This window comes from Paeniglutamicibacter cryotolerans (assembly GCF_014190875.1).
Classification (GTDB): Bacteria; Actinomycetota; Actinomycetes; order Actinomycetales; family Micrococcaceae; genus Paeniglutamicibacter; species Paeniglutamicibacter cryotolerans.
Genome location: NZ_JACHVS010000001.1, coordinates 511,997 through 627,339 on the forward strand (window position 1 = coordinate 511,997; position 115,343 = coordinate 627,339).

Annotated in this window: 105 protein-coding genes, 1 pseudogene and 1 riboswitch (2 of these 107 running past the window's edge); of the genes and pseudogenes, 39 read left to right on the top strand and 67 right to left on the bottom strand. The window is 66.0% G+C overall.

Translation table 11 applies throughout. The features are described from left to right. The 19 genes from E9229_RS02530 to E9229_RS02620 all read right to left on the bottom strand — a co-directional run. Positions 1-990 carry the 5' portion of an MFS transporter gene (locus tag E9229_RS02530; RefSeq protein ID WP_183509697.1) on the bottom strand. 288 nt of this gene lie to the left of the window's left edge, so 990 of the gene's 1,278 nt are visible here — the first part of the coding sequence; the start codon lies at positions 988-990; the stop codon falls past the left edge of the window. Next, positions 987-1,451 carry a MarR family winged helix-turn-helix transcriptional regulator gene (locus E9229_RS02535; RefSeq protein WP_312855577.1) on the bottom strand — a complete coding sequence of 155 codons (465 nt, stop codon included), beginning with the start codon at positions 1,449-1,451 and terminating at the stop codon, positions 987-989. Before E9229_RS02535 ends, E9229_RS02530 begins: the two co-directional genes overlap by 4 nt. Before the next feature lie 159 nt (positions 1,452-1,610). Beyond that, positions 1,611-3,566, bottom strand: coding sequence for an NHL domain-containing thioredoxin family protein (locus E9229_RS02540; RefSeq protein WP_183509698.1), 1,956 nt, complete (start codon positions 3,564-3,566; stop codon positions 1,611-1,613). A gap of 116 nt (positions 3,567-3,682) precedes the next feature. Beyond that, positions 3,683-4,462 carry a hypothetical protein gene (locus E9229_RS02545; RefSeq protein ID WP_183509699.1) on the bottom strand — a complete coding sequence of 260 codons (780 nt, stop codon included), beginning with the start codon at positions 4,460-4,462 and terminating at the stop codon, positions 3,683-3,685. After that, positions 4,452-6,611, bottom strand: a complete 2,160-nt coding sequence (locus E9229_RS02550) for a cytochrome c oxidase assembly protein (RefSeq protein ID WP_183509701.1) — start codon at positions 6,609-6,611, stop codon at positions 4,452-4,454. Before E9229_RS02550 ends, E9229_RS02545 begins: the two co-directional genes overlap by 11 nt. 18 nt (positions 6,612-6,629) lie before the next feature. Beyond that, positions 6,630-7,844 (bottom strand): Dyp-type peroxidase, encoded by a 1,215-nt coding sequence (locus E9229_RS02555; protein WP_312855579.1) that lies wholly within the window; start codon positions 7,842-7,844, stop codon positions 6,630-6,632. Between the two features lie 2 nt (positions 7,845-7,846). Further along, positions 7,847-8,398: a copper chaperone PCu(A)C gene (locus E9229_RS02560; RefSeq protein ID WP_183509702.1), complete on the bottom strand. Its 552-nt coding sequence runs from the start codon at positions 8,396-8,398 to the stop codon at positions 7,847-7,849. A gap of 84 nt (positions 8,399-8,482) precedes the next feature. Continuing rightward, a complete protein-coding gene (locus tag E9229_RS02565; RefSeq protein WP_183509704.1) occupies positions 8,483-9,118 on the bottom strand; it encodes a copper resistance CopC family protein in 636 nt (211 codons plus the stop codon). Positions 9,119-9,184: 66 nt separating this feature from the next. After that, positions 9,185-9,805 (bottom strand): hypothetical protein, encoded by a 621-nt coding sequence (locus E9229_RS02570; protein ID WP_183509705.1) that lies wholly within the window; start codon positions 9,803-9,805, stop codon positions 9,185-9,187. Positions 9,806-9,966: 161 nt separating this feature from the next. Next, entirely contained in the window at positions 9,967-10,248 is a 282-nt protein-coding gene (locus E9229_RS02575; RefSeq protein ID WP_281369442.1) for an HU family DNA-binding protein, read from the bottom strand. Between the two features lie 608 nt (positions 10,249-10,856). Then, positions 10,857-11,162: a 30S ribosomal protein S14 gene (gene rpsN / locus E9229_RS02580; protein WP_183509707.1), complete on the bottom strand. Its 306-nt coding sequence runs from the start codon at positions 11,160-11,162 to the stop codon at positions 10,857-10,859. A 2-nt stretch (positions 11,163-11,164) separates the two neighbouring features. Continuing rightward, positions 11,165-11,332, bottom strand: coding sequence for a 50S ribosomal protein L33 (gene rpmG, locus E9229_RS02585; protein WP_183509708.1), 168 nt, complete (start codon positions 11,330-11,332; stop codon positions 11,165-11,167). After that, a complete protein-coding gene (gene rpmB / locus E9229_RS02590; protein WP_183509709.1) occupies positions 11,332-11,568 on the bottom strand; it encodes a 50S ribosomal protein L28 in 237 nt (78 codons plus the stop codon). Before rpmB ends, rpmG begins: the two co-directional genes overlap by 1 nt. A 372-nt stretch (positions 11,569-11,940) precedes the next feature. After that, positions 11,941-12,423 (bottom strand): MarR family winged helix-turn-helix transcriptional regulator, encoded by a 483-nt coding sequence (locus E9229_RS02595; RefSeq protein WP_183509710.1) that lies wholly within the window; start codon positions 12,421-12,423, stop codon positions 11,941-11,943. 116 nt (positions 12,424-12,539) lie between these two features. Continuing rightward, positions 12,540-13,337 carry an ABC transporter permease gene (locus tag E9229_RS02600; RefSeq protein ID WP_183509712.1) on the bottom strand — a complete coding sequence of 266 codons (798 nt, stop codon included), beginning with the start codon at positions 13,335-13,337 and terminating at the stop codon, positions 12,540-12,542. A 10-nt stretch (positions 13,338-13,347) separates the two neighbouring features. Next, the gene (locus E9229_RS02605) at positions 13,348-14,301 is read right to left on the bottom strand and encodes an ABC transporter permease (RefSeq protein WP_183509713.1); all 954 of its coding nucleotides are present in this window, start codon (positions 14,299-14,301) and stop codon (positions 13,348-13,350) included. Further along, on the bottom strand, positions 14,298-15,503 hold the full coding sequence (locus E9229_RS02610; protein WP_183509714.1) for an ABC transporter ATP-binding protein: 1,206 nt from the start codon (positions 15,501-15,503) through the stop codon (positions 14,298-14,300). The genes E9229_RS02605 and E9229_RS02610 overlap by 4 nt, the downstream gene beginning before the upstream one ends. A 4-nt stretch (positions 15,504-15,507) precedes the next feature. Continuing rightward, positions 15,508-16,743, bottom strand: a complete 1,236-nt coding sequence (locus E9229_RS02615; RefSeq protein WP_183509715.1) for an ABC transporter substrate-binding protein — start codon at positions 16,741-16,743, stop codon at positions 15,508-15,510. Then, complete coding sequence (locus tag E9229_RS02620) at positions 16,743-17,987, bottom strand: ABC transporter substrate-binding protein (RefSeq protein WP_183509717.1); 1,245 nt, start codon at positions 17,985-17,987, stop codon at positions 16,743-16,745. Before E9229_RS02620 ends, E9229_RS02615 begins: the two co-directional genes overlap by 1 nt. 323 nt (positions 17,988-18,310) lie before the next feature. Here E9229_RS02620 and E9229_RS02625 point away from each other — a divergent pair, with 323 nt between their 5' ends. Together E9229_RS02625 and E9229_RS02630 are read left to right on the top strand one after the other, a co-directional pair. After that, complete coding sequence (locus tag E9229_RS02625; RefSeq protein ID WP_183511827.1) at positions 18,311-18,748, top strand: Lrp/AsnC family transcriptional regulator; 438 nt, start codon at positions 18,311-18,313, stop codon at positions 18,746-18,748. Next, positions 18,745-20,136 (top strand): aspartate aminotransferase family protein, encoded by a 1,392-nt coding sequence (locus tag E9229_RS02630; protein ID WP_183509718.1) that lies wholly within the window; start codon positions 18,745-18,747, stop codon positions 20,134-20,136. Before E9229_RS02625 ends, E9229_RS02630 begins: the two co-directional genes overlap by 4 nt. Before the next feature lie 84 nt (positions 20,137-20,220). Here E9229_RS02630 and E9229_RS02635 read toward each other — a convergent pair whose 3' ends face one another. Next, the gene (locus E9229_RS02635) at positions 20,221-20,643 is read right to left on the bottom strand and encodes a hypothetical protein (protein WP_183509720.1); all 423 of its coding nucleotides are present in this window, start codon (positions 20,641-20,643) and stop codon (positions 20,221-20,223) included. A 92-nt stretch (positions 20,644-20,735) separates the two neighbouring features. On the opposite strand from E9229_RS02635, the gene E9229_RS02640 reads away from it, so the two are divergent. After that, entirely contained in the window at positions 20,736-21,419 is a 684-nt protein-coding gene (locus E9229_RS02640) for a helix-turn-helix transcriptional regulator (RefSeq protein WP_183509721.1), read from the top strand. Here the strand turns inward: E9229_RS02640 and E9229_RS02645 are convergent. Together E9229_RS02645 and E9229_RS02650 are read right to left on the bottom strand one after the other, a co-directional pair. Then, a complete protein-coding gene (locus E9229_RS02645) occupies positions 21,412-22,341 on the bottom strand; it encodes an IS982 family transposase (RefSeq protein ID WP_183509723.1) in 930 nt (309 codons plus the stop codon). The genes E9229_RS02640 and E9229_RS02645 overlap by 8 nt on opposite strands. Positions 22,342-22,436: 95 nt before the next feature. Next, on the bottom strand, positions 22,437-24,209 hold the full coding sequence (locus E9229_RS02650; RefSeq protein WP_183509724.1) for an MDR family MFS transporter: 1,773 nt from the start codon (positions 24,207-24,209) through the stop codon (positions 22,437-22,439). A gap of 187 nt (positions 24,210-24,396) precedes the next feature. Between E9229_RS02650 and E9229_RS02655 the strand changes: the two genes are divergently transcribed. Then, a complete protein-coding gene (locus E9229_RS02655) occupies positions 24,397-26,355 on the top strand; it encodes an acyl-CoA dehydrogenase family protein (protein ID WP_183511828.1) in 1,959 nt (652 codons plus the stop codon). 9 nt (positions 26,356-26,364) lie between these two features. Here the strand turns inward: E9229_RS02655 and E9229_RS02660 are convergent, their stop codons facing one another. Genes E9229_RS02660 through E9229_RS02695 form a run of 8 tightly spaced genes read right to left on the bottom strand, consistent with a single transcriptional unit; the run spans position 26,365 to position 33,408 of the window. Beyond that, positions 26,365-27,141, bottom strand: coding sequence for a gamma-glutamyl-gamma-aminobutyrate hydrolase family protein (locus tag E9229_RS02660; protein ID WP_183509726.1), 777 nt, complete (start codon positions 27,139-27,141; stop codon positions 26,365-26,367). A gap of 40 nt (positions 27,142-27,181) precedes the next feature. Then, positions 27,182-28,150: a PDR/VanB family oxidoreductase gene (locus E9229_RS02665; RefSeq protein ID WP_183509727.1), complete on the bottom strand. Its 969-nt coding sequence runs from the start codon at positions 28,148-28,150 to the stop codon at positions 27,182-27,184. 29 nt (positions 28,151-28,179) lie between these two features. Then, positions 28,180-28,962 (bottom strand): amino acid ABC transporter ATP-binding protein, encoded by a 783-nt coding sequence (locus tag E9229_RS02670; RefSeq protein WP_407671319.1) that lies wholly within the window; start codon positions 28,960-28,962, stop codon positions 28,180-28,182. Next, a complete protein-coding gene (locus E9229_RS02675) occupies positions 28,959-29,900 on the bottom strand; it encodes an amino acid ABC transporter permease (RefSeq protein WP_183509728.1) in 942 nt (313 codons plus the stop codon). The genes E9229_RS02670 and E9229_RS02675 overlap by 4 nt, the downstream gene beginning before the upstream one ends. Positions 29,901-29,910: 10 nt before the next feature. Continuing rightward, positions 29,911-30,846, bottom strand: coding sequence for an ABC transporter substrate-binding protein (locus tag E9229_RS02680; RefSeq protein WP_183509729.1), 936 nt, complete (start codon positions 30,844-30,846; stop codon positions 29,911-29,913). 56 nt (positions 30,847-30,902) lie between these two features. Beyond that, a complete protein-coding gene (locus tag E9229_RS02685; RefSeq protein WP_312855580.1) occupies positions 30,903-31,913 on the bottom strand; it encodes a M14 family metallopeptidase in 1,011 nt (336 codons plus the stop codon). Then, positions 31,910-32,359: a hypothetical protein gene (locus tag E9229_RS02690; RefSeq protein ID WP_183509732.1), complete on the bottom strand. Its 450-nt coding sequence runs from the start codon at positions 32,357-32,359 to the stop codon at positions 31,910-31,912. The genes E9229_RS02685 and E9229_RS02690 overlap by 4 nt, the downstream gene beginning before the upstream one ends. 5 nt (positions 32,360-32,364) lie before the next feature. Further along, positions 32,365-33,408: an aromatic ring-hydroxylating dioxygenase subunit alpha gene (locus tag E9229_RS02695; RefSeq protein WP_183509733.1), complete on the bottom strand. Its 1,044-nt coding sequence runs from the start codon at positions 33,406-33,408 to the stop codon at positions 32,365-32,367. Positions 33,409-33,579: 171 nt separating this feature from the next. Between E9229_RS02695 and E9229_RS02700 the strand changes: the two genes are divergently transcribed. Further along, the gene (locus E9229_RS02700; protein ID WP_183509734.1) at positions 33,580-34,260 is read left to right on the top strand and encodes a GntR family transcriptional regulator; all 681 of its coding nucleotides are present in this window, start codon (positions 33,580-33,582) and stop codon (positions 34,258-34,260) included. 28 nt (positions 34,261-34,288) lie between these two features. Here the strand turns inward: E9229_RS02700 and E9229_RS02705 are convergent, their stop codons facing one another. Beyond that, positions 34,289-35,962, bottom strand: coding sequence for a PucR family transcriptional regulator ligand-binding domain-containing protein (locus E9229_RS02705; RefSeq protein ID WP_246380323.1), 1,674 nt, complete (start codon positions 35,960-35,962; stop codon positions 34,289-34,291). A gap of 113 nt (positions 35,963-36,075) precedes the next feature. Here E9229_RS02705 and E9229_RS02710 point away from each other — a divergent pair, with 113 nt between their 5' ends. From E9229_RS02710 to E9229_RS02725, 4 genes are all read left to right on the top strand, one after another. After that, positions 36,076-37,569, top strand: a complete 1,494-nt coding sequence (locus E9229_RS02710; protein WP_183509736.1) for a CoA-acylating methylmalonate-semialdehyde dehydrogenase — start codon at positions 36,076-36,078, stop codon at positions 37,567-37,569. A 27-nt stretch (positions 37,570-37,596) separates the two neighbouring features. Beyond that, positions 37,597-38,970 carry an aspartate aminotransferase family protein gene (locus E9229_RS02715; RefSeq protein ID WP_183509737.1) on the top strand — a complete coding sequence of 458 codons (1,374 nt, stop codon included), beginning with the start codon at positions 37,597-37,599 and terminating at the stop codon, positions 38,968-38,970. Positions 38,971-39,299: 329 nt separating this feature from the next. Beyond that, on the top strand, positions 39,300-40,688 hold the full coding sequence (locus E9229_RS19775) for an integrase core domain-containing protein (RefSeq protein ID WP_183509738.1): 1,389 nt from the start codon (positions 39,300-39,302) through the stop codon (positions 40,686-40,688). Positions 40,689-41,050: 362 nt separating this feature from the next. Beyond that, positions 41,051-41,911, top strand: coding sequence for a DUF222 domain-containing protein (locus E9229_RS02725; protein WP_246380534.1), 861 nt, complete (start codon positions 41,051-41,053; stop codon positions 41,909-41,911). A gap of 302 nt (positions 41,912-42,213) precedes the next feature. Here the strand turns inward: E9229_RS02725 and E9229_RS02730 are convergent, their stop codons facing one another. The 4 genes from E9229_RS02730 to E9229_RS02745 form a co-directional block, all read right to left on the bottom strand. Further along, positions 42,214-43,347 (bottom strand): ABC transporter ATP-binding protein, encoded by a 1,134-nt coding sequence (locus tag E9229_RS02730; RefSeq protein ID WP_312855581.1) that lies wholly within the window; start codon positions 43,345-43,347, stop codon positions 42,214-42,216. After that, on the bottom strand, positions 43,344-44,897 hold the full coding sequence (locus E9229_RS02735; RefSeq protein ID WP_407671350.1) for an ABC transporter permease: 1,554 nt from the start codon (positions 44,895-44,897) through the stop codon (positions 43,344-43,346). The genes E9229_RS02730 and E9229_RS02735 overlap by 4 nt, the downstream gene beginning before the upstream one ends. Positions 44,898-44,941: 44 nt before the next feature. Beyond that, a complete protein-coding gene (locus E9229_RS02740) occupies positions 44,942-45,976 on the bottom strand; it encodes an iron ABC transporter substrate-binding protein (protein ID WP_183509741.1) in 1,035 nt (344 codons plus the stop codon). Positions 45,977-46,667: 691 nt separating this feature from the next. Further along, the gene (locus tag E9229_RS02745) at positions 46,668-47,345 is read right to left on the bottom strand and encodes a TetR/AcrR family transcriptional regulator (RefSeq protein ID WP_183509742.1); all 678 of its coding nucleotides are present in this window, start codon (positions 47,343-47,345) and stop codon (positions 46,668-46,670) included. Between the two features lie 133 nt (positions 47,346-47,478). Between E9229_RS02745 and E9229_RS02750 the strand changes: the two genes are divergently transcribed. The 6 genes from E9229_RS02750 to E9229_RS02775 all read left to right on the top strand — a co-directional run bounded on the left by E9229_RS02750 (position 47,479) and on the right by E9229_RS02775 (position 54,951). Then, positions 47,479-49,149: an amidohydrolase gene (locus tag E9229_RS02750; RefSeq protein ID WP_183509743.1), complete on the top strand. Its 1,671-nt coding sequence runs from the start codon at positions 47,479-47,481 to the stop codon at positions 49,147-49,149. Between the two features lie 36 nt (positions 49,150-49,185). After that, positions 49,186-50,664 (top strand): NAD(P)/FAD-dependent oxidoreductase, encoded by a 1,479-nt coding sequence (locus E9229_RS02755; protein WP_183509744.1) that lies wholly within the window; start codon positions 49,186-49,188, stop codon positions 50,662-50,664. Next, positions 50,661-51,029, top strand: a complete 369-nt coding sequence (locus tag E9229_RS02760) for a cupin domain-containing protein (protein WP_312855582.1) — start codon at positions 50,661-50,663, stop codon at positions 51,027-51,029. The genes E9229_RS02755 and E9229_RS02760 overlap by 4 nt, the downstream gene beginning before the upstream one ends. 38 nt (positions 51,030-51,067) lie before the next feature. Further along, a complete protein-coding gene (locus tag E9229_RS02765; RefSeq protein ID WP_183509745.1) occupies positions 51,068-52,552 on the top strand; it encodes a gamma-aminobutyraldehyde dehydrogenase in 1,485 nt (494 codons plus the stop codon). 98 nt (positions 52,553-52,650) lie between these two features. Continuing rightward, positions 52,651-53,928: a YibE/F family protein gene (locus E9229_RS02770; protein ID WP_312855583.1), complete on the top strand. Its 1,278-nt coding sequence runs from the start codon at positions 52,651-52,653 to the stop codon at positions 53,926-53,928. Positions 53,929-54,000: 72 nt separating this feature from the next. Next, complete coding sequence (locus tag E9229_RS02775; protein WP_183509746.1) at positions 54,001-54,951, top strand: metal ABC transporter solute-binding protein, Zn/Mn family; 951 nt, start codon at positions 54,001-54,003, stop codon at positions 54,949-54,951. A 12-nt stretch (positions 54,952-54,963) separates the two neighbouring features. On the opposite strand, the gene E9229_RS02780 is transcribed toward E9229_RS02775, so the two are convergent. From E9229_RS02780 to E9229_RS02820, 9 genes are all read right to left on the bottom strand, one after another. Then, entirely contained in the window at positions 54,964-56,106 is a 1,143-nt protein-coding gene (locus E9229_RS02780; RefSeq protein WP_183509747.1) for a baeRF2 domain-containing protein, read from the bottom strand. Positions 56,107-56,242: 136 nt separating this feature from the next. Further along, complete coding sequence (mgtE, locus tag E9229_RS02785) at positions 56,243-57,598, bottom strand: magnesium transporter (protein WP_183509748.1); 1,356 nt, start codon at positions 57,596-57,598, stop codon at positions 56,243-56,245. A gap of 1,288 nt (positions 57,599-58,886) precedes the next feature. Further along, on the bottom strand, positions 58,887-59,396 hold the full coding sequence (locus tag E9229_RS02790; RefSeq protein WP_183509749.1) for a GNAT family N-acetyltransferase: 510 nt from the start codon (positions 59,394-59,396) through the stop codon (positions 58,887-58,889). After that, a complete protein-coding gene (locus tag E9229_RS02795; protein WP_183509750.1) occupies positions 59,390-60,799 on the bottom strand; it encodes an L-serine ammonia-lyase in 1,410 nt (469 codons plus the stop codon). The genes E9229_RS02790 and E9229_RS02795 overlap by 7 nt, the downstream gene beginning before the upstream one ends. A 155-nt stretch (positions 60,800-60,954) precedes the next feature. Further along, complete coding sequence (gene gcvH, locus E9229_RS02800) at positions 60,955-61,335, bottom strand: glycine cleavage system protein GcvH (protein ID WP_183509752.1); 381 nt, start codon at positions 61,333-61,335, stop codon at positions 60,955-60,957. Between the two features lie 101 nt (positions 61,336-61,436). Then, entirely contained in the window at positions 61,437-62,549 is a 1,113-nt protein-coding gene (gene gcvT / locus E9229_RS02805) for a glycine cleavage system aminomethyltransferase GcvT (RefSeq protein WP_183509753.1), read from the bottom strand. Positions 62,550-62,581: 32 nt separating this feature from the next. Then, the gene (gcvP, locus tag E9229_RS02810; RefSeq protein WP_183509754.1) at positions 62,582-65,419 is read right to left on the bottom strand and encodes an aminomethyl-transferring glycine dehydrogenase; all 2,838 of its coding nucleotides are present in this window, start codon (positions 65,417-65,419) and stop codon (positions 62,582-62,584) included. A 176-nt stretch (positions 65,420-65,595) separates the two neighbouring features. Continuing rightward, positions 65,596-65,695: riboswitch (glycine riboswitch) on the bottom strand. 164 nt (positions 65,696-65,859) lie between these two features. Next, positions 65,860-66,585 carry a VIT1/CCC1 transporter family protein gene (locus E9229_RS02815; protein ID WP_183509755.1) on the bottom strand — a complete coding sequence of 242 codons (726 nt, stop codon included), beginning with the start codon at positions 66,583-66,585 and terminating at the stop codon, positions 65,860-65,862. 67 nt (positions 66,586-66,652) lie between these two features. Further along, positions 66,653-67,417 carry an SGNH/GDSL hydrolase family protein gene (locus E9229_RS02820; protein WP_183509756.1) on the bottom strand — a complete coding sequence of 255 codons (765 nt, stop codon included), beginning with the start codon at positions 67,415-67,417 and terminating at the stop codon, positions 66,653-66,655. 96 nt (positions 67,418-67,513) lie between these two features. Between E9229_RS02820 and E9229_RS02825 the strand changes: the two genes are divergently transcribed. The 3 genes from E9229_RS02825 to E9229_RS19205 are packed head-to-tail and all read left to right on the top strand — an operon-like array spanning position 67,514 to position 68,803. Further along, positions 67,514-67,732: a hypothetical protein gene (locus tag E9229_RS02825; protein ID WP_183509757.1), complete on the top strand. Its 219-nt coding sequence runs from the start codon at positions 67,514-67,516 to the stop codon at positions 67,730-67,732. Beyond that, entirely contained in the window at positions 67,729-68,022 is a 294-nt protein-coding gene (locus E9229_RS02830) for a hypothetical protein (RefSeq protein WP_183509758.1), read from the top strand. Before E9229_RS02825 ends, E9229_RS02830 begins: the two co-directional genes overlap by 4 nt. Beyond that, on the top strand, positions 68,015-68,803 hold the full coding sequence (locus E9229_RS19205) for an FAD:protein FMN transferase (protein WP_183509759.1): 789 nt from the start codon (positions 68,015-68,017) through the stop codon (positions 68,801-68,803). The genes E9229_RS02830 and E9229_RS19205 overlap by 8 nt, the downstream gene beginning before the upstream one ends. Here E9229_RS19205 and E9229_RS02840 read toward each other — a convergent pair. Together E9229_RS02840 and E9229_RS02845 are read right to left on the bottom strand one after the other, a co-directional pair. Next, on the bottom strand, positions 68,766-69,926 hold the full coding sequence (locus E9229_RS02840; protein WP_183511837.1) for a serine hydrolase domain-containing protein: 1,161 nt from the start codon (positions 69,924-69,926) through the stop codon (positions 68,766-68,768). The genes E9229_RS19205 and E9229_RS02840 overlap by 38 nt on opposite strands. A 44-nt stretch (positions 69,927-69,970) precedes the next feature. Beyond that, positions 69,971-70,867 carry a ribonuclease HI family protein gene (locus E9229_RS02845; protein WP_183509760.1) on the bottom strand — a complete coding sequence of 299 codons (897 nt, stop codon included), beginning with the start codon at positions 70,865-70,867 and terminating at the stop codon, positions 69,971-69,973. 278 nt (positions 70,868-71,145) lie between these two features. Between E9229_RS02845 and fdhA the strand changes: the two genes are divergently transcribed. Genes fdhA through E9229_RS02855 form a run of 3 tightly spaced genes read left to right on the top strand, consistent with a single transcriptional unit; the run spans position 71,146 to position 72,813 of the window. Further along, positions 71,146-72,366, top strand: a complete 1,221-nt coding sequence (fdhA, locus tag E9229_RS02850; RefSeq protein WP_183511839.1) for a formaldehyde dehydrogenase, glutathione-independent — start codon at positions 71,146-71,148, stop codon at positions 72,364-72,366. A 47-nt stretch (positions 72,367-72,413) separates the two neighbouring features. Next, on the top strand, positions 72,414-72,563 hold the full coding sequence (locus tag E9229_RS19630) for a heme-binding protein (RefSeq protein WP_281369443.1): 150 nt from the start codon (positions 72,414-72,416) through the stop codon (positions 72,561-72,563). Next, entirely contained in the window at positions 72,541-72,813 is a 273-nt protein-coding gene (locus E9229_RS02855) for a GlcG/HbpS family heme-binding protein (RefSeq protein WP_281369544.1), read from the top strand. Before E9229_RS19630 ends, E9229_RS02855 begins: the two co-directional genes overlap by 23 nt. A gap of 195 nt (positions 72,814-73,008) precedes the next feature. Here E9229_RS02855 and E9229_RS02860 read toward each other — a convergent pair whose 3' ends face one another. The 3 genes from E9229_RS02860 to E9229_RS02870 all read right to left on the bottom strand — a co-directional run bounded on the left by E9229_RS02860 (position 73,009) and on the right by E9229_RS02870 (position 77,072). Then, complete coding sequence (locus tag E9229_RS02860) at positions 73,009-73,938, bottom strand: IS982 family transposase (protein WP_183509723.1); 930 nt, start codon at positions 73,936-73,938, stop codon at positions 73,009-73,011. Between the two features lie 85 nt (positions 73,939-74,023). After that, complete coding sequence (locus E9229_RS02865; RefSeq protein WP_183509762.1) at positions 74,024-75,130, bottom strand: glutathione S-transferase family protein; 1,107 nt, start codon at positions 75,128-75,130, stop codon at positions 74,024-74,026. A gap of 55 nt (positions 75,131-75,185) precedes the next feature. After that, the gene (locus tag E9229_RS02870; protein WP_183509763.1) at positions 75,186-77,072 is read right to left on the bottom strand and encodes an ABC transporter ATP-binding protein; all 1,887 of its coding nucleotides are present in this window, start codon (positions 77,070-77,072) and stop codon (positions 75,186-75,188) included. A 107-nt stretch (positions 77,073-77,179) separates the two neighbouring features. Here E9229_RS02870 and E9229_RS02875 point away from each other — a divergent pair, with 107 nt between their 5' ends. Then, on the top strand, positions 77,180-77,641 hold the full coding sequence (locus tag E9229_RS02875) for a MarR family winged helix-turn-helix transcriptional regulator (RefSeq protein ID WP_183509764.1): 462 nt from the start codon (positions 77,180-77,182) through the stop codon (positions 77,639-77,641). 35 nt (positions 77,642-77,676) lie between these two features. Here the strand turns inward: E9229_RS02875 and E9229_RS02880 are convergent, their stop codons facing one another. The 7 genes and pseudogenes from E9229_RS02880 to E9229_RS02905 form a co-directional block, all read right to left on the bottom strand. Further along, the gene (locus tag E9229_RS02880; protein WP_183509765.1) at positions 77,677-78,594 is read right to left on the bottom strand and encodes an NADP-dependent oxidoreductase; all 918 of its coding nucleotides are present in this window, start codon (positions 78,592-78,594) and stop codon (positions 77,677-77,679) included. Between the two features lie 18 nt (positions 78,595-78,612). Further along, positions 78,613-79,314, bottom strand: a complete 702-nt coding sequence (locus E9229_RS19210) for an MFS transporter (RefSeq protein WP_246380325.1) — start codon at positions 79,312-79,314, stop codon at positions 78,613-78,615. Continuing rightward, positions 79,311-80,213: pseudogene (locus E9229_RS19215) on the bottom strand (MFS transporter). Before E9229_RS19215 ends, E9229_RS19210 begins: the two are co-directional and overlap by 4 nt. Then, positions 80,210-80,710 carry a MarR family winged helix-turn-helix transcriptional regulator gene (locus E9229_RS02890; RefSeq protein WP_183509766.1) on the bottom strand — a complete coding sequence of 167 codons (501 nt, stop codon included), beginning with the start codon at positions 80,708-80,710 and terminating at the stop codon, positions 80,210-80,212. Before E9229_RS02890 ends, E9229_RS19215 begins: the two are co-directional and overlap by 4 nt. A gap of 80 nt (positions 80,711-80,790) precedes the next feature. Beyond that, positions 80,791-82,581: an SIP domain-containing protein gene (locus tag E9229_RS02895; RefSeq protein ID WP_183509768.1), complete on the bottom strand. Its 1,791-nt coding sequence runs from the start codon at positions 82,579-82,581 to the stop codon at positions 80,791-80,793. Position 82,582: 1 nt separating this feature from the next. Then, the gene (locus E9229_RS02900; RefSeq protein WP_312855584.1) at positions 82,583-83,602 is read right to left on the bottom strand and encodes a FecCD family ABC transporter permease; all 1,020 of its coding nucleotides are present in this window, start codon (positions 83,600-83,602) and stop codon (positions 82,583-82,585) included. Further along, a complete protein-coding gene (locus tag E9229_RS02905; protein ID WP_183509769.1) occupies positions 83,599-84,654 on the bottom strand; it encodes a FecCD family ABC transporter permease in 1,056 nt (351 codons plus the stop codon). The genes E9229_RS02900 and E9229_RS02905 overlap by 4 nt, the downstream gene beginning before the upstream one ends. Positions 84,655-84,690: 36 nt before the next feature. Here E9229_RS02905 and E9229_RS02910 point away from each other — a divergent pair, with 36 nt between their 5' ends. Beyond that, positions 84,691-85,515: an MBL fold metallo-hydrolase gene (locus E9229_RS02910; protein WP_183509770.1), complete on the top strand. Its 825-nt coding sequence runs from the start codon at positions 84,691-84,693 to the stop codon at positions 85,513-85,515. Positions 85,516-85,526: 11 nt separating this feature from the next. On the opposite strand, the gene E9229_RS02915 is transcribed toward E9229_RS02910, so the two are convergent. After that, positions 85,527-86,573, bottom strand: coding sequence for an ABC transporter substrate-binding protein (locus E9229_RS02915; RefSeq protein WP_183509772.1), 1,047 nt, complete (start codon positions 86,571-86,573; stop codon positions 85,527-85,529). Between the two features lie 581 nt (positions 86,574-87,154). On the opposite strand from E9229_RS02915, the gene E9229_RS02920 reads away from it, so the two are divergent. The 5 genes from E9229_RS02920 to E9229_RS02940 all read left to right on the top strand — a co-directional run bounded on the left by E9229_RS02920 (position 87,155) and on the right by E9229_RS02940 (position 92,563). Then, the gene (locus E9229_RS02920) at positions 87,155-88,099 is read left to right on the top strand and encodes a siderophore ABC transporter substrate-binding protein (RefSeq protein WP_183509773.1); all 945 of its coding nucleotides are present in this window, start codon (positions 87,155-87,157) and stop codon (positions 88,097-88,099) included. An 18-nt stretch (positions 88,100-88,117) separates the two neighbouring features. Then, positions 88,118-89,158, top strand: coding sequence for an ABC transporter permease (locus E9229_RS02925; protein WP_183509774.1), 1,041 nt, complete (start codon positions 88,118-88,120; stop codon positions 89,156-89,158). Then, positions 89,151-90,161 carry an iron chelate uptake ABC transporter family permease subunit gene (locus E9229_RS02930; protein ID WP_183509775.1) on the top strand — a complete coding sequence of 337 codons (1,011 nt, stop codon included), beginning with the start codon at positions 89,151-89,153 and terminating at the stop codon, positions 90,159-90,161. The genes E9229_RS02925 and E9229_RS02930 overlap by 8 nt, the downstream gene beginning before the upstream one ends. Beyond that, positions 90,158-90,916 (top strand): iron ABC transporter ATP-binding protein, encoded by a 759-nt coding sequence (locus tag E9229_RS02935; protein ID WP_183509777.1) that lies wholly within the window; start codon positions 90,158-90,160, stop codon positions 90,914-90,916. Before E9229_RS02930 ends, E9229_RS02935 begins: the two co-directional genes overlap by 4 nt. 180 nt (positions 90,917-91,096) lie before the next feature. Then, a complete protein-coding gene (locus E9229_RS02940; protein WP_183509778.1) occupies positions 91,097-92,563 on the top strand; it encodes an amino acid permease in 1,467 nt (488 codons plus the stop codon). A 53-nt stretch (positions 92,564-92,616) separates the two neighbouring features. Here the strand turns inward: E9229_RS02940 and E9229_RS02945 are convergent, their stop codons facing one another. From E9229_RS02945 to E9229_RS02975, 7 genes are all read right to left on the bottom strand, one after another. Then, on the bottom strand, positions 92,617-93,627 hold the full coding sequence (locus E9229_RS02945) for a sugar phosphate isomerase/epimerase family protein (protein ID WP_183509779.1): 1,011 nt from the start codon (positions 93,625-93,627) through the stop codon (positions 92,617-92,619). Continuing rightward, positions 93,624-94,493, bottom strand: a complete 870-nt coding sequence (locus E9229_RS02950) for a sugar phosphate isomerase/epimerase family protein (RefSeq protein ID WP_183509781.1) — start codon at positions 94,491-94,493, stop codon at positions 93,624-93,626. Before E9229_RS02950 ends, E9229_RS02945 begins: the two co-directional genes overlap by 4 nt. A gap of 106 nt (positions 94,494-94,599) precedes the next feature. After that, entirely contained in the window at positions 94,600-95,859 is a 1,260-nt protein-coding gene (locus E9229_RS02955) for a substrate-binding domain-containing protein (RefSeq protein ID WP_183509782.1), read from the bottom strand. 62 nt (positions 95,860-95,921) lie between these two features. After that, complete coding sequence (locus E9229_RS02960; protein WP_183509783.1) at positions 95,922-96,965, bottom strand: ABC transporter permease; 1,044 nt, start codon at positions 96,963-96,965, stop codon at positions 95,922-95,924. Further along, positions 96,962-98,053, bottom strand: a complete 1,092-nt coding sequence (locus E9229_RS02965) for an ABC transporter permease (RefSeq protein WP_183509784.1) — start codon at positions 98,051-98,053, stop codon at positions 96,962-96,964. Before E9229_RS02965 ends, E9229_RS02960 begins: the two co-directional genes overlap by 4 nt. Continuing rightward, positions 98,050-99,555 (bottom strand): sugar ABC transporter ATP-binding protein, encoded by a 1,506-nt coding sequence (locus tag E9229_RS02970; protein WP_183509786.1) that lies wholly within the window; start codon positions 99,553-99,555, stop codon positions 98,050-98,052. The genes E9229_RS02965 and E9229_RS02970 overlap by 4 nt, the downstream gene beginning before the upstream one ends. Continuing rightward, a complete protein-coding gene (locus E9229_RS02975; protein ID WP_183509787.1) occupies positions 99,552-100,658 on the bottom strand; it encodes a Gfo/Idh/MocA family protein in 1,107 nt (368 codons plus the stop codon). Before E9229_RS02975 ends, E9229_RS02970 begins: the two co-directional genes overlap by 4 nt. 120 nt (positions 100,659-100,778) lie before the next feature. Between E9229_RS02975 and E9229_RS02980 the strand changes: the two genes are divergently transcribed. Further along, positions 100,779-101,966: an ROK family transcriptional regulator gene (locus E9229_RS02980; protein ID WP_183509788.1), complete on the top strand. Its 1,188-nt coding sequence runs from the start codon at positions 100,779-100,781 to the stop codon at positions 101,964-101,966. 106 nt (positions 101,967-102,072) lie between these two features. Beyond that, positions 102,073-102,690, top strand: a complete 618-nt coding sequence (locus E9229_RS02985) for a YqaJ viral recombinase family protein (protein WP_183511841.1) — start codon at positions 102,073-102,075, stop codon at positions 102,688-102,690. A 6-nt stretch (positions 102,691-102,696) separates the two neighbouring features. Here E9229_RS02985 and E9229_RS02990 read toward each other — a convergent pair whose 3' ends face one another. Further along, entirely contained in the window at positions 102,697-104,088 is a 1,392-nt protein-coding gene (locus E9229_RS02990) for a DUF222 domain-containing protein (RefSeq protein WP_183509790.1), read from the bottom strand. A 175-nt stretch (positions 104,089-104,263) separates the two neighbouring features. Beyond that, positions 104,264-105,361, bottom strand: coding sequence for a mechanosensitive ion channel family protein (locus tag E9229_RS02995; RefSeq protein ID WP_246380329.1), 1,098 nt, complete (start codon positions 105,359-105,361; stop codon positions 104,264-104,266). A gap of 160 nt (positions 105,362-105,521) precedes the next feature. Here E9229_RS02995 and E9229_RS03000 point away from each other — a divergent pair, with 160 nt between their 5' ends. The 5 genes from E9229_RS03000 (at position 105,522) to E9229_RS03020 (ending at position 110,816) form a co-directional block, all read left to right on the top strand. Beyond that, positions 105,522-106,097, top strand: a complete 576-nt coding sequence (locus E9229_RS03000) for an AMIN-like domain-containing (lipo)protein (protein ID WP_183511843.1) — start codon at positions 105,522-105,524, stop codon at positions 106,095-106,097. Positions 106,098-106,207: 110 nt separating this feature from the next. Further along, a complete protein-coding gene (locus tag E9229_RS03005) occupies positions 106,208-107,197 on the top strand; it encodes a PhzF family phenazine biosynthesis protein (protein ID WP_246380333.1) in 990 nt (329 codons plus the stop codon). A gap of 86 nt (positions 107,198-107,283) precedes the next feature. Beyond that, positions 107,284-108,789 carry a DHA2 family efflux MFS transporter permease subunit gene (locus E9229_RS03010; RefSeq protein WP_183509793.1) on the top strand — a complete coding sequence of 502 codons (1,506 nt, stop codon included), beginning with the start codon at positions 107,284-107,286 and terminating at the stop codon, positions 108,787-108,789. A 13-nt stretch (positions 108,790-108,802) separates the two neighbouring features. Further along, positions 108,803-109,495: a TetR family transcriptional regulator gene (locus tag E9229_RS03015; protein WP_183509794.1), complete on the top strand. Its 693-nt coding sequence runs from the start codon at positions 108,803-108,805 to the stop codon at positions 109,493-109,495. A gap of 76 nt (positions 109,496-109,571) precedes the next feature. Further along, on the top strand, positions 109,572-110,816 hold the full coding sequence (locus E9229_RS03020; RefSeq protein WP_183509795.1) for an acyl-CoA dehydrogenase family protein: 1,245 nt from the start codon (positions 109,572-109,574) through the stop codon (positions 110,814-110,816). Between the two features lie 5 nt (positions 110,817-110,821). Here the strand turns inward: E9229_RS03020 and E9229_RS03025 are convergent, their stop codons facing one another. Next, positions 110,822-111,619, bottom strand: coding sequence for an alpha/beta fold hydrolase (locus E9229_RS03025; RefSeq protein WP_183509796.1), 798 nt, complete (start codon positions 111,617-111,619; stop codon positions 110,822-110,824). Between the two features lie 62 nt (positions 111,620-111,681). Here E9229_RS03025 and E9229_RS03030 point away from each other — a divergent pair, with 62 nt between their 5' ends. The 4 genes from E9229_RS03030 to E9229_RS03045 all read left to right on the top strand — a co-directional run. Next, positions 111,682-112,869, top strand: a complete 1,188-nt coding sequence (locus tag E9229_RS03030) for an acetyl-CoA C-acyltransferase (RefSeq protein ID WP_183509798.1) — start codon at positions 111,682-111,684, stop codon at positions 112,867-112,869. Between the two features lie 257 nt (positions 112,870-113,126). Continuing rightward, entirely contained in the window at positions 113,127-113,267 is a 141-nt protein-coding gene (locus E9229_RS03035; protein WP_183509799.1) for a hypothetical protein, read from the top strand. 236 nt (positions 113,268-113,503) lie between these two features. Further along, positions 113,504-114,568: an aldo/keto reductase gene (locus E9229_RS03040; protein WP_183509800.1), complete on the top strand. Its 1,065-nt coding sequence runs from the start codon at positions 113,504-113,506 to the stop codon at positions 114,566-114,568. Positions 114,569-114,967: 399 nt separating this feature from the next. Next, positions 114,968-115,343: the 5' portion of a sensor domain-containing phosphodiesterase gene (locus tag E9229_RS03045; protein WP_183509801.1), read on the top strand. Its footprint extends 926 nt past the window's final position; the window shows 376 of its 1,302 coding nt (coding positions 1-376); it begins with the start codon at positions 114,968-114,970; its stop codon lies beyond the right edge, outside the window.

Sequence of the window (115,343 nt, forward strand, 5' to 3'; positions counted from 1 at the left end):
GTTGCAACTGTTCAGGAACGTGATGGCTGCGAGCCCTACCGGGATCAGCATGATTGCGTACCACCAGAAACCGGGCATGACCGCTGCCAGCAGCCCGAAGAAGCCGAATCCCACTGCCCCGCCCAGCAGGTAGCGCAATCGCGGGCGCTTGCGTCGGGCCGCCAGCAGGGCCCCGGCCAGGGTGCCGATGCCCATGAGCGTTCCCAGCAGCCCGAATTCTCCGGGGCCGACCCCGAACTCGATGGTTGCCATCATCGCGTTGGTGACCTGGAAATTGAGGCCGAACGTGGCGACGATGAATGCCAGACCCAGGATCAGCAGCAGGTCCGGGCGGCCCTTGACATAGGCAAGGCCCTCGCGCACCTGCCCCGATCCGCGCGGGGTGCGGGTGGAGAGCTGGAACTCGGCCGACCGCATCCGGGTGAGCGAGAAGATCACCGCGGCAAAACTGAACGCGTTGAGGTAGAAGGCCGGCGCGACGCCGACAGCGGCAATCAGCAGCCCGGCGAGGCCCGGTCCGAAGAGCCTGGCCGTATTGAACGAGGCGCTGTTCAATGCCACCGCATTGGGCACGTCGCCGGAGCCGACCAGGTCCGAGACGAAGGCCTGGCGTGCCGGGGCGTCGAATGCGCTCGCAATACCCAGGATGAAGGCGATCAGGTAGACCTGCCAGAGCTCGGCATTTCCGGTGCCGACCAGGATACCCAGGCTCAGGGCGCACAGGCCCATGACCGACTGGGTGAAGAACAGGATGTTGCGCTTGTTGTGCCGGTCGGCGATCAGGCCGGCGTAGGGGCCCAGGAACAGGATCGGCAGGAACTGAAGGCCGGTGGTGATGCCCGTGGCGGTGCCCGAGTGGTCGGTGAGGATGGTCAGCACCAGCCAATCCTGGGCCACGCGCTGCATCCAGGTACCGATATTGGACACCAGCGCCCCGGAGACCCAGAGCCGGTAGTTGCGCACGTGCAGGGAGCTGAACATCGCGTTCATCGGGCGCTCAGCTCCTGCAACAGGGCGGCGGCCCGAGCCAGGACCGCCCGGTCCGCCGGGTCGAGTTCCTCGATCCTGCGGGCCAGCCAGGCGGTGCGCTCGGAGCGGGCCAGCGCCAGGACCTCCAGGCCCCGTGCCGTGGCCTCGATGATGACCTGGCGTCCGTCGGTGGGGTGCGGCCTGCGTTTGAGGAGGCCGCCGGTCTCCAGCGAGTTCACTATCCTGGTCATCGACGGCGCGGTGACCCGTTCGCGGGCTGCCAGTTCGCCGAGGCTGTGCCCCTGTTTCCGCAGCGCGACCAGGACCGAGTACTGGCCGGCTGTGAGCATGTTGCCGCTGGCTTCGACGCGCAGCCGGCGCGAGGTGCGCATGATGGCCACGCGGAGTTCGGCCGCCAGTCCGCCGTCCGGGCCATCGGGCCGGGGTTGTTCTGCTTCCAGCTCGGGATCCGGTGATTGCACGGAATTTCCTCGATTCGCCCGCGGGCTTCCAGGGGTTTCGACCACATTAGTTACTTAGCGTTGCTAACAATACGCCTGAATTTCAGCTTCATCAAACGCCGGGGTCAACAGCGGCGGCCCGCCGTCCCGGGTCGGGAAGACGGGCCGCCAGTGGACGGGCTAGTCCATGCCGCGCAAATCCAGCGTCAACTCGGTCTCACCGTCTGCGTCGAGCAGCACCGGGATGCCCCAGTCCTGCTGGTACAGGTGGCAGGCCGCATGGTCCGGGATCTCCCCGCCGAGCTCCCCGTCGCAGGCCGCGGCGCGCGCGGTAATGTGCAGCACGCCGCCCTCGACCGCGGGGTTAAGTTCCAGCATGCGGGTCAGGCCCGTCGAGGTTCCGGCGCCGGCCAGCAGCAGCTCCTCCGGAGAGGAAGAGATCTTCAGCTGCGTCGGGTCGCCCCAGCGGTCATCGAGCTTCTGGCCCTTGGGCGCCGAGAAGCGCACGGTCAGTCCGTGCTCCCCCGCGGCGACCCGGGTCTTGGGCCGCTGGGTTTGCGCAGCACCCTCGTCGACGCTCAGCGCCTCCTTGGGCAGCGGCAGCCGCACCAGCTGGTGGGCGTTGGTCTCCACGACCAGCAGCACCGGCTCTCCGTCCACCGAGCTGTCCAGCTGCACGTCGGCCGGCTCCTGCAGGCCGCGCGCCAGCGTGGAGACGGTCTTCGTGGCCGGATCGTAGCGCCGCACCGCCCCGTTGTAGGTATCGGCGATGGCCACCGAGCCATCGGGCAGCACGGCGACGCCCAACGGGTGCTGCAGCCGGGCCTGGGCCGCGTCGCCGTCGCGGAAACCGAAGTCGAAGAGCCCGGAGCCGATGACCGACTCGACGGACGCGACGGCGCCGGCATCGTCGAGCACCAGCTTGCGCACCGCCGAGGTCTCCGAGTCGGCGACCCAGATGTTGCCCTGCGCGTCGGCTGCCAGGCCCGAGGGCTGGGCGAACCAGGACTGCCCCGGGGCGCCGTCGGTCAGGCCCTCGAGGCCGGTGCCGGCGAAGACGTCCAGGGCGCCGGTCAACGGGTCGAAGGCGAAGATCTGGTGGGTGCCGGCCATCGCGACGATGAGCTTGCCGGCCCGATCGCTGTAGAGCACGTCCCACGGAGATGAGAGCGAGGTTCCCAGCGGGTCGTTGCCCAAGTCGCTGATCCAGGCGTCCGGGTCGTTGGCCGCGGCTCCGGCGGCGCGTGCCTGTTCGGCGTCGAGCAACCGCTGCACGCCGTTGCCGGCCACCGTAGTGACCTCCCCGGTGTCCAGGTTCAGCCCGCGCAGGCGGTGGTTGACCGTGTCGGCGACGACCGCGTGGTAACCGGTGCGCGACGCCACATCGGCGGGCAGCAGGGCCAGCCCCTGGGGTTCGTTGAAGCGGGCCGCATCGGCGCCGCCGTCGGCGAAGCCGCGGGTGCCGGAGCCGAAGGAGCGCACCACCGATCCCAGATCCGCTGTGAGCTCCACGATGCGGTGGTGTCCGGAATCCCCGACCAGGAAGTTTCCGTTCTCCAACGCCACGGCCTTGCCCGGGAAGCGCAGGTTGCCCTCGCGGGCCGGCGGTGCCACGTAGGGCCCGTCGCCGCGGTGCAGTGTGCCCTTGGCCTCATGCTCGGCAACCAGCTCGCCGATCAGCACTTCAAGCCCGTTGGCATGGCCCTCGCCGGAGAGGTGGGCGACGATGTAGCCCTCGGGGTCGACGACCACCAGCGTCGGCCAGGCGCGGGCCGAGTAGGCCTGCCAGGTGGCCAGCTCCGGGTCGTCGAGCACCGGATGGTGGATCTCGTAGCGTTCCACGGCTGCAGCCAGCGCCACCGGGTCGGCCTCGTGCTCGAACTTCGGGGAGTGCACGCCGATGGTCACCAGCACCTCGGAGTACTTCGCCTCCAGCGGGCGCAGCTCATCGAGCACGTGCAGGCAGTTGATGCAGCAGAACGTCCAGAAGTCCAGGATCAGGATCTTGCCGCGCAGCTGCTCGAGCCCGAGCATCTTGCCACCGGTATTCAGCCAGTTCCGGCCCTGCAGCTCGGAGGCGCGGACACGGTAGGCGGAGCGGACCGATTCGGTTGCGGCAGTGGATTCAGGACTCATGGAAGGGTTCTCCTCGGGCTTTGTCGGCTGACGATATGCTGCCTCCATTATCGCGCCTTTGCCCAGCGTCCTGGTACACGATGACCCACTGCTACGCCGGCCGCCCCGGGGACGCCTTACAGCTGGGAGAGCGCCGCTTCCAGCACCTGGCCGGCGATCTTCGCGAACTCTGGCTTCTGCAGGTTGCTCGCCGCGATGAACGAAACCATGGCGACGTGATCCCCGCGCTCCTTGATCAGCACCAGCGCCTGCTGGCGCATCGGGTGGCCCTCCCCTGCCCGGGTCCACAAGATCGCCGAATCGGCACCGCCGTCCTTCACCACCGGTGCGACGGTACTGAACGGGATGGCACCGGATCCGTCGTCCAGGGTGAGCCGGTGGCATTCGCCCAGTAGCCGGCGCGCGGTGGCCAGATGAGCGTCGAGCTGGGCCCGGTCTTGGATCCTGGCCACCTCGACGGAGCCGGTGACACTGATCTTCTCGTTGATGAAGTCGCTGCGCGCACCCTCGCCGCCCTGCTGCACCGGGGACCAGTTCAGCCCCTCGATCACCTCTGCGCAGGTGCCGGGGTCCACGGTGACGCCTTTGAGTGTGTCGGCCGGGGGCTGGCGCAACGATTCGAGATCGGCCCCGGTGATTTCACGGGCCTTATCGAAGCCCAGGGCGTAGGCCATCGAAATGCCCGAGGCCACGGCAAGCCGCGAGGCTGAGACGACGTCCTTTTCCGGATCCGACGGCTCGGCGGGGGCCACCGAGCCATCGGTGGCGATCGGGGCGTGGCCCTCGGGAAGGGAGGGGCCCCCGTGTTCCGGGGCGGATGAACATCCGGCCAGGGCCAGGGACAGGGCCAGCACTGTCCCGACGAGTTGGATGGTGCGTCGGTGATTAACGGACACGGCGGTCGATCTCCTGGTCATGTTTCTTGTACTGGGCAAACATCTGGTTATACGCCTCAAGCTCGGCGTCGTTGTCGCGGTCCGCCGCACGGTCCTTGCGCTTTGCCTCCTTGGCGTCGTCCCGGTTCCAGGACACCATCACCCCGAGCGCGAGCATCAGTGTGGGCACCTCTCCGATGCCCCACATCGCGGCGGCGCCGGTGCGTTGGTCCTCCAGCGCCGGTGCGCCCCAGGGCCTGCCCATGTTGCCGAACCAGTCGGCCTGGATCAGCGAGGTGCTGCCCATCAGCGAGACGCCGTAGAACGCGTGGAAGCTCATCGTCGCCAGCAGGATGACCAGCCGCAGCGGGTAGGGGGCCCGACGCGGAATCGGGTCGATCCCGATCATGCTCAGCGCGAAGAGGTATCCGGTGAGCAGGAAGTGCACGTTCATCAGCTCGTGTCCGACGTGGGCTCGCATTGCGAAGGAGAACAGGTCGGTGTTGTAGAAGATGATGATCGAGCCGGCGAAGTTCGCCGCGGCAAACAGCGGATGGGTAATGAATGCCGAGTACTTCGAGTTCACCACCGCCAGTATCCACTCGCGTGGGCCGCGGGTGCCGTCGGTGCGCGAGGGCAGCGCCTTCAACGCGAGGGTCACCGGGGCGCCGAGCACCAGGAACAGCGGCGCGACCATGGTCAGCGCCATGTGGTCGACCATGTGCATGGAGAAGAGCACCTGCCCGTAAACGGCCGGGGCTCCCGAGGTGATGTAAAACAGTGCGATCAGGCCCACGGCCCAGGCCACGGCGCGGATGACTGGCCAGCTGTCCCCGCGCCGGCGCACGGCCACCACGAAGCGCACGTAGGTGACAAGCAGGAACACGATGATCGCGATCCAGAGCCAGTCCATCCGCCAGACAGAGAACCAGGAGCCTCCGACGAGTTCCGGGGGCAGCTCGTAGCCGGTGAGCAACCGGGCGGGGCTCGGCAGCTGGGGGGCCACCTCGGGCAGCGGCGGGGCGGTGCGCGCCAACACGGTAGCCAGCGCCATCACGGCGCCCATCACCAGCGCTTCGACGCCGACCACACGCCAGGCGGCGCGGGTGGCGCTGAGCTTGCCGGCAAGCAGTGCCGGGATGATCCGGCGTCGGTGCATCAGGCCCAGAAAGCCCAGGGCCAGCGTGCCGGCCGTCTTGGCCAGGATCAACATCCCGTAGGGTGTGGTCAGCTGGGACCAGGAATCCATCCGGATCATGGCGCTGACCACGCCGGATCCGGTCACCAGCACGATGCAGACTGCAGCCAGAACGGAGAACCGCGAAAGCACCACGCCGGCAAGCAGCGGCTTCCGCCCGGCGAAGCGGCCCGGGGCCTCGCCGGAGAGCTTGGATGCCAGCAGCGCCAGCACCACTATTCCGCCGAACCACAACGAGACGCCCACCAGGTGCAGCCCGATTGCGTTGACCGCCCCCCAGTGGTCGTCTCCACCTGCCGCGTGGCCGATCAGCGACATCGGCAGCACGCCGGCCAGCGAGAACACGGCGGTGGCACCGACCATGAACGGAGAACGGACGGCGAATGCCAGCGAAGCGGTGACGGCGGCGATGACCACCATCCAGGCCCAGGCCTGGCCGGTGGAGATCGTCATGATGTAGCTGTAGAGCAGGTTGGTCGTCGTCGGATCGGTGCTGATGGGGACGCCGGCCAGGTCGAAGAAGGACAACACCATCACTGCCGCAGCCGCCAGGGTCCAGACCATGGCGGCGCCCGCGGCGAGGTTCATCACCGCGGCGAAGGCCGGGTGTTCATTCCCGCCGTCGGTGCCCTTCTCTCCGGGTCCGGCCCGGCGGGGCCTGGTGGAGCGGGGAATGATCGTCGCGGCAAAGACCAGCGCCGCAATGGTCGTGGACATCGCCACGTGGTGGACCAGCTTCGCCGCCGGCAATCCCCAGCGCACCAGCGCACCGGGATCACCCAGCGCCTGCTCGGATCCGACACCGGTGTAGAGCGCCGCGAGTACCAGCACAATGGCCGCCACGAGCACCGCCGGCAGCCCGGCCACCGCCCAGAGTGGTCTGCTGGTTGCCCGCACCCCGTGGGGGGTCCTCGTTTCGCTGGTTTGTCCTGGCTTGTTCACGTCGTCCTTTCCCGTGGCACGTCCCTCCATTCTCCCACCCCCGGGAGGCTACCTTCGGCCAGCCTCCGGCAGCCCGCCGCCGATGAATCCACCCGGCAGGCAGCCGGGCGGGATCGCGTAGACGGCCGATCCGAGCGGCGTCGTCCACTGATTCAACAGATCCGCCCCGGCCAGCCGGCGCTGGATGGGCAGGAACTGCTTCTCCACATCCGCCTGGTAGGAGGCGAAAAGCAGGCCCGATTCCACACCGTCGACGTACTTGTAGCCGCGGCGCCAGATCACCTCGTCGACTCCGCGCGGAAGCGCCCGTGCCACGTGGCTGTCGGCCGAGAGCAGCGGCAGTCCCAGCTCATCGAGCGCGCCGGGATCCACCGAATCGTGTTCACCGCCACCGTGCAGCGGCGCACCGGAACCCTGCCGCCGGCCGAGGCTGAAGTCCCGGCCGGGCCGGTCCGCCTCGTCCCACCCGTCCAGGTCCATGCGGATCCGGCGCAGCACCAGCGAGGTGCCGTTTTCGATCCAGGGTTCCAGGTTCTCCCCGCCCCAGAGGGCCCGCTCCAGCCGCTCACCGGAGGGGTTGGCCGAACCGTCGAGCTGCCCGAAGAGGTTGCGCATGGTCGACCCGTCCGGAGCACTTCCGTAAGCCGGGCGGAAACCAGCCTGGACCCAGGCCGTGCTGGCCAGCGATCGGGTGTCCTTGAGCAACGCCCGCCGCGCATGGGCCAGCGTCACCGGGTCGTCGCAGCACAGCTGCAGCAGCAGATCGCTCTGGCCGTAGGCGGCATCGAGCTCATCGATGCCGAAAGCCTCCAGCGGGCGCAGCCAGCGCGGGGCCAGGTCCCGGTTGAGCAGACCGACGGCATGCGGACCCAGCCCGAAGGTGACGGTCAACCGGGCCGGATGCGCGGCAAGTTCCGGTTCGGTGTCCGCAAGCACGCCGCGTCCGTCCATGAGCCGGGCCGCGTCCTGGCTGAGCAGGCGCAGCAACCGCTCCAGCGCATCGCGCTCCCCCGCCCGGTCGCTCCCGCGGCGCAGATCCAGCCCGATGAAGACGGCGTGGGCCGGCGCCGGGGTTTCGATGCCCGGCTGCCGCTGGCCGTGGAAGCCGATCCGCTGCGCCCCGTTGGCACCGTGGGCGTCAAGCACCGGACCGGGTTCGCCGCGTGGCGCCAGCACCGCAGCACCCGCCAGTCCGGCGGCGGCACCGACCATGGTGGTGGCGCCGCCGAAGAGCAGCGCCCGGCGCGAGGGCCGCGTGCCCACCCCTAGTGGCCCATTCCGTGCTCGGATTCCGGCGCGTAGGACTCGTTTGCCCCGGTGAAGGACTTGACCTCGAATCGCACCGGGATCGTGGAACCATCGGCCAATTCCAGGGCGATCACCGGCGATTGGCCCGGCTTCACTGCCTCGTGGACGCCCATCAGCATCAGGTGCAGGCCTCCGGGAGCCAGCTCGACGCTTGCTCCGGGTTCCACCGTGATACCGCCGGGAAGCTCCTTCATCGACGTGGCGCCGGTGCCACCGGTCATCTCGTGGAGTTCAATGTCATCGGCAATATCGCTCGAGGCCCCGCTGAGCGTGAGCGGTTCGGCCGACTCGTTGTGCAATGTGGCGAAGGCGCTGGTCATGCCACCGTCGGCTGCCTTGATCCAGGCGTCATGGACGTGCAGGGGTGCCGGTTCGTCCTGGGTGGCAGTCTGGGCCACATCGTGGCTTTCCGCCGGGGGCTGGGCAGGTGCCGCACAGGAAGCGAGCATCAGCGTGAGAGCGAACGCCGGGATCAGGGCGGCTCGGGAAGAGGGTACGACAAAGGACATGGTGTCTCCAAAAAAGTAGATGCTGCGCCGCCGTGGCCGCGCAGGGTGGCCCGGCGGACCGGGCAGGGGCTCAAAACCGTGGGGCTATTTAGCGCGGGTCTTGGCGATGATCATGACGACGGCTCCGAGGCCGACCAGTCCGGCAATGCTCCAGACCAGCGGTGCGGGGATTCCGCCCTTGACTGCGGCAGGCGCCTGTTCCGGTTCCGGCGTGGCCTGTGCAGTGGCGCTTGGGCTGACTGCAGCAGCGGGGGCCGTGGTCGAGGCCGGCGCCGGCGATGCCACGGCGCTCGGGCTGGCTGAAGCCGCCGGGGTCTTCACGGTGAAGGCCAGTTTCTGGTCGATCGGGTGGCCGTCGCTGGAAACTACCCGGGCCACCAGCGAATAAGTTCCGTTTTCCAAGGGCTTCACCGGGGTGATGGTCAGCTCGGTGCCCGCGATGGAGTGGGTGGTTTCCACTGCGGCGTTGTCGGCATCGGTCAGCTTCACGATGTCGCCGATCGGCTTCAGCTCTCCGCTGAAGGTCAGCGTGATCCGTTTCGGCGGGTTCTTCACCGTGGCGCCCGGCTCCGGGCTGGATTGCACCAGCTGGTCGTGGGCGTGGGCGCTGGGCGCCATGAAGACGGCTGCCAAGGCCATCAAGACGGCTGCCAGGGCGATGCGCATCGCGCGCATGGGGTATTGCGCCGTTGCGTGGTTGCGTGTGTGGTGCTGGTTCATGGGGTACGGGTCCTTCGCTTCCCCGCCAGTCTGTGTCAGGCGGGAGATGGGGGCGTTTGCTGTCGTCTAGAACGCAGGACGCAGCGGAGGACCCCGGCGCAGCAGGGCGCCGAGGGTGAAGACCAGATCCACGGGGCCCTCGAGCCGGGTCTCGATGACCGGGCGGGGGCGGGCCGTGATGAGAGTGGGCCTGGCGAACAGCACGGAGGCAGGCCGCCGCAGCAGCAAGGCGAAGAGCAGTGCCAACACCGCTGCTTCGCCCCGGCGCAGCACCGAGATGGTGGCCAGCGCGGCAAGCACATGGCCTAGTGGCATCCACGCGGCAGCTAGACCCATGGTGGCCGGAGAATCGCTCATGAATGCCACCGCGGCGCCCGTCAGCTGCATTGAGTGCCCGGCATGCGGCCCGGCGTCGAGCAGCATCCCGTTGGCCGGGGCATGTCCGACGAGGGAAAAGAGAAGGTGGTAGGTGCCTTGGCTCAGCAGCACGGCCAGCGTTGTGCGCCTGCCAGAATGCGCGAGCCCGGTCAGCGCAGTGCAGATGGCCGCCGAGACGACGAGTACCAGGCCCAGGATCGGCAGCGGGGGGAGTTGCCCGTCGGCCAGCGTATGCGAAGCGGCCGCCAGGGAAGTGGAAAAGAGCGCACCGATCCAGCCACGCACGGCGCGCAGACTGCGATCTTCCACCAGCATTTCCACCCTTGCCATCCCTGCTCGTACGAGCAGGCTTTCCAGCAACCCTACCGGATTTCTACTCGGCGTAGAAAATAAGTCTTCATCAAGCAGGAAAGACCGCTCGAATCCCCCATCGGGGGCCGAACGGTCCTTCCAAAAAAGCAGGTGTCGAACTACTTGGCGACAGCGGCCTTCAGCTTCGAACCGGCGGTCAGCTTGACCGAGTGGCCGGCCGGAATCTGGATGGTGGCGCCGGTCTGCGGGTTGCGGCCGGTGCGCGCTGCACGGTCGGTGCGCTCGACTGCGAGCCATCCCGGGATCGAGACCTTTTCACCCTGGGAGATCTGGGAAACGAAGACCTCGAAAACGGCATCCAGAACGCCGTTTACGGCGACCTGGGAGTTGCCGGTCTTCTCGGCGACGGCTGCAACGAGCTCACTACGGTTCATAGCCAAAGTATGTCCTCCTGGACTGATCTTCCTTGCCACACCGGGCAAAGACGCCCCGCGCTTGCGAGGACTTCTGAGTGAGAACCTACCAAAGAGAACCGATGAAAAGCCTTGAATTCGGGCGGTTTTCCGGGAAAATTTTGGATATTGGGTAAAATTTCGCGCTGAGCGGACTCAACCGGCGGGCAAAGAGAGACGCATCGCACTTTTTCGGTTCGCGGGCCATTCGGTACGCACAGTCGCCAAGCCAGGTGAAATTCCGATCCGGGACGGTTCCGGCGTGCTTTTCACCGCCATGTTCTCCCCGTGGGCCGGTGGTTCGGGGGCCTCGAATTTGCATTCGGTCCGCGCGGAAGACCGGAGGGATCCCCTCGATCACCGGTGACATGCCGTCACTGATCCCTGGCCGGGGAGCTGGCCCTCGAGCCGCCAGGCGGGCCCTTCACAGCTTGGGTCCCACCCTGGGCCATGCTGCATTCAGGACTCCGCTGGAAGCCGTTTCACCGGGCGTCGGCGGCACGCCGGCGGCCTTGCGCGGAGGCTGGACGTGGCGATTAAAGGCCAAGGGCCCCCACCGAACGAATCGGTGGGGGCCCTTGGAATGCTTCTGGGATTTACCAGGAAGACTTGGTGATGCCCGGAAGCTCACCGCGGTGAGCCATTTCGCGGAAGCGAATACGGGAAATACCGAACTTCTGGAAGTTACCGCGGGGGCGGCCGTCGATGGCGTCGCGGTTGCGAACGCGGACCGGCGAGGCGTTGCGGGGCAGCTTCTGCAGGCCCAGACGAGCCTCTTCGCGTGCCTCGTCGGTAGCCTGGGGATCAACGAGAGTCTTCTTCAGCTCGGCACGCTTTGCGGCGTAACGCTCAACGATGACCTTGCGCTGCTCGTTCTTAGCGATCATGGACTTCTTAGCCATGTTTAGCGCTCCTCTCGGAATTCGACGTGCTTGCGGATGACCGGGTCGTACTTCTTCAGAACCATGCGGTCTGGGTTGTTACGACGGTTCTTGCGGGTCACGTAGGTGAACCCGGTACCGGCGGTCGACTTGAGCTTGATGATCGGACGTACGTCCTTATCCTTAGCCACTAGAGCTTCACACCCTTCGCAAGCAGGTCGGCGACGACTTTGTCGATGCCGCGCGAGTCAATGGTCTTAATGCCCTTGACCGAAAGGGTCAAAGTGACATTACGGCGCAGGGTCGGAACCCAGTAGCGCTTCTTCTGGATATTCGGGTCGAACCGACGCTTGTTGCGGCGGTGCGAGTGGGAGATGCTGTGTCCGAAGCCCGGAACCGCACCTGTCACCTGGCATACTGCTGCCATGATCACTCCTCAGTTGTAGTAAATATTGACGGTACTCAGCACAGATACAGCGGAATGATGCTGCCTCTGAATCTGCGTGTAAGAGTCCCGCCACCAGTTGTGACACCGTTTTATTACTGCACATCTTCGAAGGTAACCAGGCTGGGTGAGAACCAACCGAAGCGCCTTGACTACGTGAAAGACGGTGAACTCCGGCATCCGTTTGAGTATTTTTCCCTACTCAGGTGGACACCGACATTCGGTAATACGGGTAAACGCGCGATACCACTGCCATCCATCGTGAAATGGACGCATAAGATACGCACGACTTAACGCCTTACTATCCTAGGCCACGAACGGCCTCCGGTTCAAACTGACATATTGTGGGCTGCCTTACGCCTCGTCGCGGAAGATCCAGTGATCCGGATCCAGGCGAGCCGTGATCTTGCGTCCAAGACGGGACAAATCGTCTACATCCTTGGAATCGAGCCCGTCGAAGATGAGCCGGCGCACCGATTCAACGTGCTCCGCGGCGAGCCCCTCGAGCATTTCGCAGCCGGCATCCGATAGGTGCGCCATGGTCACTCGAGCGTCGCTTGGACACTGGGTGCGCTCCACCCAGCCTCGGGCCTCGAGCTTCTTCACCACATGGGACAGCCTGGACAGCGAGGCGTTGGTTTTCGATGCCAGTTCACTCATCGGCAGGTACCGTTCCTCTTCCTCGGAGAGCATGGCCAGCACGTTGTAGTCGAACAAGGTGATCTTCGCCTGGGTCTGCAGGTCTGAATCCAGCTTCCCGGGCAGCTGGGTGGTGACGGCCAGCAGCGCCAACCAGGCATCTCGTTCTTGCGGATTCAACCAGCGGGGTTCAGTCATACCCCCAATGTTGGCATATCTACAGGTCTTCCCCCGTCGACCACGCCCCGCACGCGGAACGGACCGGCCACGCCCCGATGGGCGTGGACCGGTCCGTTGGCCGCATCCCCCGTCGGTTACCGGGCTGCCAGCATTTTCTGCCGGCGGTAGGAGATGATCTGCCCGATGACCACGATCAGCAACGCGATGATGAACATCGCCGAGCCGATGACATTGGCCTGGGCCGGGATACCCCGGGTCGCCGCAACGTAGATGAACTTCGGGAAGGTGTCGAAGTTGCCCGAGTTGAAGTTCGTGATGATGAAGTCATCGAAACTCATCGCGAAGCTGAGCAGTGCCGCTGCGGTGATGCCCGGAAGCAGCAGCGGGAACGTCACCTTCCAGAAGGTGGCCATCGGCGACGCGTAGAGGTCGCTTGCCGCCTCCTCCAACCGGGGATCCAGGCCCGAGACCCTGGCCCGGACGGTCACTACGACAAATGACATGCAGAACACCGTGTGCGCGATGATGATCGTCCAGAAGCCCAGCTCCCAACCCAGGTTGAGGAACTGCGCCAGCAGCGAGGCCCCGAGCACCACCTCGGGGGTGGCCAGCGGCAGGATGATCAGCAGGTCCGCCGTGTTGCGGAACCTGAACTTGTAGCGCACCAGGCCCAGCGCAATGCAGGTGCCGAGCACCGTGGCGAAAATCGTCGCCAGGATGCCGATCTGCAGCGAGTTGCCCAGAGCCTCGCAGATGTTCGGGGCCCCACAGGGATTCTGCCAGTTCTTCAACGTGAATCCGCGCCAGGCCAGGTTGGTGCGCCCGGCATCGTTGAAGGAAAAGACGAAGATGTAGACAATGGGGACAAGCAGGTAGACAAAGGCCAGTCCACCAACGACGGGAATGAACCAGCGACCGATTTTTTGTTTCATGCCATCGCTCCTAGAACAGTTCCTTGGTACCGAAACGCTTGATGTAGATCAGGACCAGTACCAAGATGGCCACCATCAAGATGAAGCTCAGCGCCGAAGCGCCCGGGTAGTCGACTACCCTGAAGAACCGCGAATCAATGACCTGCCCGATCATCGTCGTGTCCCGGTTGTTGCCCAGGATCGCCGCGTTGACGTAGTCGCCTGCGGTGGGGATGAACGTCAAAAGCGTCCCCGCGAAGACACCGGGAGCCGACAGCGGCAGCGTCACCCTGAAGAAGGTGGTCATCGGGCTGGCATACAGGTCACCCGAAGCCTCCAGCATGGAGACGTCCAACCGGTCCAGGCTGGCGTAGATCGGCAGCATCATGAACGGTAGGAAATTATAGGTCAGACCGCAAATGACGGCGAAGGCCGTGGCCGTCAGCCGCCCGTCGGGCGGCAGGATCGCGACGGCACGCAGCACGCTGACCACGGGGCCCTCGTCCGCGAGGATCTGCTTCCAGGCCTGGGTACGCAGGATGAAGCTGGAGAAGAACGGGGCGATCAGCAGCACCAGCAGGATGCCCTGCAACAGCCGATAGCCCCGCAGCCGCACGGCAACCAGATAGGCCATCGGGTAGCCGATGAGCAGCGCGGCAATGGTGGCAATCAGCGCGAACCCGAAGGAGCGCACCAGCGTATCCCAGTAGGCGGACAGCACGGTGAGATAGTTGCTGAACTGCAGCGCCGGAACGAATTCGCCGATTTCGGCGCCCGGCGGCTTGGCGTACAGCGACATGGCCAGCAGCACCACGACCGGCGCCGCGAAGAACAGCACCAGGAAGGCGAAGCCCGGGACGATCAGGTACATCCCGACCCGGCCCTTGCGCTTGTCGGCGGCTATCTCCTCCTCGCTGCGCCACTCCTCCGTCTCGACCTTGGCGCGGCGTCCGGAGACACGTGGCTTGTCGTCCAGGGCGGTCATGCCGGTTCCACCTCGGCTTCCAGCTCACCGTCGAAATCGTCGGCGGATTCCGCTTCGGTGACCGCTTCGGGGCCGTCTCCGCCATCCAGTCCGAAGGAGTACTCCGGTTCCCAGGTCAGACGGACCGTTTCACCAGGAGCGGCGGGACGCTGGCCCAGGTTCTGCGAGAAGGTACCCAACGTTCCGATGCCCGGCACCTCAACGAGGTACTCGGTGCTCACACCGGTGAATGAGGCATCAAGCACGGTTCCAGTGAGCTGATTGTCCGTGTGGGTGTGGTCCATGTTCATGTCAAGGATGCGCATTTTTTCCGGACGCACCCCCACGACCACGTTGCCTGAATGGGCGACCGATCGGTCCTTGGGCATGAGCACTCGGGAGCCGGCGACGTTGACCGCCACGAAACCGCCCAAGTCCTCGATGACCTGTCCGGACATGAGGTTCGACTTGCCTAGGAAGTTGGCGACAAATGCGGTTCGGGGCAGTTCATAGAGGTCACGCGGAGCGCCCATCTGCTCAATCTTGCCCTTGTTCATCACGGCGACCGTGTCGGCCATGGTCATGGCCTCCTCCTGGTCGTGGGTGACGTGGATGAAGGTCAGGCCGACCTCGGTCTGGATGGCTTTGAGCTCCACCTGCATTTGCCGGCGCAGCTTCATGTCCAGTGCACCGAGCGGTTCGTCGAGCAGCAGCACCGCCGGTCGGTTGACCAGGGCACGGGCCAACGCCACGCGCTGCTGCTGGCCGCCGGAGAGTTGGGCAGGGCGGCGGGCTCCCAGGTGTCCGAGTTCCACTAGTTCCAGAGCGGCCTTGGCCTTCTCCGTGGCGCCGGCGATCTTCTGGCGCTTGAGTCCGAACGACACGTTGTCCAGCACCGACATATGCGGGAAGAGCGCATAGGACTGGAACACCGTGTTCACGTGGCGCTGGTGCGAGGACAGCTTGGTGACGTCCTTGCCGCCAATGCTGATCTCACCGCTCGTGGGCTGCTCAAGGCCCGCCACCATCCGCAACGTGGTGGTCTTGCCACAGCCAGAAGGTCCCAGCAGGGCGAAGAAGGACCCCGAGGGAATGGTCAGGGTCAGGTCGTCCACCGCCGTGAATTCTGCGAAACGCTTGGTGACGTTGGTCAGCTGCAGGTCGGCCCCGCTGCTGTTCAGTGTGCCGGTCGGGGTTACGCCGAGGCTGGTTTCTGTGCTCATCTGTCTATACGCCAATCACTTGCTGGAACAGTTCCTGGAAGCGCGCTTCCTCTTCGATGGACATGGTTCGCTCGGTGGTTGCCTTGGAGAGGTACTCCGCCGTCGGGAAGATCAGCGGGTTGTCCACGAGCTCCGGGTCGATTTTTTCCATGGCCTCCCTGGCTCCGACGACCGGGCAGACGTAGTTCACGTAGGCCGCCACCTCGGCGGCAACGACCGGATCGTAGTAGAAGTCCATGAGCTTCTCCGCGTTCGTCTTATGCGGGGATCCGATCGGCACCATGAAGTTGTCGCTCCAGATCAGTCCGCCGGCATCGGGCATGATGAACTCCCACTTATCGCCCTCCTCGAAGTTCAACTGCGTGATGTCACCCGAGTAGACCAGTGCCGCCAGTACGTCTCCGCTGATCAGGTCCTGCTTGTAGGAGTTGCCCTTGACCTGGCGGATCTGCCCGGAGCTGACATGCTCATCCAACACGTCGATGGCGTTGCCGTACTCGTTGTCGCCCCAGTCACCCCGGATATCCACGCCGGCATCCAGCAGCATCATCGGCATCGTGTCGCGCATTTCATCAAGCACGCTGACGCGGCCCTTGAGCTCTGGCTGCCACAAGTCCGAGACGGTGCGCAGGCCCTTCGGGAACGCCTCCTTGTTCCAGGCGAGGCCGGTGAAGCCGGACTGCCAGGTCAACGACTGCTTGCGCCCCTGGTCGAAGCGCACGTCCTTGAGCTCGGGTAGCAGGTTCTTGATGTTCGGGATGTTCGCGTGGTCCAGCTCCTGGACGTAGCCCTGGCGGATCAGCCGTTCGGACATCCAGTCACTGGGCGTGATGATGTCCTGCCCGATGTCCTGACCAGCGGCCAGCTGCGCCTGGACCTTCCCGTAGTACATGTCATTGCTGTCGATGTCCTCGGAATAGTTCGCTGTAATGCCGCTCTGTTTCTTGAACTTCTCCAGCGTCGGGTATTTCTTGGACTTGTCGTCATAGTCCAGGTAAAGCGTCCAGTTAGCCCAGTTGACTATGGCTTGCTCGGCCGAAAGATCAGCCGCGGCGGTAGGTTTGACTACCCCTTTGGCCGTACCTCCCCCGCTGCCGCTGCCGGTGCCACAGGCCGCGAGCATCGCGGCCAGGGCCAGACCGCCGCTCCCGGCGAGCATGCCCCGCCGGGAGAGTTGGGTCTTTTCCAGCGCTTGTACCCAATGACGGGCCGATTCGCGCCGACGGATACTGCGTGACATTATGCTCCGATCGCGGTCTGGAACCGTGAGTTGTAGTTCGATTCCTCGTCCGCATCCAGCGTGCGGAAGACATGAGCATGTTTAAGGTCGTCTTCTGACGGGAAGATCAGCGGGTTGTCGACCAGTGACGGGTCGATTTTGTCCATGGCCTCGCGGGCCCCGACCACCGGGGAAATGAAGTTTACGTAGGCGGCAACCTGGGCTGCGACCTCGGGGTCGTAGTAGAAATTCATTAGTTTCTCGGCGTTGGTCTTTCGCGGGGAGGCGACGGGGACCATCATGTTGTCGCTCCACAGCGTGCCGCCGGCCTCGGGCAGGATGAAGTCCCAGCGGTCGTCGTTCTCGAAATTCAACTGGGTTATGTCCCCCGACCACACGATGCCGGCAATGGCGTCGCCGGAGACAAAGTCCTCCTTGTAGGAGTTGCCCTTGACCTGACGGATCTGCCCGGAGTCGATCTGCTGCTGCAGGCTATCCAGCGCATGGGTGAATTCGGGGTCGCCCCAGGTGCCGGAGATGTCCACGCCGTCCTGGAGCATCAGCAGGCCCATCGTGTCGCGCATTTCGTCGAGCACGGTGATGCGGCCCTTGAGCTCCGGATTCCAGAGGTCGGCGACGCTGCGCAGGCCGCCGGGGACCTTTTCCTTGTTCCAGGCAATGCCGGCATATCCTGACTGCCAGGTCAGCGAGTGCTTGCGGCCCGGGTCGAAATCAACGTCCCGCAGCGAGGGCAGCAGGTTCTTGATGTTCGGAATGTTGGCATGGTCGAGTTCATGGGTGTAGCCCTGACGGATGACGCGCCCGGCCATCCAGTCGGTCAGCGTGATGATGTCCTGGCCGATGTCCTGGCCAGCCGCCAGCTGCGCCTGGACCTTCCCGTAGTAGGTGTCGTTGCCGTCGATGTCCTCGGAGTAATTGACGCTGATGCCGGTCAGCTTGTTGAACTGCTCCAGCGTAGGGTACTTCTTCGTCTTGTCGTCATAGTCCAGGTACAAGGTCCAGTTGGCGAAGTTCACCGTCTTATCCGTTGCCGACAGGTCCACCACGGCAGGGGTGGCATCGGCGGTCCCCGCCCCTGCCCCTGCCCCGGTTCCGCCCTTGCCGCCCGTGCCGCAGGCGGCAAGCATCCCGGCCAGCCCGAGCCCGCCGGCTCCCAGCAGCACGTTGCGGCGGCTCATCTGAGCCTTGATCAGGGCCCTGAGGGCCGGGTCCTGCGGCAGCTCGCGCCGTGGCCTCGTCGACATGATGGTACCCCTTCATCACCGTTGAAAAGCTCTTATCGAACACGGCTGCGGATCGCCAGGCAAATGTGAGGCGAACCACAGCACGTGACTTGGATCATGTCAGGTTTCATGGGTGTTTGACAATACTTTCCGTCGGATCGATTTGAGTTCGATACGAAATCAGTTGTCCTTACCCCCTATCCACAACTGATTCCTTCGGGTTAGTCTCTTGCCATGGAGGTTGCAGCCATGCCACCTGAGCAGTCCGCAGTTCCCAACACGCAGCAGGAGGTCGATACCCGGTGACCCACTCCGCACTGCCCAGCGCCGGCAACGGATTCACGATGGATGCCACGAGCAAGGCAATCATCGAACAGCTTCAGGAAGACGGGCGCCGTTCCTACGCGTCGGTCGGCAAGGCAGTGGGCCTGAGCGAAGCGGCCGTGAGGCAGCGGGTCCAGAAACTTGTGGACAGCAAGGTCATGCAGGTCGTGGCGGTCACTGATCCGCTGCAGCTGGGCTTCAAGCGCCAGGCCATGATCGGGGTGAAATCCGACGGGGACATCATCGCCACGGCGGACCGCATCTCGGAATTGCCTGAGGTCGACTACTGCGTCGTGGTCGCCGGTCCGTCGGACATCATCGCGGAGGTCGTATGCGCAAACGACGACGACCTTCTGCGCATCATCAAGGAAATCCGAGCCATCGAGGGCGTCCGGGACACCGAAACGTTCATGTACCTCTCGTTGCGCAAACAAGAATACAACTGGGGTACACGATGACCATCAACAGCACAACCCCCCGCGGCACCGATCGCCAGCGGGCAGCCCGGGACCACCTCTGGATGCATATGGCCCGCCACTCCCCCCTCATCGAGGGCGGCAGGGTTCCGATCATCACCCGCGGCGAAGGTCATATGATCTACGACGACCAGGGCAAGGGCTACATCGACGGCCTGGCCGGGCTATTCGTCGTCAACGCCGGCCACGGCCGCACCGAGCTGGCCGAGGCAGCGGCGAAGCAGGCGGCCAAGCTCCCGTTCATGCCGCTGTGGTCCTACGCGCACGAACCGGCCATCGACCTGGCCGAGCGCCTGGCGAACTATGCTCCGGGCGACCTGAACCGGGTCTTCTTCACCACAGGCGGCGGCGAGGCGGTCGAATCCGCCTTCAAGCTGGCCAAGCAGTACTTCAAGCTCATGGGCAAGCCCGGCAAGCACAAGGTCATTTCCCGCGCGCTGGCCTACCACGGCACGCCGCAGGGCGCCCTGGCCATCACCTCGCTGCCGGACATGAAGACGCCCTTCGAACCGCTGGTACCGGGCACCTTCCGCGTCCCGAACACCAACTTCTACCGCGCGCCCGAACAGTTCGCCGACAATGAGAAGGACTTCGGGCTCTGGGCCGCCGAGCGCATCCGCGAGGCCATTGAATTCGAGGGCGCCGATTCGGTCGCCGCGGTCTTCCTCGAACCGGTACAGAACTCCGGCGGCTGCTTCCCGCCGCCCCCGGGCTACTTCCAGCGCGTGCGCGAGATCTGCGACGAATACGACGTGCTCCTGGTTTCCGACGAGGTCATCTGCGCCTTCGGCCGCATCGGCTCGATGTTCGCCTGCGAGGACTTCGGCTACGTTCCGGACATCATCACCTGCGCCAAGGGCCTGACCAGCGGGTACTCCCCGCTGGGCGCAATGATCGCCTCCGACAGGCTCTTCGAACCGTTCAGCAAGGGCGATACGACGTTCTACCACGGCTACACCTTCGGCGGCCACCCCGTATCTACCGCGGTCGCGATGGCAAACCTGGACATCTTCGAGCGCGAGGGCCTGAACCAGAACGTGAAGGACAATGCCGGGGCCTTCAAGTCCACGCTGTCCAAGCTGCTGGACCTGCCGATCGTGGGCGACGTGCGCGGCGCCGGGTACTTCTACGGCATCGAGCTGGTCAAGGACAAGGCAACGAAGGAGACGTTCAACGACGATGAGTCCGAGCGCCTGCTGCGCGGGTTCCTCTCCACTGCGCTCTTCGACGCGGGCCTGTACTGCCGTGCCGATGACCGCGGGGACCCGGTGATCCAGCTGGCCCCGCCGCTGACCATCGGCCAGCCGCAGTTCGACGAGATCGAGTCGATCCTGCGTTCGGTGTTGACCGAGGCGTCCAACCACATCTAGCGGCTCGCCCGAGCTAAGAACAGCGGATGCCCGTGATGATTCCATCAACGGCATCCGCTGTTCTCGTGTCGGGGCATCCTTCAGTTACCGTGCCCGAGCGGCAAGCACCCGGGCCGTGGCCAGTCGGTTCAGCGCCAGCGCACCTATCAATAGTCCAAAGTCACGCAGGGCGACATCGTAGAACCCGGGCAGGATCAGCAGGTTCGCGATGATGCCCAGCAGCCAGGCAGTGACGACCAGCGATCCCCACCGCGGACGCCAGGCCACGAGCAAGCCGGCAATGATCTCCACGACGCCGACGCCGTACATGAAGACGTGAGGATCGACCGGGATCATGTCGGTGGCCAACGGGGCCAGATAGTGGGTCCAGTCGGTCAGCAGGTTGGTAAACTTGTCGATCCCGAAAACGATGGGGGCCACGATGAAGATGGTCCGCAACAGCATGAAGGCCTGGGTGTCCAGGTCGTGGCGCAGGCCCTTGCCGGCGCTCAGCGTGTGGGTGCTCATGATGCTTCCTTTCTAAAGTTGCGATGTTTCATCTTAGAATCACGTCCATCTCTAAGTCAACAGTTTCTAGTTATAGAGTTAGGCTTAACTCCATGGACAACACCCCTCCCACCGAACAGCTCGCCGCCCTGGGCGCACTTGCCGATCCTGTGCGCAGGCGAATTTATGAATTCGTGCGCACCTCAGCCGGGCCGGTAGGCCGCAATGCCGTCGCCGAGGCATTAGATCTGCCCCGGAACGCCGTTGCCTTCCAGTTGGACAAGCTCGCTGAGGAAGGCCTGCTGGAGTTCGAATTCCGGCGCGTCAACGGGCTCGATGGCCCGGGTTCGGGTCGCCCGGCCAAGCTCTATGCGGCCCGGTTCGGTGAGCTGGCGGCAAGCATTCCCCGACGCGAATACAGCCTAGCGGCCGAGCTCATGGCCCGCGCCATCGACCTTTCCACCCTGGCTGACTTGCCGGTCGCGCAGGCGTTGGCTCGGGTCTCCCGCGACGAGGGTCTGCGGATCGGCACCGGATCGGGGCAGCTGGCCGAGACACTGGAACGGCACGGTTACCGGCCCAGGGAGAATGCTCAAGGCGCGCTGGAACTACTTGACTGCCCCTTCCATCTGCTCTCCGAAAAGCACGTCGATACTGTCTGCTCGATGAACCTCGAGCTGCTCGGTGCGGTCATCGAGGGTTCCGCCGCCCCCTACCAGGCATGCCCTGATACCCCGCGCAGAGAAGGACGCTGTTGCGTTCGGCTTGACCCGGTCGATGCGGGTGGACCTAGATGATTGATTCCAAGGGTTCATGGTCATAGGCGGTCAGCGACCGCAGTGGATGGGAACCGGTGTTCAGGTTGTGCCAGATGGCCACGGTCAGCGCGAGGATGCGTTGCAGGACCCGCACGGTGACCCCGGCGATGGTCCTCCCGCCATGGGCCTCCAGGTCCAGCTGGCCCTTGAGGGTGTCGTTGATTGACTCGATGACCTGACGCAGTGGCTTGAGCAGACTCTTTCCGGGACGGGGTTTCTCACCTTGACGGGTCGGACGGACCAGGGTGATCCCGGCCTCGGAGAGGTCCTGCTCGAAGGCCTTCCCGTAGTAGTTCTTGTCCGCGATGATGATCTGTCCCGGCTCCACCGGGGTGGGCAGGTTTTCCAGGATGCCCAGCAGGGTCTCACGCTCATCGGCCTTCGCCCCGGTCAGCGCGTAGCCGACCGGCAGTCCGGTCGGGGTGCACAGCAGGTGCAGGCGCAGCCCCCAGAACCACCGTGAATGCGAGGCGCAGTACCCGTATTCGGCCCAGCCGGCCAGTTCGGAGCGGTGGGCCGTGGTGTGGGAGCGCCCGCATTCCACAGGGGTGGAATCGGCGAGCCACAGCTCATCGGACCAGAGCCCGGTGGTGTGGGCCAGGTGTTCGTTGAGAGCCTGCAGGGTCCCGCCCAGCTTCCGCAGCCGTTTGTTGTATCCGGGTTGTTGGGGCAGGTCCGGGAACCATCGGCGCAGGTCGTTATGGGATTGGCGGAGCCAGCGGCGTTCGGAGGTGAAGCCGAGCAGGGCCTGGAGGACCGCGATGGTGACCAGTTCGGCGTCGCTGATCCGGGGCCCGAAGCCGATGGCCGGACGCCACGGGAGCAGGTGCGGATTGGCCTTCAGAAAGTCGTCCGCGCAGGCGTACAGTGCTGTTGCAAGGGTGTCCAGATCGGGAGCCATCGGAACTCTCCAGGTTCGAATGTTGGGTATTACATCTCGATTCTGGACACCCTTGCCCGCGCTGTCACCCCTTGGAATCAATCATCTAGGCCCGCCTAGTCCCCCGGAGTCGTTTCGATGCGATGCCGCGGCGCCCTGCCACCGGGTGCAGGCGCGGCACCTGCTTGTTCCGGTACATCCGCCGGCTCGTCCACCGCTTGGGGGCCGTCGGCAAGCGCTGCCGGGCCATCCCGGTCGATGGAGGTGGCAAGCGGCTTTTCGTGCAGGAATACCAATAGGATTGCCGCGACCAGCACCAGCGGGACCATGTAGAGGAACACCGGGGTCAACGCCTCGCTGTAGGCCCCGATGACGATCTGGCGGATCGCTTCGGGCAAAGCGCGTACCGCATCGGGAGTCAGTGAATTATGGTTCCCGGCCACCGCGGCGGCGCTCCCGCTCAGCCGCTCCTGCAGCAGGTTGCCCAGGTTCGTCACGAACAGGCTGCCGACCACCGCAGTACCCAGCGATGCGCCGATCTGGCGGAAGTAGTTGTTGGAGGCGGTGGCCATGCCCACCTGCGAATTCGGGAAGGTGTTCTGTACGATCAGCACCAGGATCTGCATGCATAGCCCCAATCCGATGCCCATCAGCGCCAGGTAGCTGCAGATGACCCACACGGCCGTTCCCGGCTCCATGGTCGAGAGCAGGGCCAGTGCTCCGGCGACGATGAACGTGCCGATCACCGGGAACCACTTGTAGCGACCGGTCCTGCTTACGATGACACCGGAGCCGATCGATGTCACCAGCAGCCCGCCCATCATCGGGATCATCAGCAGGCCGGACTGGGTGGCATTGGCCCCGGTGACCATCTGCAGGAAGGTCGGCAGGTAGGCCAGCGTCCCGAACATCGCCACCCCGATGATCAGCCCGCTCACCGTAGTAAGGATGAAGTTGTGCGCCCTGAACAGGGACGGGGACATGATCGGAGCCTCGGCCCGGCGCTCCACGAGCACGAACCCGATGCCGGCCGCCAGGGTCAGCGCGATCAATCCGATGATCCTCGGCGAGTCCCAGGCGTACATGGTCCCGCCCCACGTGGTGGTGAGCACCAGCGCCGCGGAGGCCACGGCCAGCAGCATCATGCCCGCCACGTCGACCTTGGGCCGCTGCGTTCGCACCGGGGGCAGATGCAGGAAGAAGACAGCTGCGACCATCGCCGCAATACCCAGCGGAATGTTCATCCAAAGGCACCAGCGCCAAGTCACCTCCTCGGTGAACCAGCCCCCCAACAGCGGGCCGGCCACCGAGGACAGTGCGAAGACGCCGCCCATGATACCCATGTACCTACCGCGTTCCCGGGCCGGAACCACGTCGGCTATGATCGCCTGCGAAAGCACCATCAGCCCGCCGCCGCCGAGGCCCTGGATGCCGCGCCCGGCGATCAGCCAGGTCATGTCCTGCGCGAAGCCGCCCACGATCGACCCGATGATGAACAGTGAGATGGCTCCCAGGAAGATGCCCTTGCGCCCGATCAGGTCGCCCATCTTCCCGTAGATCGGAAGGGTGATCGTGGAGGCCAGCATGTAGATCGTGATCACCCACAACATGTACTCCACGCCGTTGAGCTCGCCGACGATGGTCGGCAGCGCGGTAGAGAAGATGGTCTGGTCCAATGAGGCCAGCAGCATCGCCATCACCAGTCCCGCGAAAACCAGCAGGATGCTGCGGTGCCGGGCCTTTTCGGAAAGCAGCCCTTCGGCAGTCGTTACCTGAACTATCATCGCTATCGCGTCCCGTCGGTCGCTGGTTACCCCATCTAAACCGGACCGCCGGCGAGGCGACCGGAAACGAGGAAGCGGCGCCCTGAAGGGGGTCCATTTCCCCATCCTTGCAGTGCGGACAGCCCGAAACAATGCCTTGGCGCATCTGCATGGCAAGCACTCAGGAAAGGCCCGGACCACTCCCCTATCACCCCGCCTGCCAACGGGTTAGGCTGGGGCGAAAGCGCAGGACTGCGGGGTGCCGAAGACGTGGACCGGATCCCCGCCACTACCGCAGGAAGTGGGACCAGCCATGGCCGTCACCGGACACCGTAGCCCCGAGGCCTCGGGCGGAATCGATGAAAAAGCGGCCCGACAGGTCGCCGAGGACGCCCGCGAGCAGGGCTGGGAACGGCCCAGCTTCGCCAAGGGCCTCTACATGGGCACCTTCGACTGGTCGCTGATCCATCCGCACCCGCAGGCCCCCTCGGCGGACGCGGCGGACGGAGCCGCGTTCATCGCCCGGTTGCGCACCGTACTCGAGGGCATCGACGGCCGGGTCATCGAACGCGAGGCCCGGATCCCCGATGCCGACATCAGGGCGCTGGCGGGCATCGGGGCGTTCGGCATGAAGATCCCGAAGGCATACGGCGGGCTGGGTCTCTCACTGGCCGACTACGGGCGGGCGCTGATGCTCGTGGGCTCGGTCAGCCCGGCCATCGGAGCGCTGCTCTCGGCACACCAGTCCATCGGCGTGCCGGAACCGGTCAAGATGTTCGGCACGGAGGAACAGAAACGCGAATTCCTGCCGCGCTGCGCTGCCGGAGCCATCACCGCCTTCCTCCTCACCGAAAACGATGTCGGATCCGATCCGGCCCGGCTAGGCACCTTGGCAGTCCCCTCTGCCGACGGAACCAGCTATACCCTGAACGGCGCGAAGCTGTGGACCACCAACGGAGTGGTGGCCGAGCTGCTCGTGGTCATGGCCACCGTCCCGCCGCATGTGCTGCCCGACGGCACCGCCGCCCGCGGAGGGATCAGCGCGTTCGTGGTGGAGGCCGATTCCCCGGGCCTGGTCGTGGAAAACCGCAATGCATTCATGGGCCTGCGCGGCATCGAAAACGGCGTAACCCGCTTCCACGACGTGGTGGTCCCGGCGGCCAACCGGCTAGGCCGCGAGGGCAGCGGGCTGAAGATTGCGCTGAGCACGCTGAACACCGGTCGGCTCTCGATTCCCGCGCTGTGCGCCGGGGCCGGGAAATGGAGCCTGAAGATCGCCCGCGAATGGTCGAACGCCCGCATCCAGTGGGGGCGCCCGGTCGGTGAACACGAGGCCGTGGGCAAGAAGATCGCCTACATCGCTGCCAGCACCTTCGCCTTGGAGGCCGTCTTCGAACTGTCAGCCGCGCTGGCCGATGCCGGCATGAAGGACGTGCGCATCGAGGCGGCCCTCGCCAAGCTGTTCTCCAGCGAAATCGCCTGGAAGATCGCCGACGAGCTGGTACAGGTGCGCGGCGGGCGCGGCTACGAGAGCGCCGCTTCGCTCGCCGCCCGCGGTGAACGCGCGGTTCCCGTGGAACAACTGCTGCGCGATATGCGCATCAACCGGATCTTCGAGGGATCCACCGAGATCATGCACCTGATCATTGCCCGCGAGGCGGTCGACGCGCACCTGAAGGCCGCCGGCGACCTGGCGGTGGCCGATGCCGACCTGAAGCACAAGGCCAAGGCAGCCGCCGGGGCCTCGGGATTCTATGCACGCTGGCTGCCGAGACTGGCCGCCGGACCCGGGATGCTGCCCAATTCCTACGCCTCGACGGGGCCACTGGCCAAACACCTGCGCTACGTCGAGAGGGCTTCACGCCGGCTCGCCCGGCATACCTTTGCCGGAATGGCCCGGTGGCAGGCCGGGATGGAATCCAAGCAGGCCTTCCTGGGCCGGGTGGTGGACATCGGAGCCGAGCTGTTCGCCATGTCGGCCTGCGTGTCCCGGGTCCAGCTGCTGCGCGGTACCGAGCCCGGACATGCCGACGCGGCGCAGGAACTGGCCGATGCGTTCTGCCGGCAGTCCAGGCTCCGCTGCGAGGAGCTCTTCAACGCACTGTGGGACAACACGGATGCCGCCGACAAGAAACTCTCCCGCGGTGTCCTCACGGGCGACTACGCCTGGCTGGAGGACGGCGTGATCGATGTTTCCGAGGGCACCGGGCCGTGGATCGCCGAATGGTCCAGCACCGCCCACGAAGACAAACGACGGCCCTACGGCAGTTAGGCGCGGAGCTCAGGCGACAGCCAGCCGGGCCTCCTGGCGCCGTGCCGATTCGGAGACCAGGGCGCCGAACAGGGCCTGCAACTGGCCAGGTTCGGTCAACGCGTCCTCCGGATGCCACTGCACGGCAACGACCCATTCGCCACCCTCCTGCGCGGGGACCTCTATCCCCTCTACGATGCCGTCATCGGCCAACGCCGAGACGATCAGTCCCTCGCCCAGCTCTTCGACCCCCTGGTGGTGGGAGGAGCGGACCTCGACGACGGGCGCACCGAGCATCGTGCGCAGCACCGTTCCCGGCACCACCATCACCTGATGCCCGACCATCGCGCTTTCAGGCGAGTGGTCCTTGTGCGCGGAGTCGGGTCCCAGATCAGTGATCAGCGAACCACCGAAGGCGATATTGATCAGCTGCAGGCCGCGGCAGATGCCCAAGACCGGCAGCCGGGCCGCCCGGGCCGCCGCGATGAGTGCCAGTTCCAGGGCATCGGCGCGCGAATCGACACGGACGGCGTCGGGATGCCCGGGGCTGCCATAGTGGGCCGGATCCACGTCCCCTCCGCCGAGCAGCACCACACCGTCGATCCGTGCGATGTCGAGAAGCTCGGTGGCATCCGGTGCGATCGAGGAACCCGAGGAGTCGAACAGCAGCGCCCGGCCACCCGCCGCTTCGATGCCGGCACAGGCCTGGGCTGCCAGCCGGTCCAGGTCCGCGATGTAGTCCCGGGAGTAGGCAGTGGAATGCAGGGGCGTGGTCAGGGCAATCACCGGGCGCTGTGCTGTAGTCATGGCAACACCCTACCCGTCCGCCCGCAGACCAGTTCGGCTCCTAACCCAGGTCAAGGCATAGCCGCGCGCCCTGACACCGGGACACGCAGATCATCATGGTGTCCCCCGCTTCACGTTCGTCATCGGAAAGCAGCGAATCCCGGTGATCGATCTCCCCGGAGAGCACGGGGGTTTCACAGGTACCGCAGATTCCTTCCCGACAGGAATTGATCTGGTGGATTCCGGCACCTTCCAACGCCTCGAGGATCGAAGTCCCCGCGGGCACCACTACCTCGACTCCGCCGTTGGTTTCCACGATGAACTCGTGGTCCCCCGCATGAGGCCGGTGGGTCTCGGCGATCAGGGCCGGATCCGCTGCGAAGCGTTCCAGATGCAGCCGCTGCGGATCCTCCCAATCGGCGGTCAACTTCTCCAACACATTCAACAACGGTCCCGGTCCACACGCATAGGCGTCGAAGTTCCCGGCGGGGTCCGCCAACAGCTCGGCCAGCGGGTAGAAACCCGATTCGTCATCGGCGTGGATGTGCACGCAATCCCCGTATGCGCTCAGCTCCTCGATGAAGGCCATCGAGCTGCGGGAACGGCCCATGTACACCAGCCGCCAGGGAACCCCGGCCGCGGCTGCCGCCCTGACCATGGGAATGATCGGGGTGATCCCGATGCCACCGGCGAGGAAGAGGTATTCCTGCGCTGCGGAGAGCACGAAGTTGTTCTTAGGACCGCGGATCTGGATCTTGGCCCCCGGACGCAGCTCATCATGCACGAAGGCCGAACCACCGCGGCCGGCCGGTTCGCGCAGGACGGCGATCCGCCAGGAGGCGTCGGCCGGGGATGAGCACAGCGAATACTGGCGCACCAAGCCGTTGGGCAGCAGCACATCGAGGTGGGACCCGGCATCCCACTGCGGCAGGTCCTCGCCCAGCGGATGGCGCAGCGTCAGCGACAGTACGGTATCCGATTCGCGGGTCATGGAATGGACTTCGGTTTCGAAGAAATCCAGTGTAGTCATGCTGAACACCTTTCGGGTGGGGACGGGTATTAGAGGACGGAGGAGAGGAAAGCGCGGGTCCGCTCATGCTGCGGATCCCCGATCACCTGCGCAGCAGGACCGGACTCCACCACATGCCCATCAGCCATGAACACCACCCGATCAGCAACATCCCGGGCAAAATGCATCTCATGGGTCACCACCACCATCGTCATCCCCGTCGCGGCCAGATCCTTCATCACCTTCAGCACCTCACCGACCAACTCCGGATCCAACGCACTGGTCGGCTCGTCAAAGAGCATCACCTTGGGCTTCATGCACAACGCCCGCGCAATCGCCACCCGCTGCTGCTGCCCACCGGAGAGCTGACGCGGATAGGACTTGGCCTTATCGGCCAACCCCACCGACTCCAACAACGCCAACGCCCGGGCCGTCGCCGTGGAACGCTTCTCCCCCAACACCAGCCGCGGGGCCTCGATCAGGTTCTCCAACACCGTCATGTGCGGGAACAGGTTGAAATGCTGGAACACCATCCCGATCTCCGTGCGCGAACGGCAGATCCGCGCATGGGACTGCTCATGGAGCTTGGTGCCCTTGATGTCAAAACCCATCACCGACCCATCGACCCACATCCGACCCCCATCGATCGTTTCCAGGTGGTTGATGCACCGCAGCAGCGTCGACTTGCCCGAACCCGAGGGCCCGATCAGGCACACCACCTCCCCCTGGGCGACCTGCAGGTCAATGCCCTTGAGCACATGCAACCGGTCGTAATACTTATGGATCAAATCGGCCTTGATCATCGGGGCCGGTACAGCGGTGGCGGCGGTCATTTGACTGCTCCCTTCCGGGTCAGCGGGTCATGGACCCGCACGAAGCGCTTGAGCGTCTGGAACGGGGTCAGCGGCAGCGAACGCTGCCCGCCCCGGGCATAGTGCCGCTCCAGGTAGTACTGCCCGATGCTCAACACCGAGGTCACCACGATGTACCAGATGCTGGCCACCAGCAACAACGGAATCGTCTCGAAGGTCCGCGCGTAAATGATCTGCGCCGAATACAACAGCTCGGGCACCGAGATCACCGAGACCAGCGAGGTGGTCTTGAGCATCCCGATCGTCTCGTTGCCGGTCGGCGGGATGATCACCCGCATCGCCTGGGGCAGGATGATCCGGCGCATCGTCTGCAACCGGTTGATGCCCAGCGCCCCGGCCGCCTCGGACTGGCCGTGGTCCACCGAGAGGATCCCGGCACGCACGATCTCGGACATGTAGGCACCCTGGTTCAGCCCCAGGCCCAGGATCGCCGCGGTCATCGGGGTGATGATCGCATTGGCATCCAACGCCACCCCGGGGATCCCGAAACTGATCAGCGGATACAGTGCCGCCAAGTTGTACCAGAACAGCAGCTGCACCAGCACCGGGGTGCCGCGGAAGAAGTTCACGTACGCGAACGCCGCGGTACGGATCACCGGGTTCGCCGAGAGGCGCATGACCGCCACGATGACACCGAGCACGATGCCGATGACCATGCAGATCGCGGTCAGTTCCAGCGTCACCATGATGCCGCGCACGATCGACACGTCGCGGATATACGCCCCGACGGTGGCCCACCCGAAGTTCGGGTTCACCATCACCGAACGGGCCAGCATCCCGGCCAGGATCAGGATCACGATGGCCGAAGCCCACCGCCCCGGATGCCGGGCCTTGACGATCGTAAAGGCATCAGCCGGCAGCGTTGCCGACCGTGCTTCAGAAGCTAATGTTGCTTTCATGGCACCGCCGCTATTTCATGATGGCGTCAGCGGCAGTGATGGAAGCGCTCGCTGGCAGCCCCCACTTGTCGTTGATCTGCTGGTAGTTCGGATCTTCGATGATTTTCTGGGTCGCGGCCTGGATCGCTTCGAGCAATCCGGTCTTCTTGCCCAGCGCGGTTCCGGTCAGCTCAGGCTCGAAGTCGGGGCCGGGAGCGATCTCGAACTTTCCGCCGGCCAGTTTTCCCTGGTAGGCGGTCGAGATCGAGTCGGCCATGGCACCCTCGACGCGACCTGAAGTCAGTGCCAGGTTCACATCGGACTGCGTGGGGAAGAACTGCATGTCGATGGCCGGCTTACCGGCATCGGTGCACTTCTTGGAGAAGGCCGGCAGCACGTCCAGGGACTGGATCGAGCCCTTTTGTGCTGCGATCTTCTTGCCACAGAGCAGCATCGGGTCCACGCCGAGCTTCTCCGGGTTTCCCGCCGGCACGGCGAGTCCGGTGCCGCCTTGGAGGTAGGGCACGAAGTCCACGACCTTGGCGCGTTCCGGGGTGACCGAGAAGGTCGACATGCCCAGATCGTACTTACCGGACTGCAGCCCGGGCAGGATGGTGTCGAACGTGGCCGGTACGTGGGTGGCCTTGAGCCCCAGGACCTGGGCGATGGCGTCACCCATGTCCACATCCCAACCGATCATGGTCTTGTTGTCAGTGTCGTAGTACTCGAACGGCGGGTAGGTCGGATCCGAGGCGATCTTCAGCACGCCGGAATCACGGATGGCTGCCGGAAGCAGCGCGCGGGCCGCCTCGTCGACCTGGAGTGCCGAGACGCTGCTCGTGGGCTCGGAGGCAGCCGACCCGGAAGCGCTGGAACCGGTCCCCTCCGAGACGGTGGTGCAGCCGGTTGCGGCCAGCGCGATCAGCGCCGCACCTGCGAAAAAGCGGATGTGGTTTTTCTTCAACATGGGAGCCTGTCCTTCAATTGAGTCCGCACTTCGGAGTGCGGGCGGGAGTGGAGAAATTAGACGGTGTCGATGTCGAGCAGTGGTGCGATATACATCAGGTGCGTTCCGGCAGATACCAGCGTCGGTCGGCGCATGATCGCCACCATTCCATCCACGCGGGCGGTCAGGGTGAGCGGGTCACGGTCGAGCTCGTCGATGAAGTGCACCTGGGCGACCGGGGCACCGGCCGCGACCTGATCGCCGAGGTCGACCAGCGGTTCGAAGAGTCCCACTGCGGTGGAGGTCACAGGTGAGTCCGAGACCAGTTCCAGCCAGACCGGATCGTCAGGATCCAGTTCCGGGGTTCCATCTTCCGGAGCCAGCACGCCCAGCGAACGCAGCAGCCCGCCCATTCCGGTCCGCATGGTCGCCAATGTCCGCCGGTCGACGGTACCGGCCCCGGAGAGCTCCGTGGAGATCGTCGGAATTCCGGCCAGGTCCCCGGCACTGCTCAGCGAGCCCGGTTCCAGCAACGGTGCGACGACCATCGCATAGGGAAGGCCCAGCGACCGTACCGCCTTCAGCTTGGCTGCCCAGCCCGCTTCGTCGGGGCCGCGGTAGGTGAAGCTACTGGGCAGGTAGGTGGAATTCGATCCACCCGAATGCAGGTCGATGACGAAGTCGGCCCGGGGCAGCAGACCCGAAGAGATCAGGTTTGCCACCTGGTCGGTGGGCCCACCACGCGCATCGCCCGGGTAGCTGCGGTTCAGGTTTCCGGCATCAATCGGGGAGACGCGTGTTCCTGCGCGCACGGCGGCCGAGTTGGCAGCCGGGACGATCATCAGCGTCCCGGTCAGATCCGCCGGGTCGATCGTGCGCACCAGCTCGTGGAGCAGGATCTGTCCTTCGTACTCGTCCCCGTGCGTCCCGGCCACCAAGAGTACGACGGGCCCGGGGCCCGAGGACAGGTGTGCCACCGGGACCGGGATGACCGAGCCGTCGTGCACGTTATCCGAGTGAACCACGTGTCCGTAGCCGAGTTGCTTACCGGTGCCGGAGAAGTCGATCCCGGTGAACACGGCGCTCACGGGACCCACCGCAGCGCCGCTGCGTGCCGGGGCACCAGCGTGGTGACCGAGACCCGCGACGTCGGACCGTCCAACGAAACGCGAAGCTTCTCGTCGTCTTCACCCTCCACGATGAACACGTCACCGGGGTGCAGCCAGCGTTCCCAGGGTCCGTCCACGGCGGCAACCAGCGCCTGCCCGAAGAGCACCGCAATCACCGTCTGTGTTCCCGAGGCGCGTTCCACGACCTCGCTGTGTCCATCGGCATAGATGTCGGTGGAGACGGCAATGAATTCGGGGTCCGCGTTGATGAGCACCTTCGAACTCTCGGTGCGTTCATCCAACTGCGCCGTCCAACGCCACGGATCCCCGCGCTCGTCGGTGTCGGGGCAGGCAGCCAGAGTCCGCAGACCCTGTTCATCGTCCCAATAGCCGTCGAGGGAACCGGCACGTACGAGTAACCACATGGCCGTTACGCCCGTGTACCGGCGACAGCGGCCGGCTTCTGTGCTGCGGCCTGCTCGCGCTTGATCAGGTTAGCCAGGATGCGTCGGGCCTTGGCCACGCCGCCGTCCTGGGCGATGAGCACGTCGAATTCTCCGGCCGGGCGTTCCTGCATCCCGATTTCCTGCGCCTCGAGCGCCTCGGCATCCTCGCGCAGCACCGTGGCTAGTCCGACTTCCAGGTCCGCCGTCGCCTGTGCGTCGTCCACGGCGAAGTTGCGGCTGAAGGCGTAGTAGTACCAGGCGTTGTTCGCATCGATCGGGGTGATTCCGTTGAGCACCTTGATCAGGTAGCCCTCGGCACGTGGACGTCCTTCACCGGTGATGCCCGAGTGCAGTACGTGCAGGTTCGGCACGAAGAATTCGGTGCAGTGGAACCGGTCGTAGTTTCCGCTAATCCCCATGGTGTCCGCGTACAGCGGCGGGGCCGGCACCGAAGGCATCAGCCGGTCTACGCTGACGACCGAGCCTTCTACCTCAACAGTGATGCCATGTTCGTAGATGTAGTCGTCTCCGACGGTGGACTGGTGCAGGAACGACTCGTGGGTCAGGTCAAGCAGGTTGTCATGGATCAGATCGGCACGGCAGGCGAAGTGCACCGAGTGGGTGACTGTGGCCCATTCCGGATCGGTCATCCAGTGGGTGTCCGGCACGTCGGCCGGGTCGGCCAACTCCGGGTCGCCCATCCAGGCCCAGATCCAGCCGTCCTTCTCCACCAACGGGTACTTGCGCACCTTAGCGCGCTCGGGGATGGTGGTCTGTGCCGGAACCTTGGTGCACATGCCATCGGACCCGTAGGTGAAGCCATGGTAACCGCATTCGATGGAGTCGCCGACGGTGCGGCCGGCCGAGAGCGGGAAGGCGCGGTGTGCGCAGCGGTCTGCCAGTGCCACGGGCGTGCCGTCCTGGGTCCGGAAGAGCACCAGCGGCTGCTCGCAGATGACGCGGCGTTCCGGCTTGCGCGTGACTTCGGTGGACCAAGCAGCAACATACCAGGTGTTCAGGACATACATTTTTCGGGCCTAACGTGAGTAAGACGACTGTGATTGTATTCACCGTATACAGTGAATACCGATGGGTCAAGCAAAATTTGTGATCCACCACACCCACGCGACCCGTCTGCGGGTCGAGGTATACCACAAGCTAGACTTCAGCTAACAGTCTGAGAACGCGGGGGAAAACGGATGGCATCGAGGGTCCAGGACACGCGGCCGCTGGCTGTCAGGGTCTATGAGCGCATGGCATCGGAGATTGTCGACGGCACGCTCAAGCCCGGTACGGCCCTGATCCAGGAACACGTAGCCGCGCAATACGGAGTTTCCCGGACCCCGGTGAGGGACGCCCTCACCCAGGTCACCTTGGAGGGTCTGGCCTCCCTGGTGCCGGGCAGCGGCTATGTGGTCAACGAACTCACCTCCCAGGACGTGAGCAACGTCTTCGAGGTGCGCTATGCCTTGGAAGAACTCGCCGTCCGCCAAGCCATCGGACACCATACCCCCAAACAACTGGTGCGCCTCCGAGCCCTGATCGACGAATTCGAAACAATCGATCCGGACGACGCCGAAGAGCAGTTCCAGCTCGGGAAGGACTTCCACCTTGCGCTGGTGGGCCCCTGCCCCAACCGGTATCTGCGCGAAACCCTGGAGAACATCTGGGCGCATCCGATCCAGCGCCGGATCACCCGAGCCTATGAAATCGGGCCCCGGCATCAGGCGGAGATCGCCACGGCACATCGACAGATTCTTGCCGCGCTACAGAGCGGGGACATCGATCTGATCATTCGCGTCCTAGGCTACTGCCACGATTCCGGCGACGTCACCGCCTACGCTCAGGTTGTTGATTCCACCAACGCAGCAACCCAGTGACGGACCATCACCGATGCTCAGGCATCGGCTAACGCACGGCTTCCCTTCCCACTGCTTGCCCGTTAACCCGCCGCCACAGCAGGGCCACATGGAGCGAGGTACGCGATTCAGCGTCCTCCAGCGAGACGCCCAGGCGAGCCTCCAGCTTGGCCAGGCGCGCATACAGTGCGGGCCGACTCAGGTAGCCGGTGCGGGCCAGTGCCGATTTGTTACCGCCGTGGCGCAGGTAGAGCTCAAGCAGTTCCAGCGCCTCGGCATCGGGCGGGTTCAGGATCCCGGCCAGCTCCGCCTCGGCAAAGGTGGCCAGCCGGGCGTTGGAGGCCAGCAACGAGAGCAAACCGCGCAGGCGGACGTCGGCGAAGCGGTAGAAGCGCCGGGTGCGCGAGTCGAAGGTCGCAACAGTCTCCGCGACCTGGGCAGCCTCGTCCAGGCCGTGGGCCGCCGCGCCGATGCTCCCGTAGCCGCGCCCGACACCGGCCGAGAAGCGGGACCCGCCAAGCTCGTCGGCCAGCTGCCCGCAGATCCGCTCCAGCGCCGGTTCCTCCAGCTGCCGCGCCGAAAGCCCGAGCAGCACGCCGATCGAGCCGGATTGCAGGCTGGCTGCCAGTGCCTGGTTCCGGGTGGATGCCAGCACCGTGCCGAGCACCTCGAGCAGTTCGCGCTCGCGGAGTTGCAAGCCGGTCGGCGCCTCCCCGGGGGCCGCATCGAGGCGCAGCACCAGCGGTACGTAGTGCACGGCGGCGCCCAGCCCCAGTGCGGCGGCGCGGGCGGCAACCGCCGCGTCGCTCAGCGCGTGCGGCTGGCGCAGTTCGTGCAGCAGTCCGGCCCGGGCCTGGTGCAGCAGCTCGCGTTCGTCGCGCCCGGCCAACCGGGCGATGGTTAGCGTCTGCCCGGCTCGTTCGAGCACCAGCGCCGCGTCGTCGTCATCGACCAGCGGTCCGGGCACCACCAGCCGGCCCCAGCGCCGCCCGCGGACCCCGACGGGGGCCTGCAACCAGGATTCCGGTGCGTTGGCGCTGCGCCCGGTGGCTTCCCGGTAACGCACCCGGCGCGAGCGTTCGGTCCAGCCCTCCAGCAGTTCATCGGCAGCGCTGCCCGCCGTCTCGAAGGCGAGCACCAGGTGCCCGACATCCTCCAGTACCACCGGCGCCTCGATCAACTCGGCGGCCCGTGCGACGATATGCTCCTCGCTGGCGGATTCCAGGCTGAGCGCGGTGAACACCTCGTGGATGGTGCGTGAGCGTTCCAGCGCCGCCAGCTGGTCCGACACCAGCATGCGGTGCACCACCTCGGTCACCTCGACGAAGCGCATCCGCTTGCGTACCAGGACCACCGGGTAGTCCACTTCCCGGGCAGCGGCGCGCAGACCCTGGACGCTCGATTCGACCTCGTCCCCGGCTCCTGCCAGCTCGATGACCACGCCTGCGGCACCCGCCTCGCGGATCTGGCGCAGGAAGTAGTGCGCCCCGGCCCCGGGTCCCCTGAAGGCCAGGCCGGTGCTGAGCACCAGTTCCCCGCCCTGGAGCAGACCGGCCATGTCTGCCGATTCGGCTACATGCACCCAACGGACCACGTTTTCCAGTGAATCGGCGCCGGCCAGCACCAGTGGTTCGGCGTCGCGCAGCACCTTCAGCTCGAGGATGCGGGCCACGCTCAGTCGCCCGGTGGCCGGGTGGGTAAATCCGTCGTTCTGCTCCATCATGAACATAGTGTAAAGCCAGAACGGCAAGTACTTACAAGGTGCGCGTGGTGTGCGGTTCGTGTGCGGGGTCACAATGGAGGAAAGCACACCCCCGGGAAAGGACCCCACCCATCATGCAGACAGTTACCCACTGGATCAACGGCGCCTACGTGGCACCGGAAGCCGACGCCCGCTACTCCGACGTCATGAACCCGGCCACCGGCGCAGTCACCTCCCAGGTCGTCCTGGCCTCCGCCGCCACCACGGCCGAGGCCATCGCCGCCGCACAGGCCGCTTTCCCGGCTTGGCGCGACACGTCGCTCTCGCGTCGTGTCGCCGTCATGTTCAACTTCCGCGAACTGCTCAATGCCCGCAAGAGTGAACTCGCCGCCATCATTACGGCCGAGCACGGCAAGGTCCTGGATGACGCACTGGGCGAGGTCGCCCGCGGACAGGAAGTCGTGGAATTCGCCTGCGGCATCCAGCACTTCATGAAGGGTGGCTACACCGAAAACGCTTCCACCAAGGTCGATGTGCACTCGATCCGCCAGGCCATCGGCGTCACCGCCATCATCTCCCCGTTCAACTTCCCGGCCATGGTCCCGATGTGGTTCTACCCGGTCGCCATCGCCACCGGCAACACCGTCGTGATCAAGCCCTCCGAGAAGAACCCGACCGCGCTGAACTGGATGGCCGAACTCTGGAAGGAAGCCGGCCTCCCCGATGGCGTCTTCAACGTCGTGCACGGCGACAAGGAAGCGGTCGACACCCTGCTGACCCACCCGGACGTGAAGTCCGTTTCATTCGTCGGCTCCACCCCGATCGCCGAATACGTCTACAAGACCGGCACGTCACACGGCAAGCGCGTGCAGGCGCTGGGCGGGGCGAAGAACCACATGCTGGTCCTCCCGGATGCAGACCTGGACCTCGCAGCAGACGCAGCGGTCAACGCCGGCTTCGGCGCTGCGGGCGAACGCTGCATGGCCATCTCCGCCCTGGTCGCGGTCGAGTCCATCGCCGATGAGCTGGTCGCCAAGATCGCCGAGCGCACCCGCACCCTGCGCGTGGGCGACGGAACCCGCGGCTGCGACATGGGCCCGCTGGTCACCGCAGTGCACCGTGACAAGGTTGCCTCATACATCGACGCCGGCGAAGCAGCAGGCGCCACCATGGTGCTCGACGGCCGCAACGCCACCCCTGACGCCGACGGCGAGGGCTTCTTCCTGAACCCGACCCTCTTCGACCATGTCGGCACCGACATGAGCATCTACACCGACGAAATCTTCGGCCCGGTCCTCTCGGTAGTACGCGTCGAGTCCTACGACGAGGGCATCGAGCTGATCAACAACAGCCCGTACGGCAACGGCACCGCCATCTTCACCAACGACGGTGGCGCCGCCCGCCGCTTCGAGAACGAGATCCAGGTCGGCATGGTCGGCATCAACGTGCCGATCCCCGTCCCGATGGCCTACTACTCCTTCGGCGGCTGGAAGAACTCGCTCTTCGGCGACACCCACGCCCACGGCGCAGAGGGCGTGCACTTCTTCACCCGCGGCAAGGTCGTCACCTCGCGCTGGCTCGACCCGAGCCACGGCGGCATTAACCTCGGCTTCCCGCAGAACGCCTAGTCCCGAGACCTCGCAGAAGGATAGAACATGACCACCGAAGCAACCACGGCAGCCGTGTCCGCGCAGGACATTGCCGATGGCGTCCGCGCCCACGAACTGGACCGCGAGCACGTCTTCCACTCCTGGCAGGCACAGGGCCCGTTCACCCCGATGACGATCCTCAAGGCCGAGGGCTCGTATGTCTGGGACGGCGAGGGGAACAAGCTGCTTGACCTCTCCTCGCAGCTCGTGAACACCAACATTGGACACCAGCACCCGAAGGTCGTCGCGGCGATCCAGGAGCAGGCAGGCAAGCTCTGCACGATCGCACCTCAGCACGTGAACGATGCCCGTTCCGAGGCCGCCCGGCTTATCGCCGAGCTGACCCCCGGGGACCTGAACCACGTGTTCTTCACCAACGGCGGCGCCGACGCGGTGGAGCACGCGATCCGCATGGCCCGCCTGCACACCGGCAAGCACAAGGTCCTCGCGGCCTACCGCAGCTACCACGGCGGCACCCAGCTGGCCGTGAACGTCACCGGCGACCCGCGCCGCTTTGCCAACGACCACTCGGATTCCGGCGTCGTGCACTTCATGCCTGCCTACGGCTACCGCTCCTACTTCGCCTCCACCACCGAGGCCGAAGAGACAGAGCGCGCGCTGCGCCACCTGGAAGACATGATCGTGCTCGAGGGCGCATCCAACATCGGCGCGTTGATCCTCGAATCAATTCCGGGCACCGCGGGCATCTACATGCCGCCGGCCGGCTACATGGCCGGCGTGCGCGAACTGACCCGCAAGTACGGCATCGTCTTCATCGCCGACGAGGTCATGGCCGGCTTCGGCCGTTCGGGCAAATGGTTCTCGATCAACCATTGGGACATCACCCCGGACCTGATCACCTTCGCCAAGGGCGTGAACTCCGGATACGTTCCGCTGGGCGGCGTCGCTATTTCCGATGCCATCTTCGAGACCTTCCGCGATCGCGCCTACCCGGGCGGCCTGACCTACTCGGGCCACCCGCTGGCCTGCGCCGCCGCCGTTGCCACGATTGAGGCAATGAAGGAAGAGGGCATGGTGGAGAACTCCGCCCGCCTGGGCGAAGACATCATCGGCCCGGCGCTGCGCGCCATGGCAGCCAAGCACCCGTCGGTGGGCGACGTGCGCGGAGCCGGCTGCTTCTGGGCGGTCGAGCTGGTCAAGAACCGCGAAACCCGAGAACCACTGGCTCCGTACGGCGGCTCCTCGCCGGAAATGAACCAGGTAGTGGGCGCATTGAAGGCCGAAGGCATCCTGCCCTTCGCCAACTTCAACCGCATCCATGTGGTTCCGGCGCTGAACATCAGCGACGAAGACCTGCTGACCGGGCTTGCCGCCCTGGACAAGGCACTGGACGTGGCCGACGGATTCGTCGAAGCATAGCTCCTGCCGCCTTGGCTTGTACGGGCCGTCCACACCAGTATGGTGTGGACGGCCCGTCCTTTTAACCACTGTTTCAGCACAAGCACGTTTATTCGAACATACACGTCTGAAACACCCCGTCAACGCTCCCACGCAGACGGGTGAATAACCCATTAAAACATCATTGAGCTGTGATTTAAGTAAGACTGTTATGTCGCAGGACATCGGTGACAGTTCTGTATCAACACAGCGGTGACAGTTCCGCCGGTCCTGGTGGTGACACTTCTACCCGTTATTAACGGTTTTCATCGGATTGGGCGGTGTGACCGGGGTTCGGGTCGGATTGATGGGTGAAGAGCAACCAACCCATTGATCCGCGGATCCGACTAGCAATCTCCCAATGGCCGGACAACGCCCCGCGAGGAGCGGTCACCACGTTCTGCGCCGAACACCAGATCAGCCGCAAGACGTTCTACAAGCTACGGGCCATCGTCCGCGATGAGGGACAAGCAGCGGTGCTTCAGCCACGCTCCCGCCGACCGAAAACCTCACCCACCCGGATCGCCGAGGACCTCAAAGCCCAAGCGCTGGCGGTGCGCTCGGCCCTGGAAGCCTCCGGGCTGGACCACGGCCCGATCAGCGTGCATGACAAGATGAACTCCCTGGGCTTCGAAACGCCGGCCATCGCTTCCCTGGCCCGGATCTTCCGCGAAAAGAACGTCGCTCGTGCAGCACCGAATAAGCGGCCACGCTCGGCCTACCGCCGGTTCGTCTACCCGGCACCCAACGCCTGCTGGCAGTTGGACGCGACCGAATACGTGCTCACCGGTGGGCGTAAATGTGTGATCTTCCAGCTGCAGGATGACCACTCACGGCTGGCGATCGCGACCCATGCGGCGCGCAGCGAGAACAGCGAGGATGCGCTGGCGGTGATGCGCAAGGGCATCGAAGCCCATGGGGTCCCACAAAGGCTGCTAACCGACAACGGATCGGCTTTAAATCCCTCACGCCGGGGTTGGATCGGGCAGCTGGTCGCCTACGCCGCCTCCCTGGGCGTGGAGGCGATCACGGGCAAAGCGGGCAAGCCCACCACCCAGGGGAAGAACGAACGCTTTCACCAGACCCTGTTCAAATGGTTGGATAAGCAACCCTTCGCCAACAGCCTTGAGCAACTTCAGGAACAGGTGGACCGGTTCGACGCGATCTTCAACACCGAGCGTCCGCACCAGGGACTGGCCGGGCGGATGACCCCGCAACAGGCCTGGGATGCCACCGTGGTGGCCGAATCGCCCCGACCCGACAGCCAGGCCCTGGAACGGATCGGGCTGCCGTTCATCGATGAGGTGGTTGAGGCCAATCCGGTAGCGGAGATGGTCAATGCCTACGCCCGGCAACTGGATGAGCAGATGAAGGCCGAGGGCGTGATCGACCCCCTCGGCGCCCCTGTCGTTGATGCCTCTCCCGAGAAGATCCGCGGCAGCGTCAAGGATCTAGGTGAACGCGGGCATCGGAAGCTGAAGGTGTATTCCAACGGGACCTTGAAGCTGGGAGAAACCATGTTCTTCGTCACCAAGCGCAGGGGGTCCCGGATCCTGAACGTGGATTGGGATCCGGAGAGCATCCTCATCTCCACCATGGAGGGCGAGCTGATTGCCGACTTCCCACGGCCCCCAGCGGGAACCACATACGTCGGCATGGACGGGGCCACCGTGTGTTTCCCGAACGCCGATCAACGCTAAGTGCCACCGATGTCCTGAGGCAGCGAGTGTCACCACTGTCCTGATACAGAAGTGTCACCGCTGCCTTGAGACATCACAGATTTAAGTAAGACCGCGGCCTGCGCACGCGAGTGTGAAGACCTTTCTAAATATCGGCGTGGAGTCGTATTCCAGCTCTATGTTCGATACGGGGAAAATCCAGGAATCGAACCCGAACGGCCCGCAGACGGGAACCGCCGGGGCACCGGACCACCCCCGCCCCGCAGTCCTTCCTCGCCACGCTCACCCACCAGGTCTCGCACACCATCTCCGAACACCTCAGCGAACGCCAACTGGCCGACCGCATCGAAACCACCGAACAACTCAAGAGCAGCCTGGCCGCTCTGCAGGCCCGTGACACCACCGCCCTCCACACAGCAGCGGCCACCCAGAGCCCCGAACCCGGCAAGAAGCGGGACACCGGGGTACGGGGCACCGGCACCCAGATCGCCCTGGCCCGGAGTGAAACACCCGCCGAGGGCACCCGACACCTCACCGGATCCCGCATCCTGTGCGCCGACCTGCCCCGAACCATGGCCCGGTTCACCACCGGGACCCTGAGCGAAAACCGGGCCATGCTCATCGCCACCGAGGTCCAGGACCTGGGCCAGGAGCACCGCGGCTGGGCCGATGAACAACTAACCTTGAACCCTGAGGACTTCGCCGGTGAAAGCCGCAAGGCCCTGGGCGACCGCGTCCGGGCCCTGGTCCAGGAAATCGAACCCGTCACCGCGCTGGAGCGGATCGATGACGCCCGGTCCCGGCGCTTCCTGCGCTTGATCCCCACCGGCAACATGACCATGCGCTTGATCGGGCAGAACCCCGCCGAACACGGCGTACTGATGCACCAAGTCCTCAGCGACCTGGCGGACTCCAAGACCGCCGCAGGGAAGGGGCAGGGCCGCACCCGCGAACAGATCCGCGCCGATGAGTTCTGCGGGCTGGTCACCGGGGAGCAGAACATCAGCCCACGCGTGGAGATCGAGTTGGTCATGACCGACCGGATCCTGTTCCAGGCCGAGGCCGAACCGGCCTACCTGCAGGGCTACGGGACCATCCCGGCGGCCATGGCCCGGCAACTGGTCCGCGGCCGGGATATGGAGCTGAAGCTTATGCGTTGGATCCGCCGGACTGGTGCACTGGATCTCGATCCGCGACCAGATCTGCGCGACCCCGGGCTGCCAGAACCGGGTGCGGCACATTGACCACATCGACCAGTGGTTCCACGGCGGGGCAACCACCGCGCACAACGCCAGCGCCCGCTGCGCCTGGTGCAACCAGAGCAAGGAATACCCCGGCTGGAGCGAACGGCCCCTGTCCGGTAGTCGGCATGGACTGGAAATCACCACCCCGACCGGGAAGGTCTACCGCTCGACCTCCCCGCCGCTATCGGGCACCCGCGCCACCACCCGCACTGAACCGCCGGCACGCCCCCGCGGTGCTGCCTCCGGCTCCCGTCTCCGCAGGCAGGAGCACCTTCATGTTCCAAGGCGGATGAACGATCCGGTTATCCTGCCAAGGGAAAGGCAACGCCTTCCCCGATGATGCGCAGGTTCAGTTCCATCCCCGGACGCGCCATGGCGGCGTTCCAGTGCTTGATGGAGATGATTTCCCCGCCGCCAACGGACGCCGTCCCCGATACCCGGGGGGCGGGCTGCAGCTTAATCCGCACCGTGGTCTCCGGACCGAAATAGACGGTGTCCACCACTACCCCCTTGATCGGTCCATCGGCTGTGATCCTGATCTGTTCCGGACGTAGCATCAAGCTCACGCGCCCCTGCACCGAGGGCTTGCGTACCGGGATGCCCCCCAGCGAACAGGTGGCCAGGGTTCCCTCCAACATCGCTTCGAGAACGACCGCGTCGCCCAGGAACTCGGCGGCTTCCCGATCCGAGGGCATAGTGTAGACGGAGAATGGCGTCCCCGTCTGGACCAGCTTCCCATCGCGCATGACCGCTACCTGATCCGCGAAGGAGAGCGCCTCGCCCTGGTCATGAGTCACCAGAATCGTCGTGATTCCGGCTTCACTGAGCACATCTCCCACCGCCTTTCGTGTTGCCACCCGCAGACCCGCATCCAGCGCCGAGAACGGCTCGTCGAGCAGGATGAGTTTTGGTTCCCGGGCCAGTGCGCGGGCCAACGCAACACGTTGCTGCTGGCCGCCGGAGAGTTCGTGCGGACGGCGGCCACCCATGCCGGCGGGCAGCGAAACCATGTCCAGCAGTGCCGCGATCTTCAGTTCGATCCCTCGGCGCCCCACCCGGCCCCCGGCACCCTTCAGGCCGAAGGAAATGTTCTGGGCAACAGTCAGATGCGGGAACAAGGCACCATCCTGGGCGACATACCCGATGGCACGCTTATGCGCCGGTACGCGAACACCCGGCCCCGCGACGACCTTGTCCTTGAGCTCGATCATTCCCGCATCGGGCTGCTGGAATCCGGCAATCAGGCGGAGCAACGTGGTCTTGCCCGACCCAGAGGGGCCCACGATGGCGGTGGTGCTTCCCTCGACCATGGACAGGTCCACGCCCTTGAGTACCTGTTGGGAGCCGAAGCTCTTGGACAGGCCCCGAGCCTGTAGGTAGGTCGCCGGCTCCCAATGGCCGGAGAACGTGCAAAGGGGTGTTGATACTTCGGTCACTGTCCTGCCGCTTTCTTTGACTGTTGGAACAGCAGATAGGTCATGGGCGTTGATATGAGGATCATCAGCAACGCATATGGGGCAGCCCCCATGTAGTCGATTTCGCTGCTCTTGGCCCAGAACGCCGTAGCCAGGGTGCGGGTGCCGTTGGGTGCCAACAGCAGCGTCGCCGTCAGTTCGTTGACGATGGCCAGGAAGACAAGCGCGGCCCCACCTGCGGCGGCCGGCGCGCTCAGGCGCAAGGTGACTAGGAAAAAGGCGGCGAAGGGGCTGCGGCCCAGCGATTGGGCGGCTTCGTCCAGTTCACGCGGCGCCTGTGACAGCCCTGCCCGCAGGTTCACCAGCGCCCGTGGCAGGAATAACAGCACATAAGCAGCCAACAGCACGAGGGCGCTCTGATAGATCCCGGGGACCACCTTGATCGACACCGTAACGAAGGCCAAACCGACGACGATGCCCGGCATCGAGCTGGTCACGTAGTTCGAGAGTTCCAGCAGTCGGCTGAAACCGCTGGCGTGCCGCACCGCGAGGTAGGCCATCGGGAAGGCCACGACGATGGTCAACAGCGCACCGCCCAGGCCATAGCCCAGGGTCTGGAGCAACGCGGGCAGGAAGCGGGCGGGCTCCCAGACCTGCGCGCCCCCTGCCACCAGCCAGCGGAGGACCGACCACAGCGGGATGCCGACGGACAGCACTCCCACGGCCAGCAGGCTGAGCTGGGCAGGCACTTCAAAGCACCCCAGCGGGTGCCGTACCGGAAGCCCTTGAGCCCCGAAGCCGACTCGGGCATAGCGGGCGGTCCCACGCATTTTCGATTCGCCCCACAGCAACAGCATGCACAGCAGCACCAACACGCTCGCCAGCATGTTGCCCGCTGCACCATTGAACGTCGACTGGAATTGCACCATGATCGCCGTGGTGAACGTGTCGAAGCGGATCATCGCGAATGCGCCGTACTCGGAGAGCAGGTGCAGCGCCACCAGCAGTGATCCACCGGTCATCGCGATGCGTAATTGCGGAAGCACGACCTTGAGGAACACGCCCCAGGGTCCCAGCCCGAGGGACGCCGCAGATTGCTCGATCGCCGGGTCCAGGCGTCCCAGCGTCGCAGCGACGGGGATGTACACCAATGGGAAATAGGACAACGTGGCGATTAGGGTTCCTGCGCCAAGCCCCGCCAACGAGGGAACGGTCGAAGACCAGGCATAGCTGTTCACGAAGGCCGGGATGGCCAGTGGAGCTGCCAGGGCCAATGCCCACCAGCGGCGTCCGCGCAGGTTGGTGCGCTCCACCAGCCAAGCACCGCCGACGCCCAGGAGCAGGCACAACGGCACCGTCACGAGGATCAACAGGATGGTGTTTGCCAGCAGCTCACCCACCCGGGGGCGGACTACCAGTTCGAGTACCGTGTCCCAGCCGGCAGTCAACGTCATGTAGATGACGAAGCCCAGCGGGATCAGCGAAAACAGGGCGATCAGGACAGCGAGCAGCGAGAGCGCTGAAACGCCCATAGGCGGGCGGTGGCGCTTGCCCCTGTCCGCTTTGTCCATTCCCTGCGTGGCGACCGGGACCGGTGGTGTATTGCCCATGATGCCTAGAGCAGTCCTGCCTTGGTCATCAGCTCGGTGACCTTGGCGGAGTTCAGCTTGGCCGGGTCGATCTTCGGCGCCTGCAACTCATCCAACGGGATCAGCTTCGCGTTGGAGGGAACTCCGGATCCAACGGTGTATTCGAAGGAGGTGCCGTCTTTCAGGACTTCCTGGCCCTTCTTACCGGTGATGAACTTCAGGAATTCCTGGGCCGCATCGGCGTTCTTGGAGGCCGCGAGCACGCCACCGCCGGATACCGAAACAAACGCCCCGGGATCCTGCTTCTTGAAGTAGTGCTGGGCGACGTTGCCCGAGTTCTCACCGGTCTTGGCTTGATCGCTGAAGTAGTAGTAGTGGTAAATCAGCGCGGCATCGACCTCGCCGGCGTTCACTGCCTTCATGGCAGTGCTGTTGCCCTTGTAGGCGGTGAAGTTGGACTTCATGCCCTTGAGCCAGGCGTCGGTTGCTTCCTCCCCCTTGAGTTCAAGCAGTGCCGCAACGATGGCTTGGAAGTCAGCTCCGGTCGGCGAGGCCGCCCATTTGCCCTTCCATTCCGGCTTGGCCAAGTCCAGCATCGACACCGGAAGCTGGTCCGCGCTCAGCTTGGCCTTGTCATAGACCAGGACGGTGGAACGGGCGGCAATTCCGGTCCATTTTCCAGTGGAGGGACGGAATTCGGCGGGAACCTGATCAATGGTGGCCTTGTCGACGTCGGCGAAAAGGCCGGCGTTCTCGACCTGGGCCATGGCCGGGGAGTTCTCCGTGAGGAAGACATCGGCCGGGGACGCGGCGCCCTCCTGGATGATCTGGTTCGACATCTCGGTATCCGAGCCGTTGCGCACCGTGACCTTGATGCCGGTCTCCTGGGTGAAGGCATCTACCCATTCCTGGGCCAGAGACTCGTGCTGCGCGTTGTACACGGTGATCCCGCCGGCCTTGGGGGATCCCGGCGCCGCAGTGGAGCCTCCGCAACCGGTCAGCCCCAGTGCGGCGGTGGCTGCCAGGGCGATTCCGGCCAGCACGTTCTTGCGCATCTTCATCGAGTGCAACTTTCTATCGTGTGAAGTCAGTCGGAGTCCGGTCAACGCTTCTGTCGGACCCCGCTCAAACACATTAGGTAAGACATGCCTAACTTGGCAAGTCGAAAGGAGCGCATCCTCGTTGCGAATGTCCAACAACTTCATCCTGGCCTGATGCGATTCAACTTCGTAGTCCGATGTCGCAAATATTCACGAACAGTCAACACCGCGATGACACATTAATCAGGGTCACCAAGACCAGCTTGATAGTGAGGGCCACACTAACTTGGAACACTTGGTCACCAATGAACTACACCAGCACCTCGATCATCCACTGAAAGACCGAAGCCCGGTTCATGACCATCACCGCCACCAGAAAAACCTTCCCGAGACCATGGGGCAAACCAAGTACACGACGGCGAAGGTGACGCTCGCAGACGATAGCCGTTGGCTCAGTTGGAGTAGGTGATTGGAGGCGAAATCGTCCGAGTCCTCGGACGGCTCGCCGCTGGTCATCAGCCAAACAACGAACCTCACCTGGTCGGCACTGAAGATACAGAAACAACAGTCCGCCGCCCACCAGCTCCAGTCACCCCTCAAGCCTATTTGGCAACCATGCCCAGGACAAAAGCCTGCCCCACCGGTCCCGGTGCTCGAATCCTCCCATGCAGCCCCCGCAACGGCATCCCACCGCGGGAACACCTCGACCGGCTCAGGCCCCGGCGCGCACCTCGATGCCATCGAGCAGGAGCTCCAAAGCGAGCGTAAAGCTCTCATCATCGCTGATAGCAGCCATGATTCCCACAGCGCGCATGGCAAGAGGGGAGCTCCCCCGAGGCAGGCGCGAGTAGCTCGAGACCCAGGCCATGTCGTCGGCCGCAGATTTCTCTCCCAGGATCTTCAGTCCCGCACCGAAACCCGACCAGGCAAGCATGAAGTCGGCGCAGCTGCGGTGATAGCGGGCCGCCGCATCAGGGTCGAAGCCGGCGGACTCCAGTATGCCAAGCATGGCTTCAACGAAGCGCAGCTCCCCCTCCTGCCGGGTGACCCGCAATGCTGCAAGCGTGGCAATGTGCGGATAGTCCAGGAACTTGGCCCGCACTCGCGCCAGCAGATCCCCCAGAGCTTCCCGCCAATGAGACGCCGGAGAATAGCCATCCATGACCTCGGCGAGCAGCCGGTCGGCGAGCGCCAACAGCAGTTCGTCTTTGTCAGCAAAGTGGCGATACAGCGCGGTAGGGTCCGCCCCCAGTTCGCGTCCGATCCGGCGGAAGGTCAGGGGATCGCCCTCATGTGCGGCGGACAACCGTAAGCAGGCATCGAGGATCACTGTGCGGTTGAGGCCGCTTGCGCGCTTGCGCGGAGAGGCGGGGCTGGTTGATTCACTCATCAGCTCCAACACTAGGCCACCGACACAAAAGTCAACAGCGTTGACAATGGTACAAAAATAGGGTTTTATGAAACTAGTCACAATTCGTGGCGATAAACCCGCAGCCCTTCACTGCAACGCCCTGGAGTCATGCATGGAAACTGGTTGGTTCTTTCATTCAGGCCGGATCTTTGACGGCACGACACTGCTTCCCGAAGGCACTGGCGTGCTCGTGCGGGACTCGCGTGTTGCCGCCGTAGGTCCCGAGACTGAACTCGATGCAGGCCTGGAGGAAACGATCCGCCGGATCGACCTGGGTGGAAATCTACTCACTCCTGGATTCAGTGATGCCCACGTGCACACCATCATGGGCGGCGTCGAATCACTCGTCTGTGACCTCACGATCCCTGAGGGCATCGATGACGTCTTGGCGACCATTTCGGCCTACGCCTCGGCATCCACCACTGAGTGGATCACCGGCGGCGGCTGGAGCATGAGCGATTTCCCCGGTGGGACCCCCACTGCCGAAATGCTCGACTCAGTGACGTCCGACCGACCTGCCTACCTGATCAACCGCGACCACCACGGCGCCTGGGTCAACAGCCGCGCACTGGAAATCGCCGGCATCACCGCTAGCACTCCAGACCCCTCCGACGGACGCATCGAACGCGATGCTGCAGGCAACCCGACCGGGACCCTGCACGAAGGTGCAATGGACCTGGTCACCGTCCATGTGCCAGTCCCCGATGACGCGGCATTCACCGCCGGCCTGCTAGCCGGCCAGGCCTATATGCACTCATTTGGCGTGACGGGGTGGCAGGAAGCCATTCTCGGCGAGTATGCCGGATACCCGGACGTCACCGAGTACTACCACGCAGCAGCCGCAAACGGCACGCTCACCGCCCATGCGGTGGGTGCGCTGTGGGTCCCGCGCACCACCACGCTGGAGAACATCGATGAGCTCGTTGCCGACTTCATCGGACGCCGCACGGCAAACGCCGCCGCTGGTTTCCCCACCAACAGCGCCAAGATCATGGTCGATGGCGTCGCCGAGAACCAGACCGCTGCCCTGCTCGAACCCTACCTTCGCACGTGCACCTGCACACCAGGGGACCCCGATCCGGGCACCGGCCTGGCCTATCTGCCGGTCGAGGTGCTCAATGCGGTGGCGGTCGCGCTCGATTCAGCCGGCTTCGATCTGCACCTGCACGTGATCGGTGACCGGGCGGCACGCATCGGGCTCGACGCCATCGAGGCTGCCAGCAACGCCAACGGCGTCACCGCAGGCCGCCACCACCTGGCCCACCTGCAGATCATCCACCCCGATGACCTAGCCCGCTTCGGCGCGCTCGGCGTCACCGCCAACGCGCAGGCGCTCTGGGCCTGCAATGAACCGCAGATGACGGAGCTGACCCTGCCGATCCTGGGCGAGGAACGATCCGGCTGGCAGTACCCCTTCCGTTCGCTGATCGATTCCGGCGCCCCGTTGGCCATGGGCTCCGACTGGGCGGTCTCCACCCCCGATCCGTGGCACGCCATTCACGTGGCGGTCAACCGCCGGGCCCCCGGCGAACCGGACTCCGAGCCGCTGGTGGCGTCCGAGGCCATCACCATGCTCGAGGCGCTGACCGCATACACCCACGGGTCCGCTTGGATCAACCGCGACGAGGAAGCCGGCTCCATCCGCACCGGCTCCCGCGCCGACCTCGTGGCCTGGAACGCGAATCCCTTCGACCTGCACGATTCGGAGCTGTACCAGGTCGGCGCCGCACTGGTGCTGGCCTCAGGCTCACCGGTCCACGAAATAGCAGCAGCTTCACACTAATTCCCGTCAATGAACACCGTCAGGACAGATAACACCATGGGCACCACGACACCCATTTCTTCCCCCATCCCCGCCGGAGAACTTACCTTCGACCATCTGGAGTCCACCGTTCCCGCCGAACTGGTCACCGCCGGACTGGCCGGCGTCAGTAACGTCCCCTACTGGCTGGACAGCTCACAGCGCCCCGAGGCCCTCCCGGCACTGGAGGGCCACATCACCACGGATCTGCTCGTGGTCGGTGGCGGCTACTGCGGGCTGTGGACGGCACTGATGGCTAAGGAACGCGATCCGAACCGCAAAGTCGTCCTGCTCGAGGGCCACACGGTGGGCTGGGCGGCTTCCGGGCGCAACGGCGGATTCTGCGAGGCCAGCCTGGTCCACGGCGAATCCAACGGCGAGGCGCACCTGCCCAAGGAGAACAAACGCCTGGGCGAGCTCGGCATGGAAAACCTCGCAGAAATCGCCGAGGCCATCGAACGCTACGGGATCGACTGCGACTTCACCACCAATGGCGTGCTGAACGTCGCCACCGAACCGCACCAGGTCGACTGGGTGCGCGAAGAGGCGGACAACCATCCGGACATGCCGTTCCTGGACCGGGACGAGGTGCGCGAGCACATCAATTCCCCGGTCTTCCACGCCGGGTTCTGGGACAAGGACGGCGGGGCGTTGGTGAACCCGGCCAAACTGGCATGGGGCCTGCGCAAGGTCTGCCTAGAACTCGGTGTAAAGATCTACGAGCACTCCCTGGCCACCTCGCTGGAGGCCACTGCCACCGATTCGGTGACTGTCGGCACCGCCGCGGGCACCGTCAGGGCAGCCCACGTCGCGCTGGCTACCAACGTCTTCCCGTCGCTGCTCAAGCGCCACCACTTGTTCACCGTCCCGGTGTACGACTATGCACTGATGACCGAGCCGCTGACCGAAGAACAGCGTGAAGCGATCGGCTGGAAGAATGAAACCGGGCTCGCGGATATGAACAACCGCTTCCACTACTCGCGTCCCACCACCGATGAGAACGGCGGCTGGCGCATCCTCTTCGGCGGATACGACGCCGAGTACTACTTCGGCGGCAAGGTGAAGCCCCAGTACGACAACCACGAGTCCACCTACCGCAAGCTCGCCGCTCACTTCTACGGCACGTTCCCGCAGCTGACCGGCGTGAAGTTCTCGCATGCCTGGGGCGGCGCCATCGACTCCTGCAGCCGGTTCTTCTCCTTCTTCGACACTTCACATCATGGCCGCGTCGCCTACTGCGCCGGATTCACCGGCCTGGGCGTCGGAGCCACCCGCTTCGGGGCGAACGTCATGCTCGACTTGCTCTCAGGCGTCAAGACCGAGCGCACCGAACTCGAAATGGTCAAGAAGAAGCCGCTGCCCTTCCCACCGGAGCCGGTCGCTTGGCTGGGCGTGAAGCTGATGACCCGCGCTCTGGCCAAGGCCGACCGCAATGAGGGAAAGCGTGGACCGTTCCTGCGGACCATGGATGCCATCGGCATGGGGTTCGACTCGTGATCACGACGTTGAACGCCGGCCAGGCCCTGCGCGTAAACCGGCTCGAACTGGAGCACGAACCCGTCCCGGCCGACCAGGCCGGCGGCGGGGATCCAACCACCGCCACAGTGGACCTCGGCGTCATATCCGGGGTTGAACTGGGCGTATGGGAGATGGGCACCGGTACCATGTACGACGTGGAAGCTGAGGAGATCTTCGTCGTCACGGCCGGACGCGGCACCGTGGTCATCGAGGCGTACGGCAACATGCCGGCGCATTCGGCGGACCTGGAGCCGGGCACCATCATGCGCCTCGGCGCCGGGATGAAGACCGCCTGGACGGTGACCGAGCCGCTGCGCAAGGTCTACTTCACCCCGGCCGGCTAAGCACCCCCACCGCTTTCACACCTGAGCTAAGGAACACCATGAGCACCTCCCACCAGGGCCACCAGTACATCGACGGCGCCTACCGCATCGGACGAGGCGCTGTCGCCGAACGCACCAACCCCGCAACGGGCCTCGTCGATTCCAGCATCGACTACGCCAGCATCGACGACGTGAACGACGCAGTCGAGGCGGCCTCCGCCGCGTTCAAGACCTGGTCCCGCCTCACCCCGGGCGCCCGCGCCGACCACCTGTTGGCCTTCGCCACCGAACTGGGCACCCGCGCCGCCGAACTCGCCGCGCTGGAAACCACCCAGACCGGCAAGTCCACCCGCATGTCACACGAGTTCGACGTTCCCGGCACCATCGACAACGTCAACTTCTTCGCCGGCGCAGCCCGCCACCTGCAGGGCCAGGCCGCCGGCGACTACGCCGGAAACTCCACCTCAATGATCCGCCGCGAGGCCATCGGCGTGGTCGGATCCATTTCCCCGTGGAACTACCCGCTGCAGATGGCAGCCTGGAAGGTCCTGCCGGCCATCGCAGCCGGTAACACCATTGTGCTCAAGCCCAGCGAAATGACCCCGGCCACCACGCTGGTCTTCGCCGAAGCTGCCACTGCCGCCGGCATCCCCGCCGGCGTCATCAACGTCGTGACCGGCACCGGCATCGGTGTCGGCGAAGCATTAATCCGGCACCCGAAGGTGGTCATGAGTTCCTTCACCGGCTCCACCCCGGTCGGGCGCCGGATCATGGCGATGGCGGCCGAAACCGGCAAGCGCGTTCACCTTGAGCTCGGCGGCAAGGCCCCGCTGGTGGTCTTCGCCGACGCCGACGTGGAGGCGGCAGCCCACGGCGCCGTCGCCGGATCCACCATCAACGGAGGCCAGGACTGCACCGCAGCGACCCGAGCGTACGTGCATTCCTCGCTCTTCGACGCCTTCACCACCCGCGTCGCCGAGCTCATGGACGCCATGGTCGTCGGCGATCCGACGGATGAGAACACCGACATGGGCTCGTTGATCTCCTTCGGCCACCGCGACAAGGTCTCCGCCATGGTCGAGCGCGCCCGCGAGTCCGGTGCCACCATCATGGCTGGCGGCGTGGCCCCGGACCTTCCCGGCGCGTTCTACCGCCCCACGCTGATCACCGGCGCAGCCCAGGACAGCGAAATCGTGCAGGACGAGGTCTTCGGCCCCGTTCTGGTCGCGCTGCCGTTCGAGACAGATGACGAGGGCATCGAGCTGGCCAACGACACGCCGTACGGACTCGCCGCCTCGGCCTGGACCAATGACGTGAACCGGGCCATGCGCGCCGCTGCAGAAATCCAGGCCGGCTGCGTCTGGGTCAACGAGCACATCCCTATCGTCTCGGAGATGCCGCACGGCGGTTACAAGGCCTCGGGCTTCGGCAAGGACATGAGCGCCTACTCCTTCGAGGAGTACACCAACGTGAAGCACGTGCTCATCTCCCACGACACCGACACCCACAAGGAGTGGCAGGACACGGTGTTCCGCCAGCGCTAAACCCCGTCACACACCGGCCCGATAGTCCCGGGCCGTGGCTACACTGGTTCCGGTCCGCACCCGCGGATCGGAACCAGTCGAGCATCGGGAGCGTTTCAGTGGGTAGCGGACACGGCCACGACGGCATAGTACTGACGGATCCGCTGCGGCGGCGGCGGGCAAACATCCTGCTCTCGGTCCTGCTGATCCCCGTCGCCTTGGCCGCCTTGGTGGGCACCATCTGGCTGTGGCCGGGCCCCGCCGCCGACCGGGTGAGCCTGGGCGATCCCTATGGCACATCGACCGGTGTCTCGATGCGGACCGGCACGGTTGAACGGACCGAGCCCGGCATCTGCCCCTCCTCGCAGGGTCTGGACGACGTCGGCGGCAGGGAACTGACCTGCAACCTGACCTACGTCGTACCTGCTACCGGGGGCGTGGCTGTCGCGCTCGAGGTTCCGCCCGAAATACTCGCCGCCCGCGACCTGCGTCCCGGGGACCGGGTCCGGTTCCTCGACCTGAGCGCGGCGTCGAATGCCATGGCGGCGCCCTACATCTTCGTTGACTTCGTGCGCACCGCCCCGGTGCTGCTGCTCGCGGCGCTCTACGCACTGGTTGTCTGCCTGGTGGCCCGCTGGCGCGGAGCCAGGGCCATCCTGGGTTTGATCGGCGGCTTCTGCTTCATCGCCTATTTCATGCTTCCGGCGCTGCTGGAGGGCCGCCCGCCACTGCTCGTGGGACTGGTCGGCTCGGTGGTCATCATGTTCGGTGCACTGTATTTCGCCCACGGATTCTCCGCCCGGACCTCGACGGCGCTACTGGGCACACTGTTCGGACTCGGCGTCACCGCGGCGCTGGCCATCTGGGCCACCGATGCCGCCTACCTCACCGGGGCCACCGGCGAAGAGTCATACCTGCTCGGCTCGGCCGCACCGGAACTGAGCCTGTCGGGCCTACTGGTCTGCGGCCTGCTAATTGCCGGCCTGGGCGTGTTGAACGACGTGACCATCACCCAGTCCTCTGCCGTCTGGGAGCTGGCCGAGATCTCTCCCGGAAGCAGCTCCCGGGAATTATTCACGTCTGCCATGCGCATCGGCCGGGACCACATCGCCTCCACCGTCTATACCATTGCCTTCGCCTATGCCGGGGCCGCGCTGCCGGTGCTGATCCTGGTGGGCATGTACGACAGGCCGCTGCTCGATTCGCTGACCGGCGGCGAACTCGCCGAGGAGGTCGTGCGGATCCTGGTTGGCTCGATCGGGTTGGTGCTCTCGATTCCCGTCACCACGGCCGTGGCCGTGGCCGTGGTGAAGGCAGTGGGGCCGGGCGCATCTGCTTCGCCCACCCGGCAGGGACGCCGCGGGCGACGTTCGGTTACGTCAAGCACGACGAGTTAATGATAACGATTCGCATTTAAGATACGATCGGAGCCTTCCATCCACCCGGAACCCCGAAAGGCATCCCCCATCATGCGAAGAAGCTCGACACTCGCTGTACTGGCAACCATCGCCACGCTTTCCCTCGCCTCCTGCGCATCAGAGCCGGCGTCATCCGCCGGCACTCGGCTGAACGTCGTCGCATCGACCACTGTCTACGCGGATCTTGTCCGACAGGTCGGCGGCGAAGACATCACGACGACGGCCATCATCACCCGCACCTCGCAGGATCCACACTCTTACGAGGCGACACCTCGCGACAAGCTTGCCGTGTCGAAGGCCGACCTGGTCATTGAAAACGGCGGGGGCTACGACGCCTTCATGGAACCGCTGGTCAAGTCCAGCGGGAAGCCCGCCGATCGTGTCGTCTCGGTCGTGGACCTCGCCCCCGCAGTGGAGCTGGCCGAGGCCGCGGGACGGCCCACAGACCACGACGGCCACGATCACGGAGGGTTCAACGAGCACCTCTGGTACGACCTGCCCACGATGCGCGCGCTAATCACGAAGATCGCCGAGACGTTGACCGAGGCGGATCCCGGGAGCGCCGACCTCTTTGCCGATAATGCGACGAAACTCGATGCCGACCTGGGCGCATTGGAGAAAAGACTCGCCGCACTCCGGAAGCGTGCCGAGGGCCGGACCTTTGCCGCGACCGAGCCGGTGGCCGCCTACCTGCTGACCGGGGCCGGGCTGCGCGATGAAACCCCGCACGGCTTCGGCGAAGCGGTCGAGGGCGGACTCGATGTCCCACCCCTGGTTCTGAATGAACTAAAGACGGCGTTGGAACACGGCGACATCGACCTTCTGGCACTCAACACCCAGACGGCCAGCGATCAGACGGCTGCCATCGCCGGTCAGGCCAAGGCTAACGGGGTGCCGGTTCTGGAATTCACCGAGACGCTTCCCGGATCGCTGGACTTCCAGGGCTGGATGAGTGGGAACATCACGGCCCTGGAAGACGTCCCCGGGCTCGGCACCCGGTAGGCGATAGCAGCGCTAGGAGGGCATATCCCCGGTGGGCCAGCGCAGCAGTGCGGCAATCCCCACACCATGCGGCAGTACACCGTCGGGCACGTACCTGATGGCGCCGTCGGTCAGCGCCGTGGCCCGCAGCAACACCTCGGGAGCCGGCCAGGAACCCACCACCAGCTCGGAGTGATCCGCTGAATCCTCCGCCGCAAGCCAGGGCTCGGCGCTCAGCGCCATGAGCGACTCGTCGTCTTGGTACCGGGCCACGATGACGGTTTCGGCCTGGGACTGCTGGAGCGCCTGCACGACTTCGTCGAACCCGAACGCCACGTTTCGCCGACCGGTTCCGGAACGATTCGCCACCTTGTCGGCCAGGTCACGGATGTCGTTGGCCAGCACCTCGGCGACACATGCCGAAACCTCCTGGGCAAAGAGCGCCAAGTCGGCACCGCCGGTACGGGTGTGCTGGTCGAGCACCCGCACATTGGCCCGGTTCGCCTCGGCTAAGCGGGAACCCACCAGCTCGCGGGCCTTCACATCACCGGCGAGGACGATCAGCCGGGCATAGTTCTCCCTGGCCAATTCATCGATCTGTACCGCTATCTCCTCCGCATTGCGGCGCCAGACTTCCTCGGTGTTAGCCTGGTTGGCAGCCTCCGAGTAGCGGCCAGGCACCTTCTTTGCGTGGTGGGCCTCGTCGGCGTCACCGGCGACCTTTCGTTCCTCGGTCCATCCCTCGTAGCCGGAGTGGTGCAACCGGATCTCCCCGCCGTCGCGTCCGACCTCGGCGACCACGTAGGGGAATTGCCCGCCGCGTGCACGGGCCAACGGGACCAGATTGGGGAAGGGGCCGCAGTCGACTTCCGGGGCACCGACAGCTATGCCCGAGATGATCTCGTCGACCACCACTTCCCCGTTGTTCACCGCGACGAAGCGGGCAACCGGTGAGCTGTAGCCTTCAGCGGGAACCAACGCACCGGCGAGGGCCGCGATGTCCGAGGGGCCCGCTTGTTGTGAAGTCAGGAGCCGCGAAACCGTGTCGGGCAGCTGGTCAACTGCCTCGCGAGCGGCCGTGGTTCCGAGCGAAACGTCGACGAGGGCCGTACACCACGCCCCGTCCCGACGGTAGAGTGAAGCGTCGATTCCGGTGGAACCTGCGCGTGATGCCATGGGGAAACTCCTTCCCACGCGGTCGCAATGCCGCGTGCCGACTCGATCCGTTTGCTCACCGTAGCATCGGGACCCGGCACGGGAAAGGGTCTTGGCGCTCCCCCGGCGGCCAGATTCATCCGTCGCGATGGAAGTCTCAGATCCCCAGCACCAGCTTGGCAATGAGGAAGTACAGGATCAATCCGGCCGCATCGACGAACGTGGTGATGAACGGGTTGGAGAACACCGCCGGGTCGGCCTTGATCGCCTTGCCCAACATCGGCATCACGCCTCCGACGGTGGCTGCCATGGTACAGACACCGAGGAGAGTCAGCCCGACGACAGCGCCGATCGGCACCGCGTACACCGCTGAGGCAATCACGAAGCCCAAACTACCCAGCAGCAGCCCGAGTGTCACCCCGACCCGCACCTCCCGGGCCAGCACCTGCAGCACGTCGCGCGGGCGCACGTCACCCAGTGCCAGCGCGCGGGTAATGGTCGTTGCCGCTTGGTTCCCGGTATTGCCTCCGGTCCCGATCAACAGGGGGATAAAGAGCGTGAGCACCACCTGCTGTTCGAGGGTGGCCTCGAACAGGTCAAGCACCTGGACGGTCAGTGTTGCACCGAGCGCGAGCACCAGCAGCCAGACCACGCGTGAACGCACGATGCTGGCCACCGGGGTGGCGAGGTAGGGCCGTCGCAGTGGTTCGGAGCCTCCGGTACGCGCCGCATCCTCGGATTCGGCGCTCTCCAGGATCCGCAGGGCGTCATCGACGGTCAGTATTCCCACCAGCCGATCCTCCCGGTCCACGATCGGCAGGGCCAGGATCTTCAGGTCCGCACAGTGCCGGGCCGCGGCTTCCGCGTCGACCTCGGCACCCATGGATTCCGGCACCGACATGAGTTCGCCGATCCGCTCATCCGGTTCGGCGCGCAGCAGGTCGCGCAGGCTGATCACACCCACCAGCCGCCCGGCGTCGGTGACCGGCAGCGTGTAGATGGTTTCGGCATCGTCCAGCTGTTCGCGGACCTTCACCAGCGTCTCGGCGACGGTTCCCGCGGGGTGCGCCGTCACGAATTCGGGGCTCATGGAGCGGCCGATCGATCCCTGCGGGTAGCCCAGCACCGTTGCGGTGAGGATCCGCTGGGTCGGGGACAGCCCGAGCATCAGCCGGCGGGCCACCGAGGCTGGGAGCTCATCGAGCAAGGCCACCCGGTCATCGGGGTTCAGCTCGGCGAAGACCGCAGCGACGTCCTCGTCCTGAAGACCGGAGAGGATCTCGGATTGCAGCGTGGAGTCAAGCCGTTCGAAGACCTCGATGGCCCGGTCCTTAGCCAACAGTCGGTAGACCACTGCCCGCTCGCGGGTGTTGAGCCGTTCGAGCACCTCGATGATTTCGGTGGTTCCCATGCCCGTCAGCAAGTCGGCCGTTGCGACAAGGTCCTGGTCGGCGATGGCCTGTTCGAGTGCCTCGGCGCGTGCTTCGTTTTCGATGAGTGTCTCGTTGTTCATTGTCCGGGGTCCCTCCGGCAAATGGGTTCCCGGCGCCTCACGGCGGCGGGGAGTCCATGGTGGATCATGCATGGTGGCAAAACGGGGCCGCACCACATGCGGGGACGAGGCAACGGCACAAAACCACCGGGCCTGAATAAGGGGGGTCTTCAGGGCGGGTCTTCACCGGCCGGCCGGAAGTATCCGGCGGGGCTAAGGGGAAGTTCGGGGCGCGTTGCTCAGGAGACCCGGCATGGGCACGTTGCATCGACTAGGTCCATCGTCCATTGCGTGGCCACCTCCTGTGCATCGTGCCGCTTCACAGCGGGATCCGGTCCGTCTCGTTCCCCATCGTAGGGGGAATCCGGAGGCAAAACCAATGCGGGGCCACCGGACGCATGCCCGGGGCCCCTCATGACGCCTAAGCCCGGCCTGCTTCTTGACTGCTGCCGTGGTGACGCCGCCCTTCTCGGGCTGGTCTTCGGCACGGCAAGCCGATAACTGGACTTCTTCGAGCCCTCCACGGTGACCGAGGCGGATCCCTTCACGTTCAGATTCACCGCCGTGCAGGTCCTCCACCTGGAACCACTCTTGACCTGGAAGGCAACCTTCTTGGCCGGGTACGCCTTAGACGTCGGATCGTAGTGTGATCCCCTGAAATGCCGGCTTATCGCCGTGGCGGACACCTTGAGCTGCTCCTGATCCTTGCCGGTCAGCTTCGCCTTGGAGGCGGTCCGGGCAGAGAACGAGGCACTGGTGTTATCAGTACGTGTGAAATAGCTGTTGTCCTCCTCAGCGTGGCCACTGGCATGGGTCCCCGCGGCAGCGTGCTTTCCAAAGCCCTTTTCCGGGCACCATGACACGTAGCCCTTGCCCGGCTCCACCGTTTCATCGGCCCAAGTCTCATTCTCGCGGATGACGTTATTACGGGCTTCCTCTTCACGAACGCCGCTTCCCCTTCATACACTTGCCTTTTTAAACGTGGGGACCATGGGTAGCCCGCGACAGTCATCACCCCACATGTCGGCTCCCACGACGATGTACTTGACACATATCTTGGTGAAACCCAGCATCAGGTCGACCGCCCGTGCGGGAAGAAGCGCCGCAACGAGCCATAGTGCGGCAGCAGCGGAAGCGAGCCCGAGGGTGAGACGACGTGCAGCGTCCAGGCTTGGTCCTGACTCTTCAATTCTGGATGCGAGCGGCCCGCCCATTTGGGTGCGGGCCACCAGAACTGCTTTCATTTGGACCATCGAATATGCGTTGGAAAACAGGACCTGCACTGATCCGACATGAATGATGGTGCATTTCAGGCGGTGGGCACCCGGTAGCGGAGCGTGACGTATCCGGGCAGCAGCTCAACCTCTCCGTCGATGGCTCCACCGGCACCCTCGATGGCCTTGCGCGATGCCACGTTATCGGCAGCGCAGGTCACCAGCGCCGAATCGATGCCGCGGGCGGCCAGCCTCGGCAGCGCCAAGGCCATGATCCGGCCAGCGTGGCCGCGACGACGGTACCCCGGGCGCACCGCGTAACCGAGGTGCCCGCCGATGAGCGCGAGCATGTCGTTGAGCTCGTACCGGATCGACACCCGCCCAACAATGTCATCGCCCTGCACGGCGGCCAACAGGTCCGCCGGGACCCGGCCCGCGGGCAGGTCGATGCCCCCGTGCTGCCGCGACAGCAATGCCAGGTATCCGGCCCAGTCCACGCCCACGTCGTAATCGAGGAGGAAGTCCACGTTCTCCCGCGCCAGTTCGGCGTGCGCCGCCAGCGCCTGCTCCCGGTCCCCCGGCAGCAGGCCGCGCAGGATCAGCATTCGATGACGTTGACCGCCAGACCGCCCATCGCCGTTTCCTTGTATTTGGAGCTCATGTCCTTGCCGGTTTCCCGCATGGTGATGATGACCTCGTCGAGGGTGACATGGTGCTGGCCGTCGCCCATCAGCGCCATCTTTGCCGCGTTGATGGCCTTGGAGGCAGCAATGGCATTGCGCTCGATGCACGGGATCTGCACGAGACCGCCAATCGGGTCGCAGGTCAGCCCCAGGTTGTGTTCCATGGCAATCTCGGCCGCATTCTCCACCTGGTCCGGGGTGCCGCCGAGGATCTCGGCCAGCCCCGCAGCCGCCATCGAGGAGGCCGAACCCACCTCGCCCTGGCAGCCGACCTCGGCGCCGGAGATGGAAGCCTGCTCCTTGTACAACACGCCCACGGCTGCCGAAGTCAGCAGGAAACGGGAGATCACGTCCTGCTTCTGCGCCTGCGTCCAGTCATCGGCGCCCGGTGCGTAATGGGTGGCGTAGAACATCACGGCCGGGATGATGCCGGCGGCGCCGTTGGTGGGCGCCGTGACGACGCGCCCGCCGGAGGCGTTTTCCTCGTTGACGGCCAGCGCGACAAGGTTCACCCATTCCTGCCAGAACCTGGCTTCGCGATCAGGGTCCTGGAGGGTGAGCTTGCTGTGCCATTCGGGGGCTCGGCGCCTGACCTTCAGCCCGCCGGGAAGCACTCCGGTGCGGGTCAGCGAGGCGTCCTTGCATTCTTCCATCACAGCCCAGATATGCTGCAGGCCGGCGTGGATTTCCTCGGTATTGCGCAACGTCTGCTCGTTGGCCAGCATGACGTCACTGACCCGCAGCGAGTTCCCATTACAGTGGGCGAACAGCTCGGCACCGGTGCGGAACGGGTAGGGCATGGCATTGACCTTCTCCTCGAAGGCCCCCGCCAGCCGGTCCTCGGCGCCATCGCGCACGATGAAACCGCCGCCGACCGAGTAGTAGGTATCCTGCTCCAGGACCACGCCGTCGGCATCCAGCGCGGCGAGCTTCATGCCGTTGGTGTGGCGCGGGAGGACGGTCAACGGGTGGTTGACCATGTCGGCGATGGCATAGGCGATCGGATTCGGCTCGCCGAGCTCGGCGCAGAGGTTCAGCACGCCGCTGGCCTCGATATCCGCCAGGCGCGTCTGGACCTGCTCGGGAAGGATCGATTCGGGGGCAAAGCCCTCGAGCCCGAGCAGTGTCGCCGTGAAGGTCCCGTGTCCGTGGCCGGTCGCGGCGAGCGATCCGTAGAAGTGGATGTCGAGCGAGGCCACCTTCGCGGCGACGCGTTCGCGCACGAGTTTGGCGGCGAAGGCATGGGCGGCCCGCATGGGGCCCACCGTATGCGAGCTCGAGGGGCCGATGCCCACGGTGAACAGGTCGAAAACGCTGATGGCCACGACGTACATCCTTTTCAAGAGAGTGATCTATGTGACCCGGGCCACACTGGGTGCCGGAAACACGGCGGGCCCGGGATCGTGCGACCCCGGGCCCGCGATGCTGCGCAGGTGTCGGGCTGCCCCGACGGACGTGCCAATAGGCACGCGGGGTCTTGCTATTCGACGTCTCCGCCGTTGGCCGATGCGTAGTCCTGGGCCGAAAGCAACGGGCCCTCCTCCGAGACGTCGACGGTGAACAGCCAGCCGGCGCCGTAAGGGTCCTCGTTCAGGATCGCCGGGTTGTCGACGGCATCCTGGTTGATGGCGACGATTGTGCCGGAAACCGGCGCGTACAGATCGGAGACCGACTTGGTGGATTCGACCTCTCCACAGGACTCGCCGGCGGTGATGGTGGCGCCGACCTCGGGCAGGTCGACGTAGACCACATCGCCGAGGGCGTCGGCGGCAACCTGGGTGATGCCGACCTTGGCCGGCGCCGAGGCGTCGAGCCATTCGTGCTCGGCGGAGTAGCGCAGACCGGAGAGAACCTTGCTCATGGGGGTGTTCCTTTCGGGGAAGTCCAATTTAGGGGTGAATCATGGTGCGGGGGTGCGGGTGCGGGCGGCCGCCCCAGGAGGAACGGCCGCCCGCTTCCACGTTACTTGTCCCGCTTGTAGAACGGGAGCGCGACGACCTCGAAGGGCTCGGCCTTGCCGCGCAGATCGACATCGAGCTCGGTTCCAATCTCGGCGAAGGCGTTGTCCACGTAGGCCAGCGCCACCGGGTAGCCCAGCGTCGGGGAAGGCTGGCCGGAGGTGACCGTGCCGACGACGACGCCGTCGCTCATGACCTTATAGCCGCCGCGTCCGGCGCGCCGGCCCAGGCCCTTGAGCCCGACCAGGGCGCGCTGCGTGCCCGCTGCCTTCTTGGCCTCCAGTGCCGCACGTCCCACGAAATCCTCTTCTTTCTTGAAGGAGACAATTCCGCCCAGGCCCGCGTCGAACGGGGTGACATCGAGGGAGAGCTCGTTGCCGTACAGCGGCATGCCGGCCTCCAAGCGCAGCGAGTCACGGCAGGCCAGTCCCGCCGGAACGAGCCCGTGTGCCGCGCCTGCTTCCATGAGCGCCGCCCACAGGGCCGGTGCCTGCGCGTTCGGCAGGTACAGCTCGAAGCCGTCCTCGCCGGTGTACCCGGTGCGTGCCAGCAGCACGTCGTGGCCCGCTACGGCGACCTCGTCGGCGGCGTAGTACTTCATGCCGGTGAGGACATCGTGCGATGCCGCGTCGATCAGCTGCTCCAGGATGGCCACGGAGGCCGGACCCTGGACGGCGATCAGCGAAGTGTCCGCCGAGGCGTCGGTGACGAGCACGTCGAAGCCGGCGGCACGCTCGGCCAAAGCCGCCGCAACGACCGGCGCGTTGCCGGCGTTGGGCACGACGAGGAATTTGTCCTCGGCGCGGCGGTAGGTGATCAGGTCATCAATGATCCCGCCGTCGGCATTGCAGATCACCGAGTACTTGGCGCGGCCCACGGCCATGATCGCCATGTTCCCGGCCAGCGCCGAGTTCAGGAACGTTGCCGCCTGCGGTCCCTGGACCCAAACCTCGCCCATGTGGGAGAGGTCGAACAGGCCCGCCGTGGCACGCACCGCCTTGTGTTCGGCCAGTTCCGAGCCGTACTTCAACGGCATGTCCCAGCCACCGAAGTCGGTGAAGGAGGCGCCGAGCTTTTCATGTTCCCCATGCAGGGAGGTTTTCTTCGGGTCGCTCATGAAGCTGCCTTTCGATTCGTGGAGCGGGGGGCCTAGTTTTCGAAGGCCTCGGGAGCCGGGCAGGAGCAGATCAGGTGACGGTCGCCGTTGGCGCCGTCGATGCGTCCCACCGGCGGGAAGTACTTGTCCTGGTGCAGGTGCTTCACGGGGAAGGCCGCCTGTTCGCGGGTGTAGCTGCGCTCCCAGTCGGTGCGGATGACCGAGGCCGCCGTGTGCGGGGCGTTGCGCAGTGGTGAATCGGCGATGTCGAAGTCGCCGGCCAGCACCTGCTCCATTTCGCCGCGGATGGCGATCATGGCCTCGATGAAGCGCTCGATCTCGCCCAGGTCCTCGGATTCGGTCGGTTCGACCATCAGCGTCCCGGCGACCGGGAAGGAGAGAGTCGGCGCGTGGAAGCCGTAGTCGATCAGGCGCTTGGCCACGTCCTCGGCGGTGACGCCGGTCTTGTTGGTCAGCTCGCGCAGATCCAGGATGCACTCGTGTGCGACCAGGCCCTTGTTGCCGGTGTACAGCACCGGGAAGTGCTCGTTCAGGCGCGAGGCGATGTAGTTCGCCGAGAGGATGGCGGTCTTGGTGGCCTCGGTCAGGCCTTCGCCACCCATCATCGCGATATAGGCCCAGGAGATCGGCAGCACGCCGGCGGAGCCGAACAGCGTTGCCACCACCGGGATGCCGTCGCGCATCGTGTAGGTTCCGGTGGCGTCGCCCGGGAGGAACGGCACCAGGTGCTCGGCCACGGCGACCGGGCCCACGCCCGGTCCGCCGCCGCCGTGCGGGATGCAGAAGGTCTTGTGCAGGTTCAGGTGCGAGACGTCGCCGCCGAATTTGCCCGGCTGAGCCAAGCCCACGAGGGCGTTCATGTTCGCGCCGTCGATGTATACCTGTCCGCCGGCGGCGTGGATCTTGTCGCAGACCTCGCGCACGTCCGCGTCGTAGACGCCATGGGTGGACGGGTAGGTGATCATGATCGCCGACAGGATGTCCTTGTTGGCTTCGATCTTCGCGTCCAGGTCGTTGGCGTCGATGGTGCCGTCGGCAGCCGTCTTCACCACGACGACCTTCATTCCGGCCAGCACGGCCGACGCGGCGTTGGTGCCGTGTGCGGAAGCGGGAATCAGGCAGACGTTGCGCTGCGTATCGCCGTTGGCCAAGTGGAAGCCGCGGATGGCCAGCAGGCCGGCATATTCGCCCTGGGATCCGGCGTTCGGCTGGATCGAGACGCCGGCGTAGCCGGTGATCACGGACAGGCGCGCTTCCAGGTCGGTGATCAGCTCACGCCAGCCCTCGGTCTGGTGCTCCGGGGCGAACGGGTGGATGGAGGCGAACTCGGGCCAGGAAATGGATTCCATTTCCGCTGTCGAGTTCAGCTTCATGGTGCATGACCCCAGCGGGATCATGGTGCGGTCCAGGGCCAAATCACGATCCGAAAGGCGGCGCAGGTAGCGCAGCATCTGGGTTTCGGACTTGATCGTGTTGAAGATCGGGTGGCTCATGTAGTCCGAGGTACGCAGCACCGCGGCGCCCAGCTCGAAGCCGGCCGCAGTGGCCGCGGCATCAGTGATGCCGAACACGCCGGCGATGGCCGCCACATGGGCCGCGGTCGTGGTCTCGTCGGTGGAGATGCCCACAGTGGTGCCGTCGACCAATCGCAGGTTGATGCCCGCGGCATCGGCCGCCGCGACGGTGGCTGCGGCGTCGGAGACGGTGACGTGCAACGTGTCGAAGAAGGAGTCCGAGACCAGCACGTGGCCGGCGCCGGTGAGCAGCGTGGCCAGCGTGCGGGCATGGTGGTGGGCGCGCTGGGCGATCCGTTTCAGGCCGGCCGGGCCGTGGTAGACGGCGTACATCGATGCGGTGATGGCCAGCAGCGCCTGGGCGGTGCAGATGTTGCTCGTGGCCTTTTCGCGGCGAATGTGCTGCTCGCGGGTCTGCAGGGCCAGGCGGTAGGCCGGGGTTCCGGCGTCGTCCACCGAGACGCCGACCAGGCGCCCGGGCAGCGAACGCTCCAGGCCGTGGCGCACCGCCATGTAGGCGGCGTGCGGGCCGCCGAAGAACAGCGGGACACCAAAGCGCTGGGTGTTGCCCACGGCGATGTCGGCACCCTGCTCGCCCGGGGCGGTGATCATCGTCAGCGAGAGGATGTCGGCGGCGACGGTGACCATCGCGCCACGGTCCTTGGCGGCGGCGATGATGGAAGCGTGGTCGATCACGGCGCCGTTGTTGCCCGGCTGCTGCAGCACGATGCCGGAGATCTCACCTTCGGGCAGCCCTGCCGAAAGGTCGGCGATTTCGACCTCGAAGCCCAGGGCCTCGGCGCGGCCGCGGACCACGGAGATGGTCTGCGGGAAGACGTTGGAGTCGATGACGGTCTTGGCTGTGGCCTTGGCCTTGTTGGCGCGGCGCATCAGCAGTACCGCCTCGGCGACGGCCGAGGATTCGTCCAGCAGCGAGGCGTTGGCGATCGGCAGGGCGGTGAGGTCCATGACCATGGTCTGGAAGTTCAGCAGCGCCTCGAGGCGGCCCTGGGAGATTTCGGGCTGGTACGGCGTGTAGGCCGTGTACCAGGCAGGGTTTTCCAGGATGTTGCGCAGGATGACCGGCGGCGTGAGCGTGTCGGAGAAACCCTGGCCGATCATCTGGGTCTTCATGACGTTCTTGCCGGCCAAGACGCGAAGGTCGGCAAGTGCCTCGGCCTCGGTGCGCGGTGCGGGAAGGTCGAGCGGCTCCGACTGGCGGATATCTGCCGGAACGGCTGTATCGATGAGCTCTTCGAGGCTCGAGTATCCGAGCTGGTTGAGCATGGTCTCGATGTCATCGCCCTGCGGGCCGATGTGGCGCGGGACGAATTCTGCGGACGGGGTCACTGTCATGGGGAACTCCATAGGGTCATCGGCGTGCGCGCACGCCGAACGAGCTGCAAGTCCCTCCCCGACCCTGTTCCTGTGACCTGAGAGTTTTCGCGTCACCGTGGCCCGGGGGCCTCGGTTGCGCTTGCACCTTCGGTGAGCCGCACCGCCGGGGCGGTGCTGCTGCTTTCCAGAGTTGCCTCTTCGCGGCGGTACGGGGGCCTGAGAGTTTCCCGGGGAGGAATTGCTCCTACGGCGCCCGCACAACATCGTTATGCGGGACTCTCCCGCCGCATGTCAGTGGCTGTGCCTTCTGCGAGGCACATCTCCCATCTTACGTGGTGTGGGTGACCCCCACAACATGATGACCCGTCCGGACGGCTTGCCGCCGCCGGCTGCCCGCGTGGCATCCCGGCGCTGCCCCCCGGATCATCCCCTCCCGTCGACGTCCTGCGTTGATCAGCTCAGAACATCCCGGAGGTTCCCAGCCATGAACCGATGGCAAAGGTGGCTGCCAAGGCCGCCGCCCCACCGATGAGCACGCGCACCGTCGGCCTGAGCATCCTGGCCCCACCGAGCCAGGCACCCGCGGCGCCGGTGATGGCCAGCGCCACCATCACGGCGGCGAAGGTGACGGGGATCTTGAACGGCCCGGGCAGCAACACTGCCGTGAGGAATGGAAGCACTGCCCCGATGGTGAATGCGGCTGCCGAGGCGAAGGCTGCATGCCAGGGGCTGAGCACCTCGTCCTCGGCCAGATTCAGCTCGACCTCAAGGTGGGCCTTGAGCGCGTCGTGCTCGGTCAGCTCCAGGGCCACCCGCCGAGCCGTATGGGGGCTCAGTCCCTTGGCCCGGTAGATGCCGGCAAGTTCCTCGAGTTCGGCCTCGGGCATCGTTTCGAGTTCATGGCGCTCCTTCTCGATGAGCGCTTTCTGCGCATCGGCCGAGCTGGACACCGAGACGTATTCTCCCAACGCCATCGAGATGGCGCCACCGATTGCCGCCGCGGTTCCCGCGGTGATGATCGGTCCATTGTCCGTGCTGGCACCGGCGACGCCGACGAGCACGGCGGCGACGGAGACGATGCCGTCGTTGGCGCCCAGCACCCCGGCCCGCAGCCAGTTCAGGCGCTCCGCCAAACCCCGTGGCTGGTGCTCTTCACCGGCGTGTTGTGCCGTAGTTTCATCCATGGACACAAGCCAACCACCACCCGGTCGCACCCGCCAGCAAGGACAGGCGTACCTCTGCCCGCCGCCGTCACCCGGCCAGACCGACGAATTGCGGGTATTTGGGCTCGAGCCCGTCGCCGGAGGAGGTTCCGGTCAGCCGGCGCTTGACCCAGGGGGCCAGGAACTCGCGGGTCCAACGCGCGTCCTCGCGCAGCTTCTCCAGCCGTGGGGTGCGCACCAGCGGCAGCAGGACCGGGGACTCGATGCCCGACTCTGCTTCAAGCACGCCGAGCACCTTCTTGGCCATCAGCTGGTGGCCGGCAACCCCCATGTGCAGGCGGTCGGGGGCCCAATAGCGGATGTCGCTGAAGTCGCGCCAGCGCCAATAATCGGCGATCATCGCCCCGTGCGCCTCGGCTATCTCGCGGACGGCCTCATTGTAGATGGCGGTGCGGCCGCGGGACTTTTCAAAGAGAGCGGCACCGTTCGTGTCGAATCCAGTGAACAGTAGCACCCGGGCACCTGTGGCGCTCAGTGCCGCTACAGCCTGCTCGTAGTCGTTCATCAGCGCGTCGATGTCGACGCGGGGACGCAGGATGTCATTTCCACCGGCATACAGGCTGACCAGCGTCGGCTTCATTGCCAAGGCCACCGGAAGCTGCTCGGCAATGACCTGGCGGATTTTCTTGCCACGGATGGCCAGGTTCGCATAGCCCCAGTCCGGGTCGGCGCACAGCTGCTCGGCAACGCGGTCCGCCCAGCCGCGGACCTGGTTGGGCCGGTTCGGATCGGCATCGCCGACGCCCTCTGTGAAGGAGTCGCCAAGGGCCAGATATCGTTTCGAGAATTCCACCGCTCCAGCCTATCCGCCCGATCCCCCGAGTGGCTTCACGGTTTCCGCCCGTCGAATTCACAGCTTCCAGATAGCTACGGTAATCACAATGGATGCATGATCTCGTTAACGCAGCAGGACATCCCCGATGATCCCTACGAGGCCGCAGCGCCCGACACCGGATCCACTTCCGCGCCCAGTTCGAACACTTCCTCACTCATCGGCCGCCGCTTCGACATCACCGTTCCCGGACTCGGCTTCGCCGTGCCGGTATCGTTCGCCTGGGCAGGCGATCCAACTGCGTGGCTGCCCGCCGGCACTGTGATGCACGCATGAGGATTCACGTCGTACTGCTCTCGGCACTGGCTTCGGCCGGGCTGGTGGCGGCCGGCTTCTCCGCTGGCACGTTGGCCACCGCACCGACGGTCCCCGACTCCTACCAAGCCGATGCGGCACTACTCCCGGGCACCATAGCGCAGCTCTCCCCGGCACCGACCCGGATTGTCACCCGCGCCCAGCTGCTGGGAGCCAACGCGGCATCGGTGCAGCTGGTGGGTTCGCCGGCCTACACCGCACAGGGGTACCAGGACTCCATGCAGGCATACCTGGATGCGGCCCGTGCCTGAGCCGCTGCACACAGCGAGCTTCCCGGTGCTCGGCACCGTGTTGGGCATCAGTTCACCGCTGCCCCGCAGGGAACTCGACGCAGCGGCGCGGGGCGTTTCGCTGATGCTCGCCGGCTATCTCGGCGCCGGATCCGGACGCTCGCTTCAGGCCCAGATCGATGCGGTGGCCATCGGTTCGCTCGCCCTCGAGGACAGCAGCCAAACGGTGCGCTCGCTGCACCGGCTGGCTCTGCACTGGCGGGAGCGGACACTCGGCGCCTTTACTCCCGGTGAGAGGTACCCGGAACTGGCGGGGTTGCTCCGGCCCTATCTGATGGGGCAGGCGGCATCGGTGCTGCTGGATTTCGGCATCCCGCACTGGGCCGTTAACCTCGGCGGGGACATCGCCTGCTCCGGGTCGCCGACGCCATCGGTCCCGACGGGTTCGGATCCCTTTTACGGCACGCCGTGGCGGGCCGGGATCACCGATCCGTTCGGCCCCGGGCTGCTGCTTGCCGATGTCCCGCTGGCCGGAACCCCGGGATTCACCGCAGCCCTGGCCACCTCGGCCGGAACACCGGCCTCGACCTACCGGCAGGTCAGCGTGCTCGGCCCCGACATCGTGGAGGCCGACGTGCTGGCCACCGCCATCCTCTCCGGCGGTGCAGACGTCCTAAGGGCCGCCTTGGCCGGGTCCCCGGTGCAAGTGCTGGCAGTCCACCACGACGGTGCGTTGGAGGCCTCCACCCGCTGGCCGACCTACGCTACTGAGCCAGCAGCACCTGGCGCACCGCCGTACTGAGCCGTCCCGCACGCGATGCAGTGCCACCCTCCTCGGCACGCGTCGGCACATAGCCGAAGCCCAGCGAGTAGGCCGGGTCGGCGTAGCCGAGGGCGCCGTTGGTGCCATCGTGCCCGAAGGTCCGCCAAGAGCCGAAGTCGTTGGATGGCGTCGGCTTCATGAAGACGATGCCGAAGGCAGTCTCGGTCCCGACGCAGCGGTCGGCACCGAAGACCCGTTCGCTCGAGAGCGCCGCCTGCGTGGCGGCGGTGAGGATCGGCGGGGCGATGCTTCCGTCGGGCCCCTGGATTCCGGTGCTCGCCGCGGCATAGAGCCGGGCCAGCCCGCGGGCGCTGGCTACGCCGCCGAGTGATGAGATGCCGCCGGCCCGCACAGCGCGCACGTTGGGGATCTGGAGGAAGTCGTAGCCCGGACCCTCGGGACCCTCGAACCCGGCAGTGGAGTTCACCGACAGGCCCAGGAGCGAGAAGGGGTCCATGAATGGCGCCGGCGGGCCCTGCAGTGGTGCCAATACGTTGGTGTATCGAGGTTCCAGCTCCTCCGGCAGCCCCAGGTGGAAATCGATGTCGTGGGGAATGCGGATCAGGCGTGCGTAGATCTGCTGCAGGCTTTCACCGGTAGTGCGCCGGGCCAGTTCCTCCATGAAGACGCCCATGCTGAGCGCATGGTAGCCGTGTGTGGAACCCGGGGACCACACCGGTTCGGCCGCCGCCAGGATGGCCGCCGCCAGCCGGGAGTCGGTGAGTTCCTCCGGAGTGAAACCACCCTCGACCCCCAGTAGCCCGGCCTGGTGGCTGAGCAGCTGGGCGACGGTAATGGAAGCCTTGCCCGCGGCGGCGAACTCCGGCCAGTACAGGGCAACCGGGGCCTCGAGATCCAGGACGCCGTCCTGCACCAGCAGGCCCATCACCATCGCTCCCGCCCCCTTGCTGCAGGAGAACACACCGGTCAGCGAGTCCAGGGTGCAGTCGGGGCCCACTGCAAGATCCAGCACCGGGACACCGGCGTGGTAGACCGCCAGCTGCGCCGAATAGCCGGGGTCCTGCTTCGCGAAGGAGCCCAACAGGTCGGCCACCGGAGCAAACCGGGGATCGATGATTTCCGCTGATGAATTCGATTGCATGCTCACCGGCCCCACACTACCCGGCAGGCTCGACGGGGCCTGTGCTAGGCAGTGGGCGTTTCCTGGCGGAAGCGCAGCCGCCAGCGATCCCCGGCCCGCTCCCACAGCGAGCTGCACAGCACCACGTCCACGGCATCCACCATCCGGTAGGCGATCTGGATCAGCGTCGGGGCCAACTTGTTGGCGGCCAACAGATCGACCCGCCCCACCGGCAGCGGCTCGAAGCCCTCGGCGAGTGCGGCCAGCAGCCTGGCCTTATCGGTCAGTGATCCATCGCGGCTGATCTCCCGGAATTCGGGGTGCAGCAGGTGGTCCAGGTCGGAGATGTTCCCGCAGACCTCGGGGTCCTGCAGCTCCCGTTCCAGGGCCAACACGGTGTCGACGTCGTCCGCTGCACCGGCGGCTGGCGGTGCCGGGGATCCTGCGGAGGCCAAGGGGGCTGCCGGTTCTGGTTCAGCGGCCGCCGCGCCACCGGATCCGGCAAACCCCGGGCCGGCATCGGCGGGGCGCCCGGATTGGTAGGCTGTGGCGGCGGCGCGGGCCTTGTCATCGGCGGCCTCGTTCAGCGCGTGCCCGGCATGGCCCTTGACCCATTCGAATTCGTAGGTCCGACCGACGATTTCCTTGTCGATGTCCTTGAGCAGGTCCATGTTCAGCACCGGCTTGCCATCGGATTTCTTCCAGCCCTTGCGCTTCCAGCCGGCCATCCACTTGGTGACGCAGTTGATCACGTACTGCGAATCACACAGGATGTGCAGCTTCTCTTCCGGCATGTGCCTGGTGGCCCGGAACAGGTCGAGCACCGCCATGAGCTCGCCCATGTTGTTCGTGCCATGCGGCCAGCCACCTGCACCCCAGCAATCCTCGTCGACATACCAGGCCCATCCTGCCGGGCCGGGGTTTCCAAGTGCTGAGCCGTCTGCTGCGGCGGTAATCGTCATGTGTTCAATCCTGCCACGGCGCACCGGACACACCGCGCGCCGTCTCACCCCGTGCCCGCCAACCATGGCCTTGCCCCACCCGTAGTCCTACGCTGGAGGCTCATGGATGGGGCCTGCATCGCGGCACCAGGAAACGCGCTTCCTCCGCAAGGAGGGGCGTCAGTCGCACCGGATGAGTAGATCCGACAGCCGTAGCCGCCTGCCGCCGTTCCTTTCGGTTCCCGTCCCCGGCAGTAGAACAACCGGCAGTAGAACAATGGGAAAGGGCAGTGATGCCAATGTCGTCGAACAAGGCAGTCGTTTGTCCTGAACCCGGGGTGGTCGAGGTCATCGACACCCCCTTCCCCACCTTCGAACTCACCGACGGACCCGGAGTCAACCCCGCCAACGTGGGCCGCAAGGTCCCGCACGGGGTCATCCTGCGCACCGTGGCCACCAACATCTGCGGCTCGGACCAACACATGGTCCGCGGACGCACCACCGCCCCCACCGGCCTGGTCCTGGGCCACGAAATCACCGGCGAAGTCATCGAGGTGGGCCGGGACGTCGAATTCATCAAGGTCGGAGACATCGTCTCGGTCCCCTTCAACATCTCCTGCGGCCGCTGCCGCAACTGCAAGGAACAAAAGACCGGGATCTGCCTGAACGTGAACCCCGACCGCCCCGGATCCGCCTACGGCTACGTCGACATGGGCGGCTGGGTCGGCGGCCAAGCCGAATACGTCCTGGTCCCCTACGCCGACTGGAACCTGCTCCGGTTCCCGGACCGCGACCAGGCCCTGGAAAAGATCATGGACCTGACCATGCTCTCGGACATCCTGCCCACCGGCTTCCACGGCGCAGTCACCGCCGGGGTCACCGTCGGCTCCACCGTCTACGTCGCCGGCGCCGGACCGGTCGGCCTGGCCGCCGCAGCCTCCGCCCAGCTCCTCGGCGCCGCGGTGGTCATCGTCGGGGACCTGAACGAGGACCGCCTGGCCCAGGCCCGCTCCTTCGGCTGCGAAGGAATCAACGTCGCCCACGGGGACCCCGCGGACCAGATCGAACAGCTGCTCGGCGTGCGCGAGGTCGATGCGGGCATCGACGCCGTCGGCTTCGAAGCCCGCGGCCACGGCCACGGCGCCGGGGCCGCCGAGGCCCCGGCCACCGTGCTGAACTCGCTCATGGACCTCACCGCCGCCGGAGGATCCCTGGGCATCCCGGGCCTCTACGTCACCGGGGATCCCGGAGCAGCGGACGAAGCGGCCCAGAAGGGCTCCCTGTCCCTGTCCCTGGGCACCGGCTGGGCCAAATCCCTGTCCTTCACCACCGGACAATGCCCGGCCATGAAATACAACCGGGCGTTGATGATGGCGATCCTGCACGATCGGATCCACATCGCCAAGGCCGTCAACGCGCAGGCGATCCTGCTCGAGGACGCCCCGCGCGGCTACGCCGAATTCGATGCCGGGGCCGCAACGAAGTACGTCCTGAACCCCAACGGCTACCTGAACCGGTAGCCAACCGTTTCCCTTGTAAAGTGTTTCCCTTTTAAAGGAGCAGTACCATGTCATTGAATCTCGCTGACGCCCGCACCATCATTGCCGCCGCCGAGGCGCACGCCACCGAAATCGGCCAACCGATGAACATCGCAGTCGTGGATGCCGGGGGGGAACCTGGTATCCCATGTGCGCATGGATGGGGCCTGGCTGGGTAGCATCGACATTTCCATCAACAAGGCCTTCACCGCACGGGCTTTCGACCTGCCCACCAAGGACCTGGCCGATAATGCGCAGCCGACCCAGCAGTTTTACGGGATCCATGCCTCCAACCATGGGCGCATCATGATCTTTGCCGGAGGTATCCCGATCCGCAGCGATGGCGTGGTCGTGGGGGCGATCGGGGTCAGTGGAGGAGCCGGGGACCAGGACCAGGGCGTTGCGGAAGCCGGCGCCGCCGCCGTGTAGCGGCTGTGGCGTTGCCCAGTATCTGAGTGCCACTCGCGCATTGGCGTTGAACCGGTGCCTGTCCTGGAAAAACCTCGTTCCCCCGGTTGCCCCGGGAGAACGCCCGGGGCAGTCCCGGCGGGCGCCTCGCCGGCATCGAAGCCCCTGCCGGTCCAGCCCCTGGACTGTTGCGTGCGATCTGGAATGCCTCCCCGCCTAGATGATTGATTCCAAGGGTTCATGGTCATAGGCGGTCAGCGACCGCAGTGGATGGGAACCGGTGTTCAGGTTGTGCCAGATGGCCACGGTCAGCGCGAGGATGCGTTGCAGGACCCGCACGGTGACCCCGGCGATGGTCCTCCCGCCATGGGCCTCCAGGTCCAGCTGGCCCTTGAGGGTGTCGTTGATTGACTCGATGACCTGACGCAGTGGCTTGAGCAGACTCTTTCCGGGACGGGGTTTCTCACCTTGACGGGTCGGACGGACCAGGGTGATCCCGGCCTCGGAGAGGTCCTGCTCGAAGGCCTTCCCGTAGTAGTTCTTGTCCGCGATGATGATCTGTCCCGGCTCCACCGGGGTGGGCAGGTTTTCCAGGATGCCCAGCAGGGTCTCACGCTCATCGGCCTTCGCCCCGGTCAGCGCGTAGCCGACCGGCAGTCCGGTCGGGGTGCACAGCAGGTGCAGGCGCAGCCCCCAGAACCACCGTGAATGCGAGGCGCAGTACCCGTATTCGGCCCAGCCGGCCAGTTCGGAGCGGTGGGCCGTGGTGTGGGAGCGCCCGCATTCCACAGGGGTGGAATCGGCGAGCCACAGCTCATCGGACCAGAGCCCGGTGGTGTGGGCCAGGTGTTCGTTGAGAGCCTGCAGGGTCCCGCCCAGCTTCCGCAGCCGTTTGTTGTATCCGGGTTGTTGGGGCAGGTCCGGGAACCATCGGCGCAGGTCGTTATGGGATTGGCGGAGCCAGCGGCGTTCGGAGGTGAAGCCGAGCAGGGCCTGGAGGACCGCGATGGTGACCAGTTCGGCGTCGCTGATCCGGGGCCCGAAGCCGATGGCCGGACGCCACGGGAGCAGGTGCGGATTGGCCTTCAGAAAGTCGTCCGCGCAGGCGTACAGTGCTGTTGCAAGGGTGTCCAGATCGGGAGCCATCGGAACTCTCCAGGTTCGAATGTTGGGTATTACATCTCGATTCTGGACACCCTTGCCCGCGCTGTCACCCCTTGGAATCAATCATCTAGGCCGGGTAGAGCGGGTTGTGCCCGGCTTCGACCCGCTCGTCATCGCGCACCGGGCCCGGTGCGGTGCCGGTCCCGAACGGTGAACCGCCCAGGGCCTCGCGTCCGTGGGCGGTGAGCCAGACCGACTCGTCGGGTCCCGCCGGCACGATCCGGGTGGGGTTCACGTCCTCGTGGACCATGTAGTAGTGCTTTTTGATCTGGTCGAAATCCACTGTGTCGCCGAAGCCGGGGGTCTGGAACAAGTCTCGTGCGTAGGCCCAGAGCACCGGCATTTCAGTGAGCTTGTTCCTGTTGCATTTGAAGTGGCCGTGATAGACGGCGTCGAAGCGCACCAGGGTGGTGAAGAGGCGCACGTCGGCCTCGGTGATGGAATCCCCCATCAGGTAGCGGCGGGTGGCCAGGCGTTCCTCGAGCCAGTCCATCGCGGTCCAGAGTCTGTTGTAGGCGTCCTCGTAGGCGGCCTGGTCACCGGCGAACCCCGCCCGGTAGACCCCGTTGTTGACCTCGGTGAAGATCCGCTTGATCACCGGAATCATCTCGTCCAGCCGATCGGCTGGCAGCAGATCCGGGGCGCCCTCCCGGTGGAAGGCCTTCCACTGTGTGGAGAAGTCCAGCGTGATCTGCGGGTAGTCGTTGGTGACGACGGCCCCTGTGGGAACGTCGACGATGGCCGGGACGGTAATGCCGCGCGGGTAGCCGGGGAAGCGCTTGAAGTAGTTCTCTTGGATGCGTTCGGTGCCCAGCACCGGGTCTACCCCTCCAGGATCCAAGTCGAAGGTCCACGAGCGCGCATCGTGCACCGGCCCCGGGGTACCCAGCGAGATGGCATCCTCGAGCCCCAGCAGCCGGCGCACGATGATGGCCCGGTTCGCCCACGGGCAGGCGCGGGCGGCGACGAGCCGGTACCGCCCCGCCTCGACCGGCCAGGCCGTCGCACCGGCGGACAGTCCTGCGGAGGGGTTGCCGATGGTTCCGCCGGTCGGAGCGGCGGAGGCCGTCACGGCGTCCGGGTCCGCGACGATCCGGTCCTCGATGTAGTGGGTGTCCCGGGTGAATTCTCCGCCGGTGACGTAGCTGCCTTGGGTGGAATGCGCTTCGCTCATGGCTTCAGCTTACGACCGGGCAGCGGGGTCCGGGCAAGGCCCGTTACCCCCGGTGTCAGGCTGGCGCGGGAACCGGTGTCTCCCCCGCGGCCAGCAGCGCGGCATAGGCACCGTCTGCCGCAACGAGTTCAGCGGGGGTTCCGCGCTCGGTAACGGCCCCGGATTCGAGCACCACCAGCTGGTCGGAGGATCCGACGGTGGAGAGCCGGTGTGCGATGGTCAGTGTGGTTCGCCCGATCGCCAGGTCATCGAGCGCCTGCTGCACCAGCGCCTCGGTGGTGTTATCCAGCGCGCTGGTCGCCTCGTCGAGAACCAGCACGCGCGGGTTGCGCAGGATGGTGCGGGCGATGGCCAGGCGCTGCTGCTCGCCCCCGGAGAAGCGGTGGCCGCGGGCCCCCACCAGGGTGTCGAGCTGTTCGGGCAGCGCGGCGATCAGAGCGGCGATCTGCGCTGAATCCAACGCCTTCCACAGTGTTTCGTCGTCGGCGTTGGGGTCTGCCAGCAGCAGGTTTTCACGGATCGAGTCGTGGATCAGGTAGGTCTCCTGCGACACGACTCCCACGATCCGGCTCAGGTCAGTGGGGGCGATGTCCCGCAGGTCGATCCCGTCGATGGTGATCCGCCCGCTGGCCGGATCATGCAGCCGCGGCAGCAGCGCGCCGAGCGTTGACTTGCCCGATCCGGTGGGACCCACCACTGCCGTGTGGGATCCGGCGGGCAGGTGCAGGTCGATACCGCTCAGCACCGGCCGCCCACCGTCGTAGGCGAAGCCGACATCCTCGAAGCGGACCTCGCCGCGCACCTGCGCCACGTCGAGGACGGCGGGTTCGGTCGGTGCGGTGATCTCCGGGATCAGGTCCAGGTATTCGAAGATGCGGCTGAACAGCGCCATCGCACTCACCCATTGCACCCCGACATTCAGCAGCCCCATGATAGGGCGGAAGATCGCGCCCTGCAGGGCGGTGAAGGCGACCAGCGTGCCGATGCTCATGCCATCGGAGGTGGCCGGCAGCCCGGCGGCCAGATAGATGATGGCCGGGATGGCGGCAAAGACGATGCCCATGGTGGCCATGCGCCAGCGTCCGGCCAGCTGCGAACGCATTTCCAGGTCGATCAGCTTCGAGGAGCTGGAGCTGAAGCGGGAGGCGTCGCGGGCGGTGGTGCCCAGGGTCTTGGCCAGGCGCACGCCGGAGATCGATAGGCCCTCTTCGATCTGCGTGTACATCCCGGCAAGTTCGCGCTGCTTGGCGCTGGTGATGTCGCGGCGCAGCAGCGCCACCTTGCGCGAGAGCCACACCGCCGGCGGGATCACGATCAGCGAGAGCAGGCTCAGCTTCGGCGAGAGTACCACCATCGCGATGGCGGTGGCCACGGCGGTGGTCAGGTTCGAGGCGATGGATGTGGCGGTCGAGGTGACCACGCCCTGCATGCCGGCGATGTCGTTGGTGAGCCGGGACTGGACCTCGCCGCCGCGGGTACGGGTGAAGAAGGACAGGGATTGGAGCTGCAGGTGGGAAAAGAGCCTGGTGCGCAGCGAATGCATGACGCGCTGGCCCACGGCGGTGGCCATCCAGGTCTGGATGACGCCGATGATGGCCGTGGCGGCGGCGACTGCCACCAGCCCGCCGGCCAGCCAGGCCAGCAGCGCCACGTCCTGGTTCGGCAGGGCGTTGTCGATGATGGAACGGATGAGGAAGGGCTGGGCGAGCCCGATCACCGATGCCACCGAAATCAGCGCCATGACGGCGATCAGGGCTCCCTTGTGCGGGGAGAAGAGCGAGGTGATCCGGGAGGTCTTCACCGGATGGGCCTTGAGTTGTTTGATGTCTGCCGGGTTGACGCGCGCGGCGGCGCCCCCTCCCCGTCCGGGGCCATCGCCGGGTCCGCCCGAGGTGCGGGGGCCCTGGCGCGATGATGTTGCAACGAAGTCCGGGTTCGCCATATGCACCACCTCCAGTGGTGTGAGAGGGCGGGCGCGGGAGTCGCACCCACCATTAGAGAGGTTACCTCACTATGTGGTTGCCCGTCAATCACCCCTAGACTGTTCAGATGACCCAGCGCAGCATTCCCCACGACGATGCCGACCTCGGCGAGCTCTTCCATGCGGCATTCCGCGGACTGCGGCACACCTGGGCCGAACAGCTGGCCCCCTACGGGCTCACCCCGCACCAGTTCAGGGCGCTGCAATCACTGCTGCGCCGCGGCGGACCGGGCGGTGGATGCGCCGAAGGCGGGACCGGGGGGATGCGCCTAAAGGACATCGCGGCCCGGCTGCGCATCGCCCCGCGCTCGGCCACCGAGGTCATCGACCAGCTCGAGGCCAAGGCGCTGGTCACCCGCGCCCCGGCCCCGGACGACCGCCGTGCGACGCTCGTCTCGGCCACCGATGCGGGCCTTGACCTATGGCGCCGGCTCACCACGGCACGCCGCGAACTGGCCAACGAGTACTTCGCGAAACTGGAGCCGGCGGACCGCGCCGAACTCAAGCGGATCCTGCGGCTGCTGGGCTGAGCCCTCAGCTTCCCCGCCGACGGACCGGGGTGGCGCTAGAGCGCCAGGACGACCTTTCCCCCCGCCCGCCTGGTCCGCACCTTGGCCAGGGCCGCCAGGGCCTCGTCGAACGGATAGACCCGTTCGATTTCCAGGTGGATCCCACCGGCATCGACCTGCTCGAAAAGCCGCGCCAACTCATCGGCGACATCCAGCAGATGGGGCACCACCAACAGGCGTATGCCACGCTCGGGCTCCGGCCCATCACCCGAGATCGAGATCAGCGTTCCCCCGTCCATGACCACGCCCAGGCTCTGCGCCGACGTGCCGGGCTGCACAGCCAGCACCGCATCGACACCCCCGGGCTTCCAGTCAATGACCTGTTCGCGCCACAACCCGTCGCGGTAGTCCACCACCTTCTCCGCGCCGAGGGAGCCCAGGTACGCGTGGTTGGCTTCCGATGCCGAGGCAGCCACGCGCCACCCCCTTCGCACGGCCAGCTGGATGGCGAGCGTGCCGATGGCCCCGGAACCACCGGCAATGAACAGGGTGCCGCCGGCCGGTGCCGGGCCCAGAGCCCGCAAGGCCCGCAGAGAGGTGTTCCCGGCCACCGGCAGCGCTGCCGCCCGGTGGAAGTCCAGGGCCTCGGGGACGTCAATGATCAGCGAGTCCGCCTTGAGAACGCAGTACTGGGCCCAGGTTCCTCCCTTGGGCTGCAGGGCGCTGACAAAGGCGATCCGCTCGCCCGGTCGGCGCCCACGGACGGCATCACCGACAGCTTCGACCACGCCGGAGGCCTCGATGCCGATCGGGAAGGGATAGGCAGCATCGGCGGGCAGGAACGATGAATCGTGGATCCCCACGCCCACCGCCCGGATGCACACCAGCAGCTCGTCTTCGCCCGGGTGCGGGATCGGAACATCGACCCGTTCCACTACAGCGGCTCCCTGACGGGGTATGACAAAGGCCTTCATGGCGTGATTCCTTCCTCTTTATGCGGCGGGACCGGATTCGGCCCGGGCAGGGGCTTCGGTGGCGAGGGCAGGGCTCATCGAGACGGTGCTGCGCAGGGGAGTGCCACGGACCACGGCGATGGTCACCACCGAGACCACGGCAATCATCGAGGCAACGAGGAACACCGGGCCGAAGGCGTCGGCGTACGCCTGGTGGAACACCTGCTGCACCGCCTCCGGCAGGCCGCTGACATCCAGCTGGGTTTCACCCGATCCGCCGGAGAGCGCACCGGGCTTGATACCCAGCGCCCCCAGCCCGTCGGCGATATTGGTGCCGACCCGGCCGGTCAGGATGCCGCCGAGGACGGCCACCCCGATCGCGCCGGCCAGCGAGCGGAAGAAGGCAATGGCCGCCGAGGCGGCACCGATGTCCGTGACATCGACGGTGTTCTGCACGGCGAGCACGACGTTCTGCACCAGGGTTCCGATGCCCACGCCCATCAGCGTCATGAAGATCGCCACAAACCAGTAGGGGGTGGCGTGGTCGATGGCACCCAGCCCGGCCAGCCCCATGAACATCAGCACGCTGCCGACCATCATCACCGGCTTCCAGCGTCCCATCCTGTTGACCAGCTGGCCGCCGATGGTGGAGGAGAGCAACTGGCCAAGGATCATCGGAATGGTCATCAGCCCGGCCCGGGTCGGGCTCACCCCGGCCCCGAGCTGGAAGTACTGGGTCAAAAAACTCCCGAGCCGAACATGCCCACTCCCGCACCGACGCTGGCCACGATCATCCACACCGCCGTCTTGTTGCCCAGCACCCGGATCGGGATCATCGGTTCGGGTGCCTGCAGCTCGACGAAGACGGCACCGGAGGCCACCACGAGGAAGGCGGCCAGGAACAGTCCGGACTGCCAGGAAATCCAGTCGTAGTCGCTCCCGGCGAAGGTCACCCACAGCATCGGAATCGCGGCCGCAATGGAAACCAGGACGCAGCCAAGGTAGTCGCTCCGGATGCCGGCGCGCCTGGCCGTGCTCAGGTCCAGCTTCAGCTGAAGCAGGATCACTGCCAGCACCGCCAGTGGCACGCTCACGAAGAAGCACCACCGCCAGTTCAGGGCATCGGTGATCACCCCGCCCAGCAACGGACCGGAAACCGTGGCGACGGCCATCACCGCGCCCATGTAACCGGCATAGCGTCCGCGTTCGCGCGGGGCAATGATCGATCCCATGATCGACTGCACCAGCGCCATCAGGCCGCCCATGGCGATTCCCTGGACGGCGCGGGCGCTCATCAGCACGGCAATCGAGGTTCAAAGCCCGGCGGCCACCGAACCGACGACGAACATGGCGATGGCGATCTGCGTCAGTGCCTTCTTATCGAACAGGTCCGAGAGCTTGCCCCAGATCGGGGTGGCAATGGTCATCGCGAGCAGGCTGGCGGTGATGACCCAGGTGTATTGCCGCTGGTTGCCGCCGAGCTCGGCCATGATGGTGGGCAGCGCAGTCGAGACGATGGTCGTGGAGATCGTCGCGGTGAAGAGCGCGGCCAGCAGGACCGTCATCACCTGCATGATCTCGCGGTGCGAATAGGTCCGGGGCTCGGCCGGGGCCGACGTCGTGGGCGTGGAGGTACTCATCCGTTGGATCCTCTTTCAGTCTCTGTCGTGTCCAGCCCGGAGGCGTCCGGTGCGGCGTCGGGGTCCCGAAGCACCTCGCCTAAGTGGAAGTTCAGCCGGGTCAGCAGGCCGATCGCCTGCTCGGCGTCCTGCGGACTCCAGTCCGCTAGCGCCGTGGCGAATCTGCGCACCGCATGGTTTTCGCTTTCGCCCAGCAGCGCCCGCCCGCGCCCGGTGATCGAGACGAGGAAGGCCCGGGCGTCGGAGGGATCCGCATGGCGCTCCACCAGGCCCTCGGTTTCCAGTGAATCGACGGTCCGGGAAGCCACGGGCGCGGACACCGAAAGCCGACGGGCCAACTCCCCCAAGCGGGCATCGGCCTGGCTCAACTGCTGCAGGAAACCAAACCGCGTTCCGTTCAGGCTCTGCTCCCGGCTGCGCTGTCCGGCGACCCTGAAGGTACGGCTGATCTGCACCATCCTGGCCAGGATTTCCCCTGCGGCACGATCCTCGATCATCTTGGGCTCCCCTTGTTCAAGCACATCAGGCTAACTTATTTACTTAGGGTAAGCAATCATATGGAACTTCGGGTCGCCCGTCAGCCCTCGGCCCGACCCCGACGCCAATAACCCATGAACGAGACCTGCTTGCCGTCGATGCCCGCATCCCTGACCAGATGTCGGCGCAGTTCCTTGATCATCCCCGCCTCCCCGGCCAGCCAGGCATAGAAGTCGGCACCGGAGCCCTCCGACGTCTCCCACAGGATCCCGGCATCCACGTCGAAGTCCTCCGGATCGTCCCCGGGCTCCACTGTCCCGGGGGTCGGTACAGCCGCCCGGACCGCCGCCGAGAGCAGCTCCCCGTGCGGTCGCCCGGCACGGGCCAGCCAATGCACGTTCACCGCGGAGCCGGTCACCGGGTGCTGGATGTCCCCCTCTTCGGGGACCTCGATGAACGCCTTGCCCTGCAGGCCCGCCGGCAGCGACTCGAGGATCGAGCAGATGGCCGGGGCTGCCGTCTCGTCGCCGGCCAACAAGATCCGCCGCGCGGCCCCGGGACGGAATTCGATGCCGCCGTAGCCGGGTCCGCACAGTGCGGCATTCGGCCCCAACAGCATCAGCCGGTCACCGGGACGCGCCCCGGCAGCCCAGACGGCAGCGGGCCCGCCGGCCAACTTCTCCCCGTCGTGTTCGAGGTGCAGCACGAAGTCGAGGTCGATTTCAGGCCCGGGCCCGGCATTGCGCGGATCCCCGGCGGGGCGCAACGCGCGCACCGTGTAGGTGCGCATCGAACCGCGCACCATCTCGTCCAAGGCCAGCCATTTCCGATACCACCCCTCCTGTCCGGCCTCGGTCACCCACGCGTCGGGGCGCAGCGACTCGAGCCCGGACACCGGAACCCTCGAACCGTCGGGCGCCAGCATCGGAATCAGCGCCTTGACGCGCAGGTCAAGCGGGTGCCCGCCGGTGCCGAAGTGCTCGAGCTCGGCCCCGGTGAGCGTGATCCGGCGGAATCCGGGACCCAGCTCGTCCACCACGCCCACTTCCAGGTCGAAGGCCAACGTCGGGCAGATCTCGCGGGCAGGCCTCGACCCCGGCTCCCTCCCTTGGTGCCGGCCGATCGGCAGCACCAGCGGCGTACCGGCCACGGGGTCCTGGATCACCTTGCAGCGCATGCCGAAGACCTCGGAGACCACCTCCTCGGTAATCACCTCGGACGGATGGCCCTGCGCGGCGATCCCGCCGAGCTTGAGCGCCACCAGATGGTCGGCGTAGCGGGCCGCCAGGTTCAGGTCATGGAGCACAATCACCACCGTGGTGCCGCGGGCCCGGTTCAGTTCGGCAATGACATCGAGCACCTCGAGCTGATGGGCGACATCCAGGTAGGTGGTGGGCTCGTCCAACAGCAGCAGCCCGGTGTCCTGGGCCAACGCCATGGCGATCCAGACGCGTTGGCGCTGCCCGCCGGAAAGCTCGTCGATGGGCCGTTCGGCCAGTTCGGTGGTTCCGGTGACGGACAGTGCTTGTTCCACCGCCGCATCGTCGTCCTCCGACCAGCGGCGGAACCACCCCTGATGCGGGTACCTGCCGCGGCCGACCAGCTCCCTGACGGTGATGCCGTCGGGGGCGCTCGGCGCCTGCGGGAGCAGGCCCAGCACCCGGGCGACCTCCCGAGCCGGGCGGCTGTGGATGTCGGCCCCGTCCAGCAACACGGTTCCGGCCGCCGGCTTCAACAGCCGGGACAGGCCGCGTAGCAGCGTGGATTTTCCGCAGCCGTTGGCCCCGACGATGATGGTGATCTTTCCCGCGGGCAGTACCAGCGAGAAGTCTTCCACCACCGTGGCGGAGCCGTAGGCGAGTGACAGGTTGAGCGCTTCAAGTGTTGGCATGTCAGCCTCCATTTCCTTGTTTGTTTGTACGGACCAGCAGCCAGAGCAGGAACGGTGCGCCGAGGGCCCCGGTCACCACCCCCACCGGCAGGCTGGCGTCGCCGAAGGCGTTGTCCGCCAGGAAGGCGGCAGCGAGCACGGTCAGTGCACCGGCCAGCGCCGCGCCGGTCAGGTTGTTGCGTCCACCATGCAACCGCCGGGCCAGCGGGCCGGACAGGAAGGCCACGAACGCTATCGGCCCGGTGACGGCCGTGGCCATGGCACACAGTGCGACGCCCAGGAGCACCAGGCCCAGCCGGGTGGGGGCCACCCTCACTCCGAGCCCGGCTGCCGTGTCGTCCCCCAGGGCCAGGATCCGCAGCTTGGAGCCGGCTGGCACCGCCAACGGCGCCACCAGTGCCAGTCCGGTCCCCAGCAGCAGTACCCGCTCCCAGGTGCTGGCGTTGAGCGACCCGGTGAGCCAACGCAGCGCATCCGCGGCGGCATTGACGTCGGTGCGCGTGAGCAGGTATTGGATGACGGCCTGGAGCAGCGCCGCCACTCCGATGCCGGCCAGGATCAGCCGGCCGCCCACCTGCCGGCCGGACCGGGCCAGACCGTGGATCAGCAGGGCGACGGCCAGCCCGCCGAGGAAGGCGGCCAGCATCAGCGGCGGGCCCTGCAGCGAGAAGAGCAGCATGCCCGCCACCGCGGCCGCCGATGACCCGTAGCCGATGCCGATCACGTCGGGACTGGCCAGGGGGTTGCGCAGCAGGGTCTGGAAGAAGGCACCGGAGAGCCCAAGCGCGGCACCGGCCAGCAAGCCCAGGCAGGCGGCAGGAAGCCGGTCCTGAAGCACGATGAAGCTGAGCCCCGGCAGGTTCTCCCCGCCCATGATCGCCAGCAACTGCCCCGGGCCGACCGGGTAGCGGCCCAGCATGACCGAGGCTGCGAAGGCCAGCAGCACGGCTGCAAGCAGCGTCGTGTTGACCCGGATTGAGGTGGTCCGCCGGCGGCTCCGCGGGGGCACTTGAATGCTCACAGCTCAACCTTCTTCCCGGCTCGCAGCATCCACAGGAAGACCGGGGCGCCGATGACGGCGGTCATCACCCCGACCTGCACCTCGGAGGGCGGGGCGATGACGCGCCCGAGCACGTCGGCAGCCAGCACCAGCAGCGGCCCGGCGAGCAACGACAGCGGCAGCAGCCGGCTGTAATTCCCACCGATGGCCAGGCGCAGCAGGTGCGGGATGACCAAACCGACAAACGCGACCGGCCCGGCCAGGGCCGTCGCCCCGCCGCAGAGCAACACCACGGCCACCGCGGCCACGGCCCGGGAACGGCCGACCGCGATGCCCAGTCCGCGTGCCGCATCGTCGCCGAGAGACAGGGCGTTGAAAAGCCGTGCGCTGCCCAGGGCGAGCACCGACCCGAGGAGCAGGAACGGGGCCACCTGGACCATCTCGGACAGGCTACGCACGCCCAGCATCCCCACCTGCCAGAACCTGAAGGCGTCAAACGCCTCCCGGCTCAGCAGCAGCACGGCGTTGAGCAGGCTGCCCAATCCGGCGCAGAGCGCTGCGCCGGCCAGGGCCAGCTTCAGCGCGGTGGCCCCCTCCCTGCCCAGGCTCGCCACCGCATAGACCAGCGCCGCTGCCAGTCCGGCACCGAGGAACGCCAGCCAGACATGGCCGCCGATCCCGGACACGGAGAACAGCTGGATGCCCAGCACTACAGCCAGCGCAGCCCCCGCATTGATGCCCAGGATCCCGGGATCGGCCAACGGGTTGCGGGCGATGCCCTGCATTGCCGTACCGGCCAGGCCCAGCGCCGAACCGACCAGCAGGCCGGCGACAGTGCGCGGCACCCTCGACAGGACCACTGCATGCTCGCCGTTGGCCGGATCCGGTGCCGTCAGCGCCGCCCAGACGGTACCGACACCGGTGCCACGCGCGCCCACCGACAAGGAGAGCAGGACGGCGACGGCCAGCGCGCACAACAGCGCAAGTCCCAGCCACCCGGCCTGGCGGCTGGTCTGTCCGGCGGCAGCACCGCCCGGGGTGGCGGTCGCTGCGGGGGCGTCTGCGAGTTTCATGGGACCGGCTCCTACACTGGGGGAATGGTGGATCTGATGGAAAACGGGGGCTGCGACCCGATCCCGCGTGCCGTATCGCGGCTGGCCGGGGCGTTGCTGGCCCCTAATCCGGGGCCGATGTCCCTCGAGGGGACCAATTCGTATGTCTTGCGCTCGCCCGGCGCCTCCGGATGCGTGGTGGTGGACCCTGGACCAGAGGATTCCGGGCACCTGGGTGCCCTGGCAGCACAGTCGGTGGAGCTGGTGCTGATCACGCACCGGCACGCTGACCACACCGCTGGCATCGATGCACTGCACCGGCTCACCGGCGCACCGGTGCGGGCGCTGCTGTCCGAGCACTGCCGGGCGGCAGAGCCCCTCACCGACGGGGAGGAAATCGCCGCCGCGGGGATCCGCATCCGGGTCCTGGCGACCCCGGGACATACATCCGATTCGCTCAGTTTCCTGTTGCCCGGCGATGGCCCGCTGGAGGGCGGACCGGCGACCGGATCGATGCTGACCGGGGACTCCATCCTCGGGCGCGGAACGACGATGCTCGACTTCCCCGACGGAACGCTGGCCGACTACCTGGCCACGCTCGATCTCTATGACGGTTATCCCGGCGCCCTGGTGCTGCCGGCCCACGGGCCGGTATTGCGGCGGCTGGATGCAGTGGTGTCCGCCTACCGCTCCCACCGGCTGGAGCGGTTGGAACAGATCAGCGCGGCCCTGGCTTCCTTGGCCGCACGCGGAACCGGCGAGCCGACGATCGGCCGGGTCACCGACCTCGTCTATGCCGACGCCCCGGCCAACGTGCGCCGGGCCGCCGAGATGTCCGTGGCGGCCCAGCTGCACTATCTGCGCAACGTGGCTGCCTCCTAGGGGCGCGTCGCCTACTTCCCGGACGCCTTGGCCGCTTCGGCGGCATCGGCCAGCAGCGGCACCATGGTGTCCATGGCCCATGGCAGGCTCAGCGGGCTCGAGGCCGAGATGGCCAGGGTCAACGTGTCATCGCTAATGGCCGCCAAGCCGCCCTTCCGCACTGCGGGAATCTGCCCGAAGAGCTTGTGCGCTGCAATTGATTCGTTGCTGGTTCCCTTGGGGAGCCAAGTGAAGAAGACATCGGAGTCCAGTTCATTGGCACGCTCGGCGGACCAGTTCACGAAGAACTTGCCCTTCGGGGTGTTGGCATCGACCAGGGGTGCCTGCTTCATGCCCAACGAGGCCAGGAAGCGCGGGCGGTTATCCCCGCCGGCGTAGAGGTTGATGCCGCCTTTGCCAGGCTCCAGGTTGCCGGCGATGAACGTGGCGTCCTTGAACACCGGGTGCTCCTGCGCGGCGGAGGCCAGCTGGGTCTCGAGATCCAAGACGGTGGTGGCCGCCTGAGCATCCCTGCCCAGTGCCTTGCCGACGGCCGTGATGGCCTGCTGCCAGCTGGTGGTGTAGTTTTCGGCGATCGGACCGATGACCGGGGCTATCTTGGAGAGCTTGGCGTAGTCCTCCTCCGTCATGCCCGAATAGGCGGCGACGATGAGGTCCGGCGACAGCTTCGCCATCTCGGTGAAGTTCACTCCGTCCGTTTCGTCGTACTGCACCGGGGCCTTCTCCGAACCGATGGGGGCGCCGAGCTCGGTGAGCTTGGCATCCTTCCAGGGCGTGGATCCCTGCTCGTTGTTGCCCCAGGTGTCCTTGGCCATGCCCACCGGCACCACGCCAAGGGCCAGGACGGCGTCGGCGTTAACCCAGGAAACCGTGGCAATGCGCTGCGGATCGGCCGGAATCCGGGTCGTGCCGTAGAGGTGCTCGATGGTAACGGGGAAGCCGGAGCCCTGCTGGGCTGCCGGCTCGATGGCCGCAGGGGCCCGCTGGGCACAAGCGGACAGGGCCAGCGCTACAACTGCGGCGGTGGCCAGCAGGCCGGTTCGACGGGTGAAACTCATGGCTGGGCAATCCTTGTCATGGGGAACGGGGGCGGGCGGAGCACGGCTCGGGAATTGCCGAACCGACGCTGCCGACGAGTAAGGCTAACCTCACTAATTGCAATTAAGCAACATGAAACTGCCCTAATGGAACTGAGGGGCAGGCGCGCCACTCCGGGCCTGCCCGGCAAGCCGGCGCTACTCCCGCGACATTGACTTGCCGGCCGCTCGGCGGTCGATCCCCTCTACCCAAATCGCCTCGAAGCTTCCGCACCAGGCATCGTTCCACTCGCCAAACTTCCGCAAATCGTCAGGAAAAATGACGCTGACAAGGGGGATTTGCCGCCGCACCCCGTCCTGCGAACCATTGCGGGGGCAAATGTTACGGAGGTCACTTAGGGCAGGCTAAGCCGCGCCATGAGTGGGATCCAGGCCATCGAGCCCCAGCAGTGAGGCGGCAAAATCGACAGATCCGCCTACCCCGGCTTGCACGGAGGGTCACCTTACCCATAGCGTTTTGATTAAGTTCATTTACGCACGTGAATCGTCAACTATTAGCGTGAAATCCACCTGCGTAGCAGCCCTCGATCCTGGAGTATCCCTTGAAGATTTCATTTCGCACCCTGCTCGGCACCGTTGCCGCAGGCGCTTCCCTCATCGCGCTGACCGCCTGCGGAGGATCCTCCGAACCGGCCAAGGCCGAGGGGAAGACGGTTTCCATCACCCACGCACAGGGCACCACCGAGGTCCCGGTCAACCCGGAGAAGGTCTTCACCTTCGATCTGGGCGTGCTGGACTCCATGGAGGCCCTGGGCATCGAGGCAGACGGCGTCCCGGACGCCCAGTTCCCCGAGTCACTGGCCAAGTACAAGGACGCGAAGTTCGAAAAGATCGGTTCCATGAAGGAGCCGAACTTCGAGGACATCGCCGCGGCGGCTCCGGACCTGATCATCATCACCGGCCGCACCGCCGGCTCGTACAAGCAGTTCAGCGAAGACATGAAGATTCCGACCGTTGACCTGTCGGTCGATGCATCCAAGCCGATGGAATCCTTCAAGGAACAGGCAGCCAACCTGGGCAAGATCTTCGACGCAGAGGACAAGGTCGCTACGGCGCTGACCGACATCGATACAAAGGCCACCGAGACCAAGGCCAGGGCGTCCAACGCGGGCAAGGGCCTGATCGTGCTGACCTCCGGCGGCGAGGTCACCGCCTACAGCGCCGGCTCGCGCTTCGGCCTGATCCACGACGTGCTCGGCGTTGCCACGGCGGCCGATGTGAAGCACGACGGAGCCCACGGCGAGGCCGTCTCCTTCGAGTTCATCAAGGAAAAGAACCCCGATACCCTGTACGTGGTTGACCGGGACGGCGCCATGGGCACCGCCGGCGAAGCAGCTGATGCCGTACTGGACAACGAACTGGTCAATTCGACCAACGCGGCCAAGAACGGCAAGATCGTCAAGCTCGACGCCAACTCCTGGTACATGGTCGGATACGGCCTGAACAACCTGCCAAAGATGATCGGCGAGGTGGCCCAGGCCCTGTAGCCTGTACCCCCGCACATCATGCTTGCACCAGCACTCAGCCGGACGGCCGCCACGGAGGATTCCTCCGCGGTGGCCGTCCGGCGTACCCGTGGACCGGGCGAAAAGACGGCGCTGGCGCTCGGGGCCCTCGGCGTCCTGGTGCTGGCGGTGATCAGCATCTTCGTCGGCGTTACCAACGTCTCGGCGCCGAAGCTGCTGGCCGGGGACCTGGACGCCTGGCAGATGCTCTGGGTCTCGCGGCTGCCGCGCACCCTGGCCGTCGTGTTGGCCGGCACGGCGGTGGCTGTGGCCGGCCTGATCATGCAGCTCATGGTCCGCAACAGGTTCGTCGAGCCCTCCACCGTGGGCACCGTCGAATCGGCGACGCTCGGCATCCTCGTGGTGACCGTGGCGTTCCCGGCGGCACCGCTGCTGGCCAAGATGGGCATCGCCTCGCTCTTCGCGCTCGGCGGCACCGCGCTCTTCCTCGCCGTACTGTCCCGGCTTCCGCTGCGCAACACGCTGATCGTGCCGATCGTGGGCATCATGCTCGGCGGCGTCATCGGCTCGGTGACCACGTTCTTCGCCTACCGCTACGACCTGCTGCAGACGCTGAGCAACTGGATGATCGGCGATTTCTCCGGAGTGCTGCGCGGACGCTACGAACTGCTGTGGATCGTCGCCGCCTTGACGATCGTTGGCTACATCGCCGCGGACCGCTTCACCGTAGCCGGCATGGGCGCGGACTTCACCACGAACCTGGGCATGAACTACCAGGCGATCATGCGCCTGGGGCTGGTCATCGTCTCGCTGATCTCCGCCGTGGTGGTCACCACCGTCGGCGCCGTCCCCTTCCTCGGGTTGATCGTGCCGAACATCGTTTCGCTGCTCTTCGGCGACAACCTGCGCCGCGCCGTGCCCTGGACGGCCATCTTCGGCGCCGGGTTCGTGCTGATCTGCGACATCATCGGCCGCACCATCCGCTTCCCGTACGAGGTACCCGTGGGAATGGTGATGTCGGTGCTCGGCGCCATCGTCTTCCTGGCCCTCCTGCTCAAGACCAGGACACGCAATGCCTGAGGTGCTCACGGCCCCGCCCCCCGTGGCCCGACGCCGCGGCAACCCGCTGCGCAAGGCCTCCCCGAGGCTGGTGCTGATGGTACTGGCCGTAGCGACGCTCATTGCCATCGCCCTGTTCATGACGGTGGATCTGAAGGGCGCCATCGGATACGCGCTGAAACTGCGCGGCATCCGGGTGGGGGCCATGCTGCTGGTGGCCATCGCCGTGGGACTGTCCACCCTGATGTTCCAGACGGTGACATCGAACCGGCTGCTGACCCCCTCGATCATGGGCTTCGACGCGCTCTACCTGTTGATCCAGACCTCGCTGGTGTTTACTTTGGGCTCTTCGACGCTGCTCACCGCGGCACCGGCGCTGAAGTTCGGCATCGAGGTGGTGCTGATGGTGGCCTTCTCCGCGTTGCTCTACCGCTGGCTGTTCACCGGCGGATCCGGGTCGCTGCACCTGATGCTGCTGGTCGGCATCGTGATCGGCACGTTGTTCAGGGGCTTCTCCTCGCTGCTGCAGCGGTTGATGGAACCCAGCGATTTCCTGATCCTGCAGGATCTGTTCTTCGCCTCGTTCAACCAAGTAGAGCCGGTATTGCTGGGCATCTCGGCTGTCATCATCGGCGTCATCGCGGTGATCGCCTGGCGGCTGCGGCACAGCTTCGACGTGCTGGCCTTGGGCCGCGAGACGGCCATCAACCTCGGGGTGGACCACCGCCGCACCGTTTCGCTGGTGCTGGTGATGTGCGCCGTGCTGGTCGCTGTGTCCACCGCGCTGGTGGGCCCGGTGACGTTCTTCGGCCTGCTCGTGGTGTCGATCGCCTACCAACTGGTGCGCGACTTCTCGCATGCCTGGCTGCTGCCGATCACCGTGCTGCTCGGCGCCGTCACGCTGATCGGCGGACAGCTGATCCTCGAGCAGGTCTTCGGCTTCAATACCGCGCTGAGCATCATCATCGAGTTCATCGGCGGCCTGCTGTTCATCTACCTGCTCCTGAAGGGCTCCCTGAAGTGATCCGACTGCATTCCGTTTCCAAGTCCTACGGCGCGGCAAAGGTCGTCAACGACGTCTCGGCCACCATTCCGCGCGGCGGCGTCACCTCGATCATCGGCCCCAACGGCGCCGGCAAGTCCACGCTGCTCTCGCTGGTCTCCCGGCTGGCCCCGATGGATGCCGGCACGATCGACGTCGGCGGGCTGGATGTGGTGGCCACACCGAGCCGTGAGCTGGCCAAGACCATGGCGATCCTGCGCCAGGAGAACCACCTGACCATGCGCCTGCGCGTGCGCGACCTGGTCGGTTTCGGCCGCTTCCCGCATTCGGGCGGGCACCCCACCGCCGAAGACAAGCTTCACATCGACGATGCCATGGCGCACCTGGACCTCACCGCGTTGGCCGACCGCTATGTGGATGAGCTCTCCGGGGGCCAGCGCCAGCGCGCGTTCATCGCCATGGTGCTGGCCCAGGACACCGACTACCTGCTGCTGGACGAGCCGTTGAACAATCTGGACATGAAGCACTCGGTGGAGATGATGCGGTTGCTGCGCCGGCTGGCCGACGAGCTGGGCAAGACGGTGGTCATCGTCATCCACGACATCAACTTCGCGTCCTGCTATTCGGACACGATCCTGGCGATGCGCGAAGGCCGGCTGCTGCACCAGGGCACTCCCGCGCAGATCATGCAGGTCCCGGTGCTGCGCGACGTGTACGACATCGACATCCGCATCGAGGAAATCGACGGAAACCGAATCGGCGTCTACTTCGCCTGAGCCTTCCCGGGGCCGGATTCCGGCCCGGGGCGTGCCCCGCGAGGGTAAGTTCTGACACATCGGCCTATTCAAAAGTGGTCTCATAACTATTCATTGACCTGCATATCACGCGGTTTTTCGTGGAAATCCGCCGCCAAGGCTCCACCGATGCCCCCGCCAAACAGTGCAAAGATTCTTTGCATGACCACGCAAAACACTGCCCCGGGCACGAACCGCCCAACGCTGGTCCAGCAGCTGGGGGCACGCAAACCGATCGAGGCCTTCATGGCCGAAGCCGGATCCGGAACCGGCGGACCCCACCTGCGCCGCTCCCTGGGGCTGCTGCACCTGACCATGATCAGTGTCGGGGCTACACTGGGCACCGGCATCTTCGTAGTACTTTCCTCCGCCGTGCCGATGGCCGGACCCGCCGTCTGGATCTCCTTCGCCATTGCGGGGCTGGCCGCCATGTTCGCCGCTCTGTCCTACGCCGAGATGGCCGGCGCCGTGCCGGTGTCCGGCTCGAGCTATACCTACACCTACGCGACCATGGGCGAAGGCCTGGCCTGGATCTGCGGCTGGTGCCTGGTACTCGAATACGCCGTCTCGGTCGCTGCCATCGCCGTGGGCGCCGGCGAGTACATCAACGAGATGACCCGAACCCTCGGCGTCGACCTGCCCGCGGCGCTGACCAACCCCCCGGGCTACGAGGGCGGCGTGTTCAACGTCCCGGCCCTGGCCATTGTCCTGTTCGCCACCGTGCTGCTGGTGCGCGGCACCAAGGAATCGGCAATGGTGAACACCGTGCTGGTGTTCATGAAGATCGCGGTGCTGATCTTCTTCATCGTGATCGCCTTCAGCGCCTTCACCTCCGGCAACTTCGATCCGCTGCTGCCCATGGGCACGGCCGGAGTCTCGGCGGCCGCGGCGCGCCTGTTCTTCTCCTACATCGGCTTCGATGCCGCATCCACCGCCGGCGAGGAGGCCAAGAACCCGCAGCGGGACCTGCCCCGGGCCATCGTGCTCTCCATGGTCATCATCACCACCCTCTACATCCTGGTTGCCGTCTCGGCGATCGGCGCCCGCCAGTGGACCTGGTTCTCGGGCAAGAGCGCTGCCCTGGTTCAGCTGCTCGAGGAGGTCACCGGGCAGAGCTGGGTGGCGCTTCTGTTCGCCGCCGGTGCGGTGCTGGCCATCGTCTCGATCGTCATCACAGTGCTCTACGGGCAGACCCGCATCCTCGTGGCCATGAGCCGCGACGGCATGGTCCCCGCCGTCTTCGGGCGCATCAGCAAGAGCACCGGCGCTCCCGTCGCCGGCACCTGGATCACCGGCGGCTCGGTGGCCCTGGTCGCCGGGCTGATTCCACTGGGCCAGCTGGCCGACGCCACCTCCATCGGCACCCTCTTCGCATTCTCGCTGGTGTCCCTCGCCGTGATCCTGCTGCGCCGCAGCCAGCCCGACCTGCCGCGTACCTTCAAGGTGCCGCTCTACCCGGTGACCCCGATCCTGGCCATCCTCTTCTGCGGCTACCTGATGCTGAACCTCGGCTCCACCACCTGGATCGTCTTCGGCATTTGGATGGCCGTCGGGGCCGGCATCTATCTGGGCTACGGACGACGCAAGTCCAAGCTCGCCGCCCAATGGGACTCCCGCGTCAAGCACTAGCAGATTCACCCCCGATACCGAGCCGAACTGCGAAAATGCCATGCCCGGACAACTCAGTCCTGGTTGCTGAAGGCGGCGTCGAAACCGGCCCTGGGAAGCTCCCAGAGCAGGGACCTGACGAAGTCGTGCGCTTCCTTGGCACCGTGCAGCCTATCCATGCCGGCGTCTTCCCACTCCACGGAGATCGGGCCCGAATAACCGATCGCCCGCAAGGCCCGGAAGGCATCTTCCCAGGGCACGTCCCCACGCCCGGTGGAGACGAAGTCCCACCCGCGGCGCGGATCGCCCCAGGGCAGGTGGGACCCCAGCACGCCAGCCCGTCCGTTGGGCGCGCGCATCCGGGTGTCCTTGCAGTCCACGTGGTAGATCCGGTCTCGGAAGTCCCAGATGAAGGAGACCGGGTCGATGTTCTGCCACATCATGTGGCTGGGATCCCAGTTGAATCCGAACGCCTCCCGGTGTCCGATGGCCTCCAGGGCACGCACGCTGGAATGGTAGTCGTAGGCGATCTCGCCGGGGTGGACCTCGTGGGCGTAACGGACCCCGTGCTCATCGAACACGTCCAGAATCGGGTTCCACCGATCGGCGAAGTCCTGGTAGCCGGCCTCGATCACCGCGGCGGGAACCGGCGGGAACATGGCCACGTATTGCCAGATTTTGGAACCGGTGAACCCGACGACGGTGTCCACATCCAGCGCCCGGGCAACCTTGGCCGTCAACTTCAGCTCCTCAGCGGCGCGGGTGCGCACACCCTCCGGGTCACCGTCGCCCCACACCTTGGACCCGACGATGGCCTCGTGGCGGAAGTCGATCGGGTCATCGCACACGGCCTGGCCCTTGAGGTGGTTGGACAGTGCAAAGACCTTCAACCCATGGCGCCGCAGTATCTCCCGCCGGGATTGCAGGTAGGCGGGATCTTCGGCGGCGCGCCAGATGTCCAGGTGGTCGCCGGAGCAGGCGATTTCCAATCCGTCGTAGCCCCAGCCGGCGGCGAGCGCGGCGACCTCCTCGAAGGGCAGATCCGCCCATTGGCCGGTGAACAGGGTGACGGGATGGGTACTCATGGGCGCGTTCCTCCTGTTTGCAGGTTCCTGAGGTAGCCGAGCGAATCGGCCGCCAGCGCGTCCTGGGTGCTGGCCAGCGGGCGCCAGATCGATGCCGCCACGGCTATCGACGCGTTGTGCGCCGTGAAGGATTCCAGGCAGAGTGGCCCGGCATAACCGGCGAGGTCCAACGCATGCAGGAATCCCAACCAGTCGAAGTGGTCGGCTCCGACCGCGCCGCGGTCGTTACCGCTGACCTGTACGTGTGCGATATGCCCGGTGGCACGGGCGACGGCGGCGGCGATGTCCTGCTCCTCGATGTTCAGGTGGTAGCTGTCCAGCGTCAAGCCAAGCCCGGGGCCCAGCAGCGGTTCGAGCGCATCCAGCGCCTGGTCGACCGTGTTGATCAGAGAAGTTTCATATCGGTTGAGCGGTTCGATCGCCAGGCAAATGCCCCGGTCGGCCGCATGCTCAGCCAGCGGTGCAAGGTGGGATCGCAGCTGCAGGTACGCTGCCTGGCGTTCGGCCTCCCCCATGCGCCAGGTGCGGCCGGTTGCTGCATAGAACGGGCCGGCAACGGTGGTGGCGCCCACGGCGTCCGCTGCGTCGATGCAGGCTCGCAGGTAATCCCCCGTCGAGTCGATCTCCCCGGGGGATGCGGCGATGAGATTGCGTCCCGGGGCCATTGCCCCGATCACCACCGGGGTCAGCCGGTAGTCGGCAAGGACCTCCCGGGCCGCGGCGGCGTCCCAGTCCCCAGGGGTTTCCAGTGGAAGTTCGATGGCATCGAAGCCCAACGACGCCGCATGGGCGCAGAGTTCGGCCAGCGAATCGTCGTTCAGCGGTGAGGTCCAGATCCAGGTGTTGACGCCAAGCTTGCGGTCCATCGAGCGGCCTTCCCTTTCCCCGGTGGAACATGCTGGTCAGGTGTTCAGGTTATGCGGCGTCCGGTGGCCCGGGCTAGGGGCCCGGGCCACCGAGGCTCGTCAGGCCCTAGGGCATGACGCGCTTCTGCCAGACCTGCGGGTATCCGGCCAGGTCCTCACCTCCGAATTTGGCATAGTGCCCATCGGGCATGCCGTCGTTCGCCGTCAGGTACGCCTCGAGGTCTGCGGACGTGACCGGGGACTGCGGAAGCACCCATTCCTTCGGAACCTCCTTGCCGGCGAAGATGTCGGCCGCCGCCAGCAGCGGGGTGCGCCACTGGAAATTCGAGTACACCGGTCCCATCGCCGTGATGCCGGTGTCCTTCCACTTGCGCAGGAAGCTGAGCTCATCCTCGCCGGTCATCACGGGAAGCGGCTTGCCCGCGTCCTCGAACGCCTCGATCGCGGCGACGGCGCCGTCGCCCGCATCCATCCATACCCCCTGGACGTCGCCCTTGGCCAGCTCGTCCGAGATGATCTTCTTGATCTCCACCGGATCGGCTCCGGTGAAGTAGTCCTTGGCCTCGATGCCGGCCTCCTTGAACAGCTTGTCCGCCGCCGCCCAGCGCTGTTCGAGCACATCGACGCCCGGCAGGATGCGCAGGGCGACGACCTTGTCGCCCTTGGCCAGGTTCTTGTTCAGGAACTCCGCCGTGTCGATGCCCCAGGCGAACCCGCCGATGGGGTGGATGAAGGTGACCGGGCAGTCGGTCTTCACCCCGCGGTCAAACACGATGACCGGCTTGTCCGTCTTGCAGGCGCGCTCCACCGCCGGGGTCATGGCCGCCGTGGAGTTCGGGGAGATGATGAAGACGTCGCAGTTGCCCTCGTTGATGAAGTAGTCGATGTCGGCGATCTGCGTGTCGTCGCTGTCCTTGGCGTCGCGGGTTTCCATCTCGGAGATGGCACCGGATCCCTGCAGCGCCTTCAGCTGCTGGTTCATGGTGATCCAACCGGTCTGCCGCCACGGGTTGGAGATCGAGGCGTTGGCGAAGCAGGCCTTCTTGGCACCGGACGACTTGTATTTCTCGGTGCTGACCATTTCGGCGTTGATGTGCTGCAGGTACGGCTGCTCCGCCGGCCCGGCCGGCGCCACCGAGCGCTGGGCGTACTGCTCGTCGTACACTGCCTGGTCGAACCATTGGGTAACGGGTGTGGCCGGAGCGGCGGCCGTTTCGGTGGGACTCTGCGCGGGAGTGCCCGCCGGGGCATCCGATGGCGCGGAACTGGTGCTCGGCCCGCTGACGGTGGGATCGGTGGTGCACCCGACTAGGGCAAGGGCTGCCACCGCGGTGACCGCCAGGGTCCTTGCTACTGTGCGTCGCATCGCTAACCTCCTAAAGGTTGGTGAAGTTCGGCCCCGGGACGGGGCCTCGAGTGGTGGGTGGATCATGAGCCTCGCATCGCGGGTGCGACCGGCTCCTTCCCGTCGAGCGGGGAAGTCGGGGAGGGCGGGACGGACCCTGGTGGGGCCTTGCGCCGGTGGCTGCCGGAGCCCGACGCCGAATAGGCGACGGACGCGATGATGATGATGCCCTGGATGCCGTCGCGCAGCGTCGAGGGGACTCCGGCGAAGTTCAGCAGGGTGAACAGGGCCTCCAACGCGAAGGCACCGGCCACTGCGGCCACCACCCAGCCGCGGCCTCCTCCCAGCACCACACCGCCGAGCACCACCGCCGTGATGGCGATGAACTCGTAACCCTGGCCAACCTTCGGGTGGACCCCGGCATATCCGACCAGCAGCACGCCGGCAACGGTGGCACTGAACGCGGAGATGATGAACGTGGAGGTGGTGACCCACCAGGACCGGGCCCCGGAATAGCGGGCCACGTGCCGGTTTTCGCCCAGCGCGACGATGGTGCGCCCGAACGCGGTGCGCGTGAAAAGGATCGCGGCCAGCAGCACGGCGGTCAGGATCAGCACCGAGTAGGGAAGAATCTCGATCACCGGAATCCCGCGGATGCCACCGCGGCCCAGTGCCCTGAACGAATCGACCGGGTTGCCGGTCGCGGCTCCCCCGGTCCAGTACATGACGCCGCCGAGCAACGCCAGCATCATGCCCAGCGTGACGATGAACGAGGGGATCCGCAGCAGCGTGACCAGCAGCCCGTTGACGAGGCCGACCAGCGTTCCGAGCACCAGCATGAGGATCAGCGTCGGGGCGATCCGCGAGGCGTCCTGCCCGATCAGGTTGCCGGCGATGACCACCTGCGCGGTGATGAGCGAACCCATCGACAGGTCGAATTCACCTCCGACCACCACGAAATACTGGCCGATGGCCACGATGGCGATTGGCGCCACGCGCTGGACGAACCTGATCAGCTGACTGGGTTCGGCGAAGGACGGGCTGATCACAGTGATCGCCAGCAATAGGCCTGCGAGCAGCAGGAACACCGCCCCACGCGGGCTGAGCAGGGTGCGGATCGCGTTCACGGTGTGCCCGCCTTCCGCAGTGTGGATTCCGCTTCCGTGGTCGCCGGGGTTCGCGGGTTCGCGGAGTCTTCGGCCCCGGGGGCCCGGGGACCGAACCGGGCCCGTCGGCGCTGGATGCCGCGCCCGGTGTAGATGCCCACGGCGATCACGATGACCACCCCGCGCACCACCTCCTTCAGGAACGGGTTCAGCTGCATGACGCTCATGACGTTATCGAGCACGGCGAAGATCGCCACTCCCCCGATGGTGCCCCAGATGGATCCGCGCCCGCCCATCAGCAGGGTGCCGCCGAGCACCACGGCCGCGATGGAGAGCAGGTCGTAGCCGCCTTGGGTGCCGACCGTCGGGGAACCGACACCGAGCCGGCTGGCCAGCAGCAGCCCGGCCAGTCCGGCGAAGACGGAGCAGAGCATGTGGGCAGCGATGACGGGCCGCGCGGTGCGGATGCCCGAGAGCCGGGCTACCACGGGATCGTCGCCCACGGCGAACAGGTGGTTGCCGGTGCGGGTGCGGGTCAGGAAGAGCGCGACGAGCATCGCGAAGCCGAGCATCAGCAGCGTGGAGACGGGAACCGGTCCGATGCCTGAAGCCCCGATCAGTTGGAAGTTCCACGGCACGGAACCGCTGGTGCCCTTGTATCGGGTATCCAGCACGCCCTTGACGATCAGTCCCATGCCGAGCGTCGCCATGAAACCGTGTACCCGCAGCTTGGTCACTATCAGCCCGTTGGCCAGCCCGATCAGCGCGCACACGCTCAGTGCCAGGAGCACTGCGGGCAGGATGTTCGCAGCGCTACCGGCCATGGTGTCGGCGGCGATCAGCGAGGACAGCGAGACGACATAGGGCACCGACAGGTCCAGTGATGCACCGAGGACCACCAGTGTCTGGCCGATGGCCACGAATCCGAGCACGCTCATGGAGGTGAGGATGTCGCGGATGTTTCCCGGGCTCATGAAGTTCCGCCCCACCGTGGCGACCAGAACGGCGCCGATGACCGTCACAGCGGCCAGCGAGATGTAGACCACAGCTGTGGTGTCGAGGTTCCGCAGGCGGGAGTCGCCGGGCCGAGTGGAGGTCGCGGTGTTCATGACGATTCCCCCGCGGAGGTCGCGACGGCCGCGACCAGCACCTCTTCTTCGCTGGAGCCGCGCGGCAGCTCCGCGACGATCCGCCCGTCGTGCATGGCCAGGATCCGATCGGCCATGCCGATGACTTCGGGCAGTTCCGAGGAGATCATCAGGATCGCCACCCCGTCGCGGGCAAGTTCGCGGATCAACTGGTAGACGGCGACCTTCGCCCCGACGTCGATGCCTCGGGTCGGCTCGTCGAGCAATACGATCCGCGGGTTGGTGAGTAGCCATTTGGCCAGTACGACCTTCTGCTGGTTGCCGCCGGAAAGGAACTGCACCTCCTGGTCCGTGCCGCGGGAGGAAAGTTCGAGGCTGTTCAGCACTCCCGGCAGCGCGGCCTTGGCTGAAGCCCCTCGGGAGGGGAAAACCGAGCGGACGGCAAGCAATGCGTTATCCAGCACCGATTGGCCCAGCGCCAGGCCACGCACCTTGCGGTCTTCGGTGATCAGCGCGATGCCGGCCCTCACCGCGGCACGGATGGTGGTGATGCGCACCGGTTTGTCGTCGATCTCCACCTCGCCGCGGGTGAAGGGTGCGGCGCCGAAGACAGCCTCGGCCAGTTCCGTGCGTCCGGCCCCCTGAAGGCCGGCTACGCCCACGATTTCCCCGGCACGCAGTTCCAGGTCTATACCGTCGATCCAGTCGTTGCCGCCGCCGCGGATCGCCAGCCGCGTACTGCCCAGCGTGGTCCCCTCCAAAGCTTCCGGGAAATAGGTGCTGATCGAGCGGCCCACCATGCGGCGCACCAGTTCGGCCGTGTCCAGCTCGTCGGCGGGGGTGCCGGAGACGAAGTTGCCGTCCTTGAGCACGGTGATGTGGTCGCAGAGGTCGAATATCTCCCGCAGCCGGTGCGAGACGTAGAGGATGGCCACGCCCCTGCCCTGAAGCCGGCGGATGATCCCGTAGAGCAGCTGAACCTCGTGTCCTGCAAGTGCGGCTGTCGGCTCATCCATGGAAATGACCTTCGCATCGCGCGAGAGCGCCTTGACGATCTCCACTATCTGCTGCTCGGCGACCGAGAGCCGCACCACGCGTGTGGTCGGGTCTATGAAGTCAATGCCAAGGTCTGCAAGCAGTTCGGCCGTGCGCCGGACCATGGCCCTCTGGTCGACGAACCCGCCTCGGCGCGGTTCGCGGCCGATGAACACGTTCTGCGCCACAGTGCGTTCGGGAAGCAGGTTGAACTCCTGGAAAACAGTCGCCAGGCCCGCATCCATGGCCTGAACCGGGTGGCTGAAGTTCACGGCCGTCCCGCCGAGCTCCACCGTGCCGCCGTCGCGCTGGTAGACCCCGGCGAGGATCTTCATGAGCGTCGACTTGCCGGCCCCATTTTCGCCGACCAGCCCGTGGACCTGGCCGGGGAAGAGTTCAAGGGAAACGTCGTTGAGCACTGTGACGCCGAAAAACGCCTTGGTCAGGCCCGTGGCACGCAGAACGGGTGCGCCGGTTGCCGCGGTCATGGTGCCACCTCGACCCAGTGCCCGGTGGCCGCTGATTGGAGTACCGCCGCCGTCACGCGCACGGCGCGCAACCCGTCGGCGAATCTTGGCAGCCCCTCGGGGTCTGCACCGTCGATGGCAGCGTAGCTGTCGGAAATGAAGGCGTTGAACGCGTCCTGGTATCCCATCGGGTGTCCGGCGGGCAGCAGCGAGAGCCGGGCCGCGTCGGCCGAGAGCTGCGCCGGGTCCCGTTGCAGCACGCGGTTCCCCTTCCTGCGTCCCAACCACAGCGCATCGGGGGTTTCCTGCTCGAAGCGCACCGATTCTTCGGTGCCCGAGACCTCGAAGACGAGCGCGTTCTTGTGTCCCGGGGCAACCTGGGAGATCAGCAGCGTGCCCAGCATGCCGGCGTCGAATTCCACCAAGAGCGCTACCAGGTCCTCGGTGGCTATGTTGCTGTGGATGGACCGATCGGCGTGGACGGTTCGCTTGGTCGCATTGAGCCGGATGATGCGCTGACCGCTGACGAATTCGAGCAGGTCACACAGGTGGGAGCCAATGTCGGCGAAGGCCCGGGAGGGTCCGCCGTGCTGCTCATCGACGCGCCAATTGTCATCGCCGACCGCCAGCAGCCAGTCTTGCAGATAGCTGGCCTGGACGGTCAGCAGGCGGCCCGTGTGACCGGCGGCAATCCTGGCCCGCGCCTCGCGAACCATGGGATGGAAGCGGTAGACAAAGGGAACGGTGCCGCACAGTCCGCCGGTGTCGGCCAGGGCAAGCAGTTCACGCGCGTCGCCGACACCGGTGGTCAGGGGTTTTTCGCAGACCACGTGCTTACCGGCCCGCAGTGCCGCGGCAGCAAGCCCATGGTGAGTGGCGTTGGGGGTGCAGATGTGGACGACATCGACCGAATCGTCCGTCAACAGCGCTTCGAACGTGTCGTAGGTGGAGGCCAGGCCGAGCCGTGCAGCCGAAGCACGGCTGCGCTCCGGGGTGGAGGAGGTTCCTGCCGCGAGCCTGGCACCGGCGCTGCGGATCGCACGGGAATGGACTGTTGCCATGAACCCCGATCCGACCACAGCCGCCTGTAATATCCGCGGTGGTGCCTTGGTTGCCTCATCCATGCCCCCATGGTGACATGGGTCACAACACTTCTGTCAATAGACATACAAAAGTTATTTGCCTGAAATCATCTTCAGAAGTTTTGTTGGTCGAAGTCGAGGGGGTTGTGATTGACTGGCGCCATGAACGAGCACTCCCGCGGATCGGCGCTGGGCCCGACGGGCGCCGGCGAGCTGTTCCAGCTACTGCGCGACGGGCATCCGCGCACGCGCGCCCAGCTGGCACTCGAAACTGGGCTGGCCCGTTCCACCATCACCACCCGGGTCGACGAACTCATGGGCCTGGGCCTGGTCCTGCCCGTGGCAGAGGCGGCATCCACCGGCGGACGACCGCCCTCCCAATTCGCACTGAACCCGCGGGCCCGTGTGGTCCTGGCCGCCGATCTGGGCGCTTCCCATGCGACCCTGGCCATCACCGACCTGACCGGAATCGTGCTCGCCGAACATAGCCAGCGCATCGACATCGCCGCAGGTCCCGTCGCTGTCCTGACCTGGCTGGCTGAAACCACCATGAGCCTGCTCAAACGCCTGGGGCTGGGCGAATGCGACTTGGTGGCCATCGGCATCGGAGTGCCGGGACCGGTGCATTTCGAAAGCGGGCAACCGGCCAACCCGCCGATCATGCCCGGTTGGAACGGATTCGACATCCCGGGGTGGCTGGGTAGGATCCTGCCCGTCCCGGTTCTGGTCGACAACGACGTGAACATCATGGCTCTGGGCGAACGCGCCACCAATTTCCCCACCGTCGAACACTTCATGTTCGTCAAGGTAGCCACGGGCATCGGCGCCGGGCTGGTTTCCGGCGGACGACTCCAGCGCGGGGCCCAGGGCATTGCCGGCGATATCGGGCATGTGAGGGTGGGGCGGGGCGGGGACATCCAGTGCCAATGCGGCAATAGCGGATGCCTTGAGGCACTGGCCTCAGGCCCAGCAATCGCCAGCTCCCTGCGGGCGCAGGGATTGGAGGCAGCGGGAACAACCGAGGTAATCGATCTCGTCAAAGCCGGAAACACCATGGCCATCCAGGCCGTACGCCAGGCAGGCCGGGACTTGGGAGAGGTCCTCAGCACCTGCGTGTCCCTGATGAATCCCTCGGTGATTGCCATCGGAGGATCCATGGCGCGGGCCGGGGAACACCTGATCGCCGGGGTCCGGGAGGTGGTGTATTCGCGCTCCACTCCGCTGGCCACGGAACACCTGCGCATCATGCCCTCCGCCTCTGCCGCGCATGCAGGCGTCCTAGGCGCCAGCGCATTGGCCGTCCACCATGCGCTCTCCCCCAGCGGAATCGCAGCCCTGTCCAGCCAATGAACCGCCGGTGACGGAGCAGACACCGTCCCGGTTAGCCGTTCGCGGCCCGGCGGGGAAGAATGGTCGGGTGACCCTTGTCCCGGAATCCCCGCCCGAAGCATCCTGCATGAACCGCGTCGTCGCCGATTCCAGCGACCGCATCGCCTGGCTTCGCGCACGTTCCCAGGGCATTACCGCCACCGACGTGTCCAAGCTTTCCACCATGCGCAGCATCGAAACGGCGGCACACTCCAAGCTGAACGGCTCCGGCTTCTCCGGCAACTCCTGGACCGACCACGGTCGCGCCCGGGAACCCGTGATCGCCGAGTGGGTTCAAAGAAACTACGGCATTCTCCCCAGCACCCAGCTATTCCATGCCGCCCAGGAGCGCATCCATCTGGCCACTCCCGACGGCATCGCCGTCCGGGCCGACGGCACGGTGGAACTGGCGGAAATCAAGACGACGAACAAGGCCTGGAAGAGCATTCCGTTGCACTATCTGCGCCAGGTCTGGTGGCAGCAATATGTGCTGGGCGCCGAGCGGACGCTGGTGGTCTGGGAGCAGCACGAAAACTTCATTCCGGTGAACGAGGAGCCAGAATTCCGTTGGGTCGATCGAGACGACCAGCAGATCAACCAGCTCATCGGCCGCGCAGACGTGCTGCTGCAGCTGTTGCGGCACAAGACGGCGCTGGCCCGGGTGCGCGAGGACCGCAGGCCGGCCGCACTCTATCTCCCCGAATAAACCGCATCAACTGCTACCGGGTAACGGGGGAGCTGTCGAGCGGTAGGAATGGCCGGTTGGTGTCGTGATTTCCAGAGTATGCCGGCGGCCGGGAACAGGCCGCTCGCTCCAACCGGGTGCCTCTTTGGTTAAGTTGCAGGCCTGGCAACGTCCGCTACCATTAGCGGCACTGGTCGGACCGCCGTTTGCCCATTGCTGGATATGGTCTATCCGTCGCATCGGGGCGTTGCATCCGGGGGTCCTGCATACCTGATCGCGGATCTGGATCAGCTGGCGCAGCGACGGTGGAAAAATACGTTTGTGCGAGTCCATGGCCACGAGCTCCCCGGTTCGCGGAGCGGTGAAGATCCGCCGGACCCAGCATTTCACCGTGGATTCCCCCTTCGGTCCGGTCACGATCCAGCGCGCCCATGCGGCGGGCATGGCCCCGTATCCCTGCAGCTGCACCGGTTCGGATTCGGACTGAAACAGCGTCCGGTCCGTCATGACCAGGTTGATGGTCACCGGCACCCCGTGATCGGATTTGGCCCCGGTGAGCCGTTCGAAGAACTCGTCGACGCGGATTAGTTCGCGGGTTCGACCGTCTCCCGCGGCAACCTTGGTGGCGACCGCGCTCTCGAGTGTTTCGGCGATGATCAGGCCCATCTCCACCGGAACCATCCCGGTCACCCGCATCATGGCATCGGGTTCAGGAATGAAGGAGATGCGTCTCTTCCTGGCGGCAGCCGCGGCCTTGGCCACCGCATTGCGAGGATCAACTTCCTGGGCCTTGACCCGGTTAGCCAGCTGTTTCACCCCCTCGCCGGTGAAGTCCCCGGGGTGCTCCTGAACCGCTGCATCCACCTTTGGGCGCAGCGCCGACGACAGGCCTTGGGCTTCCGCGGCGATGACCAGCGCCCGCGTCTCGCTGATGGCACCGCGCGTGAGCGCCCGCATCGTCAACGGCATGTCCTGGACAAGGATCTTGGAGAGCGCAAGGAGCCGTCGACCGGCGTCGGGAGCCTCCTGCCTGGCCAGTCCGACTTGGGTCCCCACTCCCCGGCCCTGGGTGTCGATCCCGGTTCCCGCTGCAGCTTGGCGCTCCCGGGTCCGGGCATCGAGTGCTACGGTGGCCAGGACTTGGACCGCGGCAAGGGCCGATTTGTCCCGCTCAATGGTGTCCAGCAGGTCTATCAGCCCGGCCTCGCCGAGGTCGACATCGATGCCTGACGCCCGGACCGCGAACGCATCGAGCAGGGCCAAGTCATCGGGCGAGGAAATCATCGCATCGATGTCCAGCGGGGTCTCGCGCGATGAGCAGGCCCCCGCCAGCGGGACGCCAGCGGGGAGGGTGGTTCCGGAAGGGTTTTCCGAGACCCGTTCTAGATTTATTTCACCTTCTGAAATTTCATCGAACATACATCCATTTTTTCGCCCGAACCGTTTGGAAAAACAGCCCAATCATCCTATCGCGATGGATAAAAATACTAGTCAGATAATGCTTTGGTTATCCACACGGCTGCGTGCAGGGGGTGCGCCACAGCCCCGTCGATGCATCCCACACCGGCCGCCGGAGCGTCGAGTTCCGGGGAGATCAGATCCCCGGGCGGCGCATGGCCACCGGCACCGGAAGCGCCTCGGGGTACTTTTCCTGAAGCTCGGCGATCAGCTTCTCGCGCACGTAACTCTTGAGCGCGATCAGATCGGCCGCGTTCCGGGCACTGACGAAGACGCTCACGTTCAGTGTGCCTCCCACGGCATCCGCAACGGTCAACGACCCGTTGCGGCCGTCCCACAGGTCAGTGGCATCGAGCAGCTGCTTCAGCCGGGTGCGCAGGTGCTCGATGGGTGCGTTCCAGTTCAGATCCAGCATGACGCTGCCACTGATTTCCGAGCTCCTGCGCGACCAGTTCTCGAAGGGCGTCGTGGTGAAGTAGGTCGAGGGCAGGATCATCCGGCGCCCATCGGGCATCAACACCACGACATAGGTGAGGGTGATCTCCTCGATCACCCCGCGCTGCATCTCCACCATGACGGTATCCTCGACGCGGATCGCGTCGGTGAAGGCGATCTGCAGCCCGGCAAAGACATTGCTCAGCGAGCTCTGCACAGCAAGGCCCGCCACGACGGAGATCAATCCGGCCGAGGCCAGTAGACCGGCGCCCAGGGCTCGCACCTCGGGGATGGTCAGCAGTGCCCCAGCGACGGCCAGCACGAGGATCAACGCAGTGGCCACCCGGCGCAACAGACCGATCTGGGTACGCAGCTTCGCCACCCGGCGCGGGTTTTCCAGGTCGGTGCGGTACCTGGCCATCAGGACGTCTTCGAGTAATCCCAACAGCACTATGAGCAGCGCGGCGATGGAACCGATCAGCCCGAGGACCAGCAGGAAGGCGATGGTTTTCGTCCAGGCATCGGCGTAGCCGGAGGCCTTCACCACGGCGAGCGTGACGCCGAAGGCCATCACCAGGAAGAACGGCAACCGCGACTTTGCCACATCGCGGCGCAGCAGCGGCCGATGGCGCAGAACGTAGTTCACGATCAGGAACAGCGCGATGGTGACCACCAGGACGGCCGCCAGGCCGATGCCCACGGCAAGCCAGGGCTTCACGAGGTCGGGGACGGCGTCGCCGCCGGCGTTCTGCACTGCCTCGTCGAGGGTGTCACTGACTAAGGGGGATAAATCCTGCATCGAACCAGCGTGACACATCCAACCGGATCATTTATGACTTGTCGGGCTCGCCACACAAATCCCGGACCCGGATTCGGTGCTGTTTCCCACTGGTGCGCAGGCAAGATGCGGGAACATGCTTGATGCGTCACACCCGCTTTCCTCGCACTGGAGCATTGAAATGAACAAGGCATTACGCGCGGGCATCATGAGCGCGCTATTGGTGGCAGGTTTGGGCATCGCACCCGCCGTACCCGCCGTTTCGGCACCCGTTCCCAGCGCGCCGGCAAGCGCGCCATATTGCGGCATCACCTGGGGCTCGGGGGCCGACCACGTCACCGGGACCTCCTCGGCACGGATCAGCAACGTCCGCGCGGGGGAGCACACCTGCTACGACAGGCTCGTGATCGACCTCAAGGGCAAGATCAAGGGCTACGACGTCCGCTACGTCAAGGCCGTCTACACCGAGGGCCAGGGCAGGAAGGTCCCGCTGGCGGGGACCGCCGACCTGCGCATCATCGTCAATGCGGTGGCCTACGACTCGGCCGGCCACCGGACCTACAACCCGAAGAACAATGCGAAGGCCGTCAACGTCACCGGCATGCGCACGTTCAAGCAGGTCGCCTTCCTGGGTAGCTTCGAGGGACAGAGTTCCTTCGGGCTGGGCGTCCGGGCCAGGTTGCCGTTCCGCAGCTTCGTGCTCGCCGGGCCGGGGGCGGGAAGCCGCCTGGTCATCGACGTCGCCCACCGCTGGTAGGCCGGGGACGCACTTGAGGTCCAAGGGCAAGTTCCCAGCCGGACGCAACAACAGCGTCATCGAGCAACGGCCCCCCTGCACTACGCACGCGAATGTGTCACGATTCTTCTATGAGCCGCGCCTATAAACATGTCGATGTTTTCACTTCCATCCCGTATCTGGGCAACGCGCTGGCTGTAGTGCTCGATGGCGAGGGCTTGGATGCCGCAACCATGGCCGGCATCGCGAACTGGACCAATCTGGCCGAGACGGCCTTCCTGTTCCCTCCCACCGACCCGGGCGCCGACTACAAGGTACGGATCTTCACCACCACCACGGAGCTGCCCTTTGCCGGGCACCCCACGCTCGGCGCGGCCCACGCTTGGCTTGAGGCCGGCGGCCGCCCCCGCAACGAGGGCCGGATCGTGCAGGAATGCGGCGCCGGCCTGATCGAGCTACGGGTCCAGGACTCCCCCGTCGACGGCACCTCGGCGCAGCTCGCCTTCAAGGCCCCGCCGCTGGTGCGCACCGGCCCGCTCGAGGACGACGTGCTGGAATGGGCCATCTCCGGGCTCGGCATCACGGCCCGGGACGTGTTGGCCCACCAGTGGCTGGCCAATGGTCCGACCTGGGCCGGGCTGGTGCTGCGCGACGCCGATCTGGTGCTGGCGCTCGAACCGGACTTCGCGACACTGGCCGGGCTGGAGGTCGGAGTGATTGGCGCCTACGACAGCCAGGGCATCGCCTCCGGAACCTACGGCCCCAAGGGCTCCGCACCGCGGGCCCCCGGGACCATCGCCGAGCTGCAGCCGCTGAACGAGGAGGATACCTTCCGTTCCACCGAGCATTTCAGGAACGTCGTGTCCGGCGCGCCAGCCGACTTCGAGGTGCGCGCCTTCATCGCGGGCGAGGGACTGCCCGAGGATCCGGCCACCGGGTCGCTGAATGCCGGGTTCGGCATCTGGCTGACGGAGGCCGGGCTGGCCCCGGACACCTACACCGTGCGGCAGGGAACCCGGCTGGGCCGCGCGGCGCGGATCGACGTGCTCCGCGACGACTCCGGCGTCTGGATCTGCGGTGACACAGTAACCTGCGTGGACGGGTTCATTTACGCCGGATGATCGGGACCCCCGCGCAGCGGGTATGTGGCGTGTGAAATTGCGCTCACATGACCATGGCGCCGGGGCCGTAGGAGTAGTCTCGATTGGTGACTCAGCCCAGCAAAACCCAACTATCCGAAGACAAAAAAGCCTGGACCGCGCTCTGGGCCCTGGTCATCGGGTTCTTCATGATCTTGGTGGACTCCACCATCGTCTCCACCGCCATGCCCGCCATCATGCGCGGGCTCGACACCGACATCAACGGCGTCATCTGGGTCAACAGCGCCTACCTGCTGGCCTTCGCCGTACCGCTGCTGATCACCGGCAGGCTCGGCGACCGCTTCGGCCCACGCAACATCTATCTGGTCGGGCTGTTCATCTTCACGCTGGCATCGCTCTGGTGCGGCCTGTCCCCCGATGTGACCACGCTGATCGTCGCCCGCGTCGTGCAGGGCCTGGGTGCGGCGCTGATGTCCCCGCAGACGATGACCTTCATTACCCGCATGTTCCCGGTCGCCCGTCGCGGTGCCGCCATGGGCGTCTGGGGCGCCGTGGCCGGCATCGCCACGCTGGTCGGCCCGATCGCCGGCGGCATCTTCGTGGACACCCTGGGCTGGGAATGGATCTTCTTCGTCAACGTCCCGGTCGGCATCATCGCGATCTGGCGCGTGCTGCGCAAGGTGCCCGAGCTCGAACGCCACTCGCACTCCTTCGACTGGGTCGGCGTCGCGCTCTCCGCAGCCGCCATGTTCCTGATCGTCTTCGGCATCCAAGAGGGGAACAACTACTCCTGGGGCCCGATCTGGGGCTGGTTTGGCATCTGGCACATGATCGGCGCCGGTGTTGCGCTGCTGATCCTCTTCGTCCTGTGGCAGGGCGCCGGCCGCGTCGAACCGCTGGTGCCGCTGGGCCTGTTCAAGGACCGCAACTTCTCCCTGGCCAACATCGCCATCGCCTTCATGGGCCTGTCCATCACCGCGATGAGCTTCCCGATGGTGCTCTACCTGCAGTCGGTGCGTGGACTCACCCCCACCCTGTCGGCCCTGATGCTTGCCCCGATGGCGGTGGTTTCCGGCGTGCTGGCACCGTTGATCGGCAAGAACATCAACCGGGTCGACGCCCGCAAATTCGCCATCCCCGGCTTCTTCCTCTTCGGGGCATCGATCACCGTCTACGGGCTGATCCTGGGCCCGGATACGCCGTTCTGGCTGCTGCTGCTGCCGCCGCTGGGCATGGGCATCGGCAGCGCGATGATCTGGCCCTCGGTCTCGATGACGGCTACCCGCGATCTGGGCCAGGCCGATGCCGGCGCCGGATCGGGCGTGTACAACACCACCAGGCAGGTCGGCTCAGTACTCGGTTCGGCGCTGATCGCACTGATGATGGAGTCCCGGATCGCCGCCGAAACCACGCTGGCGACGGCCGGAATGCAGGGCGCCGCCCCGGCCGCCGATGCAGGCGAAATGGGCGGGGCGATCCCCGTCTTCCTGCATGCGGCGGTATCCACGGCACTGGGCCAGGCGCTGCTGCTTCCGGGCATCGTGGCCATGGTCGCGGCGCTTGTCGCCTTCGCGTTCCGCAAGACCCCGGTCCGCCCGCCCGCCGGCCTGTGAGATTCTAGGTGCCATGATCTCCTCCTCCGCCGTTCCCGATGCCGCGCTGCGCCTGCTGGTCGACAACGGCTTCGACGCCACCAGCGTCGATGCCCTGGCCGAGGCCGCCGGGATCAGCCGCAGCACCTTCTTCCGCCGTTTCGGCTCGAAGGAGGAAATGGTCTTCGCCGACCAGGAGGCGATCATCCACCATCTGGAAACGGTGCTCGCCACCAGCTCCCAGCCCCCGCTGCGCGCCGTGGTGAGCGCCGCCCTGGCCGTCTTCGACCAGCACACGGCCCGGCCCGAGGCGGCCGCGCTGCGTCACCGGCTGCTGCAGGACGTGCCGGCCCTGCGGGACCGCGAGCTGGTTTCCACCCACCGCTACGAACGCGCCTTCTCCCGCTTCCTGGCCGACGAGGATGTCTCAAGCCGTTCCTCCGGCCGGGCGCTGGCCATCGGCTACGCCGCAGCCGTGGTGGCGGTGCACAACGACCACCTGCGCGGCTGGCTGAAGGACAACGCGCCGACGCACCGGATCGGCCTCGAGGCCGACCTGGAGGCGTTCGCGGGGCTCTTCGAGGCCCGGATGCTCCCCGCCGCGCCGGCGAAGCCCCCCACACCGGCCGCGGCGACGGTCGTCGTCACCGTCAACGGCGGCGGCGCCGATACCGAGGCCGTCTTGGCCCAGGTGCGGCGGGCCTTGGAGTCGCAGCAAGGCAAATGAACCGCAGTACCTTGACGTGACACTGCGTTTCATGGATGCTGGACTCACCCACGTCCATCGATCCCGGGGAGCACCCATGAGCACCGCAGAAACCGACACGGCGTGGAGCGCCGACTTCCCGACCGGCGTCATGGAACCCGAGTACGAGCTCTGGGGTGAGGTCGAGGTGGACCCGGCTGGCCTCTTCGAAGACATCGGATCAGCTGACCGCGCCTATTGGGACCGTGCGCGACGCTTCATCCTGGACGAGGTCCGCCCGGTCATCGACGGCTACTGGGACCGCGCCGAATACCCGGTGGATCTGGCGAAGCGCCTGGGCGACCTCGACCTGCTGCGCGACGGACTGGACCTGGACGGCTACCCGGCCATGAGCGTACTGGCAGCCGGGCTGGTGAACATGGAGCTCTCCCGCGGCGACGGCTCGATCGGCACCATCGGCGCCGTGCAGGCGGGGCTGGCACTGCGTTCGGTCATCGACTGCGGCTCCCCCGAACAGATAGCGCAATGGGCGCCGGAGCTGGCCACCGCCCGGGTGCTTGGGGCCTTTGCACTGACCGAACCCACCCACGGCTCGGACTCGGTCTCGCTGGAAACCAGCGCCGTCCGCGTCGAGGGCGGCTACCTGCTCAACGGCGAAAAGAAGTGGATCGGCAACGGTTCGGTCGGCGGGATCACCATCGTCTGGGCCCGCGACGGGGCGGGGGCCGTGCGCGGGTTCATTGTCCCGCAGGAAACCCCCGGCTACACCGGCACCACCATCGGCGGAAAGCTCTCGCTGCGCGCCATCTTCCAAGCCCATATCCGCCTGGAAAACGTCTTCGTCCCCGACGCGCAGGTGCTGCCCGGCGCGAACTCGTTCAAGGACACCGCGAAAGTCCTGTTCGCCACCCGGCTCGGCGTCGCCTGGTCCGCAGTCGGCCACGCCACCGCCTGTTACGAGACAGCCGTGCAGTATGCCGCCCAACGCATCCAGTTCGGCCGTCCGCTGGCCGCCAGCCAGATCGTCCAGGAACGCCTGGCCCGGATGCATTCGGAGCTGGCCACCATGCAGCTCACCGTCATGCAGGCCACCTCGCGCGAGGAGGCGGGCAAGCTGAGCCCGGTCCAGGCATCGGTGGCGAAGTACACCTGCACCCGGATCGCCCGCACCATTGCCGCCAATGCCCGCGACCTGCTCGGCGGAAACGGCATCCTGCTGCAGAACCGCGTCGCGAGGCATCTGGCCGACATCGAGGCGATCCACACTTACGAGGGCACTGAGACGGTGCAGGCGCTGATCATCGGCCGCTCGATCACCGGCATCTCCGCCTTCGCCGGTTGATTCCGCTAGCGGGCGTCGACCGAACGCAGGAACGGCAGCAGCGCATCGAGGATCTCCCGTGGCGGGAACAGCGTCCCGCCGTGCGTGCGCCCGGGCAGTTCGATGGCGCGGGCATCGGGCATCAGCTCGGCTGCGCGCATCGAATCCTCGAGCCGTGGCCGGTCGCGGGTGCCGGCCATCAGCAGCGTGGGGACGTGCAGCTGGCGCAGCAGCAGCTCGGACATCGCCGGAGCCGACTCCGTATATTCAAAGTAGGCGGCGAGGGCCAGCGGATCGTTGGACAGGAACGCCAACCGCGTCGCCGGATCCAGGCTGCCGGACTCGGCCTCCATCCCGGCAACAAATGCCTCCATGCCGCCGGTCAGCAGCGCCGCGCGGTAATCGGCGAAGAAGAGCCGGGCGAGCGCTCCGGGATCGATCCGGTAGGTTCCGCCGAGCAGGGTGAGGCTGCGCAGCCGGCCGGGAGCCGCCGCGGCAAGCTGCAGCCCCATGCGGGCGCCGAAGGAGTATCCCAGCACGTGCACCGAGTCGACCTCGGCGGCGTCGAGCACGGCGAGCACGTCGGCGAGCACCAGCTCCATCTCATAGTCCTTCGCACGGTGCGGCTTGGCGCTGCGGCCGTGTCCGCGCAGATCCATGCGGATCGTGTTGAACTCCGGTTCCAGCGCCTTGACGTAGCCCAGGCCGCGCCAGATCGAGCGCGAGAGGGCCGACCCGTGCAGCATGAGCACGCTTCGGCCCCCTGTCGCACCGTCGTCGAAGTAGATATCGTTTCCATCCAAGGGGTTCACTGCATAAGGCATGGAGTCCAGCTTATTGAACGCGGGCGCCCGGCAGTTAGTCGGCACCCAACCAAGAGGAGATCATGAACGAGGACTTGACCCCCGTGATCCTGGGCGGCGCCCGGACCCCCTTCGCCAAGTTCCGCGGGGCACTGGCCCCGCTGGATGTCATCGGGCTCGGCTCCCACGCCATCATCCACGCACTGGAACGAGCCGGCGTGCCGGCCTCGGCCATCGGGCACGTGGTGGTGGGGCAGGTGCTGCTGGCCGGCACCGGACAGGGGCCCGCCCGGCAGGCGGCGCTGGCGGCGGGCATCGGCTACCAGGTGCCGACGGTGACCATCAACAAGCTCTGCCTCTCGGGGCTGACCGCCGTGATCGACGCGGCACGGATGATCCGCGCCGGCGAGGCAGACTTCATCGTCGCGGCCGGCCAGGAGTCGATGTCCAACGCCCCGCACCTGCTCAGGGGCATGCGCACCGGGACACCGCTGGGCGACGGCACGCTGCTGGACGCGGTGAACCACGACGGGCTGCTGGACCCGGTCACCGGTGAATTAATGGGCGCGGCCACGGACCGCGGCAACGCCGAACGCGGAATCACCCGGGCCGCCCAGGACGAGGTGGCGGCGCGCTCGCACCAGCGTGCCGAGGCGGCCGCCGCCATGCTGGCGGCGGAGATCGCCCCGATCAGCGTCCCGCAGCGCCGCGGCGAGCCGGTGCTCGTCTCCGCGGACGAGGGCATCCGCCCCGGCCTGAGCGTCGAGTCGCTTGCCGGGTTGCGCCCGGCCTTCTCCCTGGCCCCGGAGGCGACCATCACCGCCGGCTCGTCATCACCGCTCTCCGATGGCGCCGCCGCACTGGTCATCGCCTCGAAGTCGGCGGCGCGCGCCGCGGGGCTTTCCTGGCTCTGCGAGATCGGCGCACACGGTCAGACTGCTGGGCCGGACGGGTCCCTGCATTCGCAGCCCAGCGCTGCGATCCTCGCGGCGCTGGGCAAGGAACAGCTGGCACCGGGGGACCTGGACCTGGTCGAAATCAACGAGGCCTTTGCCTCGGTGCTGCTGCAGTCGGCAGCGGACCTTGGCCTTGACCCGCAGAGCATCAACAGGGAGGGCGGCGCCATCGCACTGGGCCACCCGGTGGGGGCATCGGGCGCCCGGCTGGTGCTGCACCAGGCCATGGCGCTCGCCTCGCGCGGTTCGGGCACCGGCGTAGTGGCACTCTGCGGAGGCGGCGGCCAGGGCGATGCGTTGATCCTGCGACGCTGATTTCACACGTGGCTCCGGTGGATTCCTCAGCCAATCCAAAGGTTGGTTTCCTACTGTTGTAACTACCTCATGAAGGTGCGAGTGATGCGAGCACCGGTCGGATCAAGACTTATCCCCCTAGTCTTCCGACCGGTGCTCTACTTTTTAACGTCGACGGTCCTGCTGCTGCGCCCCGACCTTCCACTCGATCGGCCCCTCGACAAGCCGCTGGCCGGGGGCCATAGTGAAAAGACGAAGCGTCGACGAAGGAGGAACCCGTGAGCGAAACGACCCCGCAGGACGATGCGGCGGAGAAGGCCGCGAAGGACAAGAAGGCCCACCACGACCACGATGAGGAACTCGTGGAGGAGTGGGAAGACGAGTCCTTCCCCGCTTCGGACCCACCCTCGAATTACTGATTCCCCGAGTTCTCGCACAGAACGCCCAGTTTTCTCCAAGGGTCCGCCCCTAGGCTGGGGGAACCTTCTCAAGGTGCGAGTGATCTGTTGCACCGGCCGTAGCGGCGTTGTCACCTCCGTCCGCTGGGGCCGGTGCTTCATTTAAGCCCACCCTTCCGGCCAGCCGGGAGCCATCGATTGTCGCCACCGCGTAGCATGAGGCATTAAATCGACACCCCATCCTGGAGGACCATCCCGTGGCTGAAAACCTGCGTTATGACCGAGTTGCCGAAACCCATCGGCCCTATGCGGCAGCCGGAGACCGCTACGACTCCCTCGGCTACCGCCGGGTAGGGCTTTCCGGGCTGATCCTGCCCCCGCTGAGCCTGGGCCTGTGGTGGAACTTCGGGGACAATCGCCCATTCGACACCCAGCGCGCCGTGCTGCGCCACGCCTTCGACCACGGCATCAACCACTTTGACCTGGCCAACAACTACGGGCCGCCGTACGGCTCGGCCGAGGAAAACTTCGGGCGGATGATGCGCACCGACTTCAAGGCCTACCGCAACGAGCTGATCATCTCGTCAAAGGCCGGCTACGACATGTGGCCGGGCCCGCACGGGAACCTGGGCTCGCGCAAGTACATCCTGGCCTCGGCCGACGAGTCGCTGGCACGGATGTCGCTGGACTACGTTGACATCTTCTACTCGCACCGCCCGGATCCGGACACCCCCATCGAGGAGACCATCGGCGCGTTGGACACCCTCGTCCGCCAGGGCAAGGCCCTTTACGTGGGCATCTCCTCCTACTCCCCCGAGCGCACCGCGGAGGCTGCCCGGGTGGCCCGCGAAATGGGCACGCCGCTGGTAATCCACCAGCCCTCCTACTCGATGCTCAACCGCTGGGTCGAGGATGGCCTGCTGGAGACGCTCGAAGAGAACTCCATGGGCTCGATCGCCTTTACCCCGCTGGCCCAAGGCCTGCTCACCGGCAAGTACATCAACGACGCAGAGGCCGTTCCCTCCGGCGGGCGCACCTCGCTGGCCGGACACCTGACCGGGGAGAACCTGGGCAAAGCCCGCAACCTGGCCAAGATCGCCGCCGACCGCGGTCAGTCATTGGCCCAGCTGGCCATCGCTTGGCTGCTGCGCGACGGAGCAGCCACGTCGGTGCTCATCGGCGCCTCTTCCACGGCGCAACTCGATGAGAACCTGGGTGCGCTGGCCAACACCTCCTTTGGCGCCGACGAGCTGGAGCTGATCGATCGCATCACCGGCGGCGAGACCGGCATCGACCTGTGGCGGGCATCCTCTTCGCTGTAGCATCGGCCGCTTCGCGCCCCGCTCCGGGCCGGAGCACCGTCCGTTCGGCCCGGGCTGCCGCGATGCCCGGGACCGGCAAGTTGCCAAGACCACACCCGTGGTTCACACCGGGCACCGCTGCTTTGCGGGTTCCGGGTGGCACGATAGGAACATGAATCTGCTGTCTGTCGGTATCGCGGGGTGCGCCTTCTCCCCGCCATGCCCGCTGTCCACGTCACGGACACTCCCGGGCATGCTTGGGAAACCCCGCAGATGACCCGATGGGTACCTCTGCGCGGGAAGAAGCCAGCGGCCCGGATTCGGACGCCGACACCGGGCGACCAAGCGCCCAGGCATGCTTCGAGCCTGTCGGCATGGACAGCACGGTGGCTGTTGATACTCATAGGCTTCGATGCCGTTTTGACGCTATCCATCCGCGGTCCGCTCCTGTTCGGCCGCCAACCGTGGGCTGGCTTCGAGGGCCTCTGGTGGATTCCGAAGGTCCTGGCCATGCTGCTCATCCCGACGGTCGTGCATGCAGCGTGGCGGCTGACGCGCCAGCAGCGCAGGGAGCGGGCCGAAGCATTGGCCAGATCCGGGCTCATGGACACCGTGCTGGCTACCAGCCGGGAATGGCTGTGGGCAACCAACGCCGACGGGTACTTTACCTTCTGTGGTCCGGCGAGCCGGGAACTGCTCGGCTATGAACCTGCCGAATTACTGGGCAGGCACTTGCATCAGGTGATCGGTCCGGAGGACCTCGCGGCGTTGCTGCGCGTCAGGGCGGAGCGCGAAG

Bases quoted from the DNA above. Each gene is read 5' to 3' on its own strand.
- E9229_RS02540 (WP_183509698.1), bottom strand. From the start codon at position 3,566: ATGAGTCCTGAATCCACTGCCGCAACCGAATCGGTCCGCTCCGCCTAC.
- E9229_RS02550 (WP_183509701.1), bottom strand. From the start codon at position 6,611: ATGGAGGGACGTGCCACGGGAAAGGACGACGTGAACAAGCCAGGACAA.
- E9229_RS02560 (WP_183509702.1), bottom strand. From the start codon at position 8,398: ATGTCCTTTGTCGTACCCTCTTCCCGAGCCGCCCTGATCCCGGCGTTC.
- E9229_RS02565 (WP_183509704.1), bottom strand. From the start codon at position 9,118: ATGAACCAGCACCACACACGCAACCACGCAACGGCGCAATACCCCATG.
- rpsN (WP_183509707.1), bottom strand. From the start codon at position 11,162: ATGGCTAAGAAGTCCATGATCGCTAAGAACGAGCAGCGCAAGGTCATC.
- rpmB (WP_183509709.1), bottom strand. From the start codon at position 11,568: ATGGCAGCAGTATGCCAGGTGACAGGTGCGGTTCCGGGCTTCGGACAC.
- E9229_RS02595 (WP_183509710.1), bottom strand. From the start codon at position 12,423: ATGACTGAACCCCGCTGGTTGAATCCGCAAGAACGAGATGCCTGGTTG.
- E9229_RS02600 (WP_183509712.1), bottom strand. From the start codon at position 13,337: ATGAAACAAAAAATCGGTCGCTGGTTCATTCCCGTCGTTGGTGGACTG.
- E9229_RS02605 (WP_183509713.1), bottom strand. From the start codon at position 14,301: ATGACCGCCCTGGACGACAAGCCACGTGTCTCCGGACGCCGCGCCAAG.
- E9229_RS02610 (WP_183509714.1), bottom strand. From the start codon at position 15,503: ATGAGCACAGAAACCAGCCTCGGCGTAACCCCGACCGGCACACTGAAC.
- E9229_RS02615 (WP_183509715.1), bottom strand. From the start codon at position 16,743: ATGTCACGCAGTATCCGTCGGCGCGAATCGGCCCGTCATTGGGTACAA.
- E9229_RS02620 (WP_183509717.1), bottom strand. From the start codon at position 17,987: ATGTCGACGAGGCCACGGCGCGAGCTGCCGCAGGACCCGGCCCTCAGG.
- E9229_RS02625 (WP_183511827.1), top strand. From the start codon at position 18,311: ATGGATGCCACGAGCAAGGCAATCATCGAACAGCTTCAGGAAGACGGG.
- E9229_RS02630 (WP_183509718.1), top strand. From the start codon at position 18,745: ATGACCATCAACAGCACAACCCCCCGCGGCACCGATCGCCAGCGGGCA.
- E9229_RS02635 (WP_183509720.1), bottom strand. From the start codon at position 20,643: ATGAGCACCCACACGCTGAGCGCCGGCAAGGGCCTGCGCCACGACCTG.
- E9229_RS02640 (WP_183509721.1), top strand. From the start codon at position 20,736: ATGGACAACACCCCTCCCACCGAACAGCTCGCCGCCCTGGGCGCACTT.
- E9229_RS02645 (WP_183509723.1), bottom strand. From the start codon at position 22,341: ATGGCTCCCGATCTGGACACCCTTGCAACAGCACTGTACGCCTGCGCG.
- E9229_RS02650 (WP_183509724.1), bottom strand. From the start codon at position 24,209: ATGGGGAAATGGACCCCCTTCAGGGCGCCGCTTCCTCGTTTCCGGTCG.
- E9229_RS02655 (WP_183511828.1), top strand. From the start codon at position 24,397: ATGGCCGTCACCGGACACCGTAGCCCCGAGGCCTCGGGCGGAATCGAT.
- E9229_RS02660 (WP_183509726.1), bottom strand. From the start codon at position 27,141: ATGACTACAGCACAGCGCCCGGTGATTGCCCTGACCACGCCCCTGCAT.
- E9229_RS02665 (WP_183509727.1), bottom strand. From the start codon at position 28,150: ATGACTACACTGGATTTCTTCGAAACCGAAGTCCATTCCATGACCCGC.
- E9229_RS02670 (WP_407671319.1), bottom strand. From the start codon at position 28,962: ATGACCGCCGCCACCGCTGTACCGGCCCCGATGATCAAGGCCGATTTG.
- E9229_RS02675 (WP_183509728.1), bottom strand. From the start codon at position 29,900: ATGAAAGCAACATTAGCTTCTGAAGCACGGTCGGCAACGCTGCCGGCT.
- E9229_RS02680 (WP_183509729.1), bottom strand. From the start codon at position 30,846: ATGTTGAAGAAAAACCACATCCGCTTTTTCGCAGGTGCGGCGCTGATC.
- E9229_RS02690 (WP_183509732.1), bottom strand. From the start codon at position 32,359: ATGTGGTTACTCGTACGTGCCGGTTCCCTCGACGGCTATTGGGACGAT.
- E9229_RS02695 (WP_183509733.1), bottom strand. From the start codon at position 33,408: ATGTATGTCCTGAACACCTGGTATGTTGCTGCTTGGTCCACCGAAGTC.
- E9229_RS02700 (WP_183509734.1), top strand. From the start codon at position 33,580: ATGGCATCGAGGGTCCAGGACACGCGGCCGCTGGCTGTCAGGGTCTAT.
- E9229_RS02705 (WP_246380323.1), bottom strand. From the start codon at position 35,962: ATGATGGAGCAGAACGACGGATTTACCCACCCGGCCACCGGGCGACTG.
- E9229_RS02710 (WP_183509736.1), top strand. From the start codon at position 36,076: ATGCAGACAGTTACCCACTGGATCAACGGCGCCTACGTGGCACCGGAA.
- E9229_RS02715 (WP_183509737.1), top strand. From the start codon at position 37,597: ATGACCACCGAAGCAACCACGGCAGCCGTGTCCGCGCAGGACATTGCC.
- E9229_RS02735 (WP_407671350.1), bottom strand. From the start codon at position 44,897: ATGGACAAAGCGGACAGGGGCAAGCGCCACCGCCCGCCTATGGGCGTT.
- E9229_RS02740 (WP_183509741.1), bottom strand. From the start codon at position 45,976: ATGAAGATGCGCAAGAACGTGCTGGCCGGAATCGCCCTGGCAGCCACC.
- E9229_RS02745 (WP_183509742.1), bottom strand. From the start codon at position 47,345: ATGAGTGAATCAACCAGCCCCGCCTCTCCGCGCAAGCGCGCAAGCGGC.
- E9229_RS02750 (WP_183509743.1), top strand. From the start codon at position 47,479: ATGGAAACTGGTTGGTTCTTTCATTCAGGCCGGATCTTTGACGGCACG.
- E9229_RS02755 (WP_183509744.1), top strand. From the start codon at position 49,186: ATGGGCACCACGACACCCATTTCTTCCCCCATCCCCGCCGGAGAACTT.
- E9229_RS02765 (WP_183509745.1), top strand. From the start codon at position 51,068: ATGAGCACCTCCCACCAGGGCCACCAGTACATCGACGGCGCCTACCGC.
- E9229_RS02775 (WP_183509746.1), top strand. From the start codon at position 54,001: ATGCGAAGAAGCTCGACACTCGCTGTACTGGCAACCATCGCCACGCTT.
- E9229_RS02780 (WP_183509747.1), bottom strand. From the start codon at position 56,106: ATGGCATCACGCGCAGGTTCCACCGGAATCGACGCTTCACTCTACCGT.
- mgtE (WP_183509748.1), bottom strand. From the start codon at position 57,598: ATGAACAACGAGACACTCATCGAAAACGAAGCACGCGCCGAGGCACTC.
- E9229_RS02790 (WP_183509749.1), bottom strand. From the start codon at position 59,396: ATGCTGATCCTGCGCGGCCTGCTGCCGGGGGACCGGGAGCAGGCGCTG.
- gcvH (WP_183509752.1), bottom strand. From the start codon at position 61,335: ATGAGCAAGGTTCTCTCCGGTCTGCGCTACTCCGCCGAGCACGAATGG.
- gcvT (WP_183509753.1), bottom strand. From the start codon at position 62,549: ATGAGCGACCCGAAGAAAACCTCCCTGCATGGGGAACATGAAAAGCTC.
- gcvP (WP_183509754.1), bottom strand. From the start codon at position 65,419: ATGACAGTGACCCCGTCCGCAGAATTCGTCCCGCGCCACATCGGCCCG.
- E9229_RS02815 (WP_183509755.1), bottom strand. From the start codon at position 66,585: ATGGATGAAACTACGGCACAACACGCCGGTGAAGAGCACCAGCCACGG.
- E9229_RS02825 (WP_183509757.1), top strand. From the start codon at position 67,514: ATGATCTCGTTAACGCAGCAGGACATCCCCGATGATCCCTACGAGGCC.
- E9229_RS02830 (WP_183509758.1), top strand. From the start codon at position 67,729: ATGAGGATTCACGTCGTACTGCTCTCGGCACTGGCTTCGGCCGGGCTG.
- E9229_RS02840 (WP_183511837.1), bottom strand. From the start codon at position 69,926: ATGCAATCGAATTCATCAGCGGAAATCATCGATCCCCGGTTTGCTCCG.
- E9229_RS02845 (WP_183509760.1), bottom strand. From the start codon at position 70,867: ATGACGATTACCGCCGCAGCAGACGGCTCAGCACTTGGAAACCCCGGC.
- fdhA (WP_183511839.1), top strand. From the start codon at position 71,146: ATGTCGTCGAACAAGGCAGTCGTTTGTCCTGAACCCGGGGTGGTCGAG.
- E9229_RS19630 (WP_281369443.1), top strand. From the start codon at position 72,414: ATGTCATTGAATCTCGCTGACGCCCGCACCATCATTGCCGCCGCCGAG.
- E9229_RS02855 (WP_281369544.1), top strand. From the start codon at position 72,541: ATGGATGGGGCCTGGCTGGGTAGCATCGACATTTCCATCAACAAGGCC.
- E9229_RS02860 (WP_183509723.1), bottom strand. From the start codon at position 73,938: ATGGCTCCCGATCTGGACACCCTTGCAACAGCACTGTACGCCTGCGCG.
- E9229_RS02865 (WP_183509762.1), bottom strand. From the start codon at position 75,130: ATGAGCGAAGCGCATTCCACCCAAGGCAGCTACGTCACCGGCGGAGAA.
- E9229_RS02870 (WP_183509763.1), bottom strand. From the start codon at position 77,072: ATGGCGAACCCGGACTTCGTTGCAACATCATCGCGCCAGGGCCCCCGC.
- E9229_RS02875 (WP_183509764.1), top strand. From the start codon at position 77,180: ATGACCCAGCGCAGCATTCCCCACGACGATGCCGACCTCGGCGAGCTC.
- E9229_RS02880 (WP_183509765.1), bottom strand. From the start codon at position 78,594: ATGAAGGCCTTTGTCATACCCCGTCAGGGAGCCGCTGTAGTGGAACGG.
- E9229_RS02890 (WP_183509766.1), bottom strand. From the start codon at position 80,710: ATGATCGAGGATCGTGCCGCAGGGGAAATCCTGGCCAGGATGGTGCAG.
- E9229_RS02895 (WP_183509768.1), bottom strand. From the start codon at position 82,581: ATGCCAACACTTGAAGCGCTCAACCTGTCACTCGCCTACGGCTCCGCC.
- E9229_RS02905 (WP_183509769.1), bottom strand. From the start codon at position 84,654: ATGAAACTCGCAGACGCCCCCGCAGCGACCGCCACCCCGGGCGGTGCT.
- E9229_RS02910 (WP_183509770.1), top strand. From the start codon at position 84,691: ATGGAAAACGGGGGCTGCGACCCGATCCCGCGTGCCGTATCGCGGCTG.
- E9229_RS02915 (WP_183509772.1), bottom strand. From the start codon at position 86,573: ATGAGTTTCACCCGTCGAACCGGCCTGCTGGCCACCGCCGCAGTTGTA.
- E9229_RS02925 (WP_183509774.1), top strand. From the start codon at position 88,118: ATGCTTGCACCAGCACTCAGCCGGACGGCCGCCACGGAGGATTCCTCC.
- E9229_RS02930 (WP_183509775.1), top strand. From the start codon at position 89,151: ATGCCTGAGGTGCTCACGGCCCCGCCCCCCGTGGCCCGACGCCGCGGC.
- E9229_RS02940 (WP_183509778.1), top strand. From the start codon at position 91,097: ATGACCACGCAAAACACTGCCCCGGGCACGAACCGCCCAACGCTGGTC.
- E9229_RS02945 (WP_183509779.1), bottom strand. From the start codon at position 93,627: ATGAGTACCCATCCCGTCACCCTGTTCACCGGCCAATGGGCGGATCTG.
- E9229_RS02950 (WP_183509781.1), bottom strand. From the start codon at position 94,493: ATGGACCGCAAGCTTGGCGTCAACACCTGGATCTGGACCTCACCGCTG.
- E9229_RS02955 (WP_183509782.1), bottom strand. From the start codon at position 95,859: ATGCGACGCACAGTAGCAAGGACCCTGGCGGTCACCGCGGTGGCAGCC.
- E9229_RS02965 (WP_183509784.1), bottom strand. From the start codon at position 98,053: ATGAACACCGCGACCTCCACTCGGCCCGGCGACTCCCGCCTGCGGAAC.
- E9229_RS02970 (WP_183509786.1), bottom strand. From the start codon at position 99,555: ATGACCGCGGCAACCGGCGCACCCGTTCTGCGTGCCACGGGCCTGACC.
- E9229_RS02975 (WP_183509787.1), bottom strand. From the start codon at position 100,658: ATGGATGAGGCAACCAAGGCACCACCGCGGATATTACAGGCGGCTGTG.
- E9229_RS02980 (WP_183509788.1), top strand. From the start codon at position 100,779: ATGAACGAGCACTCCCGCGGATCGGCGCTGGGCCCGACGGGCGCCGGC.
- E9229_RS02985 (WP_183511841.1), top strand. From the start codon at position 102,073: ATGAACCGCGTCGTCGCCGATTCCAGCGACCGCATCGCCTGGCTTCGC.
- E9229_RS02990 (WP_183509790.1), bottom strand. From the start codon at position 104,088: ATGTTCGATGAAATTTCAGAAGGTGAAATAAATCTAGAACGGGTCTCG.
- E9229_RS02995 (WP_246380329.1), bottom strand. From the start codon at position 105,361: ATGCAGGATTTATCCCCCTTAGTCAGTGACACCCTCGACGAGGCAGTG.
- E9229_RS03000 (WP_183511843.1), top strand. From the start codon at position 105,522: ATGAACAAGGCATTACGCGCGGGCATCATGAGCGCGCTATTGGTGGCA.
- E9229_RS03005 (WP_246380333.1), top strand. From the start codon at position 106,208: ATGAGCCGCGCCTATAAACATGTCGATGTTTTCACTTCCATCCCGTAT.
- E9229_RS03015 (WP_183509794.1), top strand. From the start codon at position 108,803: ATGATCTCCTCCTCCGCCGTTCCCGATGCCGCGCTGCGCCTGCTGGTC.
- E9229_RS03020 (WP_183509795.1), top strand. From the start codon at position 109,572: ATGAGCACCGCAGAAACCGACACGGCGTGGAGCGCCGACTTCCCGACC.
- E9229_RS03025 (WP_183509796.1), bottom strand. From the start codon at position 111,619: ATGCCTTATGCAGTGAACCCCTTGGATGGAAACGATATCTACTTCGAC.
- E9229_RS03030 (WP_183509798.1), top strand. From the start codon at position 111,682: ATGAACGAGGACTTGACCCCCGTGATCCTGGGCGGCGCCCGGACCCCC.